We start from the raw sequence: 115,343 nt of genomic DNA, 5'->3' as shown, positions 1-115,343 counted from the left end.
TATGATATTCCTCACTTACCCATTTAGGTACAATTTTTTCATTTTGCATATGCTCACTTGTTAATAAGTAGTTTGATTGCATATTCATAAAAAACCCCTCCCTACCTTCACTTTATGATGATGATGTATAAAATAGAATATTCTTGCCGGTTTATGAATAACTTGTCTTATGCCTGTTATAGACGCATAAAAAGGGGGTGCGCTGCTTGATATCAAGCATTCTATTAGGCATTGCCCTAGCAGCACCGGTAGGGCCTATTAGTTTAGAGATGATTAAACGTGGTGTGAGATTTGGATTTTTTGCCTCCTTAGCAATAGGGCTTGGCGGCATGACTGCTGATGCTTTATTTATGCTTCTCATATACTTTGGGCTGACACATTTTTTAACGATCGAAATCGTTCATATCCTATTGTTTTTCTTCGGCAGTCTTTTTCTGCTCAAATTAAGCATTGAATCAATCAATAACACCATGAAACCTATAGATACGGTGAATCAAAATGAAACTCCTTCAAATAGAATCGTACTGAATAGTTATGTTATTGGCTTTACAATCGCACTTATAAATCCAATTAATATTCTTTTTTGGTTCGGGATTTATGGCTCTGTGTTAAGCGAGACTGCTCATAACACATCTATAAATGCTGTATTCTATCAAGGTGTGTTCATTTTTTTAGGTATCTTTCTATGGAATGTATGCATTTCAACCTTATCAAAACTAACATCCTTTGTTATGAATAACCGATTGCATCAGTATATTCATGGCTTTGCGGCATTCTTGCTTATGTATTACAGTCTGCATTTCGGATATGAATGTATCCAATCGATTCGATTAGCCCTTGCCTAACCATTCACGATTTTGACAGAAACTAAACCTCCCTATCGTTCCTGATTCTAGTATAATGAAAAAAATACCAGAAAGTGAGAGAGTGAAATGCAGTATAGAAGAGAAGAATCATTCCGCTATGAATTTAGTGAACCCCTTAAGTCAACCTTTAAAATCATTCGAATCTCTGATGCAAATGTTGAGAGTAAAGAAGGTGAGATGTACATCTTAGATATAAGTGCCGGAGGAGTCAAAATGAATACTCACCTTGAGCTGCCCGACCCCAATAAGGCTAAGGTTGAAGTCGAGGTTGAATTGCAGCTTGCCGAAAAAAATTTAGATGTACAAGGAGAGATCGTTTGGAAAAAACCATTCGGGAGAAGCTACCATTACGGAATTGATTTCTCCATTACTGAGACCGAGAGTCAAGAATTAATAAAGATATTAAAAGGGCATATCAAATATATCCAGACTAAAAAAGAACATGAGTGATCATGTTCTTTTATGCTTATTATCCTTCATAAACGGGAAGAATGACGTCAATTCTTGTCCCTGCTCCTTCTTCACTATGAATCGTTAAGATCCCTTGGTGATGTTCAATGATTTTATAGCAAACCATGAGGCCAAGACCTGTTCCTTTCTCTTTTGTTGAGTAAAATGGTTCCCCTAATCGCGCAATCCGTTCACTAGAAATGCCGCAGCCATTATCTTCAATTTGGATACAAATCTGATCCTCTGCGTGATTTAGCAGTCTAATGACTATTTCCCCGTTCACATCAACAGCTTCTATCGCATTTTTTATTAAATTCAGCAAGACCTGTTTTAATTGCTTTTCAGAGCCGCAGATAGGAGGAACGTTTTCATATTCAAAATCAATCTGTACATTTTTCATAATAGATTGTGTCTCTACTAACGTCATGACTTTATTTACAAGCGGCTGCAAGTGTAGGTTGTCAAAAGTCGATTCATGGTTTGGTTTTGCCAAGGTTAAATATTCATAGATAATTGATTCAACTCGTTCCAATTCTTCCATTACTAAATCTAAGAATTGTTCATTAAATTCCTTTTCACGCTGAAATAACTGTAGAAATCCTTTTATAGCTGTTAACGGATTTCTAATTTCATGTGCTACTCCTGCTGCTAGCTGGGCAACGACAGATAATTTATCTGACTTTCTAATTAAATCGTCCATTCGGTTTCTTTCAGAGACATCTTTTAAGATTGTTCTAAAAGCAGGCTTTCCTTTAAATAAAATGACCGTTGACGTTGCTTCTACATCCACTTTCGAACCGTCCAAACATTGAAGCTCAAATACAGAAGTGGTCATTTTCTTTTTTCCGGACAGAAGCAATCTGGCGTTTTCCCTAATCCGCTTAAAGTCATCTGCTTTATAGAGTGCTTCAATTTTTTTATTAATTAACTCCTTTCTGTTAGCTGCTTTAAACAACTTTTCTCCGGCAGGATTAATATAAATTAACTTGCTCCCATCATGAACGGAGATCGTTTCTGGGGTATGCTCGACTAAACTTTTATATCTCCTCTCACTCTCACGCAGATCATGTTCCATCTCTTTTCGTTTAGAACAATCGGTGAAATACAAAGTTACTTGATCCTCAATGCGATATGCTCGCACATCGTACCATGCCTTCATCTCATCGATATAATATTCCACTTGAATGCTTTCTTCTCCAGATAATAACTCATACACCTTCTTAGAGAGTCCAGGCTGATCCATTTGTAAAAGCGACCAAAAATCCCTTCCATTGAATTGTTCCCCAGACATCCCTAACAGCCTTTCCGCTTTATCATTGACAAATAAAAAGGTCCCATCCAGCTTAATCGTGATAATCCCGTCTTTAATCCCGTTAAGAATCTTTCTAGCAAATGCTTCATTTGGTTGAAAGGCAGTATCGGCATCTTCACTATGACTCTGCATAACTTGTAATAAATATTCACGTTCGTTCATTTGAATGGGTGTTAATATACATGTCAACGTTGTATCTATACCGGATATCCCATTAGTTTGTACTTTAAGTTTCTTAAACTGTTTTAAATCGGCAAAGAAGTCTCCATTTACTTGAGAAGATTTTTGCTGCACCGAATCTTTATTAGGCAACTTAGGTTCGAATAGATCCGATTCAAAAAAAACAGAAGTAAATAAACGGTCTCCAAGCATTTCATTAATATTTGTATACAACAATTCTCCTGTCTTAAATCCAAATAGTTCAGACCATTTATGATTTATTTCAATAATTGTTCCATTCCGATCTAAAAAGGCTTGAGCAACTCTTGTTCTATTTTCACTCGCACACCATATTGTATCAACCATACCCATTCTCCTAACTTTACTAAATACATTTAGCATTACGTAAAGTTCTGCAAAATTCTTTATATTCCTTCCTTTTTTGTTAGTCATATTTCTCACTCATCCGACATTTTTTACGAATAACCTAATCTCTTCCCCTTAAACTGGTGAAATCTTATATAATAAAGGGCAGGAGGTATGTATGGACTATTTATTATTTATTTTGTTAGGTGTAGGAATTGGAGTATTCTCTGGCTTTTTCGGTATTGGAGGAGGAATTATTTTAACGCCTTTATTGCTCATGTTTGGCTTACCGCCTACTACAGTGATCGGTACAAGCCTTATGCTTTCCCTTGGAACGTCTATTTCTGGAGCGATCTCACACTTCAGGTTAAAAAATATTAATTGGTATTATGTGATTATTTTTAATTGTACAGGGATCATAGGTACGCAAATTGCTCATCCATTAATGATCCGGCTTGATTCTATGGGCTTTGCTGAAACGGTGATTTCTGTTTTTTATATCGCTTTATTAAGTTACTTCGCCTTTTCATTATTATTTCCAGCAAAAAAAGAGATTCAGTCCACGAAGAAAAAGCTTCCGCCAGCGATTGTAGCAGGGTTAATCGGCCTTGGTGCCGGTTTTATCTCATCTGCACTAGGAGTGAGCGGAGGATTCTTTATTGTCCCTCTTCTTATATCGTTACTAGGATTCAAAGCGAGTCAAGCAGTAGGTACCAGCTTAGCCTCCGTTGTATTTATCGTAGCTGCAGGTCTCATTTCTTACAGTTTATCGAGCCCGATCAACTTCGGTATCGGCTTAGCCTTAATACTAGGGACCTTTTTAGGCGCTCCAATAGGTGCTAGGTCCACTCGTTTATTTAACGAAAAGAAAATGAAAAACCTATTAGGGATTCTATATGTGTGTATGATTGTTAGTGTGTTATCAAACACGTTCTCACTATCAATCATTGGTTTAACCATAATCAGCTCGTTTGCCCTTATCTTCTTCTTCCTTATTGGAAAGAAATTTATAGGGCTCAAAAAAAAACAAGGTCTTTCTTCTTCCTGAAGAGTCCTTGTTTTTTTATACTTTAATTCCCAATATGAATCTTCTCCTCCTCTGCATGAATTCTCCATTTATGCAAACGATAATGACAAGAAAACATGCATAAGTGTTCCTACCAATTCAAAAAATAAGGTGATTGAAGCGCTGCTTGAAGGCAGGTCTGTTTTGCTGATCGACGGAGAGGAAATGATTTATTTACTTGATACAGGAAGTATTATTAAACGGGATACATCAGAACCAATGAATGAAAAGGTTGTGCGTGGATCGCATGAGGGTTTTGTCGAAGATTTAGGGACGAATGTCCACCTTCTAAGAAGAAGAATTTCAAGCAGGCAATTAGCTATTCATTATCACAAATTCGGTACAGATACGAACACATCTGTTTGTATCGTGTATATGAAAAATATCGCTAACCCTCAATTAGTTCAAGAAATCACAAAACGTATTGAATCGATTGAAATGGACATCCTTTAGTCCTGGATTTATTGAAGAATTTATAGAGGATTCTACGTTCTCTCCTTTTCCTCAAGTGTTAAATACGGAACGACCAGATCGTACAATGGCTGCTATAATGGATGGTCAGATCGCCATTATGATTGAAGGAAGTCCTACTTGTATTTTGACACCAATCACATTCTTTGCCTTTTACCAATCACCAGATGATTACAACAGCCGATTTTTTGTTGGGACCCTTTATAGAATGATTCGAATTTTGAGTTTTCTGATTGCAATATTACTTCCAGCTATCTATATCGCTGTTGTTGGATTTCACTATGAAGTCATTCCAAATGATCTTGTTCTTCCTGTTAAGGCCTCTGTTGAACAAATACCCTATCCTCCTATTATTGAGGCAATCATTATGGAGCTTACCATTGAATTAATTCGAGAGGCCGGGGTAAGACTGCCATCTCCAATCGGACAAACCATCGGGATTGTCGGAGGTCTCGTGATTGGTGATGCGATTGTAACAGCTGGTCTCGTATCAAATGTCATGATTATCGTAGTAGCATTAACCGCCATCGCAGCCTTTGTCGTTCCTTCAACAGAAATGAACACGTCGGTTCGAATATTACGATTCCCATTTATGTTTGCGGCTGCATCATTTGGCTTTTTTGGTATTTCATTTGCAGGAATGCTTCTATTAATCCATTTGTGCAAATTGGAATCTTTTGGTGTTCCTTATTTTTCACCTGTTGCTCCTTTCCAATGGAAAGATCTTAAAGATACCTTTCTCCGCATGCCAGTTTGGTTAATGAATTTAAAGCCTGCTTCTTATAGACCTCTAAAGAACAAACAACAAGACTATTCAAGAAGGTGGGCAAAAAATGAGTAATCAAAACCAAAAAATGACGATTACCCCTTCTCAGCTCGCTTTGTTTGTTATCCAAACTCAAGTAGGTGTCGGCGTCCTTTCGATGCCCTTTTCTGTCTTTGATGCAGGGGCAAAAACAGATGGCTGGATCTCAATATTGTTAGCTGGCCTTGCTGTGCAGATCATCATCTTTATTTATATGTTCATCTCTAAACGGTATCCGAATTCAAATTTGTACATTATTTTGGAAAACGTTTTTGGCAAGTGGCTTGGAAAATTTTTAATCCTGATTCATGTGGTTTATTTCATTAGTGTAGGAGTGGTTATCTTAATCTTGTTTAGCTCGGTATTAACTATTTGGGCGTTCCCCAACACACCCCAATTTCTTAAAGTAGGAATAGCGGTTTTTACGGCATGGTACTTAACGAAAGAGAATGTGCGTATCATTGCCCGCTTTCACGTAATTGTTTCAGTACTGTTAGTTTTAGTCATTTTATTAACCATTACTGCCTTTACCCATGCTGAATATCGATATCTGCTGCCGATTGGTCATACGGGAATGACCAATATTTTGTTGAGCGCAAAAGCTGCCACGCTATCGTTATTAGGCTTTGAAATATTTATTATATTGTTCGCTACGACTGAAGGGACAATTAAAACAAAAGTAAAAGCCGCAACGATCGCCAATGTGACAGTTACACTGATTTATGCCTATTTGGCCTTTACCTGTTACATCTTTTTCAGTCCAGAAGAAATAGGTTTGGTCCCTGAGCCTATTCTTTATTTAATCAAATCATTTTCTTTTATCGTCTTAGAACGGACAGACTTAATTTTTCTTACAGTATGGATGGTGTCCGTTTTAACATCCTTTGTAGGTTATTTGTATATTGCTTCACTAGGGACAGCTATTCTATTTAATAAAACCAATTACAGTCCGTTTGTGTGGGGTATTTGTCTTATTACATTCCTGATCAGCGTTTCCCCCCACAATGTGTTACGTATAGGGACAATCTCTGAACTGATTAGCAACATTGGGGGCGTTTTTTCCTTCATTTTCCCTTTCATTATTTTAATAGTTGCTATTCTTTTTAAACGAAAAGAGAGTAATGACAGCAAAGCAGGAAAGAAAGGAGTGTCTCCTACATGATCAGAAAAATGATCTTACTCCTATGTTGTCTTGTATTAATGAGCGGCTGTTGGGACAGCCGCTATTTAAAAGACATTCAATTAATTTACAGCGGCGCCTTTGATCTAGAAAAAGATGGTCGCATCAGAACAACGGTTACCATTCCTAGCGCAGATAGTGGAAAGGACCAACAAGCCCAAACAAGAAGTGTTACTGCAATAGGAAATACAACTAGACAAAGTAGATTAAATATTGACCATGAAGTATCCGGAAGACTGGATGCTGCCAAAACACGAGTCATCCTAATTAGTGATGAAGCAGCTAAAACAGATCTCTATTCTTATCTTGATGTCTTTTACCGTGACCCACGGAGCCCTTTAAATGCAAATATTGCAATTACAAAGGGCAAAGCAGAACCTTACTTGAAGTTAAAGGTAGAAAATCATCCTTTAGTTAGTGAATATCTCCGTGACTTAATTGATGCAGGTGAACAAGCTACTATTTTTCCAGTTACGAATATTCAATTTGTATGTCCAATTCTCTTTGATCCTGGGCAAGATGTCATTTTGCCCTATTTGAGTATTCGAGACGACTCAGAGGATATTCATGGTGATCAGATTGCTCTATTTAATGATCGAAAGTTTGCTGGCGCCCTAGGTACTGAGGAGAGCACGATGCTGCTTTTATTAATGGACAAATTTAAACGGACAGCAAATTTCACTGTAAGAGTAACTGATGACAAATACCCTCGATTAAATGATTTTATAACGTTCAAGTGGTAGGAATTGATCAGGATTTAACTGTCGTTGAAGAAGCCGGCGGGATTCATGCTGATATTAACCTTACGATAAAAGTGAATGCTGTAGAATATCCTGAAGACGGGTTTACCGAGCGCGAGCTCACCCTCAAGTTAAATGAGAAGCTCGGAAAGCATTTTCAAGATGTAGCTAATCGAACGATGAGGCAGCTTCAAGAAGCGAATTGTGATGCACTAGGAATAGGCCTAGAGTTGATGGCGTATGAACGTGATGTATGGCTTAAAAACACCAATTGGAAAGAAGCCTATCCCAATATTGAATTACATGCCCACACAAAAACCGAGATTGTGACACATGGAATTATCAATTAAGCACGCACAATCTGCGTGCTTTTCATTATTTCATCACAACTTTCGTCTATAATGATAGAAGCTTTACCATTTTAATTTAGCTAAGGAGTATTGCTATGTATTCTGCTATAAAGATCGTACTCACAGCATGTTCACTTTTGATTCTTATCAGCTGCTCTCCTTTTTCACACGAAGGACTTCCTAGCGCTGAACCCGTAGTTATTGTTACCAATTCTTTTGATGAGAGTTTAAGCTTTATTCACGGCACAAAGCATGATTTGATAACGACTTGGAATCTGGATCACCCTGCATCTGGCACGTTATTACTTGATCACGACACGCTATTAACCTACAGCTCGATCCATTCTACACTGTATGTGTATGACCTTACTACAGGTGAAGAGGTTCAATCGATTTCTGTTTCTTCAGCCGTAGATGATCTGAAGCTGCTTAACAACAAACTTTACCTCACCCAAAGGGAAGAAAATGAAGTTGTCGTTTTATCGTTGGATGGTGAAGTGATAAATCGTATGGAAGTCGGTTCTTCACCACAATACCTTTATCATCATGAGAATGCATTATATGCCCTAAATTATGAAGATACGAGCATTTCTGTTATCGACCTATCCACTAACGAAGTCACTACAACCTTGCCTAGTATTGACCGTGCTACAGATATGATTAAGGTTAACGAGTCAATTGTTTGGATAGGCGGTCATGGACGTGGTGCAGACATAACCAATCATATTGAAATTGTTGATATCGTACGACAAGAAAAAGTAGGTCAACTATTTGCTCCAACGATGCCAATTGCCTTCTTGAGTCATGACGATTCCATCCTTGTTCTTAGCCATGGCTCAAATCAGCTTCGTGAAATCAATCCTGAAACAAATGAAGTGGAATCAATTATCGATACAGTAGCTAACCCGTTTACTATGGCTGCACTTGATGACTTTCTATTTATCGCCGGCTATGATAGCAACTCTGTAGAAATCGTTGACCTAAACACTCTTACCTCACAAAAGAGGATTAACGTCGGAGAGGGTCCGCTAGATTTAACTATCCGAGAGGAGGCAAAGTAGACATGCCTACCATTCTAATCGTAGAAGACGAACGAACCATGCAGCGTCTGTTAACGCTTCACCTCACAAAAGAAGGATTTGAGACCATTACAGCTGACCACGGAGAAGAAGCCATTTCCCTCCTCTCTTCACACCAAATTGATCTTGCAGTCGTAGACGTAATGATGCCAGTGATGGATGGCTTTGACTTCGTAAAAAAACTTAGAGAAACATCAACCCTCCCTGTCATTTTTTTAACAGCTCGCTCAGATGAAAAAGATCGCATTGAAGGGTTAATGCTAGGCGGCGATGATTATTTAAGCAAGCCTTTTAGTAAAGGGGAACTAATTGCCCGCATTCAAGCGGTGTTACGAAGAACTTATCAAAGGAATAGAAACATTATTGGTCATATTGATGAACGGGAGATTCTTTCTTTAGAAGGAATTCAACTGAATCGAAAAGCCCGCAGTGTGAAAGTCGATCAAATCCCAATTTCGCTTACCGTCAAAGAATTTGATTTGCTATTGTTTTTATTTGAGCATCAAGGTCAGGTGTTCACAAGAGAGCATTTGCTCACCTCCGTCTGGGGTCTTGATTATGAAGGAACAGAGAGAACCGTTGATACACACATAAAAACACTACGAATGAAACTTAAACCATACGGAAATGTCATTCAAACTGTGTGGGGAATTGGATACAAGCTGGTGGATATTGAATGAAGTGGAATTCTTGGTCTTTTCATAAAAAGGTGTGGGCATTTTTACTTACCTTTACGTACGGTTCCATTTTAGTGTCCGTATTGTTAGTTTCCTATATCTATCAAGAAGTGTATGTCGGTACAGAGGAAGAACGGCTGCTCTCACTTGGCCGTAATCTAGCAACACAGCATACTCCGGGTGAACTAAACGAGGATTTCATTCAGAGGGCAGAAGCTCATAACGATGTGTCTACAACTCAGATATACGTCGTTCAAAACCCGCGGGAATTGAGCGCCTGTCTTCCTTTTGAGATTGACTATCAAACCTTTATTTCAGAGGAAGAGCGCAGACAGCTATTAAACGGGGAATACCTCGTCAAAATGGGGTATGAAGAACGAATTGACCGTAATGTATTAGCTGTTGTCACTCCATTAGTAGAGGATCGTGTGTTAGATGGCATATTATATGTATATGTTCCTGTCTCGTCAATTCAGGAAGTGTTTCTACCAGCTGTACCTGTGCTCGTCCTCTTAATCTTAGTGTTGTTTGTTATTTTATATTTATCAGGTTCAAGGTTCACAACTTATGTAACTAAGCCGTTAACGACGATGCAGCTTGCCACAAAAAAGATTGCTGCAGGGGATTTTAGCAGCAGGGTTCCTATTCACACAAGTGATGAATTAGGGCAGCTGGGACATTCCTTTAATGAGATGGCCAATGCACTAGAAAAGGAAGATTTAAGAAAGCAGACCTTCCTCTCAAATGTCTCACATGAGTTAAGAACTCCGCTAAGTTACGTTAAAGGATATAGTGAAGTACTACTTGAAGACGAACAATTAAGAGAGGATCAAAAAGAATTTGTTTCTATTATTCATAATGAATCAGACCGGCTTAGTAAGCTGGTGAATGACTTATTGGACCTTGCAAAAATTCAAGGTGAACAAGAAGTTCTCTCAGTGGAACCGACTGTTCTTTCTGCTCTTATTGATGAAGCGGCTGCCTCTTATTTACCTAGTGCGAGAAAAAAAGGAATTGAGATTATTACATCTAGTGATGAATCCATTATTGCATTGATCGACCCAAACCGAATCAAACAAGTGCTGCATAACCTTATACAAAACAGCTTGCATCATTGTCAAAGCGGTGATTCTATTACACGCACTTTAACTCTTGAACGTGCAAACATCTGTAAAATAATGATCACAGACACGGGAGCTGGAATGTCTAAGGAAGCACTCGTACATTTAGGTGAACGTTTTTACAGAACAGATGATGCTCGCACAAGAAAATACGGCGGCACAGGTCTTGGGGTAGCTATTTCAAAAGCGATTATTGAAAAACATAATGGAACGATACATTATGAGAGCGAGTTGGGGAAAGGGACAACTGTAACGATCTGTTTACCTATTGCAGATGAAAAAGACCAGCCGAATGATTAAAATGAATTAATCATAGGCTGGTTCTTCTTGTTAAAATGTAATTGTTTTATTTATGTGTTCATGCAATGAATCATGCTTCCGCTCAATATGAATGACTGCTTCATATTCTCCTGAGTACTCGTCATCTACAGGAAGCTTGTATCTTCCCTCACCTTCTTCACTCGTATCAAGCCAGATATGTTTATCATCCTCGTTTTGCCACATTTCAATTGTAACAATCCCGTCTGTCAGCTCTTCTCCATTTACTTCAATAAAAAAGGTCACTCCATCTTCTTCTTTTGTCATTTCAATTTCTATCTCCGCATGATGGTGATGATGTTCGCTGTTATCTGACTGTTCATGCGGCTCTTCTCCCCCTTCCGCTGAACTTTCTACACTGCCAATTTGAATCTCTGCTATAGGCATACGGTGAAGACCTCTTGCCGTCACATGGGTTTGGACGTGATAACGTCCCTCCTCTTCAAAAACATGAGTTAGCATATAATTATTTCCGTCTTGATCTGTGGCTTCAATCATTTCACTTGAATCCTTTTGACCTTCCTGCCACACCTCATAAACGACCTCATTTGCATCTTCTACTAAATCATCACCTTGAGTGACATGACTCTCAAACAGAACTTCCTCATTAATTTCCGCTTGATCCGGAAGAACCAATTCCACCTCTATAGGGGTTAATTGATCATCCATACCCATCTCCATTTCATCTGATTCTGCACCTCCACAAGCACTTAAAGCTGTGAGGGCAGCCACAGTAATTATTACTAAACGTTTCATTTATCATTTCACCTCTTTGTTTTCGTTACACATAGTGTAGCATCTATTTGTGATGAAAATATGATGCAGACATCACATATCAATGTTCATTTTGAACAGTTTGTGAACATAAAAAAGAGGATTACTATAAACGTAATCCTGCTTCCTTGTCTACGCATAATCCTTGCCAATATCTTTTCCAACTATTCATCATTCGCTCTTGATTATGTGCTTCATGGGCTTCATTATCTAGTTTTTGATGTTCTTTATAGAAGAACAAATGAAATACATTGCCGTCAAGAATACAAAAATAGCTTGATATAAGTTGTTCAATTGGCTGCTTTGCTATCATACCTTTTTCAATTGCTTCAGTGAATAATTGTGAAAGCATTTTTACTTGTTTTTTCTCAAATGCCAGCTTCTACTCACCAAATCTCGACTAATTGTATTGAAATAGTAAAACACAATTTTAAAAATGGTTAGAGGGAAATAAAAAATTAAATAAGCCAAGAACATCAATATTTATTGATGTCTTGGCTTAAATTAGAATTCAACTTTTTATTTCTTCTTATCTTTATCAATATCTAGTTCTTGATAAATATCTTCTTTAATTTCCTCGTAGAAGTCTTCTTTCATTTCTTCATACACTTCTTCTTTCACTTCCTCAATCATTTCCTCTTTTACTTCTTCTTTCATTTCTTCGATCATTTCTTCTTTCACTTCATCACGTAATTCTTCATACACCTCTTCTCTTACATCGTCTAAAAACTCTTCTCTAATTTCTTTCTTCAACTGTATTACGCGCTTTTTACGTGTTTTCTTGCCTTCTAACTTAAAGTCCCTGCCAAGCATCACGAGTACGGAAATAATCATTATAATCATGATCACTGCAAAAGGTAAGGCTGCAATGATTGATGCAGTCTGAAGGGCATCGAGTCCCCCTCCTCCGCTAATTAAGAGAACACTTGCCGTACCAGCGATTAAGAATCCCCATAATAACTTAACTGATAACTTAGGGTTGAGACTCCCGTGAGAAGTCATTGCACCGAGTACATATGAAGCAGAGTCCGCTGAAGTAATGAAGAAAATAAGAATGACAATAACAGCTAATATATTCGTAATCATGCTTAAAGGCAGTTCGCCTAATGTAGCAAATAAGGCAAGCTCTACATTACTCATAACTAAATCGGCAATTGGAGCTTGTCCTGAAATTTCAAGGTTTAAAGCCGTACCACCGAATGTGGTAAACCAGAGAACGGCTAAAAGGGAAGGTACTAATAATACTCCCGCCATAAATTCACGAATTGTTCTACCGCGTGAGATACGCGCTATAAAAAGACCCATAAATGGAGCCCATGCAATATGCCAAGCCCAAAAGAAGATTGTGTTCGTTCCAAGCCATGTACTTTCTGAAAATGGAGTCATTGTTAAACTCATTGAAGCCACATTTGTAATGTAGCCGCCAAGCGTCGTAACAAAATTCTCTAAAATAAATAATGTAGGTCCTACGATAATAACAAAGAGTAATAGTAATCCTGCAACGGCTAAGTTAATATTACTTAATTTCTTAATTCCTTTATCTACCCCTTTACCAGCCGAGATCATAAATAACACGGTCACAACAGCAATAATGGTAATTTGAGTCCAGACGTTATTAGGGATAGCAGAAATATAAGATAACCCGCCTGTAATCTGCAGGGCGCTTAAACCAAACGTTGTTGCTACACCTGTACAAGTAGCAATAACAGCTAAAATATCAATTGAACGACCAGTCCAGCCATTTACACGGTCCCCTAACAGAGGGTAAAAAGCAGAACTAATTAATGCAGGACGATCTTTACGGAATTGTACATACGCTAACGTCAATCCCACAATAGAGAAAATCGCCCACGGATGCAGAGCCCAGTGGTAAACCCCGTAACGAAGACCTGCTGCGGCTGCTTGTTCAGTTTCAGGTGTATATCCCATAGGAGTATCAATATAGTATAATACCGGTTCAGCTACACCCCAGAATACAAATCCTACCCCGATTCCAGCAGCGAATAACATCCCAATCCAAGAGTACCAAGTATATTCCGGCCTTTCATCAGGCTTTCCAAGTCTCATTCTTCCAAAGGGACTTAGAGCAATAGCTATAACAAACAATACAAAAAAAGCAGTTGATAACATGTAAAACCATCCAAAGTTTTCAATCATCCAGCCGAGTCCGCTGTCTGCAGCAGATTGTAGTGTGCCAGGAGAGAGCACTCCCCACAATACAAAAAGTCCTATCAAAATGGCTGAAATGATTAGGACACTCCCTATTTTTTCAGGCGTTTTTTGTTGTACATTCATGAATGTTTTTCGCATCCCTTCTTATCTTTTTTCACTAAAACAAAGAAAGAAACCCTCCATCTTCCTTTCATGCCAAAAGTATACCTTTTAGTTTACCCATTTTGTGCATAAAACGAAACCTCATTTGAAATGTTCAGAGTAGACACACAACTTCCTTATTAAACGTTTAACCACACCTAGTATGACCACCTTTTTTATTTCACATCACCCCTTTTTAGATTTCATTGCTATATACATCGTGAAAGGAGGTGATAAGATGATGCAGCAAACAAGACTTACTTTACAATTTCATCACGGTGTAGATGTGTTCGGCGAAAATATTTTCAAAGATAAGCGCTTTAACAACATTAAGGGTACCTCTCTAGATATTGACCTAGAAGAGACTGCCTTAGCGCTTGGTACTTTGCAGAAACATTCTTTAATCGGCGTAGTACGAAACAATAGCTATTCATTAGCTTAATTCATCAGCTTAATTCATCAGCTTAATTCATCAGCATCATTAATTAATAATATTAGGAGATGATAAGATGGCACGAGTCTTGGAATTGTTATTTCTGAATCAAGAAGGCAAGCAAGTTTCTATCACATTAGATGATCCAATTGAACCCGCAGATCCAGAAGCAATCTTACAAGTGATGAACAAAGTGATTGAAAAAAATGTTTACACTTCTTCTGGGGGGGACTTCGTTAGCATTAAAGGTGCACGGATTACCGAAAGAGCAGTTGAAGTGATTGAACTGCCTGCCCATTAATTATGACTTCATTTGAGTTGTGGCTTCCTATATTAAGTGAGTATGGCTTCCCTGTGATGGTCACGTTTTATTTACTCTATCGGCTTGAGAAAAAACTTGACCTGATGATTGAAGTTCTTCATCAATTAAAAGTAGATTCCACAAAAAAGCCTCCTAACTTATTTACGAAACAACATTATTAATACAAAAAGTGAGCTGAGTTAAATTCAGCTCACTTTTTTATGCTCAATCCATCATGGTTTCTAGAAAAGATGGGATAGAAAGACATATTTAAGACAAACTAGCACTAGTACATTTCAAACGAAGTAAGGACGGAGGAATAGACATGAATGCAACGAACCCGCTCCAAGCGTTGACATTTACATCCCATTACAAAAGCAGCTCTCTTCTCCTGCAAATAAGCTCCCTTATCAGTGAATATTCTCATGAAAGCAGCGTCTGCATGACATGAGTAAAGAAAAAAGGGTAGAAGCCATTTTTTGGAGCATAGCTTTTCCCGGGTTTGGACAATTTCTTAACCAAAAATTTTTAAAGGGAGTATTTTTTGTACTGTTAGAATTCACCATTAATGTGCAAGCCAGATTGAACTTAGCCATTATCCCGAGCTTTTATGGTAACGGGACTGCCGCCAACGATACCGTGAATTATCAATGGATCATGTTTTATCCATGTGTTTATTTATTTTCCATGTACGACGCGTACCGTGATGCAGGGGGCGAGCGAGTAAAGTATGCATTTATTCCTTTTGCCATTTCTGCTTATATCGGAACCATTGGTGTGATTTATTCTCGTAGTATTCAATTTTTTGACCATCTTATCGGAGTCATTTGGTCCCCTATTTTATTTCATTTAGCCGGGTATGGACTTGGAATGATCATACGCGCGATCATTCTCCACTTCACTAAACATGAAGCAAACCCAGCATAAAATTATTACTGCAGCCCTATCAGGTTAAAGATAGTAAGGAGGTCGTTTCATGTCGTGGTTTTCCATCAAAAAAAGACTAACACTTCCAACAGAAAATGACACACAGCCTATGACTATTCAAGAAGCAATAGAAGATGGTATGACTTCAAGTGACTTCGAACACCGAATCATTGTGACTTCTTATAAAAATTTATGGGTTTCCTTTTATGGAACGTTGATTGATCCTAAAAAGTTACATAATGATGTGATTAAAAAGTTACAGGATCATCAATTTCATACACCAGAAGACCTTCGTACGTTTATTTCTATAGACGATACCAAACTAACTTCTGATGGGAATGTTGTCGCTGATTCACTTATGCGTGGATATGCGTGCATCCAACTAGAAGAACAAGCAGCTCTTTGTATTTTAGTCGCTATTCAAACGGATGATAAACGTGAGATTACGATACCCGAAGTAGAATTTAGTGTAGTCGGTCCAAAAGAATCATTCGTAGAAGGTATTGATACAAATATAAATTTAGTACGCAAGCGTATTCCAGTGCCTGATTTAAAAGTAAAAGAATATACAGTCGGCACCCTCTCAAGAACAAGAGTATGCATCATGTATATACAATCCATAGCCAATGAAGAAAATGTAAATACAATGATTGAACGTGTGAGTTCCATTCAATTTGATCAAATTAATGACAGCTCTTATATTAATCAAATGATAGAAGATCAAACGAACAGCCCGTTCCCTCAATTTATCGATACAGAACGGCCTGACCGGGTTGCCGCTCTTTTGGCTGAAGGGAAAGTAATTGTTCTTGCGAATGGTTCGCCACAGGCTATTACCGGTCCGACAACATTAGTTGAATTCTTCTCAGCATTTGAAGATTATTTTTTATCTTGGCATATTGCAACCGCATTTCGTCTGATCAGGTTATTTGCCGTTTGGTTTTCTATTTTTGCTACGCCCCTTTATGTAGCGGTACTAACGTATCACGCTGAGATTATACCGCAAGATCTACTTGCGACCTTAATTGTATCAAGAAGTCAAATTCCTTTCCCGCCTATATTAGAGGCATTGTTTTTAGAATTAACGATTGAACTTCTCCGTGAGGCAGGTGCACGGCTTCCTACAAAAGTCGGGCAGACGATTGGTATCGTTGGCGGGATTGTTATTGGGACAGCAGCTGTTGAAGCAGGCTTAACGAGTAATGTTTTATTAATTATAGTAGCGCTTGCCGCTCTTGCTTCGTTTACAACACCAGTCTATCGAATGGGTAATACCATCAGACTTATACGCTTCCCTTATATTTTCGCCTCTCAATTATGGGGCTTAGTCGGATTAGCTATTTTATTTAATTTTATGCTTGTTCATCTCCTGACCATCACCTCGCTTGGGCGGCCCTATTTAGCTCCTTTATATCCTACGAGGCTGGCAGATTTTAAGGATGCGTTTTTCAGGATGTCATTTAATTTCCAATCAAAACGCCCTATTCATTTACAAACCAAAAATAACGTTCGCTTTAATAAACGAAAAGCGAAAAAGAAAAAAGATATTGATGAAGGAATTTAATGAAGGAAGGAATTTAATCAGAATTCTAATCAAAGGAGGGATCTAAATGACGATGAACACCGTACCTGCTAAAACACCGAAAGAAGCTTTGATGATCCCTCCATACCTTGTGTTTTATTTAATCCACTCTATGCAAGTCGGTGTAGGGGTCTTAGGTTTCACTCGGTATATTGCAGGCATCGCAGGCTTTCGTGCATGGATAGCTGTCCTGTTAACTGGAATATTATTTCATATCATAATTTGGATCATGTATAAAATTTTGAATGGAACTGATAAAGATCTCGTTTCAGTTCATAAGAGTACATTCGGCAAGTGGATAGGCGGCTTTTTAACCTTTGTCTTTATTATTTATATTACTTTCTTAGCTATGACCGTATTACGTACGTATATTGAGGTTGTACAAATATGGATTTTCCCAGAACTTCCTACTTGGGCAATCTCTCTCAGCATTATTCTAATTGCCTATTATGCCATTACGAGCGGATTCCGGGTCGTTGCCGGGATTTGTTTTTTAGGCGTCATCATTCCAATGTTTCTTTATTTCTCTGCTTTAGCACCGCTCGAATTTGCTACCTATCGGAATCTAATGCCATTATTTGATACAAGTATTAATGTACAGATTGAAGCGACGAAGGCGATGACTTTAAGCTTTTTGGGACCTGAACTTTTACTAATCTATTATCCATTTATTCAAGAACCAAAAAAATCACAGAAATTTGCTCATTTTGGCATCATATTTACGACGTTTATTTATCTAACGGTCACGATTGTTACGTTTGTTTTCTATAGTGAAAAACAGCTTGCAACTACGATATGGCCGACATTAAGTGCGTGGAAAGTGCTTGAGCTTCCTTTCATTGAACGGTTTGAGTATTTAGGAATTGCTACTTGGATGTTTGTTGTGATGCCTAATATTACACTAGGATTGTGGGGAGCGAGCCGGGCCCTCAAAAGACAAATAAACATATCTCACCGTAAGTCAATTTTAATAATCAGTGTGATTGCATTACTTATCACTATTTCATTTACTACAAGAGCGCAAATAGATGCTTTAAATACGTATGTATCTTATACCGGAACGTACATCGTTTATTTATACCTCCCTTTCCTATTGCTTATATTAATGATAAGGAGGAAGTTACGCAGATGAAAAAATCACTAATACTCCTGATAATCAGTACACTTTTTTTAAACGGATGTGTACAGACTATGATTTTAGATGAAGTTCAGCTGATTCATTCAATTGGTTATGATTATTATGATGAAGACCGGGTTGAAGGGACGGTCAGCTTACCCGTTTATAATATGGAGGGTGCGATAGAAAGTGAAATCATTACAGCTGTAGCGAAGACGAGCCGTGATGCAAAAGTCGAATTAAACGCCCAGGCCTCTAGACCGCTTCACAGCGGCAAGATAACAACCATCTTATTTAATGAAGAACTCGCAGAGAAGACGGGAATCATGCCGATTCTTGATACCTTTTCCCGCGATGCTACGATTGGAATGAGAAACTTCGTTGCTTTAACGGCAGGCTCAACAAAAGAAATTCTACAAACCACTTATCCCCTTGAAATGGAAGTCGCGTCGTATATTGGGGAGTTAATAGAACAGAATATGGAAAGACAAAATATTCCTTTGGCAAATTTCCATTTGTTTATGAAGTATTATTATGAAGATGGAAGAGATCCGTTTATGCCCTATCTTAAACAGTCAGAAGAACATCTGCAAGTAGACGGTGTTGCCTTATTTAAAGGGGATCGTTATGTAGGTAAACTAAATTTAACTGATTCCTTTGTAATGAAAATATTGTTAGAGCCTTTTGCAAATGGCACTTATGAAATTGAGCTGGGTGAGAAAAATGAATTTGCTGTGTTAAGAAATATTCATTCAAAAACTAAATATACCATTGAAAAAGGGACGAACACGCCTGATATCGATCTCCTTATAAAATTCAAAGGAAAAGTTAATGAATATTCAGGTGAAGAAATTAGCCCAGAAAAATTGAAGGAGATTACCGTGAAAGTGACGGAAAAGCTTGAGTCAGGTGCCAGACGTCTTATCTCCTTATTTCAAGAAAAAAATATTGATCCGATTGGAATAGGAAGTAGAGTCCGAGGTTATAATTATCAATTTACCCTAGAAGAGTGGGAAAGTTATTATCCTGATGCCAACATTAACGTAAAGGCTGAAGTGGTGATTACTGAAACTGGAGTAAGAGAATAATATAAGGGAGCATGGTTTATTAACTTAATCCATGCTCCCTTTTTGATGCAGAAAACAGTCTGTGTCATGAACGGGCTTAAAATATCCTATTGCCATAAAAAAACTTTCTGCTGTCGTGGGACCGACATGCTTGAATAGCTTGCTTAATGCCTTACAAGCTGCTTCCTTTTCTTTCGGCAGCTTCTGAATCCACTCATAGAAACTATTTTCTTTTTTTAAAAGGTTACATAGAATCTCTGCATTTACAATTGTCGCTTCTATCTTCCTTCTATGCCTAATGATCGTTGCATCATTAAGCAGCCTTTCCACATCAACTTGGGTCATTGAAGCCACCTTTACGATGTTAAACCCATGAAATTGGATTCGGACCCGCTCACGCTTATGTAATACCGTTCTCCAGCTGAGGCCTGCTTGAAAGACTTCAAGGCTCAGAGCTTCAAACAATGATTCGTCCTCTCTTATTATACGTCCCCATTCATGGTCATGGTAATCGATCATCAACGGATCATCCTTTGCCCATTTACACCTATTCATTCATCTTCCCCCCTGCTTTTTATTACAACAAGTTTAATTTACTCATATCAAAAAAGCCAGTTCCGGATTAAGGAACCAGCTTCTTCTATTATCCCCCGACTGAATGAAGGATCATGTGAACTAAAAACAAACTCGCAATGAAGTATAACGGTACAGGGACTTCTTTTGCTTTTCCGATAGCCATTTTTAAGATCGGATAGGCAATGAATCCAAATGCCATGCCTTCAGCGATGCTATATGTTAAAGGAATCAGCGCCAGCACTAAAAAGGCTGGAAACCCTTCTGAGAAATCATGAAACGGAATCGACTTAATGTTTTGTACCATCAATCCGCCAACGACAAGTAAGATAGGGGCAATCGCACTATCAGGCACCGCCGTTATAAGAGGAATCATAAATAACGTAACCCCAAATAACAATCCTGTTACAATGGCGGTTAAGCCGGTTCTCCCTCCTGCTGAAATTCCCGCAGCAGTTTCGACAGTCGAAACTGTTGGACTTGTGCCAAAGATACCAGAGGATAAGGCAGAGACGGCGTTTGCTCTTAATGCTTTATTTCCCTTCTCTGGATGCCCTGTCATTTGCAAGTGACCATGAATCAGCCCGAGATTTTCAAATACTAATACCATAGTCATTGAAAACACAGCTATCCAAAAGGCAAGAGTAGCAATACCGCCAAAGGATAATTCTCCGAATAAAGATCCATAACTAGCTAGAGAGAAACCTTCTGATGTACCTTGGCTCGGCTTTACACCGATAAAGACAGCTAGAATCGTTCCTGCCACCATCGTAATCAAGAAATTCCCAGGCACATTGCGAATGAATAAGACGACTGCTATGAGCAATGTGAGAATCGTTGCAAACGGCAGCGGGTCGCCTAAGTGTGCTACCTGGATATAGGTCTCTTCATTTGCTTGGATCAATCCGCCTTTCTGCAGTCCGATAAAGGTTAAAAATAACCCTATACCGACTGTAATCGCATCTTTTAATGATTGAGGAATTGCAGCACTTAAAATAGGTGCAAGCTTTGTAAAAGCTATCCCAATAAAAATCAATCCTGACACAAATACAGCTGCAAGTGCTTCTTGCCAAGTCAGTCCCAATGCATGGACAAACGTGTAGGTAAATAAGGCATTAACGCCCATCCCTGGCACCAAGATGATCGGTGCATTACTCCAAAAGCCCATTAAGATACAGCCTACTAGTGATGTGACAATGGTAGCCACAATGGCAGCCTCTAATGGAATTCCTGCGTCAGCCAAAATGACGCCGTTGACAGCAACGATATAAACAATCGTCAAAAAGGAAACAAGTCCTGCTGTCACCTCTCGCTTGATGGTCGTATCGTGACCATCTAAATCAAACCGTTCAAATACCCCTTTCATGTGTATCATTCAACTCTTTTCGTTGAATCCCTCTCCCACCCAGCGTCAGTCTTAAAAAACTGCGCCAAGATTCTATCATAGCACGAACTTTCTTGAAGGAGAAGTAGAATATTCGTTTTTCTAAACCTTACTAATTCATTATATAAGCGTATCTTAAGTCATGTAAGTGCCTATCATGATATACTAAGCACTATACTAAGTAAGGAGTGTTGCATTATGGCAGAAGCTTTTAGAAAAGCAACATTTGCGGGAGGCTGCTTTTGGTGTATGGTAAAGCCTTTTGACTCCTATGACGGTATTGAATCTGTCATATCAGGATATACGGGCGGACATACCGAAAATCCCACCTACAAAGAAGTTTGTTCTGAGACGACTGGTCATTATGAAGCGGTTCAGATCACATACAACCCTGAGATCTTCTCTTATAAACAGTTAGTGGAGATTTTTTGGCAGCAAATAGACCCAACGGATGCAGGCGGTCAATTTCATGACCGCGGAGATTCTTACAGGCCCGCTATTTTTTATCATGATGAGAGCCAAAAAGAAACAGCGGAAGAATCTAAAGCTGAACTGCAAGCAAGCGGCCGGTTTACAAAACCGATTACAGTCGATATTCTTCCCGCACAAACCTTTTATCCTGCAGAAGAATACCATCAGGACTATTATAAGAAAAATCCATTTCATTATATGATGTATCATAAAGGCTCAGGACGAGCAGCATTTATCAAAAACAACTGGGGGGATAACCAAGATGAGTCGAAATAAAGAAGAATTAAAAGAAAGATTAACGCCAATGCAGTATGAAGTGACTCAAAATAACGGGACAGAGCCTCCGTTTCGTAACGAGTATTATAATGTAGAAGATGATGGAATCTATGTGGATATCGTGTCTGGTAAACCATTATTCAGCTCTTTAGATAAATATGATGCGGGGTGCGGCTGGCCTAGTTTTACTAAACCGATCGTAGATGAAGAAATCATTGAAAAAGAAGACCGTTCGCATTTTATGATTCGTACAGAAGTCCGCAGCAAAGACGCCGATTCTCATTTAGGCCATGTGTTTAATGACGGCCCTGGCCCAAATGGTCTGCGTTATTGCATCAACTCAGCTGCCCTTCGCTTCATCCCAAAAGAAGATCTTGAAAAAGAAGGCTACGGTGCGTATTTAAAATTATTTCAGGCATAAATGAAACAAGCTGCCCATTTTGGCAGCTTGTTTTTGTTTTTACTTTCCTTTAATCGTAATATTCATGGAAAATAGACGCTTCGTTAATAAAATGCTCAAGTACGTAAAGATAGCAGCACCTACCCAGTAGAAAACAAGCTCTAAGATACTTCCATTTTTCAAGCTCCATGGTACAAGACCCGAACCGATCATTCCGCCAAGTAAAGCAAAACAAACAATAATCCCTGCTCGGAAAATAGGTTCAAGTTGTTTAAAAATAAGAAACTCCCCATTAAATTCACTATGATTTTGCTCATATAGCCATTGACCTGCACCAACAAACAGGAGTGTAGCTGCAAGCGGAATCCATAGATTCATAAATTCCCCATCCCCCATTGCAGATGTCGGGTTATAAACCGTATAGATCGGCCAGATAAAGCGGGAAGCCTCTTCTGAAATCCTGCCAAAAAAGTAACCATTATTAAAGTTCACTTCAAAAAAGTACCCTACTAATACCAAAATACCTACAGGGAAAATAGTGAAAATAAAGGTTAAGGCAATTTGTGAAATCATCTCGCCTGTAATGGTTCCAATAAACAGCGTAAAGCTGTAGGTTGCAATAAAACCTAATAATGGTAGCATGAACGCCTCAAGAAAGTTTACCCCATCTAAATGGAATCCAAATTCTGATGATACGATCATAAAGTAAGCTGAAAGAAAGGTAATTGGATAGAGAACGAGAACGGGTACTACACCCATCAACCATTTCACTAAAAACATCGTACGCCTCCTGTAAGGCAAGGCAAAAGCAAAGTCCTGACGTCTTGTGCTTCTTTCTGAACCGATCAACTGTACGGCAAGAGTTACGAGAAGGACAATAATTACGAGTGAAAATACACTCATTCCAAGTGCACTGTGCACCGACCATTGTAAATAATTCATTGCTTCTGCAGGGGCTGAACGAACTTCTTCCCTCCAGTTTTCTATGCTCACCATTGCTCTGATCGGAAAATGGAAAAGAAATAATAGTGTGATGAGAAATAAAATGGCTCTTGACTGTTTCCATTCTTTTCGCAGTAATCCTTTAACCGACAAACTGCTCACCTCCAAGTTTAGCGACAAATAAATCTTCTAATGTCATCGGCAGCTCTTCCATATACAGCGGGTGAGCTTCTTTTATTTTTTCAATTCCATTATTCTCCGTGTCTTCAAAGACAAGAATATACACTTTCCCTGTTTCATTAATAACAGTGCCAAGCTTTGAAATTGATTCAGGCATGCCATGAGGAAAAACAGCTTGCACTTTTTTGTATGATTCTTTAATTGAATCAAGAGAATAGGTGCGCGACACTTCGCCTTCTTTTAACATAATAATGCTGTCTGCTAAGTACTCCAATTCATCTAGACGATGAGAAGAAATGACAACCGCAACCTCGAAATCTGCTACAGCCTCTACTATAAATTGCAGAATTCGTTTTTTTACAATGACATCAAGTCCATCCGTTGGTTCATCTAGTAAAATATAGGTCGCTTTCGTTGAAAAGGCTAAAATAAGTGCAAACAAAGCTTTCATACCTTTAGAGAAGGACCCAACCTTTCCGCTCTTTGGGAGAGTAAAGCGGTCTAATAAGGAATTAAATAGTTCTTCATCAAACTTCGGATAAATTTCTTTATAGAGCAGACATATTTCTTTGATTGAATAAGATTTGAGCGCCTCCGGGGAATCTGGAACAAATACGATATCCTGCTTTACTTCAGGATAAGTATAAATGCTTTTTTCTCCAACTAAAATATCACCGGCTTCAGGCTTAAGAATACCTACCATTAACTGCAGCAGAGTTGTTTTCCCCGCACCGTTCCGCCCAATTAAACCAGTCACTTTTCCTGGCTCAATATCAAACGTAATTTCATTTAATATCGATCGTTGCTTAATGGTTTTCCCCACTTGTTTAATCTGCATCACGTGATCCTCCTAACGCTTCAAATTCTTTTTCAATCCATTTGATCATTTCTGTTCTTCCTACGTTTGCATAATTAGCTTCAATAACAAGCTGACGAAGTTGTTCTTGGATCTTCTGACGTTCTTTTGGATCAACTTCTCTCAACGACTGCTCGGCTACAAAGGTTCCCTTGCCTCTTATGGTGACAATCACACCCTGTCGCTCTAGTTCTTTGTATGCCTTACTTACAGTGTTTGGATTCATCACTATTTGCGCAGCTAAATCTCGAACAGACGGCAGCTGCTCCTCCTCTTCTAATATTCCTTTTGCTACCAGCTCTTTAATTTGTTGAACGATTTGCTCATAGAGCGGCTTTTGACTTTTAGGATTAATCGTTATAAGCATGTATTCACCACCTCGGTGTCTATAGTGTACTAATTAAAGTAGTACACCTAATACAGTTAGTATATGTATATGTTTGGAAATTGTCAATATCACTTTTTTAGAGAACAAAAAAAATCTGCATATGCGCTATGAGGCACATATGCAGATTCACGTAATTTATTAAATTAACATACCTGCGATTGCTGCACTTAATAATGATGCAAGCATACCAGCAGCTACTGCACGAAGACCTAAGCGTGCAATGTCTCCACGACGTTCAGGAGCAAGCTTCCCAAGACCACCAAGTAAAATACCAAGTGAAGAAAGGTTAGCAAAACCACAAAGTGCGAAACTAATAACAATAACTGCTTTTTCACTTAAATTTTCAATTTCCGGTGCAAAAGATAAATAAGCTACGAATTCGTTAACTACTAGCTTTTGACCGATGAAGCTTCCTGCCATTACTGCCTCATCCCAAGGTACACCAATAAGGAAAGCAAGCGGTGCAAATACATATCCTAAGATCAGTTCAAGCGTTAAATTCTCAAGTCCTGCAAAACCACCTAGGAATGAAAGGAGCCCATTAATTAAGGCAATTAACGCTACAAAGGCAATTAACATCGCTGCAATATTCAGCGCGAGAGTTAAACCAGTACTAGCCCCTTTAGCAGCTGCATCAATAATGTTTACTGTATCCTCATCTTTAGCAAGCTTAAAGTCATCCACATCATTTGTTGTACGCTCTGTTTCAGGTACAATCATTTTTGCCATAATCAGACCAGCTGGAGCTGCCATGAAACTAGCTGCAAGCAGGTATTCAAGCGGAACTCCAAGCAGTGCATACCCAATCAATACTGAACCCGCTACAGAGGCAAGTCCCCCTGTCATAACAGCAAAAAGTTCTGATTGTGACATTTTGTTTAAGTAAGGTTTTACAATTAAAGGTGCTTCTGTTTGTCCTACGAAAATGTTTGCAGCTGCAGACATTGACTCAGTCTTCGATGTACCAAGTAATTTTGCAAGTCCTCCACCAATAAATTTGATGATTAACTGCATAACACCAAGGTAGTATAAAACCGAAATGAGAGCAGAGAAGAAAATAACAACAGATAAAACGTTAATAGCAAATACAAATTCTACTCCTGTCCCATCAAAGAAACCACCAAATACAAAATCAATTCCTTCATTTGCAGCACTGATGATCCATTGAACCCCTTCTGTTAGCTTTTGTAAGGCTTGCTGCCCAATTGTTGTCTTTAAGACCAATAAAGCAAAACCAATTTGGATAGCTAATCCTCCTAGAATTGTTCTAGGGCGAATAGCTTTTCGGTTAGCTGAGAGCAGATATGCAACCGCAAAAACCGTAATGATCCCAACAATTCCCCATAAAAAATTCATGATACCGCACCTCTTTTTCATTTATTAGCGAGTCACTTGCTCAAATCGCCAGATCACCTGCATTACTCGTTTAAGAAAACGCCTTCACAAGAAACCAATGAATCAACGTCTTTAGGATGCTTCATGAACACTACCTATATGTACCCATCGTTCATAAAGTCAAACTGAAAACGCTTACTTGCCGTTTAAAAAAATGAATGGTTCTTGAAAGCGGTGTCGAAATTTGTAAACGCTTGTCTAGATGTCAGACGTCCGAACTTCTCCCTTACTATATCAATTACGGCCCAACTTGTAAATAGGAATCACTGGTAAAATCGAATCAATAATTTTCACATTTTAGGGTATGTATGAAGTAGGGTTACTTTTGAACATCTTAGTAATGAGAAGGGAGTTTTCTAGATGAGTAAACGGATAGAAAGAGATACTTTAGGTGAAATGTATGTGGAAGATGATAAACTTTGGGGTGCACAGACACAGCGAAGCTTAGAGAATTTCCCAATTGGAAAAGAAAAAATTCCAAATGAGGTTATAACAGCATTTCTTCACCTTAAAAAAGCGTGTGCGATTGCAAATAAAGAATTGGGAGCAATAGAAGAAGAAAAAGCAGCAGCCATTATTGATTCCATTCAGCGGCTTCTAGAACAAGATGCAAGAAAGCACTTCCCTCTTGTTGTATGGCAGACAGGTAGCGGTACTCAATCAAATATGAATGTTAATGAAGTAGTCGCTAGATTAGCTAACGAATCAAAAGAAGGATTCATTCATCCTAATGATGACGTGAACCGTTCACAAAGTTCAAATGATACCTTTCCAACAGCCATGCATGTGGCTACAGTCTTTGCTGTTGAAAAAACTCTTTATAAAGAAATTGATCGAATGATTGAGACATGTAAAGAGAAAGAACAAGCATTTCAAGATGTGGTGAAGATCGGCCGTACTCACTTGCAAGATGCTACTCCTTTAACAGTAGCACAAGAAATCAGCGGCTTTAGACATATGCTTGAGACAAGTAAAAAAATGATCGAAGAAAGCCTTGAACATGTGAGAATTCTAACGATCGGCGGAACTGCTGTCGGGACAGGTCTTAATGCTCCTAAGGGTTTTGGCGAAGCGGTGAGTAAGCAGCTATCTACTCAATTAGGTACAACATTCACCTCTTCTACGAATTATTTTCATGGGCTTACCAGTCATGATGCTTTAGTAGGTCTGCATGGAAACTTAAAAGGACTTGCAGCAAATTTATTTAAAATCGCAAATGATATTCGTCTCTTAGCCTCTGGTCCGAGATCAGGAATTGGCGAATATCAACTGCCTATTAATGAACCTGGTAGTTCGATTATGCCTGGAAAGGTAAACCCTACTCAAGCTGAGGCAATGACGATGGTATGCGCTCAGGTGTTTGGAAATGATGCAACAGTCGGCTTTGCTGCTAGTCAGGGACACTTTCAATTAAATGTATTTAAGCCTGTCATCATATACAATGTGCTTCAATCAATCGAATTACTTCGTGATGGCATGTCCAGCTTCCATGACCGCTGTCTAGCGGGCTTAGATATTAACGAGGAGAAAATGAAAGATCACTTAAATAATTCGTTAATGCTTGTGACTGCTCTTAATCCGCACATTGGTTATGAAAAAGCAGCAAAGATTGCAAAACTCGCCTTTGACGAAAATCTAACATTACGTGAAGCAGCGGAGAAGACCGGCTATATAACACCCGAAGAATTTGATACATTCGTTCGCCCTGAAAATATGGTTAATGAGAAGTAAAGCAAAAGAGCTGAAACGGCCATGCCGTTTCAGCTCTTTTTTTGGTGAATACTTATTTAAGACTTCTTTATACCGTTTCATCATATGTGTAACGAACGATGTACTTATTCGTCTTGAGTTTGCGAACCTCAACTAATGGCCCAACTTCATAGCCGTTCATCCAATTATCTTCAAGCTTTGCTTTAATGCACCCTGCTTGAAATTTCGTACGAAACGTTTGTTTATAGTAGATCCACTTCGGCAACGATTTCATCACTAGAGCAAACCTTCTTTCATCCAATATCTTCTATTATACTGAATTCTGTCTGCTCAAGCAATGAAGAAGCTCCCGGGCCGCCCGCGGAAAGCGTGTGCCTGCAGCGGAAATCAACAACTATGGTAGGGCGACTTTTACTGATAGGTATCTCACAAGAGCGGAACGATAGGGAGGCTTCGGGACACTCTGTGGAAAGCGAGTACATACAGCGGAAGCCTTGTTTAACCGATCAACTCTTCATCTTCTCGCTTTTTAATATCTTCAAGGCGGCGGTTTTCTTCAATGTCACGCAGCCTATGTGCGAGTCTTGCTGCTGCACTTGCTGCGATACTAGCCACAAGATCATCTAGGAAAGTATGTACTTCTGATTTACGTTTGTCCAGCTCATTAATAATCCCGACTTTTTGTTTATCAAGATAGCCAAATGAAGTTACAGCTATACTTCCAAACCCAAAAACAGAGCCTAGTGCAATCGTTTCATCTACACCAAATAACCCTTCATCTGTATCAATTAAAGACTGCAGCGGTTCTGACAGCTGCTTTTTTTCTGCTAATTCATCTAGTTCAATACCAACTAAGATGGCGTGCTGGATTTCACGCTTACATAATACAGCATCCACACTCTCATAGCATTGCTCATGTGTAACATGCGCATTATACGGACGTTGCAGATCATAAACGATCGATGCAATGTCATCAATGGACACACCTCTATTTTTTAATTTTTCTCTAGCTGCCTGTTCTACTACTTCACAATGTACAGGTGTCTTCATGATACATCCCCCTCTTTTTTCTCTATTTTATCATAATTTACTGAATAGTCATTCCTCGTGCATCATTCCTTTGATGCAGCTTTCAAAAAAGGCTTTTAGACATGAATTATGTTAAAATAAAACCATTACGTAATGAATATGTACCCTGATATACGGTAAATAAAAACACTTCATTAAATTTAGTAATAAGAAAGGATTGGCACAGATGGCAAGACCTTATGAAGGTACTCTTTTTGAAGAAACATTTAACAGTGAGTATCTACAAACAGAGCAAAAATTACTTTATTATACTCCACCAAATTTCACTCCACTAAAATCGTATGATCTGCTTATTTGTCAAGATGGGAATGATTATTTTCAATTGGGGCGTATTCCAAGACAAGTCGAGGAATTAATTGAAGAGGCTGAACTTCGAGATGTCATTATTGTCGGTGTCCCTTATCCAAGCGTTGATGAAAGAAGAAAGCGCTATCACCCTGATGGTGAAAAAGCTGAAGCTTATATTCGATTTTTGGCACATGAATTAGTCCCTTATCTCGATGAAAAATTCCCAACTCATCAACTTGCAGCAAGCAGAACATTAGCTGGTGATTCACTTGCAGCTACGATCTCTTTAATGGCAGCAATCGAATATCCGAGCCTGTTTGGACAAGTAATGATGCATTCTCCATACGTTAATAAAACGGTGCTTGATGCGGTTTCAAATTGTACTAAAACTGAATCAATTGCGATCTATCATGTCATTGGTACAAAAGAAACGGAAGTCAAAACCACCGATGGAAATGTGCTAGATTTCCTCTCTCCAAATCGTGATTTAAATGAATTATTGACAGAGAAAAAATTTCCGTACACTTACTTTGAATTTGAAGGAGATCATACGTGGACTTACTGGCAAAAAGATTTACCGCGCGCCCTTACTACTCTCCTTCCGTATGATTGATTGAACTATGATTGATTGAACTGATGCGACTGCTGTTTTTTACAAAAAGGACTAAGAGCTAATAGACATTTTTAGTAAGTATCTGTATGATAAATAAAAACGAGATTGAGGAGGATGAGGTCAATGAAATATGGTATTGCATTATTTCCAACTAAGAAATTGCAAGATTTAGCGAATTCATTCCGTATGCGCTATGATTCCCATTATGCTTTAATTCCACCGCATATTACAGTTAAAGAGCCCTTTGAAATTAGCGATGATAATCTTCCCTACATTACATCTAAATTAAGGGACATTGCTAAAAGCTCATCACCTGTAGAAATTGATGTGTATAAAGTAGATACTTTTTCTCCACAATCAAATACGATTTTCTTTAAAATTAAAGAGCACGAAACGCTTTCTGAATTATATGCTAAGCTTCATCAAGAGCCTTTTGAAGAAAACACAAAATATAAGTTCATTCCTCATGTGACGATTGGTCAAGACCTATCAAATGATGAGGTGGCAGATGTTGTAGGACGTTTAAAAATGAAAAAAATTGAGCACCATGAAGTGATTGATCGCATGCAGCTGCTGTATCAATTAGAAAATGGTTCTTGGACCGTTTATGAAACCTATCGCTTAGGAGAATAACGAACAGATGAATGTAGTTAAAGTTATGAATGATCAACAGTTAAAAGATGCTTATTCCATTCGAACGAAGGTATTTGTAGAAGAACAAAACGTACCTAAAGAGGAAGAAGTAGATGATTTAGAAGATCAAAGCATTCATTTTGTCATGTATGAAAACGACCGTACAATTGGTTCAGAAGATATTGGTTCAAAACCAATCGGTGCAGGACGCTTACGCTTGGTTGATGGGTACGCTAAAGCTGAACGTATATGTGTGGCAAAAGATGCACGCGGCACTGGTGCAGGACGTTTTTTAATGAATGAAATGGAAAAAGAGGCGCTGAATCTTGGTGTTTCAAAGGTAAAGCTGAATGCTCAAACTCATGCAGAACCCTTTTACTCGAAGTTAGGTTATGAAATCACCTCGGATGAATTTCTTGATGCGGGTATCCCGCATGTGTCGATGGTGAAAACATTATAACTTCTTACAAAAAAACGAACCAATCGGTTCGTTTTTTTGTGAGTTTATTGCCTATTCTCTCTAGAGTTATTTGAATGGATTATTTGATTGAATTATTCGACTGAGTTATTCGATTGAATCATTTTATTGAATCATTCGGTTGCTGTTTCATGCGAGCTTCTACTGATGCACGTTTGCTTTGCATCGTTGACTCTTTATCCCTGCGGTCATCAATACGAATATTTGTTGCTACACGCTTTAATCCATGCTTAAACGGCACCTCATGAATAGCTTGGATAACTTCAAATAAGACTGGCAGCTCTCCTTCAATCAATGTACTCATTGGTGTTAATTCATAGGTGATTTTATCTTCGTATGATGATAACACGTTCTGAATTTCAGCTACATATTGACTCACACTCGGTGTCTCCGTTCCAATTGGTATAACCGTAACATCAACAATTGCCATATGTTTTCCCTCCTTCTTTTTCATCACTTTCCGCGCTGCTAGATGTTCTGGAAACTCTTCTTTAGCGAGCGTCCTGTAAGACTGTAGCGCACATATTAAATGCTTATGTTCTGGTTCTGCTGTTGTAATTTTCTCTTGCAGCCAATAAGAGATGGTTAAAATGAATTGTTGAAGCCATTTAAACCCTGCTATCTTTCCTCTCATCACGAACTGAAGAAGCGGAATGAAAAGAAGCGCTGCATAAGAGCTATACATAAGTGCATCCGTTACCTGTAATCCAGCTGCCAGGAAAATGATACATAAACTTATCACACTTAAAAAGTAGATCACCACAATATTTGTTGAACAAAAGCGATTCGTTATGGCTGCTTTTTTTATTCGGTATAATCTCCCCCGACGCTTAACTCCCCGATCACTAAACACCTTATGCTCCGCTCCGTGGTATTTTCTTAAACTGTTCGGGAACATGAAATGTGTGCCAAACATTAAATAGAAGAGCGTGTAAAACGGCAGTCCATTCCACTCTATTAAAAATGGCAGTTTAGGGACGAATACTAGAGCGATCCATGCTAGTACAACAGCCTTGAACCATAAGGGCATTGATAAAATGATCTGCTTTGCCATTATAAGGACTGTTTTTGTCTCATATGGCTTAATCCATGTCACAAGCCGGCCTTTATCGTGATAGGAACAGGCTATATGTGTCTTACCCATAAAGAAAATTCCTCGCTGATAAGACAATCCACGAATCATCATCTAGCTTATCCCCTCTCTTTATTGGCGAGATTGCTGCTGTGCAGGTGTCTCTTCTTTTACCCAATACGGAACATTGGCAGCCCCGCTAAAGTCAGGATTTGAAAATAATGCATCTTCTTTTGTTAAAGGACTATGGTTAACCCACGTATGGAGCATGCGGATTGAAATATCCTCTTTATTTATCTCATCACCATTCAAGCGAACAACAGCCTGTCCATTATTTCCTAGACTTTGATGTTCCTGAATCTCATTAGGATAGGCAAAAATGACTCCGTTACTGACGGCTTCGCCTTCGGTTTCATAGATCACTTCGTCTCCGTAAACTAATTCAAGCTTCATATCTGTAAATGTAATGTCTTCTCTTGCATGACCTTCCTCATCTAGTACGGCTACACTTACATAATCTTCACCATAAAGGCCGCCATCCGGCATAGAAGCCCATTCCCAGTTAATGTTTACTAACCATCCATCACCCGTATCATCTGCCTCAGCAACTAAACCCGTTTCCTCTTTAAGTTGTTCATGTGTCAGCGTTTCATTTTCACCTAAGAAATGATAGCCTCCCCAGAACATAATGGCCATCAAAATAGCCGGTAAAATTAACACTAGTTTATTCCCGTTAAACATGTTGGTCGTTTCCCCTTTTTATCTACTTCTTTTATATCTGCTTATCTACACTGATCCGTCGTCACTCACCCGTTTTAATTGTAAGTTCTGATTGAAAAACTTTCTGTACGTAAACACTGTAACAAGCATTGCACTAACTGATACGGCAACAAAAATACTTAAAGAAATGACTATCTGGTAACGAATCGCAATATGAGGTGATACTCCCGCTAGTATCAGCCCCGTCATCATTCCAGGAAGCTGTACAAGTCCAATTGTTTTTAACCCATCTACATTAGGAATCATTGCAGCACGGACAATCCGCTTGATAATCGGCTGTGTCGCTTCTTTAGGTGTAGCACCGAGTGAGAGAGCTGCAAGGAGCCGATTATGATTTTCGTTAAATTCACTTTTCATTCTTTCTAAAGCAAGACCTATGGCTACCATGCTGTTTCCAATCACCATGCCGCTCATTGGAATAACTTGTTCTGGTGTAAACTCAATCATATCAAATCCAAGCCACATAGAGAGGACCGTAAGCTCAACAGTCACTAAAATGCCAAAAATCAAAAGCAGTACGCCAGAAATGCCACGACCTTTCTTAGCCGCATGAAAACCAGCCACTGTAATCATAACACTCAGCATAATCGGTATACCAATTAAGGGCGGCAGCTCGAATAAGAACGTTAATAAATACCCTATTAAGAATAATTGAGCTGCTCCTCTAAATGAGGACCAGGTGATGCTCCCTGCTAAATTCAACGAATAGACATAAGATAATGAAACAGGTATTAATACAAAAATGATAAGAAATAGCATTGATACATTTGAAATTTCTGGAGCCATATTTATTCGTCCCCTTCCCCGTCACGATACAAAAATCTTCTTGCACGCTCTGTTTGTGGAGACCTAAAAAACTCCTTAGATTCACCGGTTTCAATCAGTTCGCCTTTTTCCAAATAAAAGGTTTGATCTCCTAGGCGCTCTGCCTGTTCGACATCATGTGTCACCATGAAAATGGTCTTGCCTCTCTTCTGTAATGTCCGGATGAAATCTTCAATTAATTCCACATTGCGTAAATCGAGTGCGCTTGTCACTTCATCCAGCAATAGAATCTCAGGCTCGTTTGCTAGCGTTCTCAGGAAAGCAACACGCTGCTGCTCTCCGCCTGATAATTCATCTATAGGTTTATGTAAGAATTCAGGAGAAAGGTGAACGGATTCTAAAAGCTTAATGGTTTTTTCATCAGACCAATCTCTATTATGAAGATTCGGCCCATAAGATACATTTTCTGAAACTGTCCCATCAAATAATGCAGGTGATTGAAACACCATTCCGATCTGCTGCCTTAGCTCAACAATAGGGTAGCTTTCAATCTCTTTTTCTTTAAATGTAATTGAACCTGACCTCTTATCATCTAAACGGTTCATCAAATACAAGAGACTGCTTTTACCCGCTCCAGATGGCCCGATTAATGTAACAATTTGATTTTCCAGTACAGTAAATGAAATTTTATTGAGCCGTTCACTGCTTACATTGCTCCACTTAATAATCTCCATAACTCACCTCGGTTTCCTCGACGATTTTGATCGTATTTCGAACTGGGATGTTTATATTATACAGGATGGACAAATAAAACAAAAAGTCTACCCAAATGATTAGATCATATGAATAGACTTAAACAAGTTTTCACTTTAACTATATCTTATCATAACAGAGAATTCTTATAGGCATGATGATTCGTTGGCCCAATGCCTTCCCCAATAGAAAGAGAATGACGGATGGCTTCTGTAATGAAAAGCTTCGCCGTTTGAACTGAATCTTTAATTGAACTTCCTTTTGCCAGTTCCGCAGCAATTGCAGCCGCATACGTACAGCCGGTACCGTGAGTATGCTTCGTCTCAATCCGCTCTGTCTCCAAGTAATGAAGTTCCTCTCCGTCAAATAAAAGATCCACTGCCGGTCCACTTTTTAGGTGACCGCCCTTTAAGACCACATATCTTGGTCCAAGTTTGTGCAATTCTTTTGCTGCCTTCTCCATTTCCTCAAGTGTCTCCATCTCTTTTGTACGAAGAAGCTTAGCCGCTTCCGGAAGATTTGGTGTGATAACTGCAGCGATCGGCAGCAGTTCTTTAATTAATGCTTCAGTTGCTGCATCCTGAAGCAGCACCGCTCCGCCTTTAGCAACCATAACCGGGTCGACGACAATATTTTGGACATGATACTGTTTGCATTTTTTTGCCACAAGCGTAATGATTTCTGCAGAAAATAACATGCCCGTTTTAACAGCGTCTACTCCGATATCAGAGAGAACAGCATCAATTTGCGCTTCAATTGCTTCAAGTGATTGAGGAAACACACCATGCACACCTAAAGTGTTCTGAGCTGTCAGGGCAGTGATTGCACTCATTCCAAACGTATCAAGTTCTTGAAACGTTTTTAGGTCTGCTTGAATTCCAGCTCCCCCCCCGGAATCTGAGCCTGCTATGGTTAAAACTTTTGCCATCGTCATAACTATTCTCCTTCTTTCTTACCTTAAGTTTCAGTTATTACATTTGTCTCATTCATCAATTAATATGTAAAACGATTCGGTGCAAACGTTTCGATTGGAACAGGCGTCTTTTCATCGCTAAGCAATGCAGCCACTATTTTAGCGGTAATAGGACTAAGAAGAATTCCATTACGATAATGCCCTGTTGCAAAAATAATATGCTTTGCATTCGGATGTTTACCGATAAAAGGGTAGCCATCCTGCGTTGCTGGTCTTAATCCAGCCCATGTATGAAACGGCTTGAGATCTGTTAAGAAAGGAAAGATATTTTTGTTCCAATTCGTTAAACGGGCTATTCCACTAACTGTAACATCCGTCATAAAACCTGCAATATCTTCAGAAGCCCCGTTTACAAGCGTCCCATTTGCCTTAGGAACCAAATACCCTTGGCTCGTATAAACAATATGATTCACTTGTTTATCTCCTAGTTCATAAGCGCAAATTTGTCCGCGTATCGGATAAACAGGGAGATTTAAGGAGAACGTTTCTTCGAGTTCCTTTGACCAAGCACCTGAGGCGATAACGAGTCGTTCAGCCTGAAACCTCTGACCGTTTTTTGATACTAAATCAATATCTTCCTTCCAGCTGTGAACCTCAACTGCTTCAAGTTCCTCAGCAATCGTTACACCATTTTTCCGGCATGCTTCTTCAAGAGCTCGTACATAATCCGGAGCAAAAACATGGCTTTCTTCCGGATAATGCATCGCTCCTATAATAGAGTCAGAAAGATGAGGTTCAAGCTTCTTTATCCGAGTCGCATCAACAAGCTCCGCCTCTGCCCCCCATTCCCTTTGCCAAGACTGCCTTGTTTTAAGTGCTAATAGATCCGCTTCATGGTACACAGCATGAAGACTTCCGCTGTTTGTATATTCAAAATCGTGTCCGCTGATCTTTTTGACTTCTTCTTGCCAAACTGGATATTCTCTTAAACTAGCAAGACATAATCTAAAAAAATCATCAGGGTCTTCCCCTATTTCAGAGTAAGGAGCAAGCATCCCAGCTGCCGCACCAGACGCTTGTCCTCCGCAGCGCACTTTCTCAAGAACAGTCACGTCATGACCTTTCCTAGAAAGTTCTAATGCCGAAGCAAGTCCGATCACACCGCCTCCGAGGACGATCACACGATGAGTCATTGATCTTCACATCCTCTTTTGTTTTTATCGCGATATAAGGGACGCATACCCGCTGCTTGCTGTTGCGTACTTCTTCTTTGGAATTCTGCCTGCTTCATATGATGCACGTCCTGCCTCAATCGCAAGCTTCATTGCATGAGCCATCTTTACAGGATCCTTCGCTTTTGCTACGGGCGTATTCATTAAGACACCATCAACCCCAAGCTCCATTACTTCAACGATATCTTTTGCAGATCCTAAGCCAGCATCTACAATTATCGGCACGTTAGAATCTTCTGCTATTAAGCCAATATTGTACGGATTTAATACACCAAGCCCTGTACCAATCGGCGCACCTCCAGGCATAACTGCAGCTGCCCCAGCCTCTTCTAATTTACGGCATAAAATGGGATCATCTGATGTATAAGGAAGTACAACAAAACCCTCATTTGCCAACGTTTCTGTCGCTTTTAGTGTTTCGATAGGATCAGGAAGCAATGTTTTTTCATCTGCACTAATTTCCACTTTGATCCAGTTGCTGATTCCTGATGCCTTCGCAAGTCTTGCAATGCGGATTGCTTCTTCGGCATTACTAGCTCCTGATGTGTTAGGAAGATAAGTAAATGAATCTTGATCTAGATGCTGCAGGATCGCATCCTCACTCGGAGCATCTAAATTCACACGGCGAATCGCAAATGTTAATACTTCCGCTTCTGATACTCGGATTGCTTCATTTTGAACAAATGGATTGGGATAACGCCCCGTCCCAAGAAAAAATCTTGACGATAATTCTTTACCAGCTATGACTAATTTTGATGATTTCATTGTCATCATCCTCCCCCAACAAAATGCACTAATTCAATCTTCATACCTTCTTCTACCTTCGTTACAGGCCAGTTGTCCCGGTCAATAATTTCTCCATCCACTTCCGTCACGACAAGGTGTTTTTCTAATTGATAATGAGTGACTACATCAAGCAGTGTTACCGCCTGAACATTCTCTTTCTCACCATTTATGATTAGTTCCATCAGTCTGCCTCCCCCCTAAGTAAGATTACTTTAGGATTTTAATGAATTTTTCGCATGTTCCCTTCACGTCTTCCGCTCCGACAATCTCACTGATCATACAGACACGCGTGGCACCTGCAGCTAATACTTGATCGACATTGTGCAGCTTGATCCCGCCGATTGCTACAAACGGAATTTTGATTTCATTGGCCACTTGTTGAATGTATTGGGTTGTCACAGGATCTACGACATCTTCTTTACTCTTTGTTTCAAAAATTGGACCGACTCCAATATAGTCTGCTCCACCTGCTTCAGCCGCACGGGCTTCTTCGATTTTATGCGTAGAAATACCAATGATTTTGTCTGGACCCATCACTTTTCTCGCTTCAGCCAGGGGAAGATCGTCTTGTCCTACATGAATACCGTCTGCATCTACAGCAAGCGCTACATCTATATGGTCATTTACGATAAATGTTACATCGTGTTTCTTTGTTAATTCACGTAATGCTTGAGCTTTTTTAAGCACATCAATTTTTTTACTTTTTTTATCTCTTAATTGAATAATATCGACTCCGCCTAAAATAGCTTCTTCCATTACTTCAATTAAGTCACGTCCCTGATGAAATTCTTCTCCGGTAATCGCGTATAGTTTAAAATCTTTCATTCTATTCACCCCTATATGATTTCAGCATATAAAAAGCCGTATCCCAAAAACGCATGGGACACGGCTACATATGATTCACTCATTTGCAGTCGACTTCCCTACGCTGGTACGAACCAGATCAGGTACAAGGGTAAAAGGAAACTACCTTTTTCTCAGCCTGCTTAAGCGGGCACCCCTAGCCTTCTACAGCTTTTTATTTAGTTGATTACACCCCTATTATGACAGAGTGCATAAAAATTGCAATGATTTAACGGGAGCTTTCTTAAAATAGGGTCACCTTCTCCTTATTTTTAAGCTCCATCACTTCCTCGAGCCGATTACCAATCAGCATTTTCCCTCCATTTGGGGAGAGCTTAATTGGCAAATGATCATCAAGCTCGGTAATGCTTACCTCAGCATTCGTTCTTGGATTGTATTTCAATAAATTGTAGCCATCTTCGTAGCTGAAATAGTCTCCGCTGTACTTTGGTCGTAAATAATAAAAGTCCCCTTCATCCGAGTCGTACATATGAAAGGGAATCCACCACAAATCAGAATACGTATTTAAAATCGGCATCTCAAGTTCGCTTATTTCTTCTGCACCTTCTGATTTAAATGTATACGTTGTATACAGTTCATACATGGAGTCAACTGAAACCTCGAGCTGAGTGTGATCACTATAAGACATAAATGTAATAAGCGGCTTATCCATTTCTTCAGCCTCACCTGTACCTAGATCATATAAAACAAGCGGTGCCTCATAATTAGGTTCTGCAGCGTCCCAATTTAAGTAGGCAATTTGGGTTTCATTTACCCATTGGAAATACGTTTGCGGGATTTCTATTGCGGTCACTGTCTGTTCATCGACATTGACATGAAACACGTCAAAATTCCAATCAGGCAAATACGTAATGAGCATCATCTCACTAGGCTTGTAAGGATTCCAATATACTGTATAACTATCCCCAAAGTGTTGAAGCTCTAGCTGTCTATTTCCTTCTGCATCAATCACATACATTGAGGATTGGTCAAATTCATCATACGTAACAATTGAAAATAACGTAAGGTCCTCGTTGCCTTCCACCTCCGTAATCCACTCTTCTGTCTCAAAAAAAGGTTCCTCAAGGCCAGAATAAAGATGATATTTTTTCAGGGTAGATAATTGGTCTTTCTCCTCAACATATAGAATTGTATCTTCATCAAACCACTCACTAATCATTGCTATGCCGTTTGATTCTTGGATGGGTTTTATCGTATCACTCTGAAAATAAGAGGAGGACGCAGCGGGCTTTGGTGTTAAATTAACAGTGGATTCGGGCAGGGGCTGACTTTCACGGGAACAACCAGCCAAAAGAACTACAAACAACAAAATAATAATCAAACGCCGCATATTCCCCCTCCTTTCTTTCTAGTATTTTCACATTATCGCATGGGATTGATGGAACAACAATAATCTTAGAGCATTATTTTGTGATTTATGTAGGAATTTTTTTCATTTTCTATCCAATTAAATTTTACCTCTACTTAATTAGACGTTTATTCAAGTAAAAAGTTTCACATTAACGAAGTAAAAAAACACATTACCACCTAAAAAGGGGATAATGTGTTTTTTAGATTTAGCCGTAAATAAACCTTGCTCCTGCAATTCCTGGATTCGTCATTTCTTTAGGATCGAGAATTTCATTTAGTTCTTCTTCTGTTAAAATGCCTCTTTCCAGACAAATTTCACGAACAGGACGATCCGTTTGAATAGCTTCTTTTGCAATACGTGTCGCCACTTCATATCCTACATGCGGATTAATCGCTGTAATAATCCCTACACTGCGCTCAACCATCTCACGACAATGCTCAATGTTTGCTGTAATTCCTTCAATCGCATATTCACGGAATACTTTCATTCCATTTTGTAAAATAGACAGCGATTGTAGAAGGTTGAATACAAGAACCGGCTCCATTACATTTAGCTCAAGCTGACCTGCTTCTGAAGCAAGGCTGATTGTTTGATCGTTTCCTATCACTTGGAATGACACCTGGTTCATTACTTCACACATCACCGGATTCACTTTACCAGGCATAATAGATGAACCTGGCTGTCTTGGCGGCAAATTAATTTCATTCAAGCCTGTCCGCGGTCCAGAGCTCATTAGGCGAAGGTCATTTGCAATCTTTGATAAGTTAATCGCCATAATTTTCATCGCACTAGATAATTCTGTATACGCATCGGTGTTCTGAGTCGCATCAACTAAATCTTCTGCAGTTTCAAATGGGTGATCTGTAATATCAGCTAAATACTTAGAAACTTTATCAATGTATTCAACTTTTGCATTAAGTCCCGTTCCTACAGCAGTTGCTCCTAAATTAATTTCATACAGGTGCTCGACTGAGCGAGTTAAGCGGCCTAGGTCTCTTGTAAGAACTCGTCTATAAGCACCAAATTCCTGCCCCAAGCGAATAGGCACCGCGTCTTGCAGATGAGTTCGACCCATTTTTAAGACGTCATCAAATTCTTTCTCTTTTTCATGCATCGCTTCGATTAACTCATTTAATGAATCCGTAAGCCCTTTAGCTAAGTTTAAGCTTGCAATGTGAATAGCCGTTGGGAAAGCATCGTTTGTCGATTGCGCCATATTCACATGTGTGTTTGGACTTACTTTCATATACTCGCCTTTTTCCCCGCCTAAAATTTCAATCGCACGATTAGCAATGACTTCGTTTGCATTCATATTGAATGAAGTACCGGCACCGCCTTGAATCGAATCGACGATAAATTGATCATTTAATTTCCCTTCAATGACATCTTCAGCTGCAGTAATGATCGCATCGGCAATATTTGTTTGCAGCACTCCAACATCACGATTGGCCATAGCGGCAGCTTTTTTCACATAACCAAAAGCGCGAATTAATTCAGGGTGTGGAGGATATCCTGTAATAGGAAAGTTCTCACGTGCCCTCATCGTTTGAATACCGTAATAAGCATCCTTTGGCACTTCTTTTTCACCTAATAAATCGCGTTCCGTTCGATAGTCAGTCATTGTTGTTATTCGTCCTCTCTGTCCGTTCATATCTTTTTATTTTTTATATAATTATACTGTAGTCTTATTAGTCTTAGCATGACCAACAAAACGGTGGTCATGTATATGAGTTGTCCTATTTTATAGTATGTAGCAGCTCTTAATAATGTGTCTGATTCAGCTTTTGTTTAGCCAGCCAAGCACCGCCGATTACACCTGCATCATTACCTAAAGTCGCAATTTTAAACTCGGCACTGCTCGCCACACGTTCTAATGCATACTGATTAAAATAGGTTCTTAGTGGCTCAAGTAATGCATCGCCAGCTTTTGATACTCCGCCGCCAATGACAATTTTCTCTGGATTTAGTGCATTTGAAAGGTTCGCGATTGCTACGCCAAGATAAGAAGCCGTTTCATCCAATACTCGTTCTGCTAAATGATCGCCTTTAGCAAGTGCTTCAAATACATCTTTTGAAGTTAAAGAACCTAATGTATCAAACTGTTCCTTTAATAAACTAGGTTCATTTGATACGGCAACTGCCTCAGTAGCAAGCCGGGCAATACCTGTTGCAGAAGCAATCGTTTCTAAGCAGCCTGTTTTCCCGCAATTACACGGAGCACCACCCTTTGTAACAGATGTAATATGGCCGATCTCTCCAGCCATCCCGCTAGCACCGTGAAGGATTTGTCCATTAGCGATAATACCGCCACCAACACCTGTTCCAAGCGTAACGCAAAGAAGATTTTTGGCACCATCACCAGCACCGCGCCACATCTCTCCTAATGCTGCGATATTTGCATCATTATCAACTGTCACAGGAAGGCCTGTTTCCACTTCAAGCCGGTCTTTAAGAGGGAAGTCTTTCCACCCAATGTTAACAGCTTGATAGATAAATCCTGTTTCCATTTCAATAAAGCCAGGGGCCCCCATGCCGATCGCTGCTAAATGTTCTTTTTCTTGGTTTAGCTCGTTCAATTTATGATCAATGGATTTTGCAATATCCATCGTGATATGAATTCCGCCATCCTCGGTATTTGTTGGGATTTCCCATTTTGATACAATTTCACCGTATGAAGTAATGAACGCCATCTTAATTGTTGTCCCGCCTAGGTCAACACCTACATACCATTTTTTCGTCGTTGTACTCAATCGTTATACTCCACCTTTACTATTCTGTTTTTTCATGCTTAAGTTTTTTCACGTCTAATAAGCAGCAATGCCTTTTGGAATGTTTCTGCTTCAATCATTTTCATTTCATACAGTTCGCGAACTTCTTCTTCCATCAACTCTAAGTCAACAGCCCGCTCTCCCGTATAAATAAAAATTCCATATTTTTTAAGCAGCTGCATCACGTCAAATAATGTGTTCATGACGCTCACCTCGGACTCATTATAACAGCTTTATGATGGTTACGAAAAGAAGCCAAATGAGCGGTAAGTAAACAATGTAGGAATAACGCCATAACAACGCTTGAATTTGCTGCTGAATAAACAATCCGAGACATATGGCACAAAAAAATAAGATTGCCGCACTTACTGTAAAAAAAGTTCTAAGTTCTACAATTCCCCATTCAAAACCCATCACAAAAAACAACGAAGATAATAAGATAAGCACAATCGGTCTTCCGTGTCCAAAGAAACCGAATGTAGGATGAAAATTTGTGACAGAGGCAATAATGAAAAGGAAAGTTAGGATAACTATAATGATCTCAATAAAGCCAAAAGCAAACCAGCTTGTGACAAACATTCCGCTTAACATGCCTAAATAAGTTAATACGCCAAAGACAAAACTAAATAAAATAACGTGCATTAGCTGCGGCGGCTGTTTAGGTGTACTTAAAAGGCCGCCTAGCGTGAACCCTAAAGCAAAGACAAAAAATAACATCATTATTCCAAACCACATTCCAATCTCTCCCCTCGTTTATTTAAGGAATGTATGTTAACTGCATGTAAAATGCTTATTAAGGTATTTCATGATCCTAAGCATGGAAAAATGAAACCTACGTCAAGCTTATTTCGTATACGTAGTAAACCTCTCTATGCTATGATATGTCCATTGTCCAAATTAAGGACAAGAAATCATCAAAAGGGAAGTCAGAACTAGGAAAGAGGGATCCATCATGGACAAAAAAATGAAGGAAGTACTCGATCACGCTATTTACGGAACACCTGAATTAAAACCTGAAGAGAAAGCATTATTTCTCTCCAATTTCGCTGAAAGAATTCATATTGCCCTAACAAAAAGCCAAGTGATGAAAGCTGGTACATACGGGGAAGTCATTCAGCTGATGAAAACGAAACAAAACCTCAAACTTTTCTTAAATGGAAATTTATCTTATAGCATTTATTCCAATTACATTAAAGAAGCAAATCAACAATCAGTCCCTTTTACAATTGTGACTCCAACATCAGAAACACCATTTGGACTTGTTCTTGCTGATGCTGCAACTGCCATCAGCAAAACGTCTTTTGTCATCGAGGATGACTGGTACAAGCAAGATATGAACGAACTATAAAAAAAGCCTCAGTCTTGTTATTTGACAGACTGAGGCTTTTTCCTGAGATTTTTTTCTGATTCCTTTTACCGATCGGGGTCTTGTGGATGCAGAGAAACCGGTCGTCTATTTTTAAGCGGCATGGGCGCTCTAAATAAAACATCGCGCATCGCTCTTACGTTAAATGGGATAAACGGCCATAGATAAGGCATATCAAGCACTTTTGTACGGACAAGGAGCAGGATCCATAATGTAATCCCAACTATATAGCCCCCTAAGTGGAAGGCAGCTGCACTTATTAATAGTGCTACTCTGATGAATCGGTTAGCAAGACCCATTTCATAACTAGGGGTCGCAAATGAACCTACAGCTGCAACCGCTAGATAAAGAACGACTTCTGGTGAAAATAATCCTACATTGATTGCCACTTCCCCTATTAAAAGTGCAGACACTAACCCTAGTGCTGTAGCTAAGGCATTAGGGGTATGTATGGCAGCCATCCTCAACATTTCAATTCCTATTTCCGCGATCAAAAATTGAGCAAATAATGGAACGCTGCCAACTTCCTCTGAACCAATGTACGTGAGCGCTTGAGGTCCGAAATTGTCATTTGTCGCAAGCAAGTACCATAGAGGAAGCAGGAAAATCGAAGCCCAGACAGCAATGAAACGTACTAAACGCAAGCCGAGACCAATCAAAGGCTTCTGTCTGTACTCCTCTGCATGCTGCATATGATGCCAGAATGTTGTCGGACTGATCATCACACTAGGAGAGCCGTCCACCATGATAATAATATGCCCCTCAAAAAGATGGGTGGCAGCTACATCCGGGCGCTCGGTATAACGCACAAGGGGATAAGGGTTATAATGATGCCCAAAAATAAACTCCTCAATTGTTTTGTCTCCCATCGGCAGTCCGTCGGTATCAATTTTCTCTAATGCTGATTTAATTTCTTTTACATACTTGTCATCAGCAATATCCGCTATATAGGTAATCGCTAAATCCGTTTTTGAGCGTCTTCCTACCTGCACATATTCAACCCGCATTGTTCGATCGCGAATACGTCTTCTGATTAGTGCCGCATTCATAACGAGCGTTTCGACAAATCCATCTTTCGAGCCTCGTATGACTTGCTCTGTATCCGGTTCTTCAGGTCCACGTACAGGATACTCTCTTGTATCGAGCAAGATAACGTAGTCGCATCCTTCAACTACTAATGCTGCTGGTCCTGCTAGTACTTGGTCTACTACATTATCTAAATCATCAGTCGTTTCGATCTCCACGTAAGGAATTCGGCTTTTTATTAATTTATCGAGCGGCTTTTCATCAAGCATGCTTTCTGTGGTCATTGATAGCTCACGCTGAATTTGCGTTAAAGCTGAATCTTTTGCAAAGCCATCAACTAAAAAGAGTCCCATCTGCCTGCCGGCGTGTTCAAGCTCCAAGTAGATAATGTCAAAACTATCGTCTACTGCTAGTTCTTTTTTCAAAAAAGTTATATTTTTCGTATACTCATTTGAAACTCGATGTTTTACTTCTGTATCACCCATATACCCACCTCCAATGTCTCCTCATTATTTGCAAATGTTGGTCATACCATGCATCTAGCTCATAATTGCATAAGTACCTTCATATACATGAGGCAACCGTTTGTCCAAATGGAGGGGCTTATTATGAGAAAACGAACGATCTTACTAACAGTATGTGCGGCAGCTCTTGTCGTCGGCTTATTTTTATCTATTTACGGAAAGCCAAATTACCTGCGTGAAACGTTAATAACCTTTCCGATCGATCCTAATGCAACCTATACCGAAGCAAGCTCAAACTTAGAATTTCTGCAGTCGACGGATGAAGATGAATATAAGCTAAGATGGGATACGTTGTCCGTACTTAATGAAGAAGCGGCAATTAGACAAGATGTTTCTCTTTTATTTGAAGATGGGGTTTTAAAAGATACGATGTCTAAGTGGGAAGAAAATACGGAGCTTTTAGCACAGCAAAAAGAAGTATCAGCAGAGGATAGCGGCCACTATGAAGTGATCACATTCCATCATGCTGAGCTTAGAAGACCGAATAACGAATTTAGAAGCGCCCAAGCTATCAGCTTTGATCAGCTTTATGTGATTGACTCGCCGCTAAGTCCGCTTCATGCTTTTAAGATTCCAGAAACAGCTGAGGATAAAGAGAGTAAACGTATACTTGACTATATTTTAGAGCAGCAGCAAACGTATGACTGGGATGATCTGTTTGAATACTATCAAATTCCATCATCACAATACCGACGGATCCCGCTTACGAAAATAGATACGTATCAATCAGAGTCTATTCCTGGTTTAACGATGGAGGAGACAACTAAATTTCTAGGGGGGCTTTGGGAAGGATTATATAAAAACTATGTATTAGGAATCGACCTTAACGGCACAGCAGTAAGCCCGATAGGCAGCACCGTGCCGTTAATCGTTATTCCAAAAGAAAATCCAGATCATGTATTTATTTTATTTAGAACAGCTGACGATACACCTATTCAGTTAATGCAATCAATTCCTGCAGCCGAATAGTTATTAGTTAGTCAGTCATTATATCATCATATAATGCTTGATAATCTTCTTCTTCCGGAGCGAGGGCAATGGCTTCTTCTAATGAGGCTATTGCTTCCTCTGTATTACCTAACCTTGAGTGAGTCAGGGCTAGATTGTAGTGGGCCTCGTGGAAAGAAGGTCTTAATTCAACGGTTTTTAAGAGCGATTCTCTCGCCTTTTCATACTGCCCGAATTCATACTCTAAATAAGCCATCAAGAAATAAGCCTCAGGATTATCATTCTCCTCTTCTAGAACAGTCTCAATCAATGGGTAGGCTTCATCAAACCGGCCTTCCTGCATATACTCTTGGGCAAGCTGTAATGATAACAACGAGGACATTTGTTGGTCTTCTTTTATGTGACCTAACCAAAAAAGGCTGAGAGCAAGAATAATCGTGCCTAAGAGGTAAAAAATCTGCCTCGGCCGCCCTTTTTCTTTCGGCAGCTGAACGAGCGCGGCTGCTAGAAAACCACCAACAAGACCACCAATATGGGCACCGTTATCAATCATCGGCATCACGAAGCCAAAAACTAAATTAATTCCTAAAATGACAAGGACATTCATTCCCATCGTTCTAAAAAACAGTTTAGGCTGTGCTGTACCAAAGTATAAAAGGGCACCAAAGAGGCCAAAGATCGCACCTGAAGCTCCTGCCGCTACTTGCTCATTAAAAGCAAAACTAGAGATCGACCCAATTAATCCAGCAATAAAATAAATAAGAACAAAGCGGCTCGTGCCATACATTCTTTCAACCGCTCCGCCTAAATAAAAGAGCGCTAAAGAATTCATGAATAAGTGGATAAACCCGATATGGAGAAACATCGAGCTAAAAAACCTCCACCATTCCCCTTCAAGGATAGCTGGATTATACTTAGCTCCGAACTCAATTAAAGTCAGTACATGAGTACTTCCGCCATTTTGCTCTACGATATAAAACATGACCGCAATCATGATTAAAAGCACATACGTTGCAATTGGTTTTCCGTATAAGAAAAAAGAGCGCTCTTCCTCTTCTTTTTTCTTAGTATGTTGTCTAACCTCTCGCTTCAATCGGCCGATTATGACTTCTGCCATGTCTATATCTTCATAAATAGGGAATGCGGGGATAAGATCTTTTGACAACTCACCGCTCGTTACGCTTCTCTTCTCTTCTAGGCCACTAGGAATCATCACCATTTTCATCATCGTTTGTTGTTTTTTTCCCAAGTAAAAAGGACGTGTAAGATCATCCCAAGAATCCACAGGAGGGTACATCGAAATATAGATATTCTCACCAGCTATTTTCTTTTGCTTTAATTGTTTTCTAAGGAGCTCTGCTCTCTTAACTGTTTCGGTGACATCTTTTCTTAATTGATTTTGCCAATCAAAATCTCTTCTCGCTATTCGAATGATCCGTTTTGGCTTAGAGTTCTCATCCTCCAGCCACACTTCTTTATTTTTTTCGTATAACAAGCGGAAGCCTCGTTCTGTTACATAATGATGAACAAGCTGCCAAAAATATAAATCCTGCTTCCACACAGACATCTACCTGCCCCCTCTCCCATATGTTTGAAGCCATACATATAAGTCGCTTAAAGAATGTACATTAGTAACTACATTCATCACATGGCTCGAAGGCTCTATCTCTCTTTGATTCAAATATACAGCATCCCACCCGGCAGCCACGGCGCCCTCTACATCTTGTTCCCATGAATCCCCTATAAATAAGAATGTATCAGTGTTTAAAAGACTTTGCCTCCCCATCTGAAATGTCTGTTCCATCAGATGAAAAAAACGCGGGTCAGGCTTTTCTAACCCTGTCTCACTAGAAATAAGGAGATGCTGTTCTTCTACAAATTGATTAAGCCCTAGAGCTTCTATCTTATTTCGCTGGGTAATAGAAGGGCCGTTCGTCAAAATCCCTACCTTTACCCCAATATCCGACAACCATTTTAATAATGGCCTCATCATCGGGTCAGGCTTTGCAAATTGATGGACAATCTCGTAATACTCGTTATGAAATTCATCTGCTTCTTCCATTTTTACAGGAAGGTGGTGTTCTCTCATCGCTTCAGCATATCGAGCCCTTCTGTAATCAAGCCCGCTCATCCTCTTATGTTCAAGGTCGGACCAAAAATGATCGCAATAATATTTAAATGTAGTAAACCATGCTTCAAATGGAGGAGCTTGATCAACGGATATCTTCCATTGCTGAAGTTTTGTATAGTAACATTGTTTAATCGCACGCTTAAAAGCATACTCATGGTTATATAACGTATTATCTAAATCAAAACATATCGTACTCCACTTCACTTTCAAGATACAATCCTCCTATCCCTTATAGTATAACAAGGGCTCTAAAGGTTAGGACATTAATAAGCCTTATAGTATGTATATATACGAAAAAGTCTGATGCCATACTTTAACTTTCATTAAAGTGAACATCAGACTTTCTTGTTTGTTACACATTTTGAGGTCGATTAGACTGCAGAACGGATCCTAGCATACGGTCTCTGATCATCGGGATCTGCATCGCAAAACCAATAATCACTTTCCGCAGCCAACGGCGTCCGAGCACTGCATTAATAACACGGTAGCGATATTTGTAAGCAAAGTAAAAAGACAAGATTAAACTAACAATTGAGATAAGACGGCTAAACATGGTCATCCCTCCTTATCCTTACTTTGCATCAAATCCACTTGCTTTATCCACGTTTATTTGCAAGAGACTGCTCTTTCCCTACCCCAATTCCTAGGTAGCCAAATAAAATGGTCATAAATGGAGACAAAAATAAGAAGAAAGCAAACGGTAGGTAATCAATCACATCTACCCCTAATGTACTCGCAAAGAAAGCGCCGCTTACTCCCCAAGGGATAAGGGGGTTCACTAATGTCCCTGCATCCTCAAGTGTTCTTGAGAGATTCTTTTTTGCTACGTTAAGCTTTGTATAAAATGACTCAAACGTTTTCCCAGGCAATAATATTGACAAGTACTGCTCTCCTGTTACTACATTAACTCCGATAGACGATGTTGCAGTCGCTGCAATCAAATGTCCACGTGAAGATAATTTTCTTGTTAGCGATTGAAGGAGTGTATCAATAACACCTATCCGTTGAATCACCCCGCCAAGCGTAAGAGCAATCATAACAAGTGAAATTGACCACATCATTGACTGCAATCCACCGCGATTAACGATGCCGTCAATGACTTCATTCCCTGTTTCCATCGAGAAACCATTTTGGATAATAGTAAACCATCTAGCAACATCAGCATTCCCTTGGACAAAAGCAGCTGTTATAATACCAGTCAATATCCCGACTACTAATACAGGTATTGTCGGAAAACGTCTCATTGCTAAAATCACAACTAGAAGAGGTGATAAAAGCGTGAGGACGCTAAGGGTAAATTGAGAATCGAGCGCTGTAAGCATTGCTTGGATATCTTGTGTCGTGCTCGTTGCTTGACTTCTCCCTATCATGAGAAAAAGAATGACCGTAATGACGAAGCTAGGAACGGTTGTCCAAAGCAAGTGGCGAATATGATCAAATAAGTCTACTCCGACAATACCTGGAGCAAAGTTTGTAGTATCAGATAATGGAGACATTTTATCGCCAAAACAAGCCCCGCAAACGACAGCACCAGCTGCAATAGCAGGATCAATACCAAGTGCGGTACCAATTCCCATCATGGCCACTCCAATCGTACCAACTGTCGTAAATGAGCTTCCTGTAAAGCTTGAAACAATCATGCAAATTAATAAAGTACTAACAGCAAACCACTCAGGCGAAATGATGGATAACCCATAAAATAAAAGGGTAGGAACGGTTCCGCTCATCATCCATACAGCAATGACAATCCCAACAAGTGCCAAAATAAAAATAGGCTTGATCCCTATTTTCAATCCATCAATCATCGCACTCTCTAGATCATTCCAACCAACTCTTAAATAGCGCCCAAAAACAGCCGCAATAAGAAGACATACAACTAGCGGAATATGCGGTTCAACCTTTAACACAAACATACTCGTAATAATAATGGCCATCATGACCCCTAATAATAGCAACGTAAATCCAACGGTAGCTTTTTTCTCCATCCTTCTTCTCCCCTACTCTATTTCTATCACAATACTTTCGTACTTTTACGCTTTTATGCTTTTACGCAGTTAAGTGTTCAATAAACATATCGTAGACCAAACCACAACACCCGTCAACAACTTTTTTGAAATAGTATATAAGAAAAGCGGAGGTGACTGGGCTGGCATGCGGAAATATGAGGGGCAGCGATATGAAGACGCTTTTTGTCTTCATTCGATGCACCGTTATTTCCCGCACGACAAGGAGCCGGAGCTAGACAGGAAGAAAAGCTGAATTGGCTGTTCAGGTCAAAGGAGGGTGGAGCTTTGACAATTAGAAGCGCTTTTTGCTTCGTTTGGCAAAGTGAAGCCGACGACGACCTAGCCAATGAAGCTAGACAATAAGAAAAGCGGAGGTGACTGGGCTGGCATGCGGAAATATGAGGGGCAGCGATATGAAATCGCTTTTTGACTTCATTCGATGCACCGGTATTTCCCGCAGGACAAGGAGCCGGAGCTAGACAGGAAGAAAAGCGGAAGGGCATGTTCTGGCATTCGAAAACTTAGGGAAAGCAATAAGAAGTCAGATAAGGACTCATCAAATTGCGCCCATTGGACGACTTATTGCGTCGATTAAAAAAAGAATTGCGCGGGTACCCGCCGTAATTGCTCCTGTTTGACCATATATTGCGTCACTCTCCCTTTATTGCGTCATTTCAGCGTGTAATTGCGTCTTCATACTTGTATTATATCTCTACTTTTATAATTATTGCGCCAATTCGAAATTGACCTAGTCCCGCAGGTCTCAGATTGACCTACTGCGCCTATTCTATCGGTTTAACCTACCCTCAATTAAACACAAAAAAGACAGAGGCACAACCACCTCTGTCTTTTCGCAATTAATCGCCTATATATTTGCTGTATAAGCTTTTTGCCCGGGCTATATCTTCTGTTCCTTGAATTAACACCCGGCCATCTGGGAAGAGTACGAACTTTTCCCCTTCAGTTAACTGGACACGGAGAAGAAACGGCGTCTTCTTCACTTCTGCCACTCGTTCCAGCCTCTCTGACCACTCATTTAAATCTATTTTATGCTCGCGCTGGATTTGTACCGTTTCACGTCCGCATAAGGTTGTAATAAGGTCTCCACTTGCATGTAAGGCCGGATACTCTTTTTTCTGACATGTTGGACAGCCTTCTTTTGCTTTGGTCATCTTCATATCATATTGATGGTTGCCCCAAAGATCAAAGGTACGTAACGTGTTACGTAATGCCTTTTTATCACCAACTAAATATTTCATTGCTTCTACCACCTGATAAGAAGCTACGATGTCAACAATTGGGCTGATCACGCCAATCGTATCACATGTCTGGCCTTGTGTTTCTCCGTGGTCAATAAAGCATCGAAGGCATGGTGTTTCACCCGGAATAAATAGAGCCGACATCCCGCGCGCACTTACAGCACCTCCATAAGCAAAGGGAATTCCTTTTTTAAAGCATGCATCATTTAATAAGAAGCGCGTTTTAAAATTATCTGTCCCATCTAATACAAGATCTACCCCGTCCATTAACGAGTCGATATTCTCAATCGATGCATCACAGACAATCGCATCAACTTCTACATCAGAATTAATTCGTTTTAGTTTTTCTTTGGCAGCAATGGCTTTTGGAAGATGCTTCGCTACATCTTCTTCATCAAAAAGCATTTGTCTTTGCAGGTTGCTTTGTTCAACATAATCACGATCTACAATTCTAACCATGCCGACACCTGCACGAACAAGATGGTTACTAAGAACCGTCCCTAATGCACCGACCCCAATCACCAGCACTTTTTGATCACTTAATTTCTTCTGACCGCTCTCACCGATCGGTTGAAACAGCATCTGTCTAGAATAACGTTCATAGGTGTTTTCCATTCCCTTTCCTCCTTACAACAAAAGCCAGGCTACTCCTATACCTAAAAGGGCGCCTGAAGCTGTACATGCTATATTTACAACATCATTATTAAGCCATTTAAGCCCTGACATATACTCTGTTTGACTCCCGCAATGCTCAGTGGCTTCTGTCTCAATGCCGCATTCCCTGCATTTATACAGAACTTGAAAAGATGCACCAACTAATGTATCTATAATATTTCCTAAAAAACCTACAACCGTTAATGCAATTAATAGGACATGACTGTTATGGTAAGCACTCCACCATCCTAAGATAGCAAATACAGATATGAGAAAGCTGCCAGCAAAGGCAGCAGCTGATCCTAAAGCTGTTATCGCCCCTGATGTACCAGGTTCTACTCGCTTCCAAGTGAGAATATGCAAAGGGCGCTGCCTGCTTAATGTTCCAATCTCAGAAGCCCACGTATCTGCATTGGCTGCAGCAAGACTTGAGACAAAAGCAAAAATCCAGATGGGTGAAGGGTTGAATCCATAAAAAAGCGCCATTAAGGCAGCTACTCCCCCGTTCGCCGCAACTTGCCACGCATCTCGCCTATCCCCTTTTTCAATAACATCACTCGCCTTTCTCCCTCTCCACAATGAGCTCCACATACTCGAAGTAATAAAGAAAATAGCAAGCACCATCAGTCCATAAAACCCTAGTCCAAATGCAATGCACCACCCAACCACTACAGCTGCCAAAGCCCCTGATACTGTTAATTTTTTAAGATAGTAAGCTGCAGCTGCCAATAGAACGACGCCGATATATAACCCTGCCATTACAGCAATACTCCATCAGGTGCGAGCAGGTGGTCCACTTTTTGGTCATGAGCTTCTGTTGGCAATTTATCAACAAGCTGACAAGAATATGCGAGTGCAGCTGTCACCCCGTCGTAACTTTTTAAATATGTATCATAGTAGCCGCCGCCATAACCAATACGGTATCCAGCCTTATCAAAACCTAACCCAGGAACGATCATAAGATCAATTTGACTTGAATCTACTTTATGACATTGATCTGGCTTAGGTTCAGATAAGCCAAAAAAAGTAGGTTCTAAGTCTTTGAATGAAGTGATGCTGTAGAAAGTCATCTCTCTTGTCCCTTTAATTACTTTTGGTACGGCTATCCGTTTTCCCGCGTACCAAGCTGCTTCAATTAATGAAGTTGTATCTACTTCTCTGCCTTTAGAAATAAAAAGACCGATTAATTCAGCCTTCTGATAGTAGCTCTGTCTTTTCATAAGATCGCAAAGATTGTTTGATTCTTCTTTTGCTGTTGAATTTGAGAGCTCTTCCATGTTTCGTTTAAACAATTGCCTATAATCAGCTTTTGATTTCATGTCACCCTCACTCCCTATATCGTAAAAACCTTACGCAATTCACTCATGTATTTTATTTATAAAGGTACTTTATCTACGAATAAATTCTACCCTATGTTTCATTTTAAATAAATTTTATGTATAAAAATAGATGGGATCTTTAAAAACAGGCCTTCGCATCTAAGCGAAAGCCTATCTCTTTCTTTATTTAAACAAAAGATGCAACAAAAAAATAAGCAGTGGAAGAATCCAGCTGCTTATTTTGTCTCACGGTGAAGAGTGTGACGCTTTAATCGTGGGCTGTATTTTTTAAGTTCAATACGCTCAGGATTTTCGCGTTTGTTTTTTGTTGTAATGTAGTTACGATCGCCTGTCTCAGTGCAAGCAAGAGTGACTTGTACACGCATCCGTTATCCCTCCAAACTTAGCTATAGCTTACTTCATACTTGAATATGATAGCAAATCTACCGAGAGGGATCAAGTGTTTTTTCTTTACAGCGGAAATTCTTCTCTATTATTTAGTTTTATTTTTGAAGAAATTCTTTTTTTCACAAAAATCATTGAAGAAATTCATTAATGAATGTTTCACTGCCCACCATTGATCGGCTGACATCCATCCATTGATCGACCCTCGTTTCTTCATGACTGCTTAAATTCAACTTTACAGCCATTACACTCTCATGCGATTCGGCACATAAAGGCCTGACTATTGTATGTCCATTGTCCTCTTGCCATACTGAATGGATTCCGCCAACAGCATATTCAACTGCACTTGCCTTCATCCCTTTAACAAACGTAGTCGTATAGTGAGGATGGCTGTAGTGAACTAACGCTTTTGATTCAGGAGCATAAAAGCTCATTGCTCGTTTTGTATTGCCTAGAAAAGGCTTCTGATGCAGAACTAATACAATTTGCTGGCTGTTTGCTTCTTCATTTCGGATAAATACCTGTCTATGATAGCCGCAACGATTTGTAATGTCACGTTCAATGATCGTTAGATGGAGGTGCAGTTTAGGGTGATACGCAGTAAGTAATTTAATCCCTCCTGCCCTTCTATACAGCGGCGCAAATCTCCACACGTCTTCTCTCAGCCAGCTCGTCCGCCCCTCTTTCCAAATGCCAATCTCAGAACGGAGGTTGTTGTTAGGCTGATTTAGCGAATGATTATGATGTGTGAACGGCTGTGTTTCGTGCGAGAAGCTCATGGATTTGTTCAATGTAGTAATTTGCATGAACTCTTGCCACTTCTGGTTCATCGGCTTGCGCGTAGATCGTAAAGATTGGTTCGTTCTGGTCTGGAACAATGTAAGTCCAACCTCCTTCTGGATGTCTAACTTTCATCCCTTCGATTAACTCTACTTCTTCTTCCTTAAGTGCTTCCATCAATGCACGCATAACCATTCCCTTTTGTTCTGTCTGGCACGGGACTTCTTGTTTAAACATTGATTCAACAGGCAGGGAAGATAAGTATTGCTGCAGTTCCTCATCTCTTGTGCTTAATGTCTGAATTAAATGGACGGCAGCATAGGCTGCATCAAAGCAGTATAACTGTACGTTCTCTTCTGCGATCATCATCTCTCGTGCTGAGGCTTTTGTTCTAATCACTTCTTTTTGAAAACTTCTAATATACTCTTCTAAAGATGCACCGGCATATAATGGCAGAGCTACACGCCCTTTTTTACTGTAGTGGAGATGCATATCGACAAACATAGCTAGTTTCTCTTCATCTGTTACGATATGACCTTCTCTTGTTAGTACCGTTAAAAATTCCCCCGTTTCTCCTAGAACAAAGCCAATTTCAGAGTCTGAAAGGGTCATTCCTACTGAGATGTCTCCCATATTTATATCACCAATCGAGGTTTCAACCACACATCCAATTGATTGTAATACGTGAGAGAACTGTTGTACTGTTACTTGATCTGTGCCGTGGACAGATACCCTCCATCCTTGACTCTCAATTAACACAGAGTCGATCCCTTCCTTTAATGTATCTGTATACTCTTTTACAAAATTTGATTGAACCTCGTATTCTCCAACACGGTCAAAAGCGACACGGCGGTAAGAATTAAATGTAACGATCTTATCAATTTCTTTTTGCATAGATGTAGCTATCGGCAATCCTTCTTGGTCAAATAATTCAATGACAATGCGATTGCCTTCACTTACTCTAAGGTGTGCGCCCCCTTGAAAATGATGAGCTGAAATGATCTTCCGAAAGCTTGGAACAGCAGCTTCTTCTAAATCTGTCACATCCACTCCCGTTGCTTGGACGCCTTGAGCAAGAGATAGCTTTAAAAGCCGGGTAAAAGATTGATCATCTCCTGAGATTAAAAAAGTGCTCCCAACAGGCATTGCACTTGCAAATCCTGCACCGAGACGGCTCACGTGTTCAGGGGTCATTTCGACATTAGCAATACCGCTTGCACGGTGTGATTTAAGAACAGGAACCGTTGCATCCTGATCGTTCCAAATAACAGATTGAGAAATCACTGATCCTGCCTGAATGCGTTTATGAGGCCAAATTTTCATTCCAGGCTGTATGCACACATCATCTTCAATCTGACAATTAGAACCTAGCACCGCTTGTTCATAAATGGTAGATTTAGATCCCAACTGGACTCCGCCGCAAATTGTCACCCCGCGCAGCTCTGCTTGCTGACCGACATATACCCCGTCCCATAAGACAGAGCGCTTAATCGTCGCATCTTCAGAAACAATGGAGTCTTTTCCAACAATGGAAAATGCACCAAGCTTAGCATTTGATCGAACCGTAGAATGAGCTCCCACAAATACAGGTGCTTCCAATTTGACCCCTTCTTCAATCGTTACATGCTCATTCATCCAGATTCCCGGCTCAACTTCAATGCCGCTGATTTCTGCTTTAACATCCCGGTTAAGAAGATCCATATGAGCTTGACGGTATTGTTCGAGATTTCCGATATCTGACCAATACCCCTCAGCTGCATAACCATAGATTCCTGCACGATCTTCTAGAATTCTAGGGAATACATCTTTACTAAAGTCTACAGGTTTATCAGATTCAATATAGTTAAAGATACTAGGGTCCATCACATAGATCCCTGTATTAACCGTATCACTGAATACTTCGCTTACACTCGGCTTTTCAAGAAAACGGATAATTTCATGCTGTTGATTTGTCATAATGACACCGAACTCTAAAGGACAAGGCACTTGCTTCATGAAGATGGAAACGAGAGCATCTTTTGCTTTATGAAAGTTTATGCCAGCTTCAAGGTCAAAGTCAGTTAGCGCATCTCCTGACACAACCACAAAAGGCTCATCAAGAAATGCCTCGGCCTGCTTTACACTGCCTGCTGTTCCTAGCGGTTCTGTTTCTTCAAAGTACGTTAAGTGAACACCAAATTCTTGACCGTCGCCGAAATAGTCGCGAATCTCGTCTGGCAAATAGTGCACGGTCACAGCAATATCTGTTATTCCATGTTGTTTTAAAAGCTCAATGCTGTACTGCATAACCGGTTTCTGTAAAAGTGGAACCATTGGTTTTGGTAATTGACATGTTAGTGGACGTAATCTCGTTCCCTTTCCTCCTGCCATAATGACACCTTTCACTTAACTCCGCCTCCTTTTAATTGGCCACTACAAGCGTACTGGCTAAACACATTTCAAATTCTCTCTCTGTTTGTTTGGCAATTGCACCCCAATCAAATTTTGTTTTCACATCTCGCAGTCCTTGAGTAGCGATCCCTTCTCTTAAAATCGGGTGATTATATAAATACATGACTTGAGCCGCTAAGCTGTCTTTATCTCCAGGAATCATCTTCAAGCCGTTTTCTCCGTGCTGAACAATGGAAGATAAGCCCCCTACATCGGAAACAATTGTCGGCTTTCCTGCGGCCATTCCTTCTAATGCCACAATGCCAAACGGTTCGTAAAGACTTGGAAAAATAGCGGCATCAGCTTTTGTAAACCAGTCATTTCTTTCTTCATCTGTGATGAATCCTAGAAATACTACGTGGTGATCTAATTGACGCCTTTGGACCTGTTCTTGAAATTCTCTTAGCATTGGACCTTTCCCCGCTAATACAAAGCGGATCGGAGCTCCTTTATGCTTCAGGTCTTCAGCTGCATCAATAATCGTCTGAAATCCTTTTTCTTTTACCATTCGTCCTACTGAAAAAACGGTAAACATTTCATTTGACTCTAGTTCCACCGTTGAATCTCGCAATGATCTGACTAGATCAAGATCGACCCCGTTAGGAATCACACTTAATTTTTCTTCTGGAAGCGAGAAGATCGTCATCAGTTCTTCTTTCATATAATCGCTGCATACGACTACTCGGTCTGCTTCATACGTAAGCTCCCATTCTTTTTGGTTAATTTCATACTGGAGCTCGGTATGAATGCCGTTATTTCGTCCATGTTCGGTTGCATGGATGGTTGCGAGCAATGGTACACCCAGTGATGCTTTTAACGCTTTCGCTGCCACTCCAACAAGCCAATCATGAGCATGAATCACATCAAATTTCTCTGTACGGCTGAGCTTTTCAGCATACAATGTCATCGCTACATTTAAGCTTCCAACCCAATCAAAGAAAGAATCCGCTTCAGGCTGCAATCCATTTAAGCGATGCACATGAACTCCTTGATTGACTTCATACTGCGGGTAGCCGTTTACAGAAGACGTTAGGACATGAACCGTGTGTCCGTCCTGCACCAATGCACGAGAAAGATCAAATACATGTCTTGATAGACCGCCTACCATCATTGGCGGGAATTCCCAGCTCAACATTAAAATCGTACGGCCTTTCTTATTTTCCTCACTCGCAGTCCCTTCTTGTGACTTTGTCTGAACATAAGAATCATGAGGAGAAAGAAATACATTCTCGTCTATTGAAGAAAGAAACGGGAATGCGCTTTCTTGCTTTTCCACCCAAGCATCCGTTAATTGTTTAGTGAACATTTGATTCTTTAATCGGTCAAACCGATCAACATGTAAATGAAATCTTTCTTTCGCGTATTCTACTGCACTATCTCCATCAACAATAAAAGCCCAATCACTGCTTACAGCAAGCATCCACTCTCGAATCATCTGCTTAATCACTCGTTTTTCAAGCTCAGTCGGCTGACTGTGAAGAGCGACAATAGCCGCTAGATCTTGCTCTATTCGGTGCAGATGTTTGTACATATAATCATTTTTAGGGTTCAACCAGACGTCCCCATATCCATCTCGGCCCCAGGTGGCATACGAGATATGGTTCGTTTCTAAGTCTTGAAAGTGACGGTCGAGATACGTTTCTGGACTAATAAACGTCGTCTCTTCATTCGCTCCCATCAATACTTGTCCAATCCATTCCGTACCTTCAAACCACCAATGTCCAAATAACTCCGCATCAAAAGGAGCGACCATTACATACGGAGGATAGGCTTGATCCGCGTGTTGTTCTCTAAATTGATTAATAGAGCTTAGATAGTGCTTTGCGTGAGTGTTAATCTTTGCTTCAGCCCACTCTCTGTTGTAAGCATCCTTATGTTCGGTTTCACCTGTTACTCGGTAGTATTTAAGCCCTGTATCGACACGTATGCCGTCTTCATGTACATAGTCTTCGATGTAGTCCCAATCTCTTTCATAACCTATATCACGATAAAACTCGCGATAGTCTGGGTCACCCGGATATCCTAGTGTAGAGCTCCACACTTTACTAGAAAGCTCTGTATGTCTTGGGAATAAAACTAATCCATGCGGGGAATAGACTGGAGCACCAGATCCTTTTTCTGGCTTTGGATCAGCACTTAAAATAGTGTGCTCATCGACAAAGGTGTAACGAATGCCCTCTTCCATAAGCACCCGGTCAATCCCAGGGGCATAGGCGCACTCAGGAAGCCAAAAGCCACGAGGATTAAAACCAAAATGACGGCTAAATGCCTGAACCCCTTCTCTTATTTGGGAACGAAGTGCAGCTTCCGTTTTTACATAAGGAAGAAAAGCATGGGTAGCAGCGGATGTCATTAATGTAATGAATCCTTTTTCATAGAAATGTTTGTATGCTTTCAACACATTTTTGTCCCATTTCAGAAAAGTTTCGCGAATCTTCTGATATCTCTTTTTATAAAATGAAATGATCGACTTAAAGGACGGGTTAAGCGATGAATGATCTTCTATATACGTTGCTTCTTTACGTAGTAACTCCTCCGTTTTTAATAAATAGTGTACGTACCTATCTTGCATGAGAGGATCAGCGAGCATCTCCATAAGTGGTGGTGTAAAGGAAATTGTCAGCCCATCTTTTACTTCGGCGGACTCAATCGACCATAGTAAGGGGATGTATGTTTCAGTCATCGCCTCAAATAACCATCTTTCTTCTAAACGATTTTCTTCCTCATGTCTTACGTATGGTAAATGGGCATGCAAAACAAATGAAAAGTAACCATTATTCAACACAACTCTCCTCCTTATTTTGTCGATTCATAATAGGAATACGTACTAAAATGCTCTAGCCACTCAGGTTCTTGTGACTGCCCCGTTTGCCATTTATAAACGGCTTCTACATATTGTCCTTCCATGCCTTCTTTCACTCTAGGGGTATCTATTGGATTAGAGCGCAGGATACTGAAAAAAGTGCCTGCTTTTGTTTTAATCCCTAGATCAACAATAAAAGTCCTGTTTTCAGATAGACCATGGAAATACCAGTTGTTTGTCATCTCCGGCAGATCCGAATCGATAAAACGATGCGCGTTATGGCCATTGAAAAGCAAGGCTGTAACATCATAGAGTCTTATTGCCTTTTTTAATTCATGCCACGGGGCTCTAAATTGATGTTCAATCATACGCCTAGTCGACTCACGTGTTTCCCAATACACATACAAACTATTAGGAGTTCTAGGCATCAGCATGACTTCATCGCGTTCATAGGCAGCTGGTAATGGATGAACCTGCACATCTTTTATCACTTCAACAGGCTTTTCGGTTTCAATCTTTTTGCCTTCTTCCTCTTCGATTGCTTTTTCATCAATCTCTGGTATCAACGCTGCGTCATCCATCTGATTAGTATCCTCTGAACCTTCCTGTTGAAGTTCTTCTTGATATTTCTTGAAGCAATACTGTACTTTTCCTACCGTTGTTTCAAGCTCCTTTGCAATCTTGCGAAACGAGAAGCCTTTCTCTCTTAAAGCTAAAATATCTTGTATCACTAAAACACCTCCAATGATGTAGAAAAATAGTATGCATCACCCTTCATACGTTGCATATCTTGTTATATTAATCATACCGAGCGTGACATTACGGGACAAGCAGGGGTAATTTGTCTGATTTTGTCATGAGCCTGCCCCACCTATCGTATCGATCCACAAAAAAATTTTTCGCCTTATTTCGCTAGCTGACTTTGTCGATAATTTTTGTCGAGATTTGGGAAGTGAGCGCATAAACACTGAAATGTAAACGCTTCTTTCATAAATTGTCGATTAAGTAGGACGAAAACCACTTTTTCCTAAGAGCTACCTATGTGTATAATAGAGTAGAATGATAGATTAGTTTATAGAGGGAAGGGTTGTAAGATGATCGAGTGGACAATTATGATTCTCTTAGTAATCGCCATCCTCCTTTTTGTGTTATCTTTCTTTCGAAAAGACAAGGCAACAGAAGTGGAACGGCAGATGGAGAACTTTTCGATTACGCTCATGCAAGAGATTTACCAATTAAAGAAAAAGATCCGCATTCTTGAGGAAGAACTTCTAGTGAACGGACAAGATGTTCCTAAAGCACGTTCAACCTCCGCTCAAAAATTGCAGGCTGAAGTAGAATCATTACACGATAAAGGCTTCACACTTGAAATCATTGCAGAAAAAACTGGTTTAACGCCTCTTGAAGTAGAACGATTAGTAGCTTCTAGAGAAGAACCAGCAGTAAGGGGGTAATAATATGTCTCCTCATGCATTACGCGGCATGGCAGGTGGAATTGCTCTTTGTGCAGGTGTTATTTGGGTTACATATGCACTCTCACCAGAAGCAACTGCAGAGCCTGTCACAATTGTTGAACAAGAAGAGCTTGAAATCTCAGAAATGATGACAGCCTTACAAGAAGCAGGATATTATGTTTCAGCAGAAGCTCCTCCAGAGGAACCTGTTGTAGAGGAACCACAAACGGAAGAAATGGACTCTCCAACCGAAGAAGACTCAGCAGCGGAAGAAGAAGCATTGATTGACGAAAACTTGCCGGAATCGGTCACTGTAGAAACTGTCAATGTCTATTCTATGACTTTATCCATTACATCTGGGACTAGCTCTCATGATGTAGCTAATCAATTAGAACAAGCAAAAATTATTGACAGCGCCAGTGAATTTTTACGTTATTTGGAGCGCAATAACTTAGCTGAAAAAGTTCGCGCTGGTGACTTTGAGGTCAACAGTGCAATGAGTTATCAAGACATTGCAAACCGTATTACATAAAAAAGCTTGCTACGAATAACGTAGCAAGCTTTTTTTTACATTTTATTAATCTTCTACTTCTTCAAGAATCGGCACATCCGCTTTAGTCGGACCATTGCGTTCTTCTTTTAAATCAAAGTATTCATCAAGCATTTTCTTTCCAATCGATTGAGCAAAGTTTGCACTATTATCTCGCACGGTGTAAGGTACAATAATCGCAAAGGCGACTTCAGGATTATCATAAGGTGCATACCCGACAAGTACTTGGTTATTACCGCTGATCGAACGACGGTTTTGACCTTCTCCGACTCGTACAGAAACCTGCGCTGTTCCCGTTTTTCCTGCAGGGTTATACGAAGCACTTCTGAACATGCCTGCACCAGTACCTTGTGAACCATTCATTACTGCATAAAACCCTTGCTGAACACGATTTAAATCGGCATCCGATACATCAACACGATTTAAGATCTGCGGTTCAAATTTATGCAGGATCGCCCCTGGTTCATCCGGTGATAAGCTTGGCTCGCGGATTTCTGATACAAGACGTGGTTTCACACGGTATCCATCGTTTGCAATCGTTGCAACATATTGTACAAGCTGAAGCGGCGTATACGTATCATACTGGCCGATCATTAAATCGAGCAGGTTACCAGGGTTTCGATTCTGACCAGTTAATCCTCGGGAGCTTCCAGGCAAGTCAATGCCTGTATCAGCACCAAGACCAAACTGGCTGAAAATATAGCGTGTTTCATCATATGCTTCTGCTACTCTTTGTGTATCAAAGCTTCTGCTGCTGCCATAATTATAACCCATCATCCGCATCGCAATTTCAAACATATATACGTTTGATGAACGCTCTAATGCCTTAATGTCATTGACATACCCCATATTCACATATGAACGCTTGAGCGGTGTTCCTGGCAAATCAATCGGCCGGTCATAAAGCGTTTGCCCGTGGCTGATAGCACCTGTTTGATAGCCGGCCAAGACCGAAGCACCTTTCACGGAAGACCCCATTTCAAATGCTTTCGTCACATTTCCAATTTGGTCATTCGGCTCACCGTTACTGTAGCCGGACATTGCTAAAATGTCGCCCGTTTTTGGGTCCATCATCACGGCATAGGCTGTCCGCTGACTGATGAATGATCCACCCTTGCTGTTAATCTCTTGTGAAATAATATCATCAAGTTTTTGCTGCATTTCCATATCAAGCGTCAGTACAAGATCATTGCCGCGCTGACCGGGCTTTTCATTAACCGAGCGCTCAATTTCACCGTTAGTTGACGTCGTAATGCTTTCCATGACAGCTTTCTGGCCGCGAAGAACATCTTCATATTCAAGTTCTAAATAACTCGTCCCAACGATGTCAGAACGGTCATAGCCTCGTGATAAATAATAGTCTAACTTTTCACGCGGAATAGATCCTGTCGAACCAAAGATCGTTCTAAATGCTTCACCGAAAACGTAATTACGACGCGAGTCACGCAGAATATCTACACCAGGAAGCTGATCGAGGTTTTCGCTGATAATGTTTGCCTCTTCCTCGGTAATACCTCGCTTAATACGTTGAGGTGTATTCGCATACCCTCGTGACATCTCACGAAAGACCGCCATCACTCGCTCATCTTGGGCTGTTAATTCAGCTAAGTGTTCCTCCGTAAGACGATCAAGTTCTAATTGATATTCTTCTGTCGGACCCTCAAGCTCTGCTCTTTCTTCTTTTGTTACAAGCTCAAAACGCCTGTCACTGTTTATTAACAGCCAAAAGTCTTTACGGTCACGCTCAGTAATCCGGCTCGTATCTACTTCAATTAATTTTTCAAGATCACGCGCCACCTCTAAGATCGCCTCTGATGAAGTCTGCCTAGAAGGGTTTGTATATGTAACAGATAGTTCAAGCTGATTTTCTACAACCGGTGTACCGTAGCGATCTAACATAAGCCCGCGAGGAGCATCAATTCTTGCTGTCGTGTTACTCGTACGATCTAATACTCTTTCAAAATCTTCACCTTGAACGATTTGAACCATACCTAACCGTAATATTAATGCTGAAAAAAGAATGAACACAGCAAAGAACAGCATATTCAGCCTTGCTGGCACATGTCCTTTTTTTCTTGGTTTATTTTTCCCCATCCGCAAGTCCCCTCATTAATTTATATAATAAAAATCTGTATAATAAAAACACAATTATCTGTATACATGACAATAGACACCTAAAGCAAGGTGTCTAAAATTCATTCTAAAGTATATACCCGCGAATGCCGTTGCTTCAGTTGTTTCATGAACCTACTCAAGTAGGTGGGTGTTCGCAGAACTAATTTCAGCGTCCAGCATAAACTGGCTTGCTGGCATTAGCTCGATGTAGAACTCCCTTTTAAAACGCAAGGTTCGAAACAAGAAAAAGCTCACTAACACGGCAGGCAAAGCTGTTTAATTTGTAAATTTATTATAGCATATCCCTACTTATTGTCAAAGGAATTCACTGCCACTAGAGAAGCTTTCACAAATTAGCAACATTATACACTCGTGCCTCCTGTACTTCCCCCGTCGCCGTTTTTCTGTCTTGCAAAACTGTAGCTTTCTCCCCCTCCAGGCTTTGAAAAGCGTACATGTCTTACAAAGAAATAAATGATAAAGTGACCGATTCCAAGAATAGCTAGTACAACAGGAATACTTTTCTCTTCAGGGAATAAAAGTATGGCACCTATAAACGTCAGCACAGATACAATACGGCCGCTATTTAAAAACACTTCCCTGACGACAATATACTCGATCCTCATTTCGGCAGCCTTCCACCCTTTACCGATTACATCATAAGTAAGCGAAATATATGGTACTAATAACATTGGGTACGCAATAGAAATGACGATTCCATACATGATTAATTTTGCAAAGGATAAATCAAAGACAATCAGGTAAATCGCAGCATAGAGAATGGCTCCGCCAATTAAAATGGACTTCTTCCTAAAACTCGGCTTCATCAACCTGGTAACAGTATAATAGGCTATAAATTGAACAGCAGAAGCAACAAGCCCATACGTACCGATTGCCAACTCACTGCCTGTTGCAATGTATACCCAAACAACAATGACAAAGATAAAAGTCCCTTCTCTAAGCCCTTGAAAAAAGTGAGCATGGAGGATATGACGCCAATTTGCATTATTTTTTCGTTCCGCTAGAATTTGTCTAAAAAAGAATTTGCCCTCTGCAGCTCTTCTCTTTAAAAGAAAACTCATTAAAACAGCTACTACAAAAAGAGTTAGTGATATTCCAAATATGACGGAATACCCTGTAAACTGCTCCATCCTTGTAATAATATATCCTGAAACAATCGGTCCAATCATGCCTGCAAAGGACGTAAGCAAGCCTAAAAATCCATTAAAGAAATCACGCGTTTCCGGTTCAGTGATCTCAAATGTGAGTACATTAAAGGCAAGCCAGTAAAATCCAAACCCTATACCGAGCAGCGCACCTAATATCACTAAATAATGATTCGCAACATCACCTAATAAAAGCACTGTCGTATAAAATCCAGCTAGAAAAATGACCCCTAACCTAAGCACAATCACACGGTCAATTTTCTTCGCCCACCTTCCGGCTAATATAAATGTTAATGGCTGAAAGATAACAGCCGTTAAATTATATAAGGCTAAATCAATAAACTCCCCTGACTGCTTCCACAAATAAACGTTAACAAACGTATTAGAAAGCGCAATACTTAGGGCATATAATCCCCCAATCGTTAGGAGAAGCACTAAATCTCTCGTTACCTCTACATCTCCAAGCAATTTTTGAATAACAGACTTCTTCACCGACTCCACCACCCTTACTCAGTAGTGTGTCTTAACAAAAACCCGTTATACAAAATAAAAGCGGAAAGGGGTGTTTTGCGGCGTCAAGCTTTTCAGGCAGAAACCGGCTTGGCCGCCATTGCCAAACAGTTTTTGAATGAAAAGACCTCGAGCCGCTGCACATTGAAGCTGGATAAATAAAAGCGGAAAGGGCTTGTTTATGAGCGACAAATCCTGGACGGCAGGTAATAAGAGGTCGCTTTTTTGACCTCGTTTAACGGACAGAAGGAACCTCGAGCGAATAGCCCTTGAAGCTGGACAAAATAAAAGCGGAAAGGGCTTGTTTATGAGCGACAAGTCCTGGACGGCCGGTAATAAGAGGTCGCTTTTTGATCTCGTTTAACGGACGGAAGGAACCTCGAGCGAATAGCCCTTGAAGCTGGATAATCTAAAAGCGGAAAGGAGTGTTTAGCCAATCCACACAAAAAAAAGCAAAGCCCGCTTGGACTTTGCTTTTCTAATTATTATTTTGCTTCAGCGTAACGTTTTGAAACCTCTTCCCAGTTAACTACATTCCAGAATGCGTTGATGTAGTCAGGACGACGGTTTTGGTAGTTTAAGTAGTAAGCGTGCTCCCAAACATCTAATCCTAGGATTGGTGTTTTACCTTCCATAAGAGGCGTATCTTGGTTTGGAGTGCTTGTAACAGCAAGCTTTCCGCCATCAACAATTAGCCATGCCCAACCAGAACCGAAACGGTTAGCCCCTGCATCAGCAAACTTCTCTTTGAATGCTTCAAAGCTGCCAAATTCTGAATTAATTGCATCTGCTAATTCGCCAGTTGGTGCACCGCCACCATTCGGGCTAAGGATTTGCCAGAAGAAAGTGTGGTTAGCATGTCCGCCACCATTGTTACGTACTGCACCACGAATGTTCTCAGGTACTGCATCAAGGTTACTTACAAGCTCTTCAATGCTTTTGCTTTGAAGATCATCATGTCCTTCAAGTGCTGCATTTAATTTAGTGATGTAAGTGTTGTGATGCTTCCCGTGGTGAATATTCATTGTTTGCTCATCAATATGAGGTTCTAGAGCGTTTGCTGCGTAAGGTAATTGTGGTAATTCGTAAGCCATTTCAAAATCTCCTCCTTATAATGAATACATGTGTAACTTGGGACGTCTTTTCCCAAAAGGCAAATGACTTAATCAACAGTTATGTTTCTTAAGTCTTTCCGCTTCTACATTACCAAAATCTTCTCTTTGTTGCAACGATAATGCACTATTCTTTCGATTTCGCACACCTTTATACATTTCCCACTACCTAACCCCTTTAAACAAGATGGATCATAAATTCATTTCTTGTCCCATAAGAATGTAATAACTTAGCTTTAAAGGAGGATCTAATGTCGTGGATTGAAGCTTTATTCATAGGGTTTATACAAGGAATTTCAGAATTTCTTCCCATCTCAAGCAGTGCTCATCTCCTCATTTTTGAAAAACTGCTTAAGATAAATATGAGTGATAGCCCCTTAACATTTGAAGTGTTTCTGCATTTAGCATCTTTGCTTGCCGTTTTATTGTATTTTAGAAAAGATGTGTTGAAGCTTTTACAGGGTTCTTATCAATATCTTTTTAAGAAAGACCAACGAAGCGAAGGCGATTTCAGATTTACTGCTTTAATGGCCGCCTCTACTCTTATTACAATGATTGTCGGTAAGCTGATGGAAGGTTGGTTTGGAGACTCCATCACCAATACAGCGACGATCGGCGCTGCTCTGATTATCACCGGGATCTTTTTAATCTTAATTGAACATGGTGTAAATGAGGGATTGAGGGGACCAAAGGAAATAACATGGGGGCATGCGGTATTAATCGGGCTCGGGCAGGCATTAGCAGTCATACCAGGCATATCACGTGCAGGAAGTACTCTCGTTGTGGCCCTGTGGTGCGGTTTGAACAAAGAGACAGCTCTTCGCTACTCCTTTTTACTCTCCATTCCTATTATATCTGGAATTACCCTTTTAAAACTTCCTGAGATTATCGGGCAATTTACAGACGGTGTGGGCTTTGAATTATGGTTAGCCTTCATTTCTTCATTTTTGTTTGCCATTATCAGTATTAAGTGGTTGATTGCCATGGTTCAAAAAGCAAAATTAAGTTATTTTGCCGTGTACTGTATTTCACTTGGTCTTATCACTTGGATATTCTTAACCTAAACATTAAGAAATCGTCATAATTCAGAGCCGCAGGTGAATAAAGCGGGTATGGTTATGTCACCCAGCGGTCGGAAATTTAATTGTATGTTTTCAATCAGTTTATGCGCTAATTAGAGAAGTGATTGCGCGGGTGGATCACAGAATTGAATTGGTTGATCGCTTAATTGCGTCACTCTGCTTTTATTGCGCCGGTTCAAACTCCAATTGCGTCACTCTTACACCAAATTGTATCGTTTCAGAGCTGAATTGCTTCCATTTGTTCTCGCCTAATATAGTTATTCAACACAAAAGAGCTACCCGAGGGGGCAGCTCTTTATCTATGTAGATCAATTATCAGTATGTATGGCGGAGGAAGAGGGATTCGAACCCCCGCGCGGTTTAACCCGCCTGTCGGTTTTCAAGACCGATCCCTTCAGCCGGACTTGGGTATTCCTCCGCGATATAAAATAATGGTGGACCCTGTAGGACTCGAACCTACGACCGATCGGTTATGAGCCGACTGCTCTAACCAACTGAGCTAAGGGTCCATGTAAGGGGCGACTGATGGGAATCGAACCCACGAATGCCGGAACCACAATCCGGTGCGTTAACCACTTCGCCACAATCGCCATTTGATTATGTATGTAATTAGGATAGCGGCGGAGGGGATCGAACCCCCGACCTCACGGGTATGAACCGTACGCTCTAGCCAGCTGAGCTACACCGCCATAATGGCTCCACAGGTAGGACTCGAACCTACGACCGATCGGTTAACAGCCGATTGCTCTACCACTGAGCTACTGTGGAATAAATTATGTAACATCTGTCTTTTGTTGAAGACAAGAATTATAATACCAACCTCTGAAGATAAAGTCAATATGTTTTTTTATTTTTTGGGCTAACAAGTAAATTAAACAAAATCTGGGCTTGATGCTTGTCAATTATAGCACAAATCATCCTAAAAAAGTGCCACTCTGAATGTATTTTACAAAATGAACGAACTATAGCAATTTAATTTATCATTGCGTCCTTTCCTCCATTTATACAAAGGAAAAGAGCTGCCCTATCTGGACAGCCCTCAAACATTAGCGAACTTCTCCAATAACCGCTTCAGCGATATTCACTGAGTGGTCACCGATACGTTCTAGGTTGCTTACAATATCAACAAACACAATGCCGGCTGCACCCGAACATCTTCCTTCGTTCACCCGGGCAATATGCTGTTTACGGAGTTTACGCTCCATCTTATCAATAAGATCTTCCTTCTCAAGAACAGAACGAGCTTGATCAATATCCCCGTTGTCTAGAGAGGAAATAGCTTCTTGCAAAGTAGAGATCGTCAAATCAAACATCTCACGTAAGTCACTGATTGCCGTGTCTGACATGACTACTTTATGAGTTTTTTGATAATCCTTAAGCTCTACAATATTCTCTATATGATCACCGATCCGCTCGATATCACGAACAGTATCCATAAGCATTGAGTGCATCTTAGAATCTTGATCCGATAGTGAACGTGATGAGATTTGAATAAGATATTCTGTGATCTTGCGATCTAGGTTATTAATCGCACTTTCAAACTGTGTTGCCATTTCGGCATGACGTTTCTGTCCATTCTCTAAGTATTGACTAACTTCAATGAGCCCTTTTTCAGAGAAATCTGCCATTCGAATAACCTCTTGCTTGGCTTGTCCTAAAGCAATAGCAGGCGATCTGCCGATAAAGCGAGGATCAAGATGCTTCGCTTTGTATTCAACCGTATACTCATCACCTGGTACAAGCTTCGTTACAATAACAGCTAGAACTGCAACAAACGGAAGCTGAATTATGGTGTTCGAAACGTTAAATATACCATGAGCAAAAGCAATCGTCATCGGGCGGTTTAACCCCAGTTCTAACGCTAAGAAACTTATTAAGTTTAAGAACAGTGGGAAAACAATTAATACAATTACAGTACCAATCAAATTAAAAATTACATGAGTTAACGCTGCACGTTTTGCGGCAACAGATGCCCCAATAGCAGCTAAGATAGCTGTAATAGTTGTTCCAATATTATCTCCAAACAATACAGGAAGAACAGCATCTAAAGTCATCGCTCCTTGATCATACAGTTGCTGCAAGAGTCCAATTGATGCGCTGGAACTTTGGACGGCAACTGTGAAAATGGTACCAATCAACACACCAAGCAGCGGATTATCTGCCATTTGAACCGTTAAATCAGCAAATGCTTGCAAGTCACGCAATGGCTTTAATCCTTCTCCCATTAGGTCTAACCCGTAGAATAATGCACCAAATCCAAAAATGACCTGACCAAAATTATTTACTTTCTTCTGTTTGAAGAAGAAAATCAAGGCAGACCCTAAAGCAATGATTGGCAGTGAGTAGGCTGAGATTTTAATACCAATAATGAACGCTGTTACTGTCGTTCCAATGTTAGCACCCATTATGACACCGATCGCTTGTTTCAATGTCATAAAACCAGCATTTACGAGTCCAATCGTTAAAACTGTTGTACCGGTACTTGTTTGTAGCAATACTGTTACAAATAACCCGGCAAAAACCCCCATAACAGGGTTCGTTGTAAACTTGTCCAATAAGTCACGCAGTCTCTCCCCTGCTACTTTTTGAAGGCCGTCCCCCATAAATTTAATCCCAAAAAGGAAAATCCCGAGGCCCCCAAAAAACATGAACAAAAGTGTCTGTAAATCCACTTAATCTCATCCCCTCATTTTAGAAAGTCATTCCTATTTAATTTTTCGACTTTCGACAAACCTCAACAATGACACCCCATCTATTATTAAGCATTTATAAACATTTTGTAAATATGATTTTTAAAATTTTTTTTTATAAGCTCGAGCTTTTCCAAAATTAAACTTGTTCATGTATTTGAAACTTGTTGAAACTACCGCCTTCAGATAAAATATGTGGTGGTATGAGAGGAGAATAAAATGAGCACTTTCCAATTTTTTTATAAAAGTTTATATGATAAGAAGGTTTTAGCATACAGCAGATTCCAGCCTGTCACTAAAGCACTGCTTCATGTATTACTTGTCGTGTTTATTGCATGTATACCTTTTATAGTCTCTCTTATTATGACGTATGTATCCAGCATAAACCAGCTTGAAGAGAGCCTTGAAAACGACTTGCCGCCCTTCTCTCTAAAGAATGGTGAACTGCAAGCAGAAATTGAACAACCTTATGTAAACGAATCGCTGTCTGAGGGGGTTTTTGTTCTTGACCCAAATAATGAATTAACTACCCAAGACCTTGAACAGCTTGGCGAAGGAATTATTTTTCAACAGAATGAAGCACTCCTATTCAGGTATGGTTCAACGCATTCTGTTAATTATTCTTTAATAGGGCTCCAAGAGGTCAGTGACACAGAGCTTAACGAACGGCTAACTGATATTAAAGGATTCCTCCCTTTCTTGCTCGCTATCATATCATTGCTTATGTACAGCGGCGTATTAGGGCTTGCTTTTCTCGGGATAACAATCTTGGCTTTTGTTGCTTTATTATTTAGAGGTACCAGAAAAAACATTCAGTATCGTCATATGTGGTTAATTACAGCTTATGCGATGACCCTTCCTGTGATCTTATTTGCTTGGGCAGACGTTTTTATAGGGGGCATCCCTGGATACTTCTTAGTTTTGGCTATACTTTGTATGATTGTCTATGCGCTAAGCGCTATTCCAAAACCAAAACAAAAAACCAAGTGATGAGCCTGATCAGGCCTCATCGCTTGGTTTTTCTTCGTTAATCTTCTTTACCACAATTCGTGTCCCATCAACATCAGTGACTTTCACCGTCATATTAGCCTCAAGCCATTGTCCCCCGCTTGTAGCACTATAATGCTTATCTTCAATTTCGACGGTTCCCGTAGGCCTAAACGCACTAAGGGTTCTACCTTCTTTACCTACCAGCTCTCGGTAATCTTCTCTTAAAGAGTTATACCCCATATCCCCTGTCAGACGGTCTTTTAACGTAAGACGAGCCCAGAGATCACGAGATGGAAATACTTTCAAAAATAAACCGGAACTAAACCCACCTACTAAAAAGCCCATTGATACTAAAATACCATAAATTAAATCTGGTGCAGGCAAAGCTAGACCTGTAATCATAAGAAGCACACCTAATAAGGCGACTGTCCCATCAGTAATTACTTTACCATCTACAATAATCAGTGCTAAACCAACGACATAAAGAATGACAACCCAAAATCCTACGTCACCCGCTAGGTGATAAGAGAAATACATAGCCATAATGGCCACACCGAGTATCGCGAAAATCCCTCTCATTCTAACAAGAAGTTCACCAAATAAGAATAATGTGCCTAAAAAGACTACAAAAAAGCCGATTGTTGCGGAATCTAGCCATTCCATATAAACGTCCCTCCTCTTTTTATGTATATACGAAAAAAAATAAAAATTGTTTCAATTTTTTGGTTATATGTAACGATGAATAGTTAAATCGTTCCCTTGGTCAAGATAATCATACAGCTACATGATAATACAAGATCAATTCAGGAGGTATTGAAATGAAAAAAACAGGAAAAGCGATGATTGAAAAAGCGAAAAAACAGTCAGTCAAACCATTCGAAAAGACAGTCCCTGCCTACATACATCGTACTACACCTTATCGTTTTGTGTAAAAGAAAAAGAGAGGGAACTCTCTCCCTCTCCTATGCCTCAGATGTAAATAGTCCTTTAAGTGCTTCAATTAACTGAGCGATCACTTCTAGAAAACGACTAATAAAGTTCTGCGTGTCTTCACGTGCTAAAAATTCACCTAAGTTATCGCGGACTTTAGAGATTTGATCTTGTACCTGATCCCAGTTAATATTTAAGTCCTTCATTCGCATGAATAATGAAACCAGACCATCAAGTTCTTGCTCTGTCAGTTCAATCCCAAGTTCTGCTGCAATCCGTCTGATAAGTTCTCTAAGATCCTCTTCAGATTCTACCGGATTATTTGCAATTTCTTCTTTAATTCGGTTCATAAGTTCAGTAGCTTCTTCTACCCCGATCGACTCGGCAAGCTCTGCCGTACGGACCATTTCTTCGTTCGCTACTTGCTTTTGCTCTTCAGGAATCTCAATTTCAGCTGCAATTTCATACGCTTTAATCAGACCTGTTAAAGCAGCTGTCCCTGAAACAGGGAATGGAGCTGTGACATAAATTTCAGCATCTTCCACACCTGCAGTTACTAATGCGTTCGCATACATGCCTTCAGATACCCATGTAATATTATTCGTTTCTACATTGATTCCAGCCCCTTGCTCCGCCAAAGTGATCTTTGTAGAAGATAAGGCACGCGTACCAATTTGTGAGGAGCTAATATAATCACCCAAGTATTCTCTTTCTTCTTGGTTACTGACTGTAATAATCTCTGTCTCTTCAGTCTCATTCATTTCAGCTAAAATCTTTTCTCGATCAGCTGGTGATAGATTTTCCCCCAATGTGACAATCACGTCTCCAGGTGCAGCGTCTGCTAAAGCAGCTGCTGGCAAGAGCATTGGATACAATAACGTAAACACGAGAACAAGCGACAGCAGTTTCTTCCATGAGTGTTTCAAATTAATCTCTCCTTTATTCTGACCACTTACCGGCCATACGGCATTCATCATTTACCAACTATTAGCAACTATATAACGAATGCTCTACTCATTAGGAAACAGTTTTTACAGAAAAAAGAAAAGGGACTTTAGATCTATCTTTTATTCATTCTCATGAAGTTTGATGGGTTTCACATGTTTTCCCAATTGGCAGACACGTCCAATTCCATACTAAAACCACACATGTCACACCTGCTAAAAGTAGGATGTTAAAACTCATTTGCATACGGTCATCTAACCATACACCAAAAAAGTACGGTCCAAAAGCAACGCCAAGAAAACGGACCATTGAATAAATGGAAAAGATCATTCCTTTTATCTGCTGATTGACAACAGCAGCCACAGCCGCACTGCATCCCGGCAACAGAAAGCCAAGTCCGATTGAAAGAAGGCTGGTTAGCAGTAAATCACTTAAGAAGCCGCTTGTAAAAATAAATACCAATGCCACCAAAATGAAAAGCAATAAACCTGTCAAAATACACCTTTTAATTTGATCTGCATTTTTCAAAGCATACTTACCTGTCAAAAGGGAACAAACTGTTAAAAGAAGTAATGGTACCGCTAATACAAGACCTTTGATTAACCCATTAGAAGAATACATTCCTTCCCATTCATAAGAAAGTAAAAAGAGAAATCCGAACAACAAAAACATTCCGGCGCCGCTTGCTAAAAAAATAGGCATCAGAACATTTCTTTCGCTTTTAATAAACTGAATTGCTTCTCTGATCATCCCCTTGCCTTTTTCTTCTCGCACAGCTTCGTTTTTCGGAATAACTAAATAAAAGCCCATAAATGCTAAAAGGGCTGCCGCTAAATACACAACAAAACTGTAATACCATACTCCAAGTAATACCGCTCCTCCTATGACAGGACTGATCACTTTTCCAACCCCATTAAAACTTTCAATTGATGCTAGCGCTTGATTCCGTTTATCTCCTTGAAATAATTCCGCTGCAAGCACCATCGCAATCGGCGTCACTCCTCCTGCTCCAATCCCTTGAATGAATCTTCCGGCAAGAATCGCTTCAAACGATTGAAAAACAGAGCCAGCCCCAGAAATGATGCACCCTAACATGACAATCAGCAATGAAACCATCACTATATTTCGTCTGCCATAACGATCACTCAATAGGCCGCTAACAGGAATAAACAGTGCAGAAGGAACAGAAAAGATCGTTAAGATTAATCCAGCTTGCGCGGTCGATATCCCAAGTTCAGCTTGCATAAATGGGAGGACCGGTATGAACATGGAGTTGCCAAGAACCATCACAATAGGCAGAAGTCCAATTATAGTAAGCACTAACAACGGACGAGCATTCTCTGTTTGTTTCAATGTATTCACCACGCCTTTTTTTATGTCCATTCATTTTTAAATAGCTTGTCATACTTTTCCAAGATCAACATACACTTATAGAAAGAACGATTGTCTGTCGTGTGATATTTCATCTAAATGGCAGGAGATCCTGAGGGAGGGACAAGCATGAAACGGATTGGATTCGGACTTATTATCCTGATCATCCTTTATAGTGTTTATTATGATCTAACGATTGGCACTTTACCCAATGGCCTTACAGCAGCACCTGAGGAAACGGTTGAAATTGAAGAAGCGGAGTCTGTCATGACCAATGAAGTAAGTGAAGAACCAGTGATTACAGAACCATTTGTTGAAGTGGTCGTTGAACCTGGGTATACCGTTCTCTCAATTGTTGAACATTTACATGAAGGAATTGTTCCCTTCCCTGCCTCCATTCAAGAAGTCATCTTTGATTTCAAACACTTGAATCAAGGGATTGAGCCTGAAAACATTCAAATAGGAGAAACGTATAAGTTTCCTTATTACGGCAATCAATGACTTTCTTCTTGCCAAATCGAAACGCTCATTGATAGAATGAATACGTATCTCATGAGTGACTAGGCAAAAATGGCTGAATCCATTTTTGTTATAAAAGGAGCGATTGGTCAATGACCGAATTAACACATCGTACAAAAACTCGTCCAGTTAAGGTCGGTAATTTGACGATTGGTGGAAACAATGAAGTAGTTGTTCAAAGTATGACTACGACCAAAACACATGACGTTGAAGCAACTGTTGCAGAAATTAAACGATTAGAAGAAGCGGGCTGTCAGGTTGTTCGTGTCGCTTGTCCAGACATGCGTGCAGCGGAAGCTATCGCTGACATTAAAGCACAAATCTCTATTCCACTAGTAGTTGATATTCATTTTGATTACAAATTAGCTTTAAAAGCTATTGAAGGCGGAGCAGATAAAATCCGTATTAACCCGGGTAATATCGGCCGCCGCGAGAAAGTTGAAGCTGTTGTTAAGGCTGCTAAAGAAAAAGGTATTCCGATTCGTATCGGTGTAAATGCTGGATCGCTTGAAAAGCGCATCCTAGAAAAATACGGTTACCCAACGGCTGATGGGATGGTTGAAAGTGCTCTTCATCATATTAAAATTTTAGAAGACCTGGATTTCCATGACATCATCGTTTCAATGAAAGCCTCTGATGTGAATCTTGCTATTGAAGCATATGAAAAAGCAGCGAAAGCTTTTGACTACCCGCTTCACTTAGGTATTACCGAATCAGGTACATTGTTTGCTGGTACAATTAAAAGTGCTGCTGGCCTCGGAGCCATCTTAAACATGGGCATAGGTAACACTGTGCGTATTTCATTAAGTGCAGACCCTGTAGAAGAAGTAAAAGTTGCCAGAGAGCTGTTAAAGTCGTTTGGACTAGCGTCAAATGCAGCTACTCTTATCTCTTGTCCTACTTGCGGACGAATTGAGATTGACCTTATCAGTATTGCAAATGAGGTTGAAGACTATATTTCAACGATTAAAGCACCGATTAAAGTGGCCGTTCTTGGATGTGCTGTAAATGGTCCTGGGGAAGCCCGTGAAGCCGACATCGGCATTGCAGGGGCACGTGGTGAAGGACTGCTGTTTATGAAAGGTGAAATCGTGCGTAAAGTACCGGAAGAAACTATGGTCGAGGAATTAAAGCGTGAAATTGATAAAATTGCTGAAGAATATTTTGAAGCACAACGTCAATTAGAAAAAGCATAAGCCACCAGGCTTATGCTTTTTCCTTATGGAGTGATAACTTTATGGAGTGATAATTAGTTATACTCCTGCTCCCACATCTCCTACCGCTAAAAAAACGGCGAGAAAAAGACGGTCATTAAAATCGACACAGCCCCGATACCAATAGCCCAGTTACCGAGCGAGGTAGAGCCGATACGACGTGATACAAAACCAATAACAATCCCAGCTGCTCCAAGCAATACTGGTAAGAAGAATAACGATAAGATGGAAAGAACAATCGCAAAGGTTCCAACACCACGGCCAGCCGTGACATCATCTTCATTGCTGTAAGCTGTATCTCTGCGTTCTGCTGACTCAACCTTTTGGTCTTCGTCAAAAGGACGCGCACCAGCCATTCCATTTACCGCTGCATACTCAGCTGCGCTTTCTTCTTGGAAGCTCGGTTGAAGTGGATATTCTGAGTTAACAGGCTCCTCTTCTACCTCAGCATGATTTTCTGCCTCTCGTTCTTCTTCTGATAACGCTAGTGAAAGGTCACGGTCATCATCTCGTCCTTCAACATGGTTATTTACCAAAGTTAAAGAACGATCATCCTCATCCAACAAGCGAATGGGTTCATCTTTTGGATGCTTATCATCTGCCATACGAATCCCTCACTTTCAAATTTTGTGGGAGCAGTAATAGTATGACGCCAGCACGTAAAATTATCGGAGTTAATCTTTACAAGTGCAGGAAATGATCTAGACTTCCCTCCCCTCTTTCGTGTAAGGTAGGTATAGAATAAAGAAGTTTGAATAAATCTTTACGAATACTGAGCTATGAGGTGAACCATATGACAACTAAGAAGAGATTTGGATTGGATATAGATGGAACAGTCACAGATCCTAATACGTTTGTTCCACACTTAAATAAACATTTTAAGCAGTCACTCACTTTAGACGACCTTACACAATACGATTTAACATCAATTCTTAAGATCTCGGAAAAAGAATTTTGGGACTGGATGACTAAACATGAAGGAACCATTTATAGTGAAGCGAAGCTTGCACCTTATGCTGAAAATATTCTTCATAATTGGTCTAGACAGCATGATTTGATTTATATCACTGCAAGAAGACAACACCTTGATGAAATTACAAAGGATTGGTTTGTCTCTAATCAAGTTCCCTTCGATCACATTGAACTTGTCGGCAAGCACGATAAATTAGATGCAGTCAGAGAACATAAATTAGATATTTTCTTTGAAGACAAGCATGATAATGCGGTCATGATTGCAGAAGAATTTAATATTCCTGTTATTTTAATGGATACCCCATATAACCGATTAAGCGCTCCTAAAAATGTGATTCGCGCCCACACTTGGCAGGAAGCAAAGGATTGGGTTGATCAATGGATGCTTGAGACTGCAGAAAACTAATAAGAACTCCATGACAAAAAGACGAAACGCATCGTTTCGTCTTTTTGTCTTACTTTTTCGGACGGAATGTATGACAGCAGGTTTCAGCGCTTTTATCTGCTGCATCTCGATGCAGTGCATCCGCATAAGGCTCATCACTAGCTTCCATGTGATAATTCCTATCTGCATGGCTGTCGATCTCCACTAGGATTGATTCTGCCTGACACCGATTCCCTTCTCCCCAAAACGCACAGTTTGCTACATTGCATTTTACAATTGGATTTGCCATTAAGCATCCCTCCTGCTACTAGCATGTTTCACAAACCAAATAAAGAAACCAGTAAATTGATGGGGCTCTTCCCATGAAAAAACCCCCGCTTAAAGCGAGGGCTTCATTGTGTTTCATTATATTTAATTCCAATGCTACGATCTGCACTCCTCACATTTTCCATAGATCTCAAATTTATGACCGGTCACTTCAAAATCAGGATACATTGTATCAAGTGAATCCATCGGACAGCTATGAATGTGCTTTGTTTTACCACAATCAAGACAAATAAGATGATGATGATGTTCACTTGTGGCACAGCTAAAGCGGAAGCGTTTTTCTCCATCAAGTTCCGTAGCTTCTAATATATTTAAGTCACTAAACAACGAAAGGTTACGGTAAATGGTATCAAAGCTTAAACCAGGATACTCATCTTGAAGACTTTCTAATACATCTTTTGCCGATAAGTACCTTTTTTGGTCTGCAAAAAGCTTCAGCATATCCGCTCTCTTATCTGTATGCTTATATCCTTTATTTTTTAATACCGTCATTGCTTGATCAATATTCACGTTTAGCCCTCCTTTGCCACTCATTGATGATCTTTTTAACACCCATTACGATCACAAGCTGTAACATCCCCATTACAACAATCATCCCGCCAGTGGCAATATTAAATTGATAAGAGAAATAGACTCCAGATAACATAGCAATCTGAGCAAATAGGATTCCAAACCCAATCACTTGTTTAAAGCTTTTAGAGAGATGAATGCTTGTAGCCACAGGCAATACAATCATTGCACCTACAAGTAAAATCCCCACAACCTTCATTGACATCGCAATAATAAACGCGACGAGTATCGCGAATACTTGATTCATAAAACGGACTGAGATCCCTGAGACCGTAGCATATTCTTGATCAAAAGAAATGGATATAAACTCTTTATAAAATAAAATAACGATACCAATCACAATGAGTGCTGTATAAATAATAAATTGTAAATCTTCGCGGCTTACACTAACAATACTTCCAAATAAATACGCATACCATTCATTATACCCTGATTGAGACAAGCTCATAAAAATGGCACTTAACCCTACACCAGCAGATAAAATAATAGGGATAGCAAGCTCTTGAAAGTGTTTATAAAGATCACGCAGCTTTTCAATAAGCAAAGAGCCGGCAACAGCGAAGATAAGTCCTGCATACATAGGGTTTAAATCACTAAAAATCATCGTTGTCGATCCTAATAAAACTCCAGCAGAGATTCCTGTTAGGGTGATATGAGATAGTGATTCAGAAATGATCGAAACTCTTCTGACCATCAAAAAAGCACCCACAATCGGACAAATAAGAGCAATCAAAACTCCTGCTAACACTCCGCGTTCTATAAATGTTAAATCCAATAATAATTCCTGCATGATGTATCTCCTACCTTCATTGAATGCCCTGCAACACCCATGAAAAAGTCTCGACTTAAAGAATTTGTTGATTTCCGCTGCAGGTGCTTGTGTTCAACGGGCGGACCCGGAGCCTCCTCGTTGCATTCACTCCTATGAGACCTACCATCTTTTCAACACAATTAATGCAAATAAACGTAAAACCTCCCTGCAGTAGTTGTTGATATATGCTGCAGGTGCACGCTTTCCGCGGGCTGCCCGGGAGCCTCCTCGTCGCTACGCGCTCCTGTGGGGTCTCCCTGGTCACGCGCATCCCGCTGGAGTCGGCGCCTTCCGCTCCAATCAACAGAGGAAGGATGTTATATTGTGCACCCACATAATAAGCAGCTGTTCAGTGATCTTAGCAGATGAACCCAAAGATGTCTGCTTTTATTAATTTGACCTGAACCATAACTAAATCCTTCACATAATCATTACAAAATGCAACAAGCCAGCGGATGAAATATGCGTAGACTCCAGCGGTGCCTAGAGCAGGGCTGAGATCCCGCAGGGCCAAAGCCCGAGGAAGCTCAGCAGCTCACCGCGGAAAGCGAAGCATATTTCAGGAGCGAAGACTATGCTATAACCCATGTTTAACACACTTACTAATTAAACTTAAAGCTATAACTTCATCCCCCACATAAAATGCAAGTAACCCAGCGGATGAAATATACGAGACTTCTGCGAAGACTAGAGCAGGAGTGAGATCCCACAGGGCCCAAGCCCAAGGAAGCTCACCAGCTCCACACGGAAAGCGTAGTATAGTTCAGAAGTGACGAATCCGCTATACCCCATGTTTGAGTACTGAATTTATAACTACATCATTCCAGACATTTCTGAAAGAAGCTATAACCCAGCTTTATTTCTTCCCATACGCTCGCTTCCAATTAATCTGGCGTGCTCCCATCATCTTATCAACTGCTATTGAGCCGATTAAAATCAGGACAGCTAATATAACGATCGTACCGCCTGGCGCTAAGTCTAGCTGATAAGCTAAAATTAAGCCGCCAATGACAGAGATTTGCCCAAATAAAATAGAATAGACGAACATCTGCTTAAACCCTTTGGCAAAACGCATAGCAGCGGCCACCGGAAGAGTCATTAAGGAGGAGACAAGCAAAATTCCAACAATTCTCATAGATGCAGCGATCACAAGTGCAACCATGACAATAAAAATAAAATGAACCAGCTTCCGGTTCAAACCAGATACGACAGCTTGTTCTTCATCAAAGGACAAGAAAAATAATTCCTTATAAAATAGTGTTAACACAACTAAAACAACAATAGTCACACCTAAAATCGTCCACAAATCAGAACGAGTAACAGCAATAACACTCCCAAACAGGTAATTAAATAAATCATTATTAAACCCATATGCAAGCGAAATAAACACTACCCCTAACCCAATCCCTCCAGATAAAATAATAGGAATAGCAATTTCTTTATAATATTGATAAACGCTTCTTAATTGCTCGATTAACAAAGCTCCCCCAACTGAGAAAACCATTCCCATGTAAAGAGGGTTTAGCCCTTGAAAGAACACAACATGCTTTCCGAGCAACAAACTCGCTGCAATACCGGAAAGAGTAATATGGCTCAGGGCATCAGCGATCAGTGATAATCTTCTAACAACCAAAAAAACACCTAGCATGGGTGCTAAGAGCCCTATCATCACTCCAGTAAAGAAAGCGTTCTGTAAAAATTCATACCGAAAAAACGCCTCAAGCATTGATTAATGACCTCCATGACTATGATTATGTGTCAACAAATGAACATCATGGCCGTAGATAGCAGAAAGATCTTGATTTTCTTCAAATTCTTTAGGTCCGCCATGAAAATGCAAGTTTTTATTTAAGCAAGCTACATTTGTAACATGATCTGTCATTGCACCAATATCATGAGTAACCATTAAAAGGGTGATCCCTTTTTCACGATTTAAATGACTCAACATATCATAAAAAGATTTGACGCTTTTCGCATCTACCCCGACTGTAGGCTCATCAAGAATGAGAAGTTCTGGATCACTTACAAGTGCACGTGCAATAAATACGCGCTGCTGCTGCCCACCTGACAACTCTCCTATATTTTGGTTCAAATATTCAGTCATCCCTACACTTTTAATCGCTTGACGAACTTTTTCTTTATGATTACGATTTAGAAAACGGAATAAGCCTACTTTTCCGTATAACCCCATAGAAACAACTTCAAATACGGTTGCGGGGAAACCTGAATTAAAACTGTTTGCTTTCTGAGATACAAAGCCGATCTTATCCCATTTCTTAAACTTATCTACACGCTCCCCAAATAAATACACTTCTCCGCTTTGAGGTTTTTTCAGCCCTAATATCGTTTTAATTAAGGTTGATTTTCCGGAACCATTTGGACCAACCAACCCTAAAAATGCTCCCTTTTTTATAGGAAGTGTAATATTTTCTAAGACCACTCGGTTACCATAACGGAAAGACACATCCTTAATTTCAACGATCGTCTGAACTTGTGTCTCTGATTTTGTAAGTGTCGTTGCAGGCATTGTTCTCCCTCCCACTTTAAAAGTACTATTACCAGTTTATCCATAATCGGTTCATTAAATAGTCAGAACCGTTCCGATTTATAAGCAATCTTTTCTCATTATAAAGCAAAATAAAGATCTGTCTACCCTTTTGCCTGTGGGTGTACTTGATTAGAGATAGACGTCCGTATGGATCTGATCTGATATAATAGAAATAATCCAATTTTATCCTCTGTTTTTATTAAAGGAATTTTACTTATTCAATGGCATTTGGTGTTTAATGTCACTATCTGAAAGGATGAGATACATGAATATGAAACGTTTTGCCATTATCGATATTGGTTCTAACTCCATCCGACTTGTTATAACAGAATTAGATTCGCAAGGCCGCTTTAAAGAGTTACATAATGTAAAGAAAGTAGCAAGGTTAAGCACTCACCTTAATGAGGCTGATGAACTGACTGAGACCGGTATAAATCGTCTAATTGAAATCTTGTTAAGCTTTAAGGAAATGATGAATTTTCACGAGGTTGCTCAAATAGCTACGGTAGGTACACAAGCCTTACGTCAAGCTGAAAATCAGCAGGCAATTGTCGAATTAATATCTGATATGCTCGGTATAGATATCCGCATCTTGTCTGAATATGAAGAAGCGTATTATGGTTATTTAGCCGTTGTCAATTCAACCGCGATTGAAACTGGATTCACCATTGATATCGGCGGAGGCAGTACGGAAGTGACTTACTTTGAAAATAGAGAGTTGAAGCATTACCACAGTTTTCCTTTTGGAGCGATCACTCTTCAATCTGAATTTATTAAAGGTGAAGAAGCCTCAAAAGACGTGCTTGAATCAATTAAAGAATATGTTCTTGGACAGTTTAGAGAGCTCCCTTGGCTAAAGGATTGCAAAAGTCAGCATGTGATTGGGATAGGGGGCAGCGCAAGAAACGTATCACTTGTCCATCAACATCAGCATGAATACCCTCTTGGCGGCTTACATCAATACGAGATGAGTGCCGAAGAATTACAAGATACCGAAGCACTCCTATCACATCTGTCTCTTAGCGAGCGTCAATCTCTTGATGGCCTGTCAAAAGACCGCGCAGACATTATCGTCCCTGCAGCCATTGCGATTACTACTTTTTTAGAGTATACAGAGGCAGAAACCTTTGTAATGAGCCGGCGCGGTTTACGAGATGGACTGCTGTATGAAGAAATGCTTCGTCCGATGGAAACTGACCGATTTCCAATTGTTGTAGAGGAGAGCTTTCATCAATTAAGCCACGATTATGACATTAATTTATTTCATGTTACGTATATCACTACTTTAGCATCCAAACTATATCATCTTTTTAAAGACTTTTGCCCAGTTGATCTTGAAGAATCAGAAGCACTTACATTATTGAAATACAGTGCGAAGGTATTATATATTGGGGAGTTTATTAATAAGGAAGCTAGCAGCCAGAATACCTTTTATTTGTTGACGAATATGACGGTTGACGGGTTAAGCCACAAAGAGCGTTTGGCAACTGCCTGTATTTCCTCCTTTAAATCTAAGTCAGCACTCACACGGTACACTCATCCATACAAAAAACTTGTAACAAAAAAACAATTAAAGAGCTATGAGTTTTTAGGGTCATTAATGAAGCTGGCATACAGTCTAAACAAAACAGGCCGTCACTTAATATGTGAATTAGGTGAGCTGAAAAAAGACAGCTCGTCTTATGAGTTGACCATTTATTACAAACATGATTGTTCATTTGAACAGGAATATGCCCTTAAGCATAAGAAACATCTTGAACGTGTAATTAATGAGAATATTAAGCTCGAATTTGTACCCTTTGAGCTTTAGACACGGCTAATCTTAACATACTATTTACATTCAGCTGATAAACTGTAAGAGGACAGTGCAGAACGATCCAACATCCTATTCACAGAAAGGGTGACGCTTATGCCAAAAGAGTTGACCCCTCGTAAAGAGATTAATTTAAATAATCCTAATTACTATAATAACCGTGAATTAAGCTGGCTCGCTTTTAACGAGCGTGTTCTTGAAGAGGCGATCGACGAACGAAATCCATTACTCGAGCGCCTTAAATTCCTGGCCATCTTTAGTTCTAACTTAGATGAATTTTTTATGGTTCGTGTAGCAGGCCTAAAAGATCAAGTGAAAGCTGGATTTAACCGTCCTGAAAATAAAGCAGGGCTCACACCAAAGCAGCAATTAAAAGAAATCTCTGCTGTGAATCATCGGCTGGTGAAGCTTCAAGATAGTGTGTTTACTGAGACTCTTGTTCCTATGCTTTATCACGAGGGATTTCAGTTTCTAAATGTAAGTGAATTAGACGCGAGTCAGCTCGATTATCTGAACAAACGATTTCAACATTACATTTATCCTGTTCTTACGCCTATGGCTATTGATGCGTACAGACCATTTCCGATGCTATTAAACAAATCCTTAAATTTAGCTGTTCTATTAAAAAATGAGGAGTCAAAGACCAACCAGCTCGCAATCGTTCAAGTACCATCTGTCTTAAATCGAGTGATCAGCCTCCCTTCTTCTACCAAAAAAGAAACTTTTATTATGCTTGAAGATGTCATCAGCTATTTTATCGGAGAATTATTTCTTGGTTATGAGGTTGTCTCCGTTTCACCATTTCGCATTACTCGTAATGCGGATATGACTATTCACGAAGAAGGAGCCCGGGATTTACTCCGTGAAATTGAAAAAGAACTTAAAAAACGTAAATGGGGAGCAGCGGTTCGCCTTGAAATCCAAGATGGAACGATGCACCCAACGATTTTAAATCTATTACTAGATGTTCTTGAAGTACACAAAGGGGACGTGTACTCATTTAAGGGGCCTCTTGATCTTGCGTTTTTATTTAAGTTCTATAAACAACTAGCTCACGAACATGAACATTTGGCTAATGAAACACTGATCCCGCAGCCACCAGCTGACTTAATAGGAGAAGAAAATATATTTGAGGCAATCAGAAAGAGGGATATTTTTCTCCATCATCCATACGAATCATTTCAACCGGTAATTGACTTTATTGCTCAAGCTGCAGATGATCCAAATGTACTTGCCATTAAGCAAACGCTTTATCGCGTCAGCGGAGATTCACCTATTATTCAAGCTTTAGAAAGAGCAGCTGAGAACGGTAAGCAGGTAACCGTTCTTGTTGAATTAAAAGCGCGATTCGATGAAGAGAACAATATACAATGGGCTAAAAAGTTAGAGAAAGCCGGCGTCCATGTGATCTATGGAATTACATCCTTAAAGACACACAGTAAAATAACTCTAGTCGTAAGGCACGAGAAAAATGAAATTCAGCGCTTCGTTCATTTAGGAACAGGCAATTATAATGATTCAACTGCCAAGCTTTATACAGATATGGGTCTTTTAACAGCGAATGAAAAAACGGGGATAGACGCGACAAATTTTTTTAATTATTTAAGCGGCTATCGTGAAAAGCCTGAATGGCACCATCTATCTACTGCCCCGTTTGAAATTCGTGATTCGTTTCTCCGTTTGATTGATCAAGAAATAACCTGCCAGAAGAAGTTTGGAAACGGTCGTATCATTGCGAAGATGAATTCTCTTACAGATAAACCGATTATTTTGAAGCTGTATGAGGCGTCAAATGCCGGAGTGAAAATTGATTTAATCGTTCGAGGAATATGCTGTTTACGGCCTGGAATTAAAAATGTGAGCGAAAACATTAGAGTTAGAAGTATCGTGGATCGCTTTTTAGAACATAGCAGAATTTTTTATTTCCACCATAATGGCGAAAATAAAGTATACCTTTCCTCCGCTGATTGGATGACTAGAAATATGGAAAAGCGAATTGAGATCCTTTTTCCAATTCTATCACCGCCGATAAAAAAGCGAATCAAAGAGATCCTGAATCTCACCTTGCTCGATAATACAAAAGCCCGCGAGCAAACGAAAAAAGGAACCTATCATTACGTTAAAAAGAAAGAAGAGGAAGCATTTATTCAATCACAGCTTACGTTCTATGAAGAAGCTCTTAAACATGCAGAAACCTTCGATGAATAAAAAAAGGAACACTCATGTGCGAGTGTTCCTCTTATTTTTGTAGCAACCACGTCTTTATGAGATGACTGCCTTTAGTGTTACCTCTGATTTAAATATGCAAAGCCTTCAAGCGACTCAGCATTTTCTTGAATTTCTACTGCATACCAGCTTGCAGCATGTCCGTTTTCATCAATGTATTTCTCAAGGCCATACATCCCGCGATGATAAGCTGTTAAAGCGTGATCCCAGTCTTCATAGCGATCGTACAAAAAGCCTAAATACTCAATAGCCAGCTCAATGGAATAAATGGGATCATATAAAAGTTCATCAGAATATTCAAGCCCGGCTTTTTCAGCAATCCAAGGAGCCGTATTTTTCATAAACTGCGCCATACCGTAAGCATGTCCATAACGTGTTTCTGGACCAACTAAAGTCGGGTCAAACTTACCACCCGTTTCGGTGCGTAACATTTCATAGACAATAAGAGGGTCTATATCATGCTGTTCAGCTACTTCTCCTAAGAAAATTCCCCATTCTTTCTTGAATCGCCCTTCACTATCTTCATATAGATCTTCTGATAACTGCACAGACCTCATCCATGAATCATAACCAGTGTCCTTCTCTAGCTTACTGCCTTCTCCGGCATAGTATAGTTCCATTTCTTTCACTTCAACAGCTGTTTGAAGCTCTTCAATTTTTTCTTCAGATTTTTCTACAGCTTCTTGCAGCTGAATCGTTTGATAAAAATAGTGTCCTACACCTATAGCAAGAGTTAGTACAGCAAGTAACCAAAAATATTGTTTTTTCATCCTGTATCCCCTCTATGTTTTAATTAAATAAATTCACTAAAATCTTCATCCTGCATTTGTCCTGCTTGCTCTGCAGTGCTTTTAATCCTACAGAATTATAGCTTCTAAGACAACTTTGATAAAAGAGGTTAATTTGAGAAATGCCTGTCTTAAACCGCTTCTCCTGATACAGCGACGTTATTCCCATATAGTTTGAGTCAATTTCTTCACTCATGCTTGATTTCTCAACTTTTTTGCAGGAAGATATTTAGAAGCACAGGAAATGATTTCAGATCAATTGGTAAGCATTGCATAATAAAGACTCCTAATCATTAATGAAGTGTAATCAATGATTAGGAGTCTGAATGTATGAAGCTCATTTAAATATGAAGTTCGATTTAGTGTGAAGCTCGACTTATTACGAAGCTCGACTTGCTTTTTTATACCTTCTCTGTTTAATATACTTCGTTACAACCCCTTGCTTTGGAGCAAAGAAAAAGGCTAATCCAAACAAGACAGAAGCAGCTAATACAATCGATGCACCACTGGCTACATCATAAATAACGGAGAAATATATTCCTACAATAGCTGAAATCACGCCAAAAACAGCAGATAGACTTAGCATCACCGGCAGCCGGTCTGTGAGCAAGTAAGCCGTTGCACCCGGTGTAATCAGCATCGCAACCACTAAAACGATCCCTACTGATTTTAAGGATGCGACCGTTACTAGAGACAACAGCAGCATCAGTAAATAATGGATAAACCGCACTGGAATTCCTGTGGCCTTTGCCATGACAGGATCAAATGTACTGATTAATAATGGACGGTAAAAAATAACGATTAATAAAATAACAAAAAATCCAATTCCGGCGGTTACCCATAAATCAGTTCGGGATACTGCCAGAACATTACCAAATAAGATGTGCCATAAATCAACACCAGTTCCTCTTAAGCCTGTGATCATGACAATCCCAAGGGCAAAAGCGGCCGTAAAAAGAATCCCTATCGCAGAATCATCTTTGATCCGGCTGTTCTGTGAAACATAGCCGATTGCAAGAGCTGTTAACACACCGGTCAATACAGCACCGAAGAAAAAATTAATGCCTATCATATAGGAAACCACCACACCTGGAAGTACTGCATGAGAAATGGCATCTCCCATAAGAGCCATGCCCCTTAAGATAATAAAACAGCCAATCACACCGCAAATAATTCCTACAAGAACAGCTGCTAACAATGCTTGCTGCAAATATGGATAGCGCATCACTTGGTCAATGAAAAAAGAGATGTTAGTCATTGAGGAGTCACCACCATCTTATGATCATCTGTACCAAATAAGGCTAGACTGCCCTTATACGTCTGTTGAAGAATCTCTGGAGTGTAGACTTTCTCTACTGCACCAAATTGAATTAATTCCTTGTTAATAAGCAGCAGCTGATCAAAATAATCCTGCACCTTGCTTAAGTCATGGTGTACCACAAATACCGTCTTCTGTTGTCGTTTTAACTCTCTTAAAAGATCAATAATAATTTCCTCACTCGTCACATCAATTCCAACAAAAGGTTCATCTAAAAAGAAAATATCAGCTTGTTGAGCAAGTGAACGAGCAATAAATACTCTTTGCTGCTGTCCACCCGATAGTTCTCCTATTTGCCGCTTCGAGAATTTGGTCATACCGACTTTATCTAGACACTCTTGAACGATTTCTTTATCTCTTTTTCCCGGCCGCTTATACCATGCAATATGTGATGCGCGTCCCATCATGACCACATCTTCGACAAGGACAGGGAAATCCCAATCAATTTGATTACGCTGCGGAACATAAGAAATCTGTTTTCTGACCTCTTGTACTCTCTTACCTAGAATAGATACATTCCCTCTATACTTCTCTAGCCCAAGTACAGCTTTCATGAGAGTGGATTTACCCGCACCATTCGGTCCTACAATTCCAATTAACTGTCCCTGATCTGCTTTAAAACTTATATTTTTTATCGCTTCATTGTTCTCGTAATATACCGAAAGATTACTTACTTCTATAACTTCTTTCATCTCCGCTCCCCCTCCTATAGCAACATACCTACATAACCCGTTATCCTATTCATTCTTAAGTATATGGTCACTTATCACTAAATGTGCAGATTAGTTTAAGGAACAAAAGTTTACCTAAGGAAACTTTTGTTCCTGAATACAATTATAGTGACAATTTCGTCAGTTGTAAAGGTTGCTTTTCAACACACAAAAAAGCACTCCTATAGTGATGGGAGCGCTTAGTTGCTAGGTGGAATAAACGGTAAGGTGAGGGAGACCGTCGTACCTACACTTAATTTACTTTCTATAATAAATTCACCGCCGTGATCTTCAATAATCTTTTTACATAAGGGAATACCTATGCCTGTTCCGCTTTCTTTTGTTGTGAAAAACGGCTTTCCTAGCTGTTCTAACACTTCATCTGGCATGCCTTTTCCGTTATCACTAATAATGACTCGATAGACCGAGTCACATGCTGCGGCATGAATACTAAACTTTCTTGCGGTATTTGACCCGCCGTAGGCTTCAATCGAATTGCGCAATAAGTTCAACATGACCTGCTTTACCATTGATTCATTTGCATAGACATGCCTGTCAGCTTCTTCAATGTTCAGGGTTAATTCAACATCGTGAAGCAAACATTCCGCTTTCATAATCTCAATTAAAGATTCCATAATATGAGCCGGCGATTGTTTTTTTCGATCAATTTTCTTTCTAGAAACAGACAAAAAGTCTTCTATAATACTATTCATTCTATTTAATTCAGAAATAACGGTATCGTAATACTTCTCGTGATCACCCGTCAATTTTGCTAATTGCATGAACCCTTTTATAACTGATAACGGATTCCGGAGTTCATGCGCAACTCCTGCCGCAATATGAGATACGGCTTCCATTTGGTGGTGGAAAGTTAAAAGGTGCTCAAACTGCTTTTGAAGTGATCTATCTTCAAAGATCAGGTAGACATCACCATTTTCACAAGGTGATAATGCTCGCACTCGAACAAGCATCTCTCCTTCTTCAAAATCGGCTTCAGCCCCCTCCTTATTTTCAAGTACCTTCACTACCAGCTGAAAGGATAAGGACATTAAATCATCGTGAGTAGATAATTCCTCGAGAGAAGAACCGTTCAAATACGTTGAGCGCATATCAGTAAGCTCTATAAATAAATAATTCCAATCAATAATATCTGTATAGGGGTTCACCTTTATATAAGGAATTCCAAGTCCATTGATATAATTCCTTGATTCTGATTGTTGACTTGGATTGAGTATAGGTTCATTACGATCATTTGAATGTAGCGTTGAGGTTTTAGGTTGAGTGTACATATGATTTCTCCCTTTAGGGGCCAGTTTGTAGAATGGATGCTTTTTCATTTTGCCCCTCTCCTTCTTTGCATGCATAAAACCGTTCTAGTTTCCAAATAGACGAGAACGTATTTTCTGAAATTCAGAGGTTTAATGTTGGAATAAATCAACAACATTTTAGGTCACGTTTCTAAATATTCGATAAGAAGGATAAAATCCCCTTTTTTTTCTGCACATTTTTCGGTTTAGGAACATATATTTAATCAGATTGTTTCATTCGCTTTTGTTCGATTCGCATTAATCACATGATAAAGGGGTGCTTTGATGAATTCAATTATGCAGCAGCTTGTTAATCAAAAGGTAAATTCACTCACCGCAGGAGAATTAATGCAATTAAGTTCGCAATATCAAATTCCACTTACAAAAGAACAGGCAGAAGGTGTCATAAATGTCCTGCGAGAAGAACAAATTGATGTTGGTAATGCAGACCAAGTCAATAAAATCATTCAAAAATTACAAACAGAAGTCGATCCACATGTTTCCTCTATTGTAACGCAATTACTACAACAATTTGGCCATTTTTTATAATTTTAATTTAAAAAAACCATACTTACTTTATGTCTTTTCGCTAAGGTTGAGTCTTTTTTCCAAAAAGAAAGAGCCGTTCTTATTAGCTTCAATCAAACTAATAAGAACGGCTCTACTCTATCTTACATCATTTATTCCATGATTTTACCTAGGATATGTTCGTCAAATTCTCCGGCTTTAAGCATGTCTATTTCATGTTTATAAGGCGGCTTTTTATTCTTCTTATCTTCACCTACAAATGGTGTTTCTAAAATCTTAGGAACGTCTTTAAGCTGCGGATGATGTACAATCTTATGCAGCGCACTGTAACCAATATGACCGAAACCAATATTTTCATGACGGTCTTTTCTAGCTCCGCGGATATTTTTGCTGTCATTAATATGAAGTACTTTTAAGCGTTCTACCCCAATGATGCGGTCAAATTCATCAAGTACACCATCAAAGTCTTCAACAATATCATAGCCAGCATCATGCGTGTGACACGTGTCAAAGCATACTGATAAACGCTCATTATGTGTGACGCCGTTTATAATTTCAGCCAATTCTTCAAATGAACGGCCGCATTCAGTTCCTTTACCTGCCATTGTTTCTAAGGCAATTTGAACATCATTTTTTGTTTCTATCACTTCATTTAGACCTTCAATAATCTTAGCTATCCCAGCTTCCGCTCCTGCCCCTACATGAGCACCAGGATGCAGAACAATCTGCTTTGACCCTAATGCTTCTGTGCGTTCAATCTCTGATCGCAGGAAATTAACTCCAAGCTCAAATGTCTCTGGTTTTGTTGTATTTGCAATATTGATGATGTAAGGTGCATGCACAACAATATCAACCATATTATGCTCTTTCATATGAGCGAGTCCAGCTTCAATATTTAAGTCCTCAATTGGTTTACGACGCGTGTTTTGAGGGGCGCCTGTATAGATCATAAATGTATTTGCATCATAGGATGCTGCTTCTTCACTAGCTCCTAAAAGCATCTTCTTTCCATTCATTGATACATGTGAACCAAGTTTTAAGGTCATTCTCCAAATCCCCCGTTATTTCTTTTTGCGTGATGAAATGCGACGCTCTCTTTGTGCTTCTTTCGCTTGTTTAAAACGAGCTTTTTTCTTATAGCCAGGCTTTACTTTTTTAGGCTTTGCTTTTGCTTTTCCAGTGCCGGTATTCACAACTTCTTTAGATGAACCAGATTTCACTGTTTCTTGCTTAGCTGATGATGATTTAGGGCGCTTACCTGGTACCCCTAGAGGTGGTTTGTCTAGCTTCTGCCACTCTCCTCGCTTGAAATCATAATACGTAAATGTAATCCCGCGCTTTAACAGCTTTTCTACCGCAAGCTGATCATTTTGCTCAAAGATCGTATAAGCAACTCCGTCCGCTCCTGCACGTGCTGTACGACCTACACGATGTACATAAAAGTCTAAGTCTTTAGGCAGACCAAAATTGATAATATGAGTAACACCTTTTACATCAATTCCACGTGCAGCAAGGTCTGTTGCGACAAGATATTGCATTTTCACTTCTTTCACTTGCTTCATAATCTGTTTGCGTTGGCGCGGCTGGAGACCTCCGTGTAAACACTCCACATTCAATCCTGCTTCTTGCATTGCAGCAGTTACTTCATCTGCCTGCTCTTTTGTATTTGTAAACACAATAGCAAAGTACGGATTAATAGACTTTGCAAGTTCTACTGTGAATGTTAATTTATCACGGTTGCGAAGAGGCACAATTCGATGCTCAATTTTTGAAGCCGTAACATGCTTTGGCTCAACTTGAACATGACGCGGATCATTCATGTATTTCTTCAAAAATGGCTGAAGCTTCTCTGGGATCGTTGCTGAGAATATCATCATTTGAAGGTCTTCTGCCATACGTGATGCTACTTTATCAACATCGGCAATAAAACCCATATCAAGCATTTGATCAGCCTCATCAACAACAAGCATAGCCGCTGTATAAACAAGCAATGCTTTGTCATCCATTAAGTCCCCGATACGTCCAGCCGTTCCTACTACAATATGCGGCTGAGTCTTTAATCCTTCAATCGCACGGTTTCGGTCGGTTCCGCCAACTAATAACTTCGCATGAATCATTTCTTCTTCTGGGCAATGTTCTAATAATTTCTTTAATTCATCAAATAATTGAGATGCCAGCTCCCTAGTCGGTGCTGTGATAATTGCTTGTACCTCTTCTTTCGCTGGATCTATTTTATCCAAGATCGGCAGTAAGAAGGATAGTGTTTTCCCTGTCCCTGTTTGTGATTGACCGATGACATCTTTGCCATTTTTAATCGCAGGGATTAGTCGCTCTTGAATTTCCGTTGGTAATGAAAAACGTTGTCCTGATAACGCCTCTATTAGAAATGGTTTTAATTCGAATCTTTTAAAATTGCTTGCTTCCATAATCATTCTCACCCTTATCCGAGACTAGTAATGCTCGTCCGATTTAATCGTATGCTCATTTGTTAGTCTATTTAATGTCATTGTCCTTCATTCATTGTACTAAATCATAATGATTTCATTTCTGTAAACGTTCAATGCAATAGTTCATTTTATCACAGTTTATAGTATTGTTGCTACTTTACTTTTATCATATCCTTTATTTCACCTTTTTTCCTCTGGCGGCATATACCTATTTATAAGGAGATTGAATGTACGTGAAAGGAGGCATTATTATGCAACGTTTTATGGGGCCACCCCTTGGTCCGGTTCCCTTGCAGCCAGCGATGTATTCAGCAGCGAACTTTATGCAGCAAGCCCCCATGCTCAGTGGAGCAGCCAGCTCATTTGCTCCTTATGCACCTCAGGCAGGCGGTATTGCCAGAGGAATAGGAGGCTTATCTGCTGCAGGGCGCGGAGGTGGATTATTAGCTAGATTATTTGGCGGAGGTGCTACACAAGCGCTCGGAGGAGCAGGAGGGATCGGCCGGGCAGCTGCAGGGGCAAGCGGAACGATGAACTTTACAACGATTCTGCAAAATACTCAACGCGTCCTCGGATTAACACAACAGGTCGTGCCTATGGTTCAGCAATACGGACCTTTAATAAGAAATATGCCAGCCATATGGAGAATCATGAGGAGCAATGATACGCCTAGTACAGCTGCCCAAGAAGCAGCAGGCGTACCAACAAACATCGCCCCTCAAACGATTCCCTCTGCAGCACAGACAGCAGGAACCCTGCCAGTAAATTCTTCTGGTCCAAATGTAACCACAGCTTCTATTAACAGGGTAAGAAGGCCAAGACCAATCAATCACACTGCTCAAGGCTTGCCTGCTCCCAAACTTTATATCTAATGACAGCATTTTTTTGTTGACAACATTCTGCTGGTGATAGTAGAATTTTAAATTTACCTCATTTTGTGTTATACTATTAGTATTACTCGAATGGAGGAATGCTCATGTTTAAAGTTGGTGATCACGTCGTATACCCATATCACGGTGCTGGTACGATTCAAGATATTGAAGAGAAAGACGTTTTAGGTGAAACTCATTCCTATTATATCCTTCACTTCCCACTCGTTGATGTCAAACTGATGCTGCCTGAAAACCGTATTGATCAATCGGGACTTCGAAAAGTTATTGATCAGCAAGAACTAGAAGTTTTAGTGGAAGCCCTTCAAAACGGACCTGAAACACCACCATCTACTAGTCATTTCTCACGTGAAACTGAAAACCTGCTTAAAAGCGGCAATATTATTGACGCGGCTCACCTGATTTCATCCCTTTCAAAAAAACAATCAGAACGAGCAAATGGACTGCATATTCAAGATCGTAACCATCTGCAAAAAGCTCGCCAGATGATAGCTAGTGAGCTTGTACTAATGAATGATATGACTGAAGAACAAGCGTATGAATTTATAGATAGTGCCCTACTGGAGCTTAACTAAGCGAAATGATTGTCACATCTATTTTTCTCCTTTATAATATATGACGAATCGACAATCCTGTTCTCCATATGTGAGGACAGGAGCTCTCATTTTAGGAGGCCTGTCATGAATGTGATGAAAATTTCACCTCGCGGATACTGTTACGGTGTAGTAGATGCGATGGTATTAGCTAGACAAGCAGCACAAAACTTGGACTTGCCAAGACCGATCTATATTCTTGGTATGATTGTCCACAATCAGCATGTAACAGAAGCATTTGAAGAAGATGGGATCATTTCTTTAGATGGTCCAAACCGTGTTGAGATCTTAAAGCAAGTAGAAAAAGGGACCGTTATTTTTACGGCTCACGGTGTATCCCCTGAAGTTCGCAAGCTCGCAAAGGAAAAAGGGTTAACTGTAGTCGATGCTACATGCCCGGATGTGACGCGTACACATGACCTTATCCGCGAAAAAGCTGCTGAAGGATATGAGTTCATCTACGTCGGCAAAAAGGGGCATCCTGAACCTGAAGGAGCAATTGGGGTAGCTCCGGAAGCTGTGCATCTCGTTGAATCTGTAGAAGATGTTTCTAACCTTAAAGCAGGAACAGATAAACTCATTATTACGAATCAAACAACAATGAGCCAATGGGATGTATCTGACATTATGAAAAAAGCGATGGAGATTTATCCTTCTGCTGAAGTTCATAATGAAATTTGCTTAGCTACGCAAGTGAGACAAGAAGCTGTAGCTGAACAAGCAAAGGAATGTGACCTTGTCATTGTAGTAGGTGACCCTAAGAGTAATAACTCTAATCGTTTGGCTCAAGTATCTGAACAGATTGCCGGAACTAAAGCATATCGCATCGGTGACATCTCTGAGCTTCAGCTTGAATGGCTTAAAGGTGTAAATCTCGTAGGTGTAACCTCAGGAGCTTCAACTCCGACACCTATTACTAAAGAGGTCATTACATTTCTTGAAAACTACGACCCTGAAGATGAATCTACATGGACATTAGAACGTAAAGTAGCCTTGCAGAAAATACTTCCTAAGGTTAAAGCGAAGAAATAGTAAAAATCCGTCACAGTGTTGTGACGGATTTTTTATGTGCTATTGATTTAGATCGATAGGACTAAACAAATTGGAATGGATCTGTATTTGGCTTTGAGGCAATAACTTCTGTGGTATAGCCTTTATTTTGCATAAACTCTTCAAAGAAGCGCTTCACGCCCTCTTTCATTATCTTTTCAACGTTATGACCCGGGTCTACGATATGCAGCCCTTCCATCATCACATCGTGCGCAACATGATAATAAACATCTCCTGTAACCATCACATCAGCACCTTTAAATTTCGCTTGCATCATATACTTATTTCCGTCGCCGCCAAGCACAGCTACTTTTTTCACTTTTGCCGATAGATCACCAACAACTCTTGCTCCTTCTACATCAAAAGCCTGTTTTACATGCTCAGCAAAATCACGCAACGTCATTTCTTCAGGAAGCTGTCCGATTCGTCCAAGACCCAGTGTTTCCCCTTTATTCTCTAACGGGTAAATATCGTAGGCAGGCTCTTCATAAGGGTGAGCTTTCATAAGTGCTTGTATTACACGATTTTGAAGATGGGCAGGGATAATAGTTTCTACCTTTACTTCTTCCACCCTCTCAAGTGTATGAGCTTCTCCAATATGAGGATTTGTTCCCTCACCAGGTAAAAATGTACCTATACCATTTGAATTGAATGTACAGTGACTATAATTGCCGATATGGCCTGCTCCAGCCTGCCCCAATGCCTCACGCACAGCAGCTGCATGAGTTTCCGGTACAAATACAACAACCTTTTTTAATGCTGTTGTCTGTGTTGGAGAGAGCACTTCTGTGTGACTAAGGCCCAGCGCATCAGCCATCATATCATTCACTCCGCCTTTAGCAATATCAAGATTGGTATGGGCGGCATAAATAGTAATGTCATGTTTAATCGCCTTTTCCACTATTCGTCCGTGCGCGGTGTTTGTATCAATTTTCTTTAAAGGACGGAACAGCAGCGGGTGGTGTGCCACAATTAGGTCTACATTTTCTCTAACTGCTTCATCAATGACCTCTTCTAACACATCAAGAGCTACCATTACTTTTTTTATCGGCTTATTTAACGTGCCAATCATGACACCATTACGGTCGCCTTCTACAGCATAGGATTTAGGTGACCAGCTCTCAAAATGTTGAATAAGTGCTTGACCATTTACAAGTTTAGTCATCTCAATACCTCCTGTACCATCTCAATCTTGTGTTTCAACTCATCTTTCTTCGCGCTCAATTCTGGCGTTTCTGTTGCTCTCTCAAATTGGGTTAAAATTCTCTCCCAATTTTTCATTTCATAGGTCCATTTCTTTTGAAATGCTTCATTCATTTCATTTATTAAATAAGGTCCAAGCAGCATCTTCTTTTTGCGGTCTTCTTCATACAACATTACATTTTCACCGCGGTCAGCTACTAAAATCTCATAGATCTTGTCGTCTTCTTCAATAATTTCTTCAGAAGTAAGACTCCATCCTTCCTTATCAAGCCACTCTCTAATTGTAACGGCCGAAACATTAGGCTGCAGGATAAGCCTGTCTACCTCTCTTAATTTGCCTTTACCTTCCTCTAAGATCGAAGTGATTAAAGCTCCACCCATTCCTGCAATCGTAATCACATCCACTTGGTCCGCATGTTCAATGACTTCTAAACCATTTCCCATACGCACGGAAATTCTGTCTGTTAACCCAGATTGTCTCACCTGTGAAACAGCCGACAAATACGGCCCTTCATTGACCTCTCCAGCAATTGCTTTTGCCGTTTGGTCTTCTAGACATAAATAGCATGGAAGATAGGCATGATCAGAGCCAATATCAGCTGTTTTTGAGCCCTTAGGGACGTAAGCCGCTACTCGTTGTAATCGTTTGGACAATTGTCTATCATTCATCTTTAAACACACCTGTCATTTCAATATCTTTTCTGTCTCTCATCTTAACGATATTAGCCTCATTTCGCAACTAGACAAGGCTTTTACTGCATAAAAAAGCGAGAGTTGTCATAACTCCCGCTTCTCCTGTTATTCTGAAATAGATAGTAAATACTGTGCAATTGCGTCTGCTTCTACTTCGTTATCGTTAACTGACGGCATTGATCCAATCCCATTAACAACAATATCTGTAATTTCTTCTTGAGTGTATTGACCTTCAAGAGACGTTAGGGCAGGACCTGCACCACCGCTTAAATCGCCACCGTGACAACCGATACAAGAAGTTTGCACTAATTCTTCTCCAGCTGCTACCGGATCTTCAATTTCAGTTACTTCTTCTTCTCCTTCTTCATCTGCCTGCATCGCTTCACGCTGGTTTAACCCAATAAATGAAAGCGAAATCATAACAACAATCCCGACAATTGCTATGATCGCAAATGGTAAAAGTGGTCTTCCTTTCATGCTAATACCCTCCTTTGCATGTAAATACTTTCACGTCAATTATGTAGACGATAAAGATTACCTTCTCCATTTTACTCGAAAATGTCTCTGGTGAAAAGTAGTGTCGGCATAATTGCGTTTTTTGTCACTCTTTTAACGCCCCAGCCAAAAAATTCCTAACACTACTAGTCCTAGTATAGCAGATATCGTAAAAAATCGCATTTTCCATTTCAGCCCTGCAAAGAGCCAAAAAACGCAATGTAAAATGATTGTTGCTGATAATAAAAGGTTATTAGTACTTTTGTAGTGAACAACCCATTCAATCGTTAGTAAAAAGAGGATCAGAGCCCCTATAAAATAGTAAAATTGTTTAAGAAAAAAGGCATCTGCCCTAGTCCGTTTTGCTATAATTAACACAATAATCGAAAAAGTCAAACCAATAAGCATTTGCAATCCATTTGAAAAATCAGTAAAATAAATGACAAGAGCAGTAAAGACAAATGAAAGCTGAACAATAATAAACGAATAGATTGTCCGAATGTTTCGGAAGCGCTTTCCTGAGTCGGCTGTCTCTAGGTCCTCTCCTTCTGAATAAAGCGTTAATAAGAAATCACAATACTGGGAGGGAAGCAGCTTTGATTCGCGCCAGTACTTAATTTCATTTATAATAATCGCTTTTCTTTTTTCATCCATCGTGTTTCTCCTTATATGCAGCGTGATGGAAAAAATGGTTCGCCCGCATAAGGCGAGCAAACCATCGTAACCGTTCTATTCTAAGAAGTCTTTTAGACGCTTGCTTCGGCTTGGATGACGAAGTTTACGAAGTGCTTTTGCTTCAATTTGACGAATACGTTCACGAGTAACCCCGAAGACTTTTCCTACCTCTTCTAATGTTCTCGTACGACCATCGTCAAGACCAAAGCGTAGACGTAATACATTCTCTTCACGATCAGTCAATGTATCTAACACATCTTCAAGCTGTTCTTTTAATAATTCGTAAGCAGCAGCATCAGATGGTGCAAGTGCTTCTTGGTCTTCAATGAAATCTCCTAAGTGAGAATCATCTTCTTCACCAATAGGTGTTTCAAGCGACACAGGCTCTTGAGCGATTTTCAGGATCTCACGTACTTTCTCAGGCGTAAGCTCCATCTCTTCAGCTACTTCTTCAGGTGTTGGTTCGCGGCCAAAATCTTGCAGTAATTGACGTTGAACACGGATTAACTTATTAATCGTTTCAACCATGTGTACTGGGATACGAATGGTTCTTGCTTGGTCAGCAATCGCACGTGTGATCGCTTGACGAATCCACCAAGTAGCATACGTACTGAACTTGTATCCTTTCTCATAATCGAACTTCTCAACAGCCTTAATTAATCCCATATTTCCTTCTTGAATTAAGTCAAGGAACAGCATTCCACGCCCTACGTAACGTTTAGCAATCGATACAACAAGACGTAAGTTAGCTTCTGCTAGACGACGCTTCGCCTCTTCGTCTCCTTGCTCAATACGTTTTGCCAGCTCAATTTCTTCTTGAGCAGAAAGAAGGGGAACACGACCAATTTCTTTTAAGTACATACGTACAGGGTCATTTATTTTAATACCCGGGGGTACACTCAAATCATTTAAATCAAACTCTTCTTCCTCTTTTGCCGCTTGCTGAAGATTAGGAACATCATCAGACTCATTCAGGATCTCTACACCTTGCTCTCCAAGGTATTCGAAGAATTCATCCATTTGATCAGAATCCTGGTCAAATACAGCTAATTTCTCTGTAATTTCTGTATAGGTTAAGACCCCTCTCTTTTTCCCTACCTCAACTAATTGTTCTTTTACTTGATCGATGGACAATTCACCTTCCGCTAGCGGGCGTAATGGTTTCTCTGCCATTCGATCCCCTCCTTCCATTGTTCACAACCCATTAGGCATAATCCTCATTACAACGAGTTAATGAAGTTGTTTTTTCATTTGAATAATCTCCATTTTTAACTTTGCAGCTGCAACGGGATCATGTTCCTGCTTCATAAGTATTTCTTTCTGTTGTATATCTACCCACTTTGGGTAATTTTCAATCTGTTTCATATAATCGATTAACTCTTGTTCCGAACATTCTTCATTAACCGACAACATAGCAAGCTCTGAGGCAACCCTCATAAGATCTGGATCTTCTAGACGATTCACAAATTGACTCGGGTCAGCTTCATTACCTTCACCGTAATAGGCAAAAAGATAAGCTGCAATGGCATGATGCTCATCAACGTTAAACGCTCCGCCAATCCGCTCCTGCACTTGTTCTGCAATTTCTATATCACGCATCATATGAGCAAGAAGCAGCCTTTCTGCATTTTTGTATGCAGGGAGAAGCTTTTTTTGATTAAGAGCTTTTGTAGCATGCCGTTTAATCGGCTGTTCACTTTTTCCTGCCTGCTGCTGTTTTTTTGCACGATAAAGTTGAAACTGCTCTTGTTTTAATGCTTCTAAAGAAAGAGAAAATTCATCTGCAAGCTGCCTTAAATAGTGATCTCGTTCTACAGCCCTCTTCAAAGACGAAATCTCCCGAAGAACCTCTTCGATATAGCGCAGACGTTCTCCTTCATCCTGCAGATTTCTTCCTTTTCTTAAAAACCGCATCTTAAATGCCATTAATGATAAGCTTGCCCCTATTACATCCGTTTTAAAGCGCTCTGCTCCAAATTCTCGGATGAAGTCATCGGGATCAAGTCCTTCAGGCATCAGTGCAATTTTCACGTGACAGCCTGCTTCTTCAAGAATTGTAGCTGACCTGAATGCAGCATCAACCCCGGCTCGGTCAGAGTCATAACAAATGGTTACATTTTCTGCATTACGGCGTAATACTTTGGCCTGCTCTTGAGTTAAAGAGGTTCCAAGTGTCGCCACTCCATTAGTTATACCTGCCCCCCACGCTGCTACTACATCCACATACCCTTCAAAAAGGATGGCAGCATTTTCCTTACGAATGTAAGGTCTCGCTAAATGAAGGGCATACAACGTATTGCTTTTGTGGAAAATAGGGGTTTCCGCACTATTTAAGTATTTGGGCTTATCCGAACCAATACTCCTGCCGCCAAACGCAATGACTTTTCCTTGGTTATCCCATATCGGAAACATGAGCCGATTTCTAAATCTATCATAATAACCGTTATCAGATTCCCTAATTCCAAGCAATCCAGCTTTAGCCATCATCTCAAGAGAAAAGCCTCTCTTATCTAAGATGATTTTAAGAGAATCCCACCTGTTTGGGGCAAAGCCTATTTGAAAGTGTTCAAGCTGTTCTTTTGTGAATTTTCTTGATTTAGCATATTCTCTGCCGCCTGCACCTTCTTCTGTTAATGTAAGAACATGGTGGTACAGTTTAGATGCAAGCTCGTGACCATCGATCATCATTTTTGTAGGCGAATGACGGTTTGTTTCCCCTTGACTTTGAACGGGAAGATCAATATTTGCTCTTCCTGCCAGGTCTTTTGCAGCATCTACAAAAGTATACCCCTCATGTTCCATCAAAAAGGAAAAAACGTTTCCGCCTGCCCCGCATCCAAAACAATGGTAGAGTTGTTTATCTTGAGACACAGAGAATGATGGTGACTTCTCACCATGAAAAGGACATAAGCCTATATATTGACGGCCTTGCTTCTTGAGTTGAACATAGTCACTGATAACCTCTACAATATCAGTAGATTTGCGAATCTGTTCAATTTTCTCCTCGGGTATTCGACCACTCATATTAAGCATCACCATATTTCTTTCCTGATGAGTGTAATATATGTTCGAGCTTTTTTGCTATTTTCCTGCTTTTTTTGATAAAATCCTTGTAAATTGATGACAAAAAAGTGAGCGATCTTCTTCTGTAAAAGCACGAGGCCCTTTTGTTTTACCGCCTTTACGCCTTTCTTTTTGTGAAAGATAACGGGCATCAAGCATCTGCATAATGTTTTCTTCACGATATACATACCCTCTGGGTGATAATACATCGACCCCTTTTGGCAAAAGAATAGAAGCTAATGCATGATCTTGCGTAACACAGCAATCTCCACGCTTCGATTGATTAAGTATATACATGTCTGCAGCCTCTTTATCTGAATCAACCGATACATGCGTAAACCCATCAGGCACATTCATTTCATGTGCAATCGAGGAAACAAAAACAGCTGATTGGTTAAACTTCTGACAGATCGACACAATTTCCTTTTTTACAGGACATGAATCTGCATCTACAAATACCTTAACAATAAGTTCGCTCATAACTTCAATTCAACATCCTCTTTTAGATTCCTGCAAACATTTTAAAGAATTTCGCTGTTTCTTGTCGAATGATATGAATTGTCATGTTTTTTTATCAATAAGCTATTTATACACATTCTTCTTTACTATCATTACCAAAAAAACAAGAAAAAGTCTTGACTTTTTAAAAATAATCGTTCTTTTTTCTGTAATCCATTCTTTCTTATATAAATAAGAACACAATTCTTTATTATACGGAACTTTGAATCATTTGACTAGTGGTATTTAATAAACATTACAAATAAGATCATTTTACATAAGAGCGTACAAAGGAAAGGCACCTTTTACCTAAAGGTGCCTTTCTTGGTACTTACTTACGTTGAAACATACTTGAAATGAGATTTGCAGTTTCTTCTACTGCTTTATTCGAGACATCAATGACCGGACATCCAATTCGATTCATTACATCTTCAGCATAGACAAGTTCCTCTTTGATTCTCTCGATATTCGCATAATTAGCTTGAGCTTTTAACCCTAGCGCTTTTAAGCGTTCTGCACGGATATCGTTTAATTTCTCAGGTGAAATTTTTAATCCGATACATTTCTTAGCAGAGATCTTAAAGAGTTCTTGCGGCGGTTCCACCTCAGGGACTAAAGGAACATTAGCTACTTTCAAACGCTTATGAGCGAGGTATTGCGAAAGCGGCGTTTTAGATGTGCGCGACACCCCGATTAACACCACATCTGCTCTCATAATTCCCCTTGGGTCACGCCCGTCATCATACTTTACAGCAAATTCAATTGCTTCTACTTTTCTAAAGTAATCTTCATCAAGACGGTATACAAGACCAGGCTCATATCTTGGTTCTTTGCCTGTTAACGTTTCAATTTTATTCAACATAGGTCCTATGATGTCTACTGTCTCTACATTTTTAGCTGCAGCACGTTCAATCAAATAATTCTTGATTTCAGGTACAACGAGCGTAAATGCAATTAAAGCATTTGCCTGTGAGGCTAAATAAATAATTTCATCAATAGTTCCCGTATCTTCTACATATGGAATCCGGCGAACTTCTACACCCGCACCATTAAATTGGCTCGCAGCAGCTTTAACCACTAGTTCTGCAGTTTCGCCTACAGAATCAGAGACGACATATACAACAGGACGTTGCTTCATTTCTACCATCATGACCTCCTTACATCCGTGCTTCCCTAGATCGTTTCTTCGTTTGCTAAATCTACGAGCAGCGAAGTTATATTTGTTTTAGTGATTCGGCCAATGACCTCATAGCCAGAACCATAATCGACGTCTTGGACGATAGGCAGTCCATCAATTTGTTTATTAATTAACTTCTTTGCTACTTCAATAATGAGATCGTCTTCTTTACAAACTGTTATATTTGGCATTCTTGTCATAATAATACTAACTGGAATTGATTCTAATGCTTGTTTTCCTAGACTTGCACGCAATAAATCTTTTCTAGACAGCACACCAACGAGCGTTGTTTGTTTATCTGTGACAAACAATGTCCCAACATCCTCTAGGAACATTGTACAAATAGCATCATATACAGAGGATGACTCCTGCACCACAATTGGGCGTGATTGATAATGCCTTACGGTGATATTTTTAACTTTTTCTCCAAGTAACTCTGTACCTGTTTTACCGGTATAAAAATATCCTACTCGCGGTCTGGCATCTAAATAACCAGCCATCGTTAAAATTGCTAAATCCGGACGCAAAGTTGCTCTCGTTAAGGAAAGACGCTCTGCGATTTGTTCACCTGTAATAGGCCCATTTTGCTTCACAATGTCTACAATATGTTCTTGCCGATTTGTGAGTTCGATTGTTTCCACCGCCTTCAACACACAAATGTGTTATGCTTTATCCCCAATATTATATACTATATAGTCAGCTTTTTACACAAAAAACGCTCAAGTACTTAGCTGGTTTTACATTGTTTAGCTAAACACAATAGATTGGAAGTTAGCAAAGGCACGGATTACAGCCGATAATTCAAGCATTTGCGCTAAACGATTACGTTTCACTTTTTCATCTTCTGCCATAACCATAATATGATCGAAGTAAGCATGAATACTTGGCTCAATCGATTGCAGGCTCTTAAATGCACGAGATGCATCCCCATTTGCAAGAGCAATCTGCACTTCTTTTTGAGCTGACTCATAGTGCCTATATAGTTCTTTCTCTTCTTCTTTTTCAAATAGTTCAGGTTTAATTTCTACAGCTGTTTCTGCTTTTTTAGCAATATTCGTTACACGGCTTAGCGCCTCTACAGTTTTCTTAAATGCTGGTTGGGATACTTGATCCATTAACAGTTCTGCTTTTTTAATTGTTGTTGATACATGAATCGCTTCGCTCGTTAACACAGCATCAATGACGTCATAGCGGATTCCTTTTTCTTGCAATGCATTTTTTATACGAAGTGAGAAGAATTCCATAACCTCTTTTGTAATATCTTCTCGGTCACGCTTCAATAAACCGCGCTCCTCACTAACATCAAGACTTGCTGCTACTAATTCATCGATTTCCACATCAAAATCATAATCAGCAATCATCTGTACAATTCCTGCTGCTTGTCTTCTCAGTGCATAAGGGTCTTGTGAACCTGTCGGAATAAGACCAATCGCAAAGCATGTGACGATGGTATCTAGCTTATCAGCCAAACTTACAACAGTACTTGCTTTTGTCGAAGGACTCTTATCTCCAGCAAATTTAGGCATATAATGCTCTTTAATGCCTACTGTAACCTCAACGGGCTCACCGATCAGCCCAGCGTATACTTCACCCATACGTCCTTGAAGCTCAGGAAATTCATAGACCATTTGAGTGACAAGGTCAAATTTTGCAATTTCAGCAATACGATCTGCCACTTCTTGCTCGTTAGAATCAAGAGCAACAAGCTTACTGATAGAAGTGACGCCTTTACGAACACGGCGAACCTTATCGGCAATCGATCCCAGATCCTCGTGGTATACAATGTTTTCAAGACGGCCTAATGCATCTTCAATCTTGAGCTTTTGATCTTCTGCATAGAAGAAAGCCGCATCAGAAAGACGTGCACGCAGAACTTTTTCATTTCCTTTTGCGACATTTTCAAGATGCTGATGATCACCATTACGCACCGTTACGAAGTGAGGCAAAAGTTTCCCTTCTGTATCTTCCACTGGGAAGTAACGTTGATGCTCACGCATTGAGGTGATAAGCACTTCTTTAGGAATCTCTAAGAATGCATCGTCATACGTACCTGATAAAGCAGTAGGATATTCAACAAGATTCGTTACTTCTTCTAATAAGTCTTCATCAATCGGAATAACCCAGCCGTTTCCTTCTGTCATTGATTCAATCTGGTTGCGAATCGCGCGTTTGCGCTCTTCTGGTCTAGCGATAACATACTGGCCTAATAAAGCTGTTTCATAGTCAGCAGGAGTATCTAACTTCACTTCCTCCCCTAGGAAACGGTGACCTCTTGTTGCATTGCTTGTTTTGACATCTGTTATTTCAAATGGGATAATTTCTTCCCCATATAGGGCAACCATCCATTGAATTGGACGCGCAAAACGCAGGTCATATTGATTCCAGCGCATGTTTTTAGGAAAATGCATAGAAGTGACAATTGATTTTAAGGCTGGTAATAACTCAACCGTTTTCTTGCCTGCTGTAAACGTCTTAGCATACACATACTCTACACCCTTGAGCTCTTTAAAAAACAGATCATCTGCTGTTACACCTTGACCTCGCGCAAAACCTAGAGCAGCTTTTGACCAGTTCCCTTCCTCATCTTGAGCAATTTTCTTAGCAGGACCCTTTGCTTCTGCTTCTACATCTGGCTGCTTCTCTTTTAATCCTGTTATATAAATGGCTAAACGACGCGGTGTTGAGAAAGCTTCAATTGCATCAAAATCAAGACGCTCTTCTTTTAACCAATCACTCACTTTATTCTTTAATTGATTCATTGAATCTGTGACAAAGCGGGCTGGCAGTTCTTCAAGGCCAAGTTCAAATAAAAAGTCACGTTTACTCATTCTCTGCATCCCCCTTTTTTAACATTGGAAACCCTAGACGCTCACGCTCATCATAATAAAGCTTCGCTGCAGTACGGGCTAAATTTCTGACTCGACCGATATATCCTGTTCGCTCTGTTACAGAAATCGCACCTCTCGCATCTAATAAGTTGAACGTGTGAGAACATTTTAAAATATAATCATAGGCTGGGAATACTAGGTTCTCATCTAGTGCGCGTTTTGCCTCTTGTTCATATGTTCCAAACAAGGAGAAAAGCATCTGGCTGTCAGATACTTCAAATGTATATTTTGAATGCTCATATTCAGGCTGTTTAAAAATGTCACCATACGTGAATCCTTCTACCCACTCAAGGTCAAACACATTTTCTTTATCTTGAATATAGGAGGCTAAACGTTCTAAACCATATGTAATTTCAGCAGAAACTGGGTTTGCTTCAATACCGCCTACTTGTTGGAAATACGTAAACTGTGTAATTTCCATGCCGTCTAACCAAACTTCCCATCCAAGACCCGCACATCCTAAAGTCGGATTTTCCCAATTATCTTCAACAAAACGAATGTCATGTTTTAGCGGGTCGATCCCTAGTGCCTTTAAGCTGTCAAGGTACAGCTCTTGAATATTAGTTGGAGATGGCTTCATAATAACTTGAAATTGATGGTGTTGATAAAGACGGTTAGGATTCTCTCCGTAACGACCATCTGCAGGACGACGTGATGGTTCCACATAAGCTACATTCCAAGGCTCAGGACCAATTGTACGAAGAAGCGTAAACGGACTCATCGTACCCGCCCCTTTTTCAGTGTCATACGCTTGCATGATCATACAGTTTTGCTTTGACCAAAATTCTTGTAATGTCAAAATCATTGTTTGGACATTCATACTAATTCCTCCTTAATAGTTCGTAAAACCTAATCTCAAGGTTTAGTTCAAGGTGAAAGAAACGAGGTAGGATGAAAGAAAAAAACTCTCGTCCTTATGTCGACTTATCGACATAGGGACGAGAGTTTCTCCCGCGGTTCCACCCTATTTATTCACTCAGAAAAACGAAGTGAATCACTTTCACCGTTATGCTCAGGAACGCCTTCCAATTAAACTGCTGCCCTAGCTCTCACCACCCTAGGTTCGCTTTCAACAGGACTTAATTGTACTTCTTTCCGTCAATGCACCATATAATACTAGCATCATACTGAATTTCAGTTGTTGTGTCAATAAGGTTTAAGATCACCCATGCGCTCAAGCTGATCGAGAAATCGTTTTGAACGCAGTGTTACACCTGAATATTCATCATAATAAGCTGAAATAATTAATTTCAATTCTTTTTTAGTCTCATCTTTTAAAGATATTTGCCCTAAACGGCTCAAATCAATGTAATAAAACAACCTCAGCAGTCTAGCTGTTTGAGGAGTGATCTTAAAGGCATGCTCATCTTTATGGATGCATTTCTTGCAAAGAAAGCCAGCTTCTTTTATAGAGAAGCCTGATGGTACTTCAGTACTTCCGCAATTCGTACATTGATCAAGCTCAGGTGTAATTCCAGCCACTTGCATCATTTTCATTTCAAATATACGCAGCAACACTTCAGGATCAATACCTTCATCTAAATAAAGCAACGTTTGCTGCAATAAATGAAACAACGGTTCATTTGGCTGTTTCTCCTCCGTAAGCTTATCAATTAATTCAACGACATACGTTGCATAGGAAGCTAAAAATAAGTCATTCCTTACTTCTTTATAAGAATGAATCATTTCTGCCTGATTTAACGTCCCGAGGCCGTTGCTTTTTTGAAACAAATACAGTCCATGAATAAACAATTGAGATATGGCAGCCAGTCTGCTTTTAGGTTTCTTAGCGCCCCTGGCCATCACTCCCACTTTGCCGCTTTCTCTTGTAAATAACGTAACAATTTTATTCGATTCGCCGTAATCATTCGTTCGAATAACAATAGCTTCTACTTTTTGCATCATTGCTTATCACCACACATTCACATTGTGAGGTGCAAACAAGGTCAATGAGTTTGCGCGTCTAACGTGTCAATATTATCAACGTCTTCTTGGCTCACTTCATCTTCATGGCCGCGCTCAAGTTCTTTAATCAGTAAATACGTATCCAAATTGCCAGTCATTGAAAAAACCTTCCAGGAAAAATCGAGCATCTCAATTTCCACCTTTCTCTCAAGACTTAAACGCTCTGTATCTCTAGGTTGACCTTGTTTGCAAAATTCATGTTAGAGAAAAATTGTTAATTTATACACCTTGACAAACAGAGTTGTTATTTTTTTGAAATTCTATTTGTCTTCATCATAATCGTTTCGAAACAAAAACACAATGGCTAGACGCCCAGCCATTGTGAAAGTTGTTTAGATTTTATGTTACAACTTTGTAGCAGAAGAGTGCTTATTTGAAATCTAGCAAAAGTCGCATGCCAGACCAGTCGCTTTCGCTTTTCTTGTCTAGTTGCATGTTTCAAATAGTCGGCGCCTTCACTTTGTCAAACGAATCAGAGTGCGCTTCTTATTGACAAACCTCCAGCCCCCTCCTATCTTAACGAAACATTCCACTTTTCTGTCTAGCTGCAGCTCCTTGTCCTGCGGGTAAAAACGGTGCATCAATTGAAGTCAAAGAGATACTTCAAATTGCTCCCCCTCATTTTACCGCATGCCAGAGCAGTCGCTTTCGCTTTTCTTTTTAATATTCATCTTCTTTGAAGCCGTAGTCTCTGAGGTGGGTTGATTTGTTTCTCCAGTCTTTTTGAACTTTAACCCAAAGCTCCAAGAAGACTTTAGAGCCTAACAGCGCTTCGATATCTCCTCGTGCCCGCTTTCCAACTTCACGAAGCATGCTTCCTTGCTTTCCAATGATAATCCCTTTTTGAGACGTACGCTCCACTATGATCGTTGCTCCGATATAAATCATATCATTATCCCTGCGCTTCATTTGTTCGATCACTACAGCTACTGAGTGAGGAATCTCTTCCCGTGTAAGATGTAATACTTTTTCACGGATTAATTCAGCAACGATAAAACGCTCAGGGTGATCGGTAACTTGGTCACTCGGATAGTACTGAGGACCTTCTTCAAGGTGGTCAACAATTTGCTCCATCAGCGTAGGAACATTGCTGCCTTGAAGGGCCGATACTGGAATCACTTCTGTAAAATCAAACTTCGTACGATAGGTTTCAATAATACCTAATAAATCATCCGGCTGCACTTTATCAATTTTATTGATCACTAAAAAGACCGGTGTTTTTGTCTCTTTTAATCGCTCAATAATAAACTCCTCACCAGAACCAAACGCTTCACCCGCATCAACTACATAAAGAATTAAATCAACTTCACGCAGAGTGTTTTGAGCCACTTTCATCATGAAATCGCCTAGTTTGTGTTTCGGCTTATGAATCCCAGGTGTATCAATAAAAACAACCTGTGATTCATTGCTTGTATACACGCCTTGAATTTTATTTCGTGTTGTTTGGGGTTTATCTGACATGATGGCAATCTTCTGGCCTATAACATAATTTAAGAGTGTAGATTTTCCCACATTCGGTCTTCCAATAATTGAAACAAATCCTGATTTAAATCCTTTTGGTGTGTTATTCATTCATATCCTCCGCTGTAAATGCTCCTGGCAATAATTCCGAAACTGACATTTCATTAATGTCTCCTTTTAAATTTGTTAAGTAAACGGGCGCATTCGGCGGAATTAATTCCACCATTACTTGACGACAAGCCCCGCATGGCGGCACTGGACGGTCTGTATCCGCTACTACCGCAATGGCAGCAACCTTCCTATTGCCCTCCGAGTACGCCTTATATAATGCTGTTCTTTCCGCACAATTTGTTAAACCGTAAGAAGCGTTTTCAATATTCGCTCCCTTAAACACGGTTCCATCTTCCATTAAAAGCGCTGCTCCTACCTGAAATTTCGAGTAGGGTACATAAGCATTCTCACGTGCCTCTTTAGCTAGTTCGATTAATTGTTGTTTATCCATTGTTCTCATCCCTTCTAATGGTCCTCTTGTTTGGAGCGTAACTGTACCAACATTTTCTCTTTATCTACAATCGCTTCTGTCTGTTCATCCTGAACTTCTCTGTCTGGAGGCACAACTACCCCACCAGAAATAATAAATTTTAGACCTTGTTCAACGGTCATATCAAGCTCAATAACATCTTCCTTAGGTACAAGCAGCAGCCATCCAGACGTAGGGTTAGGGGTAGTGGGTAAAAATACATTAATACACTCTTTAGAAGTCACCCGCTGGACTTCTCCCTTCGACTCACCAGTCTGAAATCCAACCGTGTATAAACCTTTTCTCGGATATTCTACAAGTACAACGTTTTGAAACGATGTACGCTCTTGAGCAAACGCATGAATAATTTGTTCTACCGATGTATAAATAGAGTTAGCAATCGGTATTTTTCTAAACGTCTGATCAATCGAATCAAGTACCTTCACTCCACGTCCTCTTAGTCGAAGCGCACCTACCCATGTAAGCAGGATAATGGTCAGCACAAACCCTATTCCAAGCAGCCGCTCTGAGAAAGGTGTATAGACTCCTAAGAAGTAAATTCGGCTGTCAACGGTAGTAATAATATTTAGTGCTTTTAAAATACCAGTAATAAATGAACCTAAAAAAGAATCTACTAATGTAAAAAGAAATTGGATGACATAGATGGTCGCTATGGCGGGCAGTAAAAAAATGATCCCTGCAATAATATTTTTTTGAAATCTCTTCCACATTTAAAGAGGATCTCCTCTCCTGATTGCGCGCAGAATATGCTAAAAAGCTTTAATTTGATTCATCAAAGAAATTTCTCGAGCAGATGCGGGCCAAAGAGAATGATTCCCATGATGACAGCAAAAATACTATACACAAACACAGCAGATGCAGCAACATCTTTTGCTCTTTTTGCTATCGGATGATACTCTTCAGTCACTAGATCAACTGTTCTTTCGATCGCTGTATTCATTATTTCAAGTGCGAATATACCGCTTATAATTACTAATAAAAACAGCCATTCTAAGCGCGTTAAATCCAGCCAGAAAGCCAGCAAGATAACGAAAGCCGCCAAAGACACGTGCACTTGCATATTTTGTTCATTTACAAACACATGCCTTAAGCCTTGATAAGCATAGCCAAAAGATCTTAACAAGCGAGTAAATCCGCGTTTATTCCTATCTTGTAAGCCCATATGCGCTTAAGATCTCCTCTTGACGTGAGAACATCGCTTTTTCATCTTGCTCTGTCATGTGATCGTATCCAAGAAGGTGCAAGAAACCATGGACCACTAGAAAACCCAGCTCTCTTTCAAAGGAATGTCCATACTCCTCTGCCTGTCTTGAAATATGAGCAACAGAAATAATAATATCGCCGAGTGCATTAGGCATTCCTGCCATTATCATATCTGCTTCATCTTCCACTTCATCATTTAATGCGAATGAAATCACATCAGTCGGAATATCCTTTCCGCGGTACTCTGCATTAATCTCTTGAATTCTCTTTTCATCAACAAACGTAATAGAAAGTTCTACTTCTCCGTCTAATCTTTCATATTCTGCGGCACTTGTAATCAATTTCGTCACTATATTTTCTTGTTCACTATTAAGTGTACCCGTTTCATCATGTAGATCAATCGTCAAATTCATTCTTTTTTCTCTCCTTTTTTAGCAGACTCGTCTGGGTACTCAATTCGTTGATGGAATGTACCGTTTAATGTCTCACACATCGTCTGCGCAATTTGGCTAAGCTGCCTAAGGGTTATATCTGATTCATCGAACTGCCCATCTTCAAGCTTGTCTGTTATGATCTTTTTCACTAATGATTCAATGCCTTCTGGTGTAGGATTTTGCATTGACCTAACCGCCGCTTCAACACTGTCTGCAATCATAACAATAGCGGCCACTTTCGTTTGCGGTTTCGGCCCAGGGTATCTAAATTGTGATTCTTTTATTTCTTCTTCTGAATCTTGCTTTGCTTTATGGTAGAAAAACTTCAGCAAGCTTGTCCCGTGATGTTGTTCAGCTATATCAATGATTTCTTTAGGCATTTTATGTTCTCGTAAAAGATGCACTCCATCATAAGGGTGATCTATAATAATTTTTGCACTCTCAAGCGGTGAAAGCTGATCGTGAGGATTAGCCATCTTTTGTTGATTTTCAATAAAATACTGCGGCCTTTTCGTTTTCCCTAAATCATGATAATAGGCTCCGACTCTGGCAAGCAGGCCGTTTTCTCCAACTGCTTCACATGCCGCTTCAGCTAAATTGCCGACTACGACACTGTGATGATACGTCCCAGGTGTTTCTGTCAATATTTTTCTAAGCAGGGGCTGGTTAGGGCTTGAAAGTTCAATTAACCTCGACGGGGATAAAATGCCAAATCCCGCTTCAAAAAACGGCATCAGTCCAATAGCAAGGACTGCAGCAAGAAACCCTGATAGAAAAGCAAAACCAATATGCAGGCCTACCTCAACCCAACCGCTTTGAACTGTTCTCATAAACAGCAGTGAAATAATAGCTAAGATATTGATGAAAGAGACAAAAAATCCGGCACGTAAGATTCTTGAAACTCTTGCCGACTGGCTTAAATAATAGGTTGCCGCAAATGAACTTAAGAGCATATACGCCCCGTAAGTAAAGTTAAACGTGCCAACAGATTCATTATTAAAATAAATACTTCCAATCACGGCAAAAAGTACACTAGAAAACAATGAAATGCGTGGATGAATTAATGTAGTTAACAGCATGGCACCAAGTGCTACAGGAACAATAAATCCAATGCCGATAAGTCCTATGCCTTCTAACAAGCTGGACATCTTAATAAATAATAGAGTCACAATAAAAATCAACATAAACAAAACAAGGTGACTGTTATTATGCTGAACCGTTGTTTTCGCTTCCTTTAAATAATAGGCGAGCATTCCTACGATTAAAAGAACTAAAAGCGCCAGCCCGATATATGGATAAGGATTAAAAGAATCATCTAATAATCCAACAACCCTCAGCTGTTCATAGATCTCGTAGTCAATAATCTCTCCCTCTTTAACTAAGAGCTGACCTTCACGGATCATCACTGGTTCTACGGAGTCACTCGCTTCTTGACGCTGTCTGTCTGTTGCTTCTAAATCATAAATATAGTTAGGGATAATAGCAAATTGTGCAATTTCAATCATGGCTTCAAGGAGTCTGTTGCTTACTGTTGAAATCGCAAATTGTTCATCTACTGATTGTTTAACATCTTGGAGGTTGCGAATGGAGATCTGCTCACCCATCGCTTCATATACAGCATTTGCCGTTGCCTCTTGGGCTATACGGAGCTGTGATTCTGTTGCCTCCATTAAAGTCAGGAGCGTTTCTTCTGATAAATCATTGCTTGTCCCAGACGAGAGAACTTCTTGAATATAGGCTAGCTGCTCCTCTCTTTTTTCCTCTTCTGTGGCAGCTTCCTCTACCCCTTCAACCGGTTCCTCTTCTTCAAGGGCAACACGCCTGACTAGTTCAAATATATCATTTACTTTCACCACTTGATTTTCAGCATATTCCCGCTTTAACTCATATACAGGACTGACAGCCTCCGTGGCTTCACTCCGTCTTTCTTCTGTTTCGATTTTGTTTTCCGTCGTAATTGGCGATCGAATATCGCGATCGGCGATTTGAGAAAGTCGGATATCTAAGGTCTCCGGAATAATATTTCCAATCATTGATGTATATAAGAAAACAGCCAAAATGATAAATAAAATGGTACGTATGTATCTATGATCGCGCACTCTTTTCCACCAAGGGATCTGATCAATTGAAAATCGTTTTCTCAAGGGCTCTCCCCCCTTCTCATAAATAATCGGCAGTATGAATTGCATTTTTGCAGGCTGATAAACAAGGTGAATGAACAGAGAAGACCCTCGTCAAGCGAGGGTCTTATTGAAGCGTTCACTTAGGTGTGACCACTACTGCTTGCTATTCAACTTTCCCCGTTTCTTTTTCATACGCATCTAAGATTTTTTGTACGAGCGTATGTCTGACAACATCTGATGCTTGCAAGTAAATAAAACCAATATCATTTACTGATTTCAAATATTCTATGGCTACTTTCAAACCAGATTTCTTCCCTTTTGGCAAGTCAATCTGCGTTAAATCGCCATTAATAACCATTTTCGAGCCGAAACCAAGACGTGTAATAAACATTTTCATCTGTTCTTGGGTCGTATTTTGTGCTTCGTCTAAAATGACAAATGCATCATCTAACGTTCGCCCACGCATGTATGCAAGCGGTGCCACTTCAATTGTTCCGCGTTCCATAAGTCTAGTCGTTGTCTCAACGCCTAACACATCGTGAAGGGCGTCGTAGATCGGCCGTAAATACGGATCAACTTTTTCCTTCAAATCACCTGGCAGAAAGCCTAAACTTTCTCCCGCCTCAACTGCAGGCCGAGTGAGAACAATTCGTTTAACATGTCCATCTTTTAGAGCAGCTACTGCTAAAACCACTGCTAAATAGGTCTTACCAGTACCTGCAGGCCCAATACCAAACACCATATCGCGCTTACGGATCGCAGATACATAATGCCTCTGACCTAGCGTTTTAGCAATGATCACTTTCCCTTTTGCATTTGTTGCTACTTTTTCCTCGTATAATTCATGCAGCTCATCTAATTGATCGCGCTTTGCAAGTTCAACGGCATATACGACATCTCGCTCAGAT

118 protein-coding genes, 5 tRNA genes, 1 other RNA gene, 1 pseudogene and 1 riboswitch (2 of these 126 cut by a window edge) are annotated in these 115,343 nt (G+C 39.9%); of the genes and pseudogenes, 39 read left to right on the top strand and 86 right to left on the bottom strand.

All coding sequences use genetic code 11. The features are described 5' to 3' along the window. Positions 1–82, bottom strand: the 5' portion of a protein-coding gene (locus tag BPOF4_RS06370) for a YqcI/YcgG family protein (protein WP_041822685.1). The gene continues 650 nt to the left of window position 1, outside the view; 82 of the gene's 732 nt are visible here — the first part of the coding sequence; it begins with the start codon at positions 80–82; its stop codon lies off the left edge, out of view. A 124-nt stretch (positions 83–206) separates the two neighbouring features. Here BPOF4_RS06370 and BPOF4_RS06365 point away from each other — a divergent pair, with 124 nt between their 5' ends. Both BPOF4_RS06365 and BPOF4_RS06360 read left to right on the top strand, forming a co-directional pair. Next, positions 207–845, top strand: a complete 639-nt coding sequence (locus tag BPOF4_RS06365; RefSeq protein ID WP_012958260.1) for a LysE family transporter — start codon at positions 207–209, stop codon at positions 843–845. A gap of 87 nt (positions 846–932) precedes the next feature. Next, positions 933–1,316, top strand: coding sequence for a PilZ domain-containing protein (locus tag BPOF4_RS06360; protein ID WP_012958259.1), 384 nt, complete (start codon positions 933–935; stop codon positions 1,314–1,316). 19 nt (positions 1,317–1,335) lie between these two features. Here BPOF4_RS06360 and BPOF4_RS21155 read toward each other — a convergent pair whose 3' ends face one another. Beyond that, positions 1,336–3,153 (bottom strand): PAS domain-containing sensor histidine kinase, encoded by a 1,818-nt coding sequence (locus BPOF4_RS21155; RefSeq protein WP_012958258.1) that lies wholly within the window; start codon positions 3,151–3,153, stop codon positions 1,336–1,338. A gap of 178 nt (positions 3,154–3,331) precedes the next feature. Between BPOF4_RS21155 and BPOF4_RS06350 the strand changes: the two genes are divergently transcribed. The 9 genes from BPOF4_RS06350 to BPOF4_RS06315 all read left to right on the top strand — a co-directional run bounded on the left by BPOF4_RS06350 (position 3,332) and on the right by BPOF4_RS06315 (position 10,942). Continuing rightward, entirely contained in the window at positions 3,332–4,201 is an 870-nt protein-coding gene (locus BPOF4_RS06350; RefSeq protein ID WP_012958257.1) for a sulfite exporter TauE/SafE family protein, read from the top strand. Between the two features lie 129 nt (positions 4,202–4,330). Then, complete coding sequence (locus BPOF4_RS22765) at positions 4,331–4,672, top strand: spore germination protein (RefSeq protein ID WP_049779875.1); 342 nt, start codon at positions 4,331–4,333, stop codon at positions 4,670–4,672. Further along, positions 4,653–5,531, top strand: a complete 879-nt coding sequence (locus tag BPOF4_RS06345; protein ID WP_049779874.1) for a spore germination protein — start codon at positions 4,653–4,655, stop codon at positions 5,529–5,531. Before BPOF4_RS22765 ends, BPOF4_RS06345 begins: the two co-directional genes overlap by 20 nt. Beyond that, a complete protein-coding gene (locus BPOF4_RS06340) occupies positions 5,524–6,657 on the top strand; it encodes a GerAB/ArcD/ProY family transporter (RefSeq protein WP_012958256.1) in 1,134 nt (377 codons plus the stop codon). Before BPOF4_RS06345 ends, BPOF4_RS06340 begins: the two co-directional genes overlap by 8 nt. Beyond that, positions 6,654–7,418 (top strand): Ger(x)C family spore germination protein, encoded by a 765-nt coding sequence (locus BPOF4_RS06335; RefSeq protein ID WP_012958255.1) that lies wholly within the window; start codon positions 6,654–6,656, stop codon positions 7,416–7,418. The genes BPOF4_RS06340 and BPOF4_RS06335 overlap by 4 nt, the downstream gene beginning before the upstream one ends. Beyond that, on the top strand, positions 7,412–7,765 hold the full coding sequence (locus BPOF4_RS06330) for a Ger(x)C family spore germination C-terminal domain-containing protein (protein ID WP_012958254.1): 354 nt from the start codon (positions 7,412–7,414) through the stop codon (positions 7,763–7,765). Before BPOF4_RS06335 ends, BPOF4_RS06330 begins: the two co-directional genes overlap by 7 nt. A gap of 95 nt (positions 7,766–7,860) precedes the next feature. Beyond that, on the top strand, positions 7,861–8,826 hold the full coding sequence (locus tag BPOF4_RS06325) for a YncE family protein (protein ID WP_012958253.1): 966 nt from the start codon (positions 7,861–7,863) through the stop codon (positions 8,824–8,826). 2 nt (positions 8,827–8,828) lie between these two features. Then, positions 8,829–9,524 carry a response regulator transcription factor gene (locus BPOF4_RS06320; RefSeq protein ID WP_012958252.1) on the top strand — a complete coding sequence of 232 codons (696 nt, stop codon included), beginning with the start codon at positions 8,829–8,831 and terminating at the stop codon, positions 9,522–9,524. Then, the gene (locus BPOF4_RS06315) at positions 9,521–10,942 is read left to right on the top strand and encodes a sensor histidine kinase (RefSeq protein WP_012958251.1); all 1,422 of its coding nucleotides are present in this window, start codon (positions 9,521–9,523) and stop codon (positions 10,940–10,942) included. The genes BPOF4_RS06320 and BPOF4_RS06315 overlap by 4 nt, the downstream gene beginning before the upstream one ends. Positions 10,943–10,972: 30 nt before the next feature. Here BPOF4_RS06315 and BPOF4_RS06310 read toward each other — a convergent pair whose 3' ends face one another. The 3 genes from BPOF4_RS06310 to BPOF4_RS06300 form a co-directional block, all read right to left on the bottom strand. Then, a complete protein-coding gene (locus tag BPOF4_RS06310; RefSeq protein WP_012958250.1) occupies positions 10,973–11,716 on the bottom strand; it encodes a FixH family protein in 744 nt (247 codons plus the stop codon). 124 nt (positions 11,717–11,840) lie between these two features. Next, positions 11,841–12,086, bottom strand: coding sequence for a hypothetical protein (locus BPOF4_RS06305; RefSeq protein WP_012958249.1), 246 nt, complete (start codon positions 12,084–12,086; stop codon positions 11,841–11,843). A 167-nt stretch (positions 12,087–12,253) separates the two neighbouring features. Then, positions 12,254–14,044, bottom strand: coding sequence for a BCCT family transporter (locus BPOF4_RS06300; RefSeq protein WP_238446486.1), 1,791 nt, complete (start codon positions 14,042–14,044; stop codon positions 12,254–12,256). 241 nt (positions 14,045–14,285) lie between these two features. Here BPOF4_RS06300 and BPOF4_RS06295 point away from each other — a divergent pair, with 241 nt between their 5' ends. The 7 genes from BPOF4_RS06295 to BPOF4_RS06265 all read left to right on the top strand — a co-directional run bounded on the left by BPOF4_RS06295 (position 14,286) and on the right by BPOF4_RS06265 (position 19,495). Next, positions 14,286–14,489, top strand: a complete 204-nt coding sequence (locus BPOF4_RS06295) for a DUF1659 domain-containing protein (RefSeq protein ID WP_012958247.1) — start codon at positions 14,286–14,288, stop codon at positions 14,487–14,489. A gap of 67 nt (positions 14,490–14,556) precedes the next feature. After that, positions 14,557–14,781, top strand: coding sequence for a DUF2922 domain-containing protein (locus tag BPOF4_RS06290; RefSeq protein WP_012958246.1), 225 nt, complete (start codon positions 14,557–14,559; stop codon positions 14,779–14,781). 2 nt (positions 14,782–14,783) lie between these two features. Then, positions 14,784–14,963 (top strand): YvrJ family protein, encoded by a 180-nt coding sequence (locus BPOF4_RS06285; RefSeq protein WP_041822291.1) that lies wholly within the window; start codon positions 14,784–14,786, stop codon positions 14,961–14,963. A gap of 265 nt (positions 14,964–15,228) precedes the next feature. Beyond that, positions 15,229–15,708: a hypothetical protein gene (locus BPOF4_RS06280; protein WP_012958244.1), complete on the top strand. Its 480-nt coding sequence runs from the start codon at positions 15,229–15,231 to the stop codon at positions 15,706–15,708. Positions 15,709–15,757: 49 nt separating this feature from the next. Beyond that, entirely contained in the window at positions 15,758–17,272 is a 1,515-nt protein-coding gene (locus BPOF4_RS06275) for a spore germination protein (protein WP_012958243.1), read from the top strand. Between the two features lie 46 nt (positions 17,273–17,318). Beyond that, positions 17,319–18,422 carry a GerAB/ArcD/ProY family transporter gene (locus BPOF4_RS06270; RefSeq protein WP_012958242.1) on the top strand — a complete coding sequence of 368 codons (1,104 nt, stop codon included), beginning with the start codon at positions 17,319–17,321 and terminating at the stop codon, positions 18,420–18,422. Continuing rightward, a complete protein-coding gene (locus BPOF4_RS06265) occupies positions 18,419–19,495 on the top strand; it encodes a Ger(x)C family spore germination protein (RefSeq protein ID WP_012958241.1) in 1,077 nt (358 codons plus the stop codon). The genes BPOF4_RS06270 and BPOF4_RS06265 overlap by 4 nt, the downstream gene beginning before the upstream one ends. A 24-nt stretch (positions 19,496–19,519) precedes the next feature. Here BPOF4_RS06265 and BPOF4_RS06260 read toward each other — a convergent pair whose 3' ends face one another. Together BPOF4_RS06260 and BPOF4_RS06255 are read right to left on the bottom strand one after the other, a co-directional pair. Continuing rightward, positions 19,520–20,029 (bottom strand): DNA-3-methyladenine glycosylase I, encoded by a 510-nt coding sequence (locus BPOF4_RS06260; RefSeq protein ID WP_012958240.1) that lies wholly within the window; start codon positions 20,027–20,029, stop codon positions 19,520–19,522. Positions 20,030–20,117: 88 nt separating this feature from the next. Beyond that, on the bottom strand, positions 20,118–21,413 hold the full coding sequence (locus BPOF4_RS06255) for an NCS2 family permease (protein ID WP_012958239.1): 1,296 nt from the start codon (positions 21,411–21,413) through the stop codon (positions 20,118–20,120). A 216-nt stretch (positions 21,414–21,629) separates the two neighbouring features. Here BPOF4_RS06255 and msrA point away from each other — a divergent pair, with 216 nt between their 5' ends. Together msrA and msrB are read left to right on the top strand one after the other, a co-directional pair. Next, on the top strand, positions 21,630–22,178 hold the full coding sequence (gene msrA, locus BPOF4_RS06250; protein ID WP_012958238.1) for a peptide-methionine (S)-S-oxide reductase MsrA: 549 nt from the start codon (positions 21,630–21,632) through the stop codon (positions 22,176–22,178). Next, positions 22,165–22,599 (top strand): peptide-methionine (R)-S-oxide reductase MsrB, encoded by a 435-nt coding sequence (gene msrB / locus BPOF4_RS06245; protein WP_012958237.1) that lies wholly within the window; start codon positions 22,165–22,167, stop codon positions 22,597–22,599. Before msrA ends, msrB begins: the two co-directional genes overlap by 14 nt. A gap of 39 nt (positions 22,600–22,638) precedes the next feature. Here the strand turns inward: msrB and BPOF4_RS06240 are convergent, their stop codons facing one another. From BPOF4_RS06240 to BPOF4_RS06225, 4 genes are all read right to left on the bottom strand, one after another. After that, positions 22,639–23,673 (bottom strand): ABC transporter permease subunit, encoded by a 1,035-nt coding sequence (locus BPOF4_RS06240; RefSeq protein WP_012958236.1) that lies wholly within the window; start codon positions 23,671–23,673, stop codon positions 22,639–22,641. Then, complete coding sequence (locus tag BPOF4_RS06235) at positions 23,663–24,538, bottom strand: ATP-binding cassette domain-containing protein (protein ID WP_012958235.1); 876 nt, start codon at positions 24,536–24,538, stop codon at positions 23,663–23,665. Before BPOF4_RS06235 ends, BPOF4_RS06240 begins: the two co-directional genes overlap by 11 nt. After that, on the bottom strand, positions 24,528–24,923 hold the full coding sequence (locus BPOF4_RS06230; protein WP_012958234.1) for a GntR family transcriptional regulator: 396 nt from the start codon (positions 24,921–24,923) through the stop codon (positions 24,528–24,530). The genes BPOF4_RS06235 and BPOF4_RS06230 overlap by 11 nt, the downstream gene beginning before the upstream one ends. Before the next feature lie 159 nt (positions 24,924–25,082). After that, positions 25,083–26,300, bottom strand: coding sequence for a NupC/NupG family nucleoside CNT transporter (locus tag BPOF4_RS06225; RefSeq protein WP_012958233.1), 1,218 nt, complete (start codon positions 26,298–26,300; stop codon positions 25,083–25,085). A 399-nt stretch (positions 26,301–26,699) separates the two neighbouring features. Between BPOF4_RS06225 and fumC the strand changes: the two genes are divergently transcribed. Next, on the top strand, positions 26,700–28,070 hold the full coding sequence (gene fumC, locus BPOF4_RS06220) for a class II fumarate hydratase (RefSeq protein ID WP_012958232.1): 1,371 nt from the start codon (positions 26,700–26,702) through the stop codon (positions 28,068–28,070). A gap of 67 nt (positions 28,071–28,137) precedes the next feature. Here fumC and BPOF4_RS06215 read toward each other — a convergent pair whose 3' ends face one another. Together BPOF4_RS06215 and BPOF4_RS06210 are read right to left on the bottom strand one after the other, a co-directional pair. Further along, entirely contained in the window at positions 28,138–28,323 is a 186-nt protein-coding gene (locus BPOF4_RS06215; RefSeq protein ID WP_031311357.1) for a hypothetical protein, read from the bottom strand. Between the two features lie 224 nt (positions 28,324–28,547). Continuing rightward, a complete protein-coding gene (locus tag BPOF4_RS06210) occupies positions 28,548–29,099 on the bottom strand; it encodes a phosphatidylglycerophosphatase A family protein (RefSeq protein WP_012958230.1) in 552 nt (183 codons plus the stop codon). Positions 29,100–29,304: 205 nt separating this feature from the next. On the opposite strand from BPOF4_RS06210, the gene BPOF4_RS06205 reads away from it, so the two are divergent. The 3 genes from BPOF4_RS06205 (at position 29,305) to BPOF4_RS06195 (ending at position 31,132) form a co-directional block, all read left to right on the top strand. Further along, the gene (locus BPOF4_RS06205) at positions 29,305–30,039 is read left to right on the top strand and encodes an alpha/beta hydrolase (protein WP_012958229.1); all 735 of its coding nucleotides are present in this window, start codon (positions 29,305–29,307) and stop codon (positions 30,037–30,039) included. A gap of 123 nt (positions 30,040–30,162) precedes the next feature. Then, positions 30,163–30,672, top strand: a complete 510-nt coding sequence (locus BPOF4_RS06200; RefSeq protein WP_012958228.1) for a YjcG family protein — start codon at positions 30,163–30,165, stop codon at positions 30,670–30,672. A gap of 7 nt (positions 30,673–30,679) precedes the next feature. Next, positions 30,680–31,132 (top strand): GNAT family N-acetyltransferase, encoded by a 453-nt coding sequence (locus BPOF4_RS06195; RefSeq protein WP_012958227.1) that lies wholly within the window; start codon positions 30,680–30,682, stop codon positions 31,130–31,132. A gap of 118 nt (positions 31,133–31,250) precedes the next feature. Here the strand turns inward: BPOF4_RS06195 and BPOF4_RS22630 are convergent, their stop codons facing one another. The 15 genes and pseudogenes from BPOF4_RS22630 to BPOF4_RS06125 form a co-directional block, all read right to left on the bottom strand. Beyond that, positions 31,251–31,580, bottom strand: coding sequence for an MTH1187 family thiamine-binding protein (locus BPOF4_RS22630; protein WP_041822678.1), 330 nt, complete (start codon positions 31,578–31,580; stop codon positions 31,251–31,253). 75 nt (positions 31,581–31,655) lie between these two features. Further along, positions 31,656–32,333, bottom strand: a pseudogene (locus BPOF4_RS22625) (DUF1385 domain-containing protein); the annotation flags it as partial. 21 nt (positions 32,334–32,354) lie between these two features. Next, positions 32,355–32,963 (bottom strand): hypothetical protein, encoded by a 609-nt coding sequence (locus tag BPOF4_RS06185; RefSeq protein ID WP_012958225.1) that lies wholly within the window; start codon positions 32,961–32,963, stop codon positions 32,355–32,357. Between the two features lie 45 nt (positions 32,964–33,008). Continuing rightward, positions 33,009–33,788, bottom strand: coding sequence for an ABC transporter permease (locus tag BPOF4_RS06180; RefSeq protein WP_012958224.1), 780 nt, complete (start codon positions 33,786–33,788; stop codon positions 33,009–33,011). 2 nt (positions 33,789–33,790) lie between these two features. Then, complete coding sequence (locus BPOF4_RS06175; protein ID WP_012958223.1) at positions 33,791–34,501, bottom strand: ABC transporter ATP-binding protein; 711 nt, start codon at positions 34,499–34,501, stop codon at positions 33,791–33,793. 149 nt (positions 34,502–34,650) lie between these two features. Next, complete coding sequence (gene thiD / locus BPOF4_RS06170; RefSeq protein ID WP_012958222.1) at positions 34,651–35,454, bottom strand: bifunctional hydroxymethylpyrimidine kinase/phosphomethylpyrimidine kinase; 804 nt, start codon at positions 35,452–35,454, stop codon at positions 34,651–34,653. Positions 35,455–35,513: 59 nt separating this feature from the next. Beyond that, a complete protein-coding gene (thiO, locus tag BPOF4_RS06165) occupies positions 35,514–36,626 on the bottom strand; it encodes a glycine oxidase ThiO (protein WP_012958221.1) in 1,113 nt (370 codons plus the stop codon). Between the two features lie 24 nt (positions 36,627–36,650). Then, positions 36,651–37,430 (bottom strand): thiazole synthase, encoded by a 780-nt coding sequence (locus BPOF4_RS06160; RefSeq protein WP_012958220.1) that lies wholly within the window; start codon positions 37,428–37,430, stop codon positions 36,651–36,653. A 5-nt stretch (positions 37,431–37,435) separates the two neighbouring features. Next, on the bottom strand, positions 37,436–37,633 hold the full coding sequence (gene thiS, locus BPOF4_RS06155) for a sulfur carrier protein ThiS (protein ID WP_012958219.1): 198 nt from the start codon (positions 37,631–37,633) through the stop codon (positions 37,436–37,438). A gap of 25 nt (positions 37,634–37,658) precedes the next feature. Beyond that, positions 37,659–38,276 carry a thiamine phosphate synthase gene (thiE, locus tag BPOF4_RS06150; protein ID WP_012958218.1) on the bottom strand — a complete coding sequence of 206 codons (618 nt, stop codon included), beginning with the start codon at positions 38,274–38,276 and terminating at the stop codon, positions 37,659–37,661. A 78-nt stretch (positions 38,277–38,354) separates the two neighbouring features. Next, positions 38,355–38,463: riboswitch (TPP riboswitch) on the bottom strand. A gap of 75 nt (positions 38,464–38,538) precedes the next feature. Beyond that, complete coding sequence (locus BPOF4_RS06145; RefSeq protein ID WP_012958217.1) at positions 38,539–39,645, bottom strand: YqgU-like beta propeller domain-containing protein; 1,107 nt, start codon at positions 39,643–39,645, stop codon at positions 38,539–38,541. A 226-nt stretch (positions 39,646–39,871) separates the two neighbouring features. Then, the gene (aspA, locus tag BPOF4_RS06140) at positions 39,872–41,287 is read right to left on the bottom strand and encodes an aspartate ammonia-lyase (RefSeq protein ID WP_012958216.1); all 1,416 of its coding nucleotides are present in this window, start codon (positions 41,285–41,287) and stop codon (positions 39,872–39,874) included. A 139-nt stretch (positions 41,288–41,426) separates the two neighbouring features. Next, positions 41,427–42,356 (bottom strand): ROK family glucokinase, encoded by a 930-nt coding sequence (locus tag BPOF4_RS06135; RefSeq protein ID WP_049779914.1) that lies wholly within the window; start codon positions 42,354–42,356, stop codon positions 41,427–41,429. A gap of 98 nt (positions 42,357–42,454) precedes the next feature. Continuing rightward, entirely contained in the window at positions 42,455–42,637 is a 183-nt protein-coding gene (locus tag BPOF4_RS06130) for a YqgQ family protein (protein ID WP_012958214.1), read from the bottom strand. 19 nt (positions 42,638–42,656) lie between these two features. Further along, positions 42,657–43,169: a hypothetical protein gene (locus BPOF4_RS06125; protein ID WP_012958213.1), complete on the bottom strand. Its 513-nt coding sequence runs from the start codon at positions 43,167–43,169 to the stop codon at positions 42,657–42,659. A gap of 217 nt (positions 43,170–43,386) precedes the next feature. On the opposite strand from BPOF4_RS06125, the gene BPOF4_RS06120 reads away from it, so the two are divergent. Next, the gene (locus BPOF4_RS06120) at positions 43,387–43,782 is read left to right on the top strand and encodes a YueI family protein (protein ID WP_012958212.1); all 396 of its coding nucleotides are present in this window, start codon (positions 43,387–43,389) and stop codon (positions 43,780–43,782) included. 65 nt (positions 43,783–43,847) lie between these two features. Here the strand turns inward: BPOF4_RS06120 and BPOF4_RS06115 are convergent, their stop codons facing one another. After that, on the bottom strand, positions 43,848–45,311 hold the full coding sequence (locus tag BPOF4_RS06115) for a spore germination protein (protein WP_012958211.1): 1,464 nt from the start codon (positions 45,309–45,311) through the stop codon (positions 43,848–43,850). Positions 45,312–45,434: 123 nt separating this feature from the next. Here BPOF4_RS06115 and BPOF4_RS06110 point away from each other — a divergent pair, with 123 nt between their 5' ends. Then, complete coding sequence (locus BPOF4_RS06110; protein ID WP_012958210.1) at positions 45,435–46,319, top strand: hypothetical protein; 885 nt, start codon at positions 45,435–45,437, stop codon at positions 46,317–46,319. Between the two features lie 7 nt (positions 46,320–46,326). Here BPOF4_RS06110 and BPOF4_RS06105 read toward each other — a convergent pair whose 3' ends face one another. The 12 genes from BPOF4_RS06105 to BPOF4_RS06045 all read right to left on the bottom strand — a co-directional run bounded on the left by BPOF4_RS06105 (position 46,327) and on the right by BPOF4_RS06045 (position 60,816). Then, positions 46,327–47,865, bottom strand: coding sequence for a rhomboid family protein (locus BPOF4_RS06105; RefSeq protein WP_012958209.1), 1,539 nt, complete (start codon positions 47,863–47,865; stop codon positions 46,327–46,329). After that, on the bottom strand, positions 47,866–48,633 hold the full coding sequence (locus tag BPOF4_RS06100) for an HAD family hydrolase (protein ID WP_238446508.1): 768 nt from the start codon (positions 48,631–48,633) through the stop codon (positions 47,866–47,868). A gap of 148 nt (positions 48,634–48,781) precedes the next feature. After that, positions 48,782–48,982 carry a hypothetical protein gene (locus BPOF4_RS06095; RefSeq protein WP_012958207.1) on the bottom strand — a complete coding sequence of 67 codons (201 nt, stop codon included), beginning with the start codon at positions 48,980–48,982 and terminating at the stop codon, positions 48,782–48,784. Between the two features lie 43 nt (positions 48,983–49,025). Further along, a complete protein-coding gene (gene nhaC / locus BPOF4_RS06090) occupies positions 49,026–50,414 on the bottom strand; it encodes a Na+/H+ antiporter NhaC (protein WP_012958206.1) in 1,389 nt (462 codons plus the stop codon). An 878-nt stretch (positions 50,415–51,292) separates the two neighbouring features. Beyond that, positions 51,293–52,309 (bottom strand): thiazole biosynthesis adenylyltransferase ThiF, encoded by a 1,017-nt coding sequence (locus BPOF4_RS06080; RefSeq protein ID WP_012958204.1) that lies wholly within the window; start codon positions 52,307–52,309, stop codon positions 51,293–51,295. 12 nt (positions 52,310–52,321) lie between these two features. Further along, positions 52,322–53,107 carry a DUF92 domain-containing protein gene (locus BPOF4_RS06075; RefSeq protein WP_012958203.1) on the bottom strand — a complete coding sequence of 262 codons (786 nt, stop codon included), beginning with the start codon at positions 53,105–53,107 and terminating at the stop codon, positions 52,322–52,324. Continuing rightward, positions 53,107–53,667 carry a 5-formyltetrahydrofolate cyclo-ligase gene (locus BPOF4_RS06070; RefSeq protein ID WP_012958202.1) on the bottom strand — a complete coding sequence of 187 codons (561 nt, stop codon included), beginning with the start codon at positions 53,665–53,667 and terminating at the stop codon, positions 53,107–53,109. Before BPOF4_RS06070 ends, BPOF4_RS06075 begins: the two co-directional genes overlap by 1 nt. Before the next feature lie 236 nt (positions 53,668–53,903). Next, positions 53,904–54,053 (bottom strand): 50S ribosomal protein L33, encoded by a 150-nt coding sequence (gene rpmG, locus BPOF4_RS06065; protein WP_012958201.1) that lies wholly within the window; start codon positions 54,051–54,053, stop codon positions 53,904–53,906. A gap of 150 nt (positions 54,054–54,203) precedes the next feature. Next, the gene (locus BPOF4_RS06060) at positions 54,204–54,878 is read right to left on the bottom strand and encodes a hypothetical protein (RefSeq protein WP_012958200.1); all 675 of its coding nucleotides are present in this window, start codon (positions 54,876–54,878) and stop codon (positions 54,204–54,206) included. Further along, a complete protein-coding gene (locus tag BPOF4_RS06055; RefSeq protein ID WP_012958199.1) occupies positions 54,811–57,237 on the bottom strand; it encodes a sugar phosphate nucleotidyltransferase in 2,427 nt (808 codons plus the stop codon). Before BPOF4_RS06055 ends, BPOF4_RS06060 begins: the two co-directional genes overlap by 68 nt. Positions 57,238–57,253: 16 nt before the next feature. Then, entirely contained in the window at positions 57,254–60,067 is a 2,814-nt protein-coding gene (locus tag BPOF4_RS06050) for a 1,4-alpha-glucan branching protein domain-containing protein (RefSeq protein ID WP_412675596.1), read from the bottom strand. Between the two features lie 11 nt (positions 60,068–60,078). Next, on the bottom strand, positions 60,079–60,816 hold the full coding sequence (locus BPOF4_RS06045; protein WP_012958197.1) for a DUF4912 domain-containing protein: 738 nt from the start codon (positions 60,814–60,816) through the stop codon (positions 60,079–60,081). Positions 60,817–61,179: 363 nt separating this feature from the next. On the opposite strand from BPOF4_RS06045, the gene BPOF4_RS06040 reads away from it, so the two are divergent. Together BPOF4_RS06040 and BPOF4_RS21145 are read left to right on the top strand one after the other, a co-directional pair. Beyond that, positions 61,180–61,539, top strand: coding sequence for a hypothetical protein (locus tag BPOF4_RS06040; RefSeq protein ID WP_012958196.1), 360 nt, complete (start codon positions 61,180–61,182; stop codon positions 61,537–61,539). A gap of 4 nt (positions 61,540–61,543) precedes the next feature. Then, a complete protein-coding gene (locus BPOF4_RS21145) occupies positions 61,544–62,071 on the top strand; it encodes an MltG/YceG/YrrL family protein (RefSeq protein WP_012958195.1) in 528 nt (175 codons plus the stop codon). 45 nt (positions 62,072–62,116) lie between these two features. On the opposite strand, the gene BPOF4_RS06030 is transcribed toward BPOF4_RS21145, so the two are convergent. The 4 genes from BPOF4_RS06030 to BPOF4_RS06020 form a co-directional block, all read right to left on the bottom strand. Continuing rightward, a complete protein-coding gene (locus tag BPOF4_RS06030) occupies positions 62,117–64,183 on the bottom strand; it encodes a peptidoglycan D,D-transpeptidase FtsI family protein (RefSeq protein ID WP_012958194.1) in 2,067 nt (688 codons plus the stop codon). A 112-nt stretch (positions 64,184–64,295) separates the two neighbouring features. Then, a non-coding RNA gene (gene ssrS, locus BPOF4_RS21570) (6S RNA) lies at positions 64,296–64,476 on the bottom strand. A gap of 90 nt (positions 64,477–64,566) precedes the next feature. Then, positions 64,567–65,862 carry an MFS transporter gene (locus tag BPOF4_RS06025; RefSeq protein ID WP_012958193.1) on the bottom strand — a complete coding sequence of 432 codons (1,296 nt, stop codon included), beginning with the start codon at positions 65,860–65,862 and terminating at the stop codon, positions 64,567–64,569. A gap of 503 nt (positions 65,863–66,365) precedes the next feature. Further along, positions 66,366–66,974, bottom strand: a complete 609-nt coding sequence (locus BPOF4_RS06020; protein WP_012958192.1) for a superoxide dismutase — start codon at positions 66,972–66,974, stop codon at positions 66,366–66,368. Positions 66,975–67,243: 269 nt separating this feature from the next. Between BPOF4_RS06020 and BPOF4_RS06015 the strand changes: the two genes are divergently transcribed. Next, the gene (locus BPOF4_RS06015) at positions 67,244–68,056 is read left to right on the top strand and encodes an undecaprenyl-diphosphate phosphatase (RefSeq protein WP_012958191.1); all 813 of its coding nucleotides are present in this window, start codon (positions 67,244–67,246) and stop codon (positions 68,054–68,056) included. Between the two features lie 343 nt (positions 68,057–68,399). Here the strand turns inward: BPOF4_RS06015 and BPOF4_RS06010 are convergent. From BPOF4_RS06010 to BPOF4_RS05985, 6 genes are all read right to left on the bottom strand, one after another. Continuing rightward, positions 68,400–68,492, bottom strand: a tRNA-Ser gene (locus BPOF4_RS06010). Between the two features lie 14 nt (positions 68,493–68,506). Next, positions 68,507–68,583 (bottom strand) — tRNA-Ile (locus BPOF4_RS06005). Between the two features lie 8 nt (positions 68,584–68,591). After that, a tRNA-His gene (locus tag BPOF4_RS06000) sits at positions 68,592–68,664 on the bottom strand. A gap of 25 nt (positions 68,665–68,689) precedes the next feature. Next, positions 68,690–68,763 (bottom strand) — tRNA-Met (locus tag BPOF4_RS05995). 4 nt (positions 68,764–68,767) lie between these two features. Then, positions 68,768–68,842: transfer RNA gene (locus BPOF4_RS05990), tRNA-Asn, on the bottom strand. A gap of 278 nt (positions 68,843–69,120) precedes the next feature. Next, positions 69,121–70,746: a Na/Pi cotransporter family protein gene (locus BPOF4_RS05985; RefSeq protein WP_012958190.1), complete on the bottom strand. Its 1,626-nt coding sequence runs from the start codon at positions 70,744–70,746 to the stop codon at positions 69,121–69,123. 237 nt (positions 70,747–70,983) lie between these two features. Between BPOF4_RS05985 and BPOF4_RS05980 the strand changes: the two genes are divergently transcribed. Then, on the top strand, positions 70,984–71,754 hold the full coding sequence (locus BPOF4_RS05980; RefSeq protein WP_012958189.1) for a DUF1189 domain-containing protein: 771 nt from the start codon (positions 70,984–70,986) through the stop codon (positions 71,752–71,754). 9 nt (positions 71,755–71,763) lie between these two features. Here the strand turns inward: BPOF4_RS05980 and BPOF4_RS05975 are convergent, their stop codons facing one another. From BPOF4_RS05975 to BPOF4_RS05965, 3 genes are all read right to left on the bottom strand, one after another. Further along, a complete protein-coding gene (locus tag BPOF4_RS05975) occupies positions 71,764–72,417 on the bottom strand; it encodes an NfeD family protein (RefSeq protein WP_012958188.1) in 654 nt (217 codons plus the stop codon). Positions 72,418–72,716: 299 nt separating this feature from the next. After that, positions 72,717–73,610, bottom strand: coding sequence for a DUF1002 domain-containing protein (locus BPOF4_RS05970; protein WP_041822279.1), 894 nt, complete (start codon positions 73,608–73,610; stop codon positions 72,717–72,719). Between the two features lie 151 nt (positions 73,611–73,761). Beyond that, positions 73,762–75,012 carry an MFS transporter gene (locus tag BPOF4_RS05965; protein WP_081457631.1) on the bottom strand — a complete coding sequence of 417 codons (1,251 nt, stop codon included), beginning with the start codon at positions 75,010–75,012 and terminating at the stop codon, positions 73,762–73,764. Between the two features lie 117 nt (positions 75,013–75,129). On the opposite strand from BPOF4_RS05965, the gene BPOF4_RS05960 reads away from it, so the two are divergent. Then, positions 75,130–75,501 (top strand): hypothetical protein, encoded by a 372-nt coding sequence (locus tag BPOF4_RS05960; RefSeq protein ID WP_012958184.1) that lies wholly within the window; start codon positions 75,130–75,132, stop codon positions 75,499–75,501. A gap of 110 nt (positions 75,502–75,611) precedes the next feature. Then, positions 75,612–76,715 carry a flavodoxin-dependent (E)-4-hydroxy-3-methylbut-2-enyl-diphosphate synthase gene (gene ispG / locus BPOF4_RS05955; RefSeq protein WP_012958183.1) on the top strand — a complete coding sequence of 368 codons (1,104 nt, stop codon included), beginning with the start codon at positions 75,612–75,614 and terminating at the stop codon, positions 76,713–76,715. A gap of 86 nt (positions 76,716–76,801) precedes the next feature. Here the strand turns inward: ispG and BPOF4_RS05950 are convergent, their stop codons facing one another. Continuing rightward, positions 76,802–77,338 carry a DUF4190 domain-containing protein gene (locus BPOF4_RS05950; RefSeq protein ID WP_012958182.1) on the bottom strand — a complete coding sequence of 179 codons (537 nt, stop codon included), beginning with the start codon at positions 77,336–77,338 and terminating at the stop codon, positions 76,802–76,804. Positions 77,339–77,526: 188 nt separating this feature from the next. Between BPOF4_RS05950 and BPOF4_RS05945 the strand changes: the two genes are divergently transcribed. Further along, positions 77,527–78,111, top strand: a complete 585-nt coding sequence (locus BPOF4_RS05945; RefSeq protein WP_012958181.1) for a 5' nucleotidase, NT5C type — start codon at positions 77,527–77,529, stop codon at positions 78,109–78,111. A gap of 49 nt (positions 78,112–78,160) precedes the next feature. Here the strand turns inward: BPOF4_RS05945 and BPOF4_RS05940 are convergent, their stop codons facing one another. The 5 genes from BPOF4_RS05940 to BPOF4_RS05920 form a co-directional block, all read right to left on the bottom strand. Continuing rightward, positions 78,161–78,379, bottom strand: a complete 219-nt coding sequence (locus tag BPOF4_RS05940; RefSeq protein WP_012958180.1) for a DUF1540 domain-containing protein — start codon at positions 78,377–78,379, stop codon at positions 78,161–78,163. 134 nt (positions 78,380–78,513) lie between these two features. Beyond that, positions 78,514–78,927, bottom strand: a complete 414-nt coding sequence (locus BPOF4_RS05935) for a Fur family transcriptional regulator (RefSeq protein ID WP_012958179.1) — start codon at positions 78,925–78,927, stop codon at positions 78,514–78,516. After that, entirely contained in the window at positions 78,917–79,777 is an 861-nt protein-coding gene (locus tag BPOF4_RS05930; protein WP_012958178.1) for a metal ABC transporter permease, read from the bottom strand. The genes BPOF4_RS05935 and BPOF4_RS05930 overlap by 11 nt, the downstream gene beginning before the upstream one ends. A gap of 877 nt (positions 79,778–80,654) precedes the next feature. Beyond that, positions 80,655–81,524: a metal ABC transporter permease gene (locus BPOF4_RS05925; protein WP_012958177.1), complete on the bottom strand. Its 870-nt coding sequence runs from the start codon at positions 81,522–81,524 to the stop codon at positions 80,655–80,657. A gap of 3 nt (positions 81,525–81,527) precedes the next feature. Further along, positions 81,528–82,325: a metal ABC transporter ATP-binding protein gene (locus tag BPOF4_RS05920; protein WP_012958176.1), complete on the bottom strand. Its 798-nt coding sequence runs from the start codon at positions 82,323–82,325 to the stop codon at positions 81,528–81,530. Positions 82,326–82,611: 286 nt separating this feature from the next. On the opposite strand from BPOF4_RS05920, the gene ppx reads away from it, so the two are divergent. After that, the gene (gene ppx, locus BPOF4_RS05915) at positions 82,612–84,156 is read left to right on the top strand and encodes an exopolyphosphatase (RefSeq protein ID WP_012958175.1); all 1,545 of its coding nucleotides are present in this window, start codon (positions 82,612–82,614) and stop codon (positions 84,154–84,156) included. Between the two features lie 99 nt (positions 84,157–84,255). Further along, a complete protein-coding gene (locus BPOF4_RS05910; protein ID WP_012958174.1) occupies positions 84,256–86,367 on the top strand; it encodes an RNA degradosome polyphosphate kinase in 2,112 nt (703 codons plus the stop codon). A gap of 77 nt (positions 86,368–86,444) precedes the next feature. Here BPOF4_RS05910 and BPOF4_RS05905 read toward each other — a convergent pair whose 3' ends face one another. The 4 genes from BPOF4_RS05905 to BPOF4_RS05890 form a co-directional block, all read right to left on the bottom strand. Then, a complete protein-coding gene (locus tag BPOF4_RS05905) occupies positions 86,445–87,155 on the bottom strand; it encodes a transglycosylase SLT domain-containing protein (protein ID WP_012958173.1) in 711 nt (236 codons plus the stop codon). A 397-nt stretch (positions 87,156–87,552) separates the two neighbouring features. Then, entirely contained in the window at positions 87,553–88,431 is an 879-nt protein-coding gene (locus tag BPOF4_RS05900) for a metal ABC transporter permease (RefSeq protein ID WP_012958172.1), read from the bottom strand. Then, a complete protein-coding gene (locus BPOF4_RS05895) occupies positions 88,428–89,183 on the bottom strand; it encodes a metal ABC transporter ATP-binding protein (RefSeq protein WP_012958171.1) in 756 nt (251 codons plus the stop codon). Before BPOF4_RS05895 ends, BPOF4_RS05900 begins: the two co-directional genes overlap by 4 nt. A gap of 218 nt (positions 89,184–89,401) precedes the next feature. Next, complete coding sequence (locus tag BPOF4_RS05890) at positions 89,402–90,538, bottom strand: two-component system sensor histidine kinase NtrB (RefSeq protein WP_012958170.1); 1,137 nt, start codon at positions 90,536–90,538, stop codon at positions 89,402–89,404. Between the two features lie 255 nt (positions 90,539–90,793). Here BPOF4_RS05890 and BPOF4_RS05885 point away from each other — a divergent pair, with 255 nt between their 5' ends. Next, positions 90,794–91,057 carry a DUF2624 domain-containing protein gene (locus tag BPOF4_RS05885; RefSeq protein ID WP_012958169.1) on the top strand — a complete coding sequence of 88 codons (264 nt, stop codon included), beginning with the start codon at positions 90,794–90,796 and terminating at the stop codon, positions 91,055–91,057. Between the two features lie 131 nt (positions 91,058–91,188). Here BPOF4_RS05885 and BPOF4_RS05880 read toward each other — a convergent pair whose 3' ends face one another. Beyond that, positions 91,189–92,082: a deoxyribonuclease IV gene (locus BPOF4_RS05880; RefSeq protein WP_012958168.1), complete on the bottom strand. Its 894-nt coding sequence runs from the start codon at positions 92,080–92,082 to the stop codon at positions 91,189–91,191. Positions 92,083–92,097: 15 nt separating this feature from the next. After that, positions 92,098–93,462, bottom strand: a complete 1,365-nt coding sequence (locus BPOF4_RS05875; RefSeq protein ID WP_012958167.1) for a DEAD/DEAH box helicase — start codon at positions 93,460–93,462, stop codon at positions 92,098–92,100. Between the two features lie 272 nt (positions 93,463–93,734). Here BPOF4_RS05875 and vrrA point away from each other — a divergent pair, with 272 nt between their 5' ends. The 3 genes from vrrA (at position 93,735) to BPOF4_RS05860 (ending at position 95,998) form a co-directional block, all read left to right on the top strand. Further along, positions 93,735–94,355, top strand: a complete 621-nt coding sequence (vrrA, locus tag BPOF4_RS21140) for a VrrA/YqfQ family protein (protein ID WP_049779873.1) — start codon at positions 93,735–93,737, stop codon at positions 94,353–94,355. Positions 94,356–94,459: 104 nt separating this feature from the next. Then, the gene (locus BPOF4_RS05865; RefSeq protein WP_012958165.1) at positions 94,460–94,948 is read left to right on the top strand and encodes a CarD family transcriptional regulator; all 489 of its coding nucleotides are present in this window, start codon (positions 94,460–94,462) and stop codon (positions 94,946–94,948) included. 105 nt (positions 94,949–95,053) lie between these two features. Further along, positions 95,054–95,998: a 4-hydroxy-3-methylbut-2-enyl diphosphate reductase gene (locus tag BPOF4_RS05860; protein ID WP_012958164.1), complete on the top strand. Its 945-nt coding sequence runs from the start codon at positions 95,054–95,056 to the stop codon at positions 95,996–95,998. Positions 95,999–96,059: 61 nt separating this feature from the next. On the opposite strand, the gene BPOF4_RS05855 is transcribed toward BPOF4_RS05860, so the two are convergent. From BPOF4_RS05855 to BPOF4_RS05765, 20 genes are all read right to left on the bottom strand, one after another. Further along, positions 96,060–97,181: a Nif3-like dinuclear metal center hexameric protein gene (locus tag BPOF4_RS05855; RefSeq protein WP_012958163.1), complete on the bottom strand. Its 1,122-nt coding sequence runs from the start codon at positions 97,179–97,181 to the stop codon at positions 96,060–96,062. Next, positions 97,178–97,888 carry a tRNA (adenine(22)-N(1))-methyltransferase gene (locus BPOF4_RS05850; RefSeq protein ID WP_012958162.1) on the bottom strand — a complete coding sequence of 237 codons (711 nt, stop codon included), beginning with the start codon at positions 97,886–97,888 and terminating at the stop codon, positions 97,178–97,180. The genes BPOF4_RS05855 and BPOF4_RS05850 overlap by 4 nt, the downstream gene beginning before the upstream one ends. A 129-nt stretch (positions 97,889–98,017) precedes the next feature. After that, positions 98,018–98,389, bottom strand: a complete 372-nt coding sequence (gene cccA / locus BPOF4_RS05845; RefSeq protein ID WP_012958161.1) for a cytochrome c550 — start codon at positions 98,387–98,389, stop codon at positions 98,018–98,020. A gap of 132 nt (positions 98,390–98,521) precedes the next feature. Beyond that, a complete protein-coding gene (locus BPOF4_RS05840) occupies positions 98,522–99,061 on the bottom strand; it encodes a hypothetical protein (protein ID WP_012958160.1) in 540 nt (179 codons plus the stop codon). A 75-nt stretch (positions 99,062–99,136) separates the two neighbouring features. Beyond that, positions 99,137–100,255, bottom strand: a complete 1,119-nt coding sequence (rpoD, locus tag BPOF4_RS05835; RefSeq protein WP_012958159.1) for an RNA polymerase sigma factor RpoD — start codon at positions 100,253–100,255, stop codon at positions 99,137–99,139. 57 nt (positions 100,256–100,312) lie between these two features. Next, positions 100,313–102,106 (bottom strand): DNA primase, encoded by a 1,794-nt coding sequence (dnaG, locus tag BPOF4_RS05830; protein WP_041822668.1) that lies wholly within the window; start codon positions 102,104–102,106, stop codon positions 100,313–100,315. Between the two features lie 57 nt (positions 102,107–102,163). Continuing rightward, complete coding sequence (locus BPOF4_RS05825) at positions 102,164–102,625, bottom strand: YaiI/YqxD family protein (RefSeq protein ID WP_012958157.1); 462 nt, start codon at positions 102,623–102,625, stop codon at positions 102,164–102,166. 349 nt (positions 102,626–102,974) lie between these two features. After that, a complete protein-coding gene (locus BPOF4_RS05820; RefSeq protein ID WP_012958156.1) occupies positions 102,975–103,790 on the bottom strand; it encodes a pyruvate, water dikinase regulatory protein in 816 nt (271 codons plus the stop codon). A 26-nt stretch (positions 103,791–103,816) separates the two neighbouring features. Next, positions 103,817–104,461 (bottom strand): transcriptional regulator CcpN, encoded by a 645-nt coding sequence (gene ccpN, locus BPOF4_RS05815; RefSeq protein ID WP_022626847.1) that lies wholly within the window; start codon positions 104,459–104,461, stop codon positions 103,817–103,819. Between the two features lie 105 nt (positions 104,462–104,566). Beyond that, the gene (glyS, locus tag BPOF4_RS05810) at positions 104,567–106,648 is read right to left on the bottom strand and encodes a glycine--tRNA ligase subunit beta (protein WP_012958154.1); all 2,082 of its coding nucleotides are present in this window, start codon (positions 106,646–106,648) and stop codon (positions 104,567–104,569) included. Further along, on the bottom strand, positions 106,641–107,528 hold the full coding sequence (gene glyQ / locus BPOF4_RS05805; RefSeq protein ID WP_012958153.1) for a glycine--tRNA ligase subunit alpha: 888 nt from the start codon (positions 107,526–107,528) through the stop codon (positions 106,641–106,643). The genes glyS and glyQ overlap by 8 nt, the downstream gene beginning before the upstream one ends. A gap of 326 nt (positions 107,529–107,854) precedes the next feature. Continuing rightward, complete coding sequence (recO, locus tag BPOF4_RS05800; RefSeq protein ID WP_041822276.1) at positions 107,855–108,613, bottom strand: DNA repair protein RecO; 759 nt, start codon at positions 108,611–108,613, stop codon at positions 107,855–107,857. 41 nt (positions 108,614–108,654) lie between these two features. Then, the gene (locus BPOF4_RS21565) at positions 108,655–108,801 is read right to left on the bottom strand and encodes a YqzL family protein (RefSeq protein ID WP_012958151.1); all 147 of its coding nucleotides are present in this window, start codon (positions 108,799–108,801) and stop codon (positions 108,655–108,657) included. Between the two features lie 532 nt (positions 108,802–109,333). Beyond that, entirely contained in the window at positions 109,334–110,245 is a 912-nt protein-coding gene (era, locus tag BPOF4_RS05795; protein ID WP_012958150.1) for a GTPase Era, read from the bottom strand. After that, positions 110,238–110,636 carry a cytidine deaminase gene (locus BPOF4_RS05790; RefSeq protein ID WP_012958149.1) on the bottom strand — a complete coding sequence of 133 codons (399 nt, stop codon included), beginning with the start codon at positions 110,634–110,636 and terminating at the stop codon, positions 110,238–110,240. Before BPOF4_RS05790 ends, era begins: the two co-directional genes overlap by 8 nt. Before the next feature lie 14 nt (positions 110,637–110,650). Further along, positions 110,651–111,385, bottom strand: coding sequence for a DUF502 domain-containing protein (locus BPOF4_RS05785; RefSeq protein ID WP_012958148.1), 735 nt, complete (start codon positions 111,383–111,385; stop codon positions 110,651–110,653). Positions 111,386–111,447: 62 nt separating this feature from the next. Next, the gene (locus tag BPOF4_RS05780) at positions 111,448–111,837 is read right to left on the bottom strand and encodes a diacylglycerol kinase family protein (RefSeq protein WP_012958147.1); all 390 of its coding nucleotides are present in this window, start codon (positions 111,835–111,837) and stop codon (positions 111,448–111,450) included. Further along, positions 111,821–112,291 carry an rRNA maturation RNase YbeY gene (gene ybeY / locus BPOF4_RS05775; protein ID WP_012958146.1) on the bottom strand — a complete coding sequence of 157 codons (471 nt, stop codon included), beginning with the start codon at positions 112,289–112,291 and terminating at the stop codon, positions 111,821–111,823. Before ybeY ends, BPOF4_RS05780 begins: the two co-directional genes overlap by 17 nt. Further along, positions 112,288–114,456: an HD family phosphohydrolase gene (locus BPOF4_RS05770; RefSeq protein WP_012958145.1), complete on the bottom strand. Its 2,169-nt coding sequence runs from the start codon at positions 114,454–114,456 to the stop codon at positions 112,288–112,290. The genes ybeY and BPOF4_RS05770 overlap by 4 nt, the downstream gene beginning before the upstream one ends. Positions 114,457–114,598: 142 nt before the next feature. Continuing rightward, positions 114,599–115,343: the 3' portion of a PhoH family protein gene (locus BPOF4_RS05765; protein ID WP_041822273.1), read on the bottom strand. The gene runs 230 nt beyond the window's last position; 745 of the gene's 975 nt are visible here — the last part of the coding sequence; the start codon falls outside the window, past its right edge; the stop codon is at positions 114,599–114,601.

This window comes from Alkalihalophilus pseudofirmus OF4 (assembly GCF_000005825.2).
Taxonomy (GTDB): Bacteria; Bacillota; Bacilli; order Bacillales; family Bacillaceae_D; genus Alkalihalophilus; species Alkalihalophilus pseudofirmus.
This window is presented reverse-complemented; position numbering and strand designations above follow the sequence as displayed.

Bases quoted from the DNA above. Each gene is read 5' to 3' on its own strand.
- BPOF4_RS06360 (WP_012958259.1), top strand. From the start codon at position 933: ATGCAGTATAGAAGAGAAGAATCATTCCGCTATGAATTTAGTGAACCC.
- BPOF4_RS21155 (WP_012958258.1), bottom strand. From the start codon at position 3,153: ATGGTTGATACAATATGGTGTGCGAGTGAAAATAGAACAAGAGTTGCT.
- BPOF4_RS06350 (WP_012958257.1), top strand. From the start codon at position 3,332: ATGGACTATTTATTATTTATTTTGTTAGGTGTAGGAATTGGAGTATTC.
- BPOF4_RS06340 (WP_012958256.1), top strand. From the start codon at position 5,524: ATGAGTAATCAAAACCAAAAAATGACGATTACCCCTTCTCAGCTCGCT.
- BPOF4_RS06335 (WP_012958255.1), top strand. From the start codon at position 6,654: ATGATCAGAAAAATGATCTTACTCCTATGTTGTCTTGTATTAATGAGC.
- BPOF4_RS06325 (WP_012958253.1), top strand. From the start codon at position 7,861: ATGTATTCTGCTATAAAGATCGTACTCACAGCATGTTCACTTTTGATT.
- BPOF4_RS06320 (WP_012958252.1), top strand. From the start codon at position 8,829: ATGCCTACCATTCTAATCGTAGAAGACGAACGAACCATGCAGCGTCTG.
- BPOF4_RS06315 (WP_012958251.1), top strand. From the start codon at position 9,521: ATGAAGTGGAATTCTTGGTCTTTTCATAAAAAGGTGTGGGCATTTTTA.
- BPOF4_RS06310 (WP_012958250.1), bottom strand. From the start codon at position 11,716: ATGAAACGTTTAGTAATAATTACTGTGGCTGCCCTCACAGCTTTAAGT.
- BPOF4_RS06305 (WP_012958249.1), bottom strand. From the start codon at position 12,086: ATGCTTTCACAATTATTCACTGAAGCAATTGAAAAAGGTATGATAGCA.
- BPOF4_RS06300 (WP_238446486.1), bottom strand. From the start codon at position 14,044: ATGCGAAAAACATTCATGAATGTACAACAAAAAACGCCTGAAAAAATA.
- BPOF4_RS06295 (WP_012958247.1), top strand. From the start codon at position 14,286: ATGATGCAGCAAACAAGACTTACTTTACAATTTCATCACGGTGTAGAT.
- BPOF4_RS06290 (WP_012958246.1), top strand. From the start codon at position 14,557: ATGGCACGAGTCTTGGAATTGTTATTTCTGAATCAAGAAGGCAAGCAA.
- BPOF4_RS06285 (WP_041822291.1), top strand. From the start codon at position 14,784: ATGACTTCATTTGAGTTGTGGCTTCCTATATTAAGTGAGTATGGCTTC.
- BPOF4_RS06280 (WP_012958244.1), top strand. From the start codon at position 15,229: ATGAGTAAAGAAAAAAGGGTAGAAGCCATTTTTTGGAGCATAGCTTTT.
- BPOF4_RS06275 (WP_012958243.1), top strand. From the start codon at position 15,758: ATGTCGTGGTTTTCCATCAAAAAAAGACTAACACTTCCAACAGAAAAT.
- BPOF4_RS06270 (WP_012958242.1), top strand. From the start codon at position 17,319: ATGACGATGAACACCGTACCTGCTAAAACACCGAAAGAAGCTTTGATG.
- BPOF4_RS06265 (WP_012958241.1), top strand. From the start codon at position 18,419: ATGAAAAAATCACTAATACTCCTGATAATCAGTACACTTTTTTTAAAC.
- BPOF4_RS06260 (WP_012958240.1), bottom strand. From the start codon at position 20,029: ATGAATAGGTGTAAATGGGCAAAGGATGATCCGTTGATGATCGATTAC.
- BPOF4_RS06255 (WP_012958239.1), bottom strand. From the start codon at position 21,413: ATGAAAGGGGTATTTGAACGGTTTGATTTAGATGGTCACGATACGACC.
- msrA (WP_012958238.1), top strand. From the start codon at position 21,630: ATGGCAGAAGCTTTTAGAAAAGCAACATTTGCGGGAGGCTGCTTTTGG.
- msrB (WP_012958237.1), top strand. From the start codon at position 22,165: ATGAGTCGAAATAAAGAAGAATTAAAAGAAAGATTAACGCCAATGCAG.
- BPOF4_RS06235 (WP_012958235.1), bottom strand. From the start codon at position 24,538: ATGCAGATTAAACAAGTGGGGAAAACCATTAAGCAACGATCGATATTA.
- BPOF4_RS06230 (WP_012958234.1), bottom strand. From the start codon at position 24,923: ATGCTTATAACGATTAATCCTAAAAGTCAAAAGCCGCTCTATGAGCAA.
- BPOF4_RS06225 (WP_012958233.1), bottom strand. From the start codon at position 26,300: ATGAATTTTTTATGGGGAATTGTTGGGATCATTACGGTTTTTGCGGTT.
- fumC (WP_012958232.1), top strand. From the start codon at position 26,700: ATGAGTAAACGGATAGAAAGAGATACTTTAGGTGAAATGTATGTGGAA.
- BPOF4_RS06215 (WP_031311357.1), bottom strand. From the start codon at position 28,323: ATGAAATCGTTGCCGAAGTGGATCTACTATAAACAAACGTTTCGTACG.
- BPOF4_RS06210 (WP_012958230.1), bottom strand. From the start codon at position 29,099: ATGAAGACACCTGTACATTGTGAAGTAGTAGAACAGGCAGCTAGAGAA.
- BPOF4_RS06205 (WP_012958229.1), top strand. From the start codon at position 29,305: ATGGCAAGACCTTATGAAGGTACTCTTTTTGAAGAAACATTTAACAGT.
- BPOF4_RS06200 (WP_012958228.1), top strand. From the start codon at position 30,163: ATGAAATATGGTATTGCATTATTTCCAACTAAGAAATTGCAAGATTTA.
- BPOF4_RS06195 (WP_012958227.1), top strand. From the start codon at position 30,680: ATGAATGTAGTTAAAGTTATGAATGATCAACAGTTAAAAGATGCTTAT.
- BPOF4_RS22630 (WP_041822678.1), bottom strand. From the start codon at position 31,580: ATGGCAATTGTTGATGTTACGGTTATACCAATTGGAACGGAGACACCG.
- BPOF4_RS06185 (WP_012958225.1), bottom strand. From the start codon at position 32,963: ATGTTTAACGGGAATAAACTAGTGTTAATTTTACCGGCTATTTTGATG.
- BPOF4_RS06180 (WP_012958224.1), bottom strand. From the start codon at position 33,788: ATGGCTCCAGAAATTTCAAATGTATCAATGCTATTTCTTATCATTTTT.
- BPOF4_RS06175 (WP_012958223.1), bottom strand. From the start codon at position 34,501: ATGGAGATTATTAAGTGGAGCAATGTAAGCAGTGAACGGCTCAATAAA.
- thiD (WP_012958222.1), bottom strand. From the start codon at position 35,454: ATGACGATGGCAAAAGTTTTAACCATAGCAGGCTCAGATTCCGGGGGG.
- thiO (WP_012958221.1), bottom strand. From the start codon at position 36,626: ATGACTCATCGTGTGATCGTCCTCGGAGGCGGTGTGATCGGACTTGCT.
- BPOF4_RS06160 (WP_012958220.1), bottom strand. From the start codon at position 37,430: ATGAAATCATCAAAATTAGTCATAGCTGGTAAAGAATTATCGTCAAGA.
- thiS (WP_012958219.1), bottom strand. From the start codon at position 37,633: ATGGAACTAATCATAAATGGTGAGAAAGAGAATGTTCAGGCGGTAACA.
- thiE (WP_012958218.1), bottom strand. From the start codon at position 38,276: ATGAAAGATTTTAAACTATACGCGATTACCGGAGAAGAATTTCATCAG.
- BPOF4_RS06145 (WP_012958217.1), bottom strand. From the start codon at position 39,645: ATGCGGCGTTTGATTATTATTTTGTTGTTTGTAGTTCTTTTGGCTGGT.
- aspA (WP_012958216.1), bottom strand. From the start codon at position 41,287: ATGACTGACTATCGAACGGAACGCGATTTATTAGGTGAAAAAGAAGTG.
- BPOF4_RS06135 (WP_049779914.1), bottom strand. From the start codon at position 42,356: ATGGCGTTCATTACTTCATACGGTGAAATTGTATCAAAATGGGAAATC.
- BPOF4_RS06130 (WP_012958214.1), bottom strand. From the start codon at position 42,637: ATGAACACATTATTTGACGTGATGCAGCTGCTTAAAAAATATGGAATT.
- BPOF4_RS06125 (WP_012958213.1), bottom strand. From the start codon at position 43,169: ATGTGGTTTGGAATAATGATGTTATTTTTTGTCTTTGCTTTAGGGTTC.
- BPOF4_RS06120 (WP_012958212.1), top strand. From the start codon at position 43,387: ATGGACAAAAAAATGAAGGAAGTACTCGATCACGCTATTTACGGAACA.
- BPOF4_RS06115 (WP_012958211.1), bottom strand. From the start codon at position 45,311: ATGGGTGATACAGAAGTAAAACATCGAGTTTCAAATGAGTATACGAAA.
- BPOF4_RS06110 (WP_012958210.1), top strand. From the start codon at position 45,435: ATGAGAAAACGAACGATCTTACTAACAGTATGTGCGGCAGCTCTTGTC.
- BPOF4_RS06105 (WP_012958209.1), bottom strand. From the start codon at position 47,865: ATGTCTGTGTGGAAGCAGGATTTATATTTTTGGCAGCTTGTTCATCAT.
- BPOF4_RS06095 (WP_012958207.1), bottom strand. From the start codon at position 48,982: ATGTTTAGCCGTCTTATCTCAATTGTTAGTTTAATCTTGTCTTTTTAC.
- nhaC (WP_012958206.1), bottom strand. From the start codon at position 50,414: ATGGAGAAAAAAGCTACCGTTGGATTTACGTTGCTATTATTAGGGGTC.
- BPOF4_RS06080 (WP_012958204.1), bottom strand. From the start codon at position 52,309: ATGGAAAACACCTATGAACGTTATTCTAGACAGATGCTGTTTCAACCG.
- BPOF4_RS06075 (WP_012958203.1), bottom strand. From the start codon at position 53,107: ATGGCAGGGTTATATATCGGCGTCGTTCTATTGGCAGCTGCAGCTTAC.
- BPOF4_RS06070 (WP_012958202.1), bottom strand. From the start codon at position 53,667: ATGAAATCAAAAGCTGATTATAGGCAATTGTTTAAACGAAACATGGAA.
- rpmG (WP_012958201.1), bottom strand. From the start codon at position 54,053: ATGCGTGTACAAGTCACTCTTGCTTGCACTGAGACAGGCGATCGTAAC.
- BPOF4_RS06060 (WP_012958200.1), bottom strand. From the start codon at position 54,878: ATGCAAATTACTACATTGAACAAATCCATGAGCTTCTCGCACGAAACA.
- BPOF4_RS06040 (WP_012958196.1), top strand. From the start codon at position 61,180: ATGATCGAGTGGACAATTATGATTCTCTTAGTAATCGCCATCCTCCTT.
- BPOF4_RS21145 (WP_012958195.1), top strand. From the start codon at position 61,544: ATGTCTCCTCATGCATTACGCGGCATGGCAGGTGGAATTGCTCTTTGT.
- BPOF4_RS06030 (WP_012958194.1), bottom strand. From the start codon at position 64,183: ATGGGGAAAAATAAACCAAGAAAAAAAGGACATGTGCCAGCAAGGCTG.
- BPOF4_RS06020 (WP_012958192.1), bottom strand. From the start codon at position 66,974: ATGGCTTACGAATTACCACAATTACCTTACGCAGCAAACGCTCTAGAA.
- BPOF4_RS06015 (WP_012958191.1), top strand. From the start codon at position 67,244: ATGTCGTGGATTGAAGCTTTATTCATAGGGTTTATACAAGGAATTTCA.
- BPOF4_RS05980 (WP_012958189.1), top strand. From the start codon at position 70,984: ATGAGCACTTTCCAATTTTTTTATAAAAGTTTATATGATAAGAAGGTT.
- BPOF4_RS05975 (WP_012958188.1), bottom strand. From the start codon at position 72,417: ATGGAATGGCTAGATTCCGCAACAATCGGCTTTTTTGTAGTCTTTTTA.
- BPOF4_RS05965 (WP_081457631.1), bottom strand. From the start codon at position 75,012: ATGGACATAAAAAAAGGCGTGGTGAATACATTGAAACAAACAGAGAAT.
- BPOF4_RS05960 (WP_012958184.1), top strand. From the start codon at position 75,130: ATGAAACGGATTGGATTCGGACTTATTATCCTGATCATCCTTTATAGT.
- ispG (WP_012958183.1), top strand. From the start codon at position 75,612: ATGACCGAATTAACACATCGTACAAAAACTCGTCCAGTTAAGGTCGGT.
- BPOF4_RS05950 (WP_012958182.1), bottom strand. From the start codon at position 77,338: ATGGCAGATGATAAGCATCCAAAAGATGAACCCATTCGCTTGTTGGAT.
- BPOF4_RS05945 (WP_012958181.1), top strand. From the start codon at position 77,527: ATGACAACTAAGAAGAGATTTGGATTGGATATAGATGGAACAGTCACA.
- BPOF4_RS05940 (WP_012958180.1), bottom strand. From the start codon at position 78,379: ATGGCAAATCCAATTGTAAAATGCAATGTAGCAAACTGTGCGTTTTGG.
- BPOF4_RS05930 (WP_012958178.1), bottom strand. From the start codon at position 79,777: ATGCAGGAATTATTATTGGATTTAACATTTATAGAACGCGGAGTGTTA.
- BPOF4_RS05925 (WP_012958177.1), bottom strand. From the start codon at position 81,524: ATGCTTGAGGCGTTTTTTCGGTATGAATTTTTACAGAACGCTTTCTTT.
- BPOF4_RS05920 (WP_012958176.1), bottom strand. From the start codon at position 82,325: ATGCCTGCAACGACACTTACAAAATCAGAGACACAAGTTCAGACGATC.
- ppx (WP_012958175.1), top strand. From the start codon at position 82,612: ATGAATATGAAACGTTTTGCCATTATCGATATTGGTTCTAACTCCATC.
- BPOF4_RS05910 (WP_012958174.1), top strand. From the start codon at position 84,256: ATGCCAAAAGAGTTGACCCCTCGTAAAGAGATTAATTTAAATAATCCT.
- BPOF4_RS05905 (WP_012958173.1), bottom strand. From the start codon at position 87,155: ATGAAAAAACAATATTTTTGGTTACTTGCTGTACTAACTCTTGCTATA.
- BPOF4_RS05900 (WP_012958172.1), bottom strand. From the start codon at position 88,431: ATGACTAACATCTCTTTTTTCATTGACCAAGTGATGCGCTATCCATAT.
- BPOF4_RS05895 (WP_012958171.1), bottom strand. From the start codon at position 89,183: ATGAAAGAAGTTATAGAAGTAAGTAATCTTTCGGTATATTACGAGAAC.
- BPOF4_RS05890 (WP_012958170.1), bottom strand. From the start codon at position 90,538: ATGAAAAAGCATCCATTCTACAAACTGGCCCCTAAAGGGAGAAATCAT.
- BPOF4_RS05885 (WP_012958169.1), top strand. From the start codon at position 90,794: ATGAATTCAATTATGCAGCAGCTTGTTAATCAAAAGGTAAATTCACTC.
- BPOF4_RS05880 (WP_012958168.1), bottom strand. From the start codon at position 92,082: ATGACCTTAAAACTTGGTTCACATGTATCAATGAATGGAAAGAAGATG.
- BPOF4_RS05875 (WP_012958167.1), bottom strand. From the start codon at position 93,462: ATGGAAGCAAGCAATTTTAAAAGATTCGAATTAAAACCATTTCTAATA.
- vrrA (WP_049779873.1), top strand. From the start codon at position 93,735: ATGCAACGTTTTATGGGGCCACCCCTTGGTCCGGTTCCCTTGCAGCCA.
- BPOF4_RS05865 (WP_012958165.1), top strand. From the start codon at position 94,460: ATGTTTAAAGTTGGTGATCACGTCGTATACCCATATCACGGTGCTGGT.
- BPOF4_RS05860 (WP_012958164.1), top strand. From the start codon at position 95,054: ATGAATGTGATGAAAATTTCACCTCGCGGATACTGTTACGGTGTAGTA.
- BPOF4_RS05855 (WP_012958163.1), bottom strand. From the start codon at position 97,181: ATGACTAAACTTGTAAATGGTCAAGCACTTATTCAACATTTTGAGAGC.
- BPOF4_RS05850 (WP_012958162.1), bottom strand. From the start codon at position 97,888: ATGAATGATAGACAATTGTCCAAACGATTACAACGAGTAGCGGCTTAC.
- cccA (WP_012958161.1), bottom strand. From the start codon at position 98,389: ATGAAAGGAAGACCACTTTTACCATTTGCGATCATAGCAATTGTCGGG.
- BPOF4_RS05840 (WP_012958160.1), bottom strand. From the start codon at position 99,061: ATGGATGAAAAAAGAAAAGCGATTATTATAAATGAAATTAAGTACTGG.
- rpoD (WP_012958159.1), bottom strand. From the start codon at position 100,255: ATGGCAGAGAAACCATTACGCCCGCTAGCGGAAGGTGAATTGTCCATC.
- dnaG (WP_041822668.1), bottom strand. From the start codon at position 102,106: ATGAGTGGTCGAATACCCGAGGAGAAAATTGAACAGATTCGCAAATCT.
- BPOF4_RS05825 (WP_012958157.1), bottom strand. From the start codon at position 102,625: ATGAGCGAACTTATTGTTAAGGTATTTGTAGATGCAGATTCATGTCCT.
- BPOF4_RS05820 (WP_012958156.1), bottom strand. From the start codon at position 103,790: ATGGTAGAAATGAAGCAACGTCCTGTTGTATATGTCGTCTCTGATTCT.
- glyS (WP_012958154.1), bottom strand. From the start codon at position 106,648: ATGAGTAAACGTGACTTTTTATTTGAACTTGGCCTTGAAGAACTGCCA.
- glyQ (WP_012958153.1), bottom strand. From the start codon at position 107,528: ATGAATGTCCAAACAATGATTTTGACATTACAAGAATTTTGGTCAAAG.
- recO (WP_041822276.1), bottom strand. From the start codon at position 108,613: ATGATGCAAAAAGTAGAAGCTATTGTTATTCGAACGAATGATTACGGC.
- BPOF4_RS21565 (WP_012958151.1), bottom strand. From the start codon at position 108,801: ATGCTCGATTTTTCCTGGAAGGTTTTTTCAATGACTGGCAATTTGGAT.
- era (WP_012958150.1), bottom strand. From the start codon at position 110,245: ATGAATAACACACCAAAAGGATTTAAATCAGGATTTGTTTCAATTATT.
- BPOF4_RS05790 (WP_012958149.1), bottom strand. From the start codon at position 110,636: ATGGATAAACAACAATTAATCGAACTAGCTAAAGAGGCACGTGAGAAT.
- BPOF4_RS05785 (WP_012958148.1), bottom strand. From the start codon at position 111,385: ATGTGGAAGAGATTTCAAAAAAATATTATTGCAGGGATCATTTTTTTA.
- BPOF4_RS05780 (WP_012958147.1), bottom strand. From the start codon at position 111,837: ATGGGCTTACAAGATAGGAATAAACGCGGATTTACTCGCTTGTTAAGA.
- ybeY (WP_012958146.1), bottom strand. From the start codon at position 112,291: ATGAATTTGACGATTGATCTACATGATGAAACGGGTACACTTAATAGT.